The sequence below is a fragment of the Nocardia violaceofusca NBRC 14427 genome (assembly GCF_963869435.1).
Lineage (GTDB): Bacteria > Actinomycetota > Actinomycetes > Mycobacteriales > Mycobacteriaceae > Nocardia > Nocardia aobensis.
The window spans coordinates 1-109,088 of sequence record NZ_CAWMPM010000032.1 but is presented as its reverse complement, the minus strand read 5'-3'; the positions used below and the strand labels follow the sequence as shown (position 1 = coordinate 109,088).

General features: G+C 69.0%; 99 protein-coding genes. 45 read left to right on the top strand and 54 right to left on the bottom strand.

What is annotated here, in order from left to right; genetic code table 11:
- From AC5592_RS25765 to rsgA, 3 genes are all read left to right on the top strand, one after another.
- Positions 1 to 863, top strand: an 863-nt coding sequence (locus tag AC5592_RS25765) for an aldehyde dehydrogenase family protein (RefSeq protein WP_157122191.1), incomplete at its 5' end; no start/stop codon positions are given.
- Between the two features lie 171 nt (positions 864 to 1,034).
- Complete coding sequence (gene aroA, locus AC5592_RS25760) at positions 1,035 to 2,354, top strand: 3-phosphoshikimate 1-carboxyvinyltransferase (RefSeq protein WP_036504517.1); 1,320 nt, start codon at positions 1,035 to 1,037, stop codon at positions 2,352 to 2,354.
- The gene (rsgA, locus tag AC5592_RS25755) at positions 2,351 to 3,352 is read left to right on the top strand and encodes a ribosome small subunit-dependent GTPase A (protein WP_036504518.1); all 1,002 of its coding nucleotides are present in this window, start codon (positions 2,351 to 2,353) and stop codon (positions 3,350 to 3,352) included. The genes aroA and rsgA overlap by 4 nt, the downstream gene beginning before the upstream one ends.
- A 5-nt stretch (positions 3,353 to 3,357) precedes the next feature.
- Here rsgA and AC5592_RS25750 read toward each other — a convergent pair whose 3' ends face one another.
- A complete protein-coding gene (locus AC5592_RS25750; protein WP_036504519.1) occupies positions 3,358 to 4,044 on the bottom strand; it encodes a winged helix-turn-helix transcriptional regulator in 687 nt (228 codons plus the stop codon).
- Between the two features lie 81 nt (positions 4,045 to 4,125).
- Here AC5592_RS25750 and AC5592_RS25745 point away from each other — a divergent pair, with 81 nt between their 5' ends.
- A complete protein-coding gene (locus AC5592_RS25745) occupies positions 4,126 to 4,956 on the top strand; it encodes a class I SAM-dependent methyltransferase (protein ID WP_036504521.1) in 831 nt (276 codons plus the stop codon).
- 42 nt (positions 4,957 to 4,998) lie between these two features.
- Here the strand turns inward: AC5592_RS25745 and AC5592_RS25740 are convergent, their stop codons facing one another.
- Positions 4,999 to 5,478, bottom strand: coding sequence for a DUF4254 domain-containing protein (locus AC5592_RS25740; protein ID WP_063820410.1), 480 nt, complete (start codon positions 5,476 to 5,478; stop codon positions 4,999 to 5,001).
- A gap of 284 nt (positions 5,479 to 5,762) precedes the next feature.
- Complete coding sequence (locus tag AC5592_RS25735; RefSeq protein WP_232329549.1) at positions 5,763 to 6,707, bottom strand: NADP-dependent oxidoreductase; 945 nt, start codon at positions 6,705 to 6,707, stop codon at positions 5,763 to 5,765.
- Between the two features lie 77 nt (positions 6,708 to 6,784).
- Between AC5592_RS25735 and AC5592_RS25730 the strand changes: the two genes are divergently transcribed.
- Positions 6,785 to 7,189, top strand: a complete 405-nt coding sequence (locus tag AC5592_RS25730) for a winged helix-turn-helix transcriptional regulator (protein ID WP_063065669.1) — start codon at positions 6,785 to 6,787, stop codon at positions 7,187 to 7,189.
- A gap of 58 nt (positions 7,190 to 7,247) precedes the next feature.
- Here the strand turns inward: AC5592_RS25730 and secA are convergent, their stop codons facing one another.
- Both secA and AC5592_RS25720 read right to left on the bottom strand, forming a co-directional pair.
- Positions 7,248 to 10,085: a preprotein translocase subunit SecA gene (gene secA, locus AC5592_RS25725; RefSeq protein ID WP_036504526.1), complete on the bottom strand. Its 2,838-nt coding sequence runs from the start codon at positions 10,083 to 10,085 to the stop codon at positions 7,248 to 7,250.
- A gap of 253 nt (positions 10,086 to 10,338) precedes the next feature.
- Positions 10,339 to 10,890 (bottom strand): Rv3235 family protein, encoded by a 552-nt coding sequence (locus AC5592_RS25720; RefSeq protein ID WP_157122189.1) that lies wholly within the window; start codon positions 10,888 to 10,890, stop codon positions 10,339 to 10,341.
- Between the two features lie 172 nt (positions 10,891 to 11,062).
- Between AC5592_RS25720 and AC5592_RS25715 the strand changes: the two genes are divergently transcribed.
- The 6 genes from AC5592_RS25715 (at position 11,063) to bluB (ending at position 18,000) form a co-directional block, all read left to right on the top strand.
- Positions 11,063 to 12,484 (top strand): WS/DGAT/MGAT family O-acyltransferase, encoded by a 1,422-nt coding sequence (locus tag AC5592_RS25715; RefSeq protein WP_036504528.1) that lies wholly within the window; start codon positions 11,063 to 11,065, stop codon positions 12,482 to 12,484.
- Positions 12,485 to 12,524: 40 nt separating this feature from the next.
- Entirely contained in the window at positions 12,525 to 13,076 is a 552-nt protein-coding gene (locus AC5592_RS25710) for a DUF6912 family protein (RefSeq protein ID WP_063065668.1), read from the top strand.
- 84 nt (positions 13,077 to 13,160) lie between these two features.
- Entirely contained in the window at positions 13,161 to 14,330 is a 1,170-nt protein-coding gene (locus tag AC5592_RS25705; RefSeq protein WP_039780352.1) for a ferredoxin reductase, read from the top strand.
- Positions 14,331 to 14,526: 196 nt separating this feature from the next.
- Entirely contained in the window at positions 14,527 to 15,927 is a 1,401-nt protein-coding gene (locus AC5592_RS25700) for a fatty acid desaturase family protein (protein ID WP_063065667.1), read from the top strand.
- A 96-nt stretch (positions 15,928 to 16,023) separates the two neighbouring features.
- Positions 16,024 to 17,280: a fatty acid desaturase family protein gene (locus AC5592_RS25695; protein WP_036504532.1), complete on the top strand. Its 1,257-nt coding sequence runs from the start codon at positions 16,024 to 16,026 to the stop codon at positions 17,278 to 17,280.
- Positions 17,281 to 17,370: 90 nt separating this feature from the next.
- Positions 17,371 to 18,000, top strand: a complete 630-nt coding sequence (bluB, locus tag AC5592_RS25690) for a 5,6-dimethylbenzimidazole synthase (RefSeq protein ID WP_063065666.1) — start codon at positions 17,371 to 17,373, stop codon at positions 17,998 to 18,000.
- Positions 18,001 to 18,008: 8 nt separating this feature from the next.
- On the opposite strand, the gene AC5592_RS25685 is transcribed toward bluB, so the two are convergent.
- The 7 genes from AC5592_RS25685 to AC5592_RS25655 all read right to left on the bottom strand — a co-directional run bounded on the left by AC5592_RS25685 (position 18,009) and on the right by AC5592_RS25655 (position 26,237).
- A complete protein-coding gene (locus AC5592_RS25685; protein WP_063065665.1) occupies positions 18,009 to 19,301 on the bottom strand; it encodes an acetyl-CoA C-acyltransferase in 1,293 nt (430 codons plus the stop codon).
- 116 nt (positions 19,302 to 19,417) lie between these two features.
- A complete protein-coding gene (hpf, locus tag AC5592_RS25680; RefSeq protein WP_232329548.1) occupies positions 19,418 to 20,047 on the bottom strand; it encodes a ribosome hibernation-promoting factor, HPF/YfiA family in 630 nt (209 codons plus the stop codon).
- Between the two features lie 368 nt (positions 20,048 to 20,415).
- On the bottom strand, positions 20,416 to 21,060 hold the full coding sequence (locus AC5592_RS25675) for a ComF family protein (RefSeq protein WP_063065664.1): 645 nt from the start codon (positions 21,058 to 21,060) through the stop codon (positions 20,416 to 20,418).
- A gap of 45 nt (positions 21,061 to 21,105) precedes the next feature.
- Positions 21,106 to 22,911, bottom strand: coding sequence for an MtrAB system accessory lipoprotein LpqB (gene lpqB, locus AC5592_RS25670; RefSeq protein ID WP_063065663.1), 1,806 nt, complete (start codon positions 22,909 to 22,911; stop codon positions 21,106 to 21,108).
- The gene (gene mtrB / locus AC5592_RS25665) at positions 22,908 to 24,836 is read right to left on the bottom strand and encodes an MtrAB system histidine kinase MtrB (RefSeq protein WP_198163933.1); all 1,929 of its coding nucleotides are present in this window, start codon (positions 24,834 to 24,836) and stop codon (positions 22,908 to 22,910) included. The genes lpqB and mtrB overlap by 4 nt, the downstream gene beginning before the upstream one ends.
- The gene (mtrA, locus tag AC5592_RS25660; RefSeq protein ID WP_030515021.1) at positions 24,833 to 25,510 is read right to left on the bottom strand and encodes an MtrAB system response regulator MtrA; all 678 of its coding nucleotides are present in this window, start codon (positions 25,508 to 25,510) and stop codon (positions 24,833 to 24,835) included. Before mtrA ends, mtrB begins: the two co-directional genes overlap by 4 nt.
- Positions 25,511 to 25,589: 79 nt before the next feature.
- The gene (locus AC5592_RS25655) at positions 25,590 to 26,237 is read right to left on the bottom strand and encodes a dTMP kinase (protein ID WP_063065662.1); all 648 of its coding nucleotides are present in this window, start codon (positions 26,235 to 26,237) and stop codon (positions 25,590 to 25,592) included.
- A gap of 165 nt (positions 26,238 to 26,402) precedes the next feature.
- On the opposite strand from AC5592_RS25655, the gene AC5592_RS25650 reads away from it, so the two are divergent.
- Positions 26,403 to 26,777, top strand: coding sequence for a hypothetical protein (locus AC5592_RS25650; RefSeq protein ID WP_036504543.1), 375 nt, complete (start codon positions 26,403 to 26,405; stop codon positions 26,775 to 26,777).
- A gap of 69 nt (positions 26,778 to 26,846) precedes the next feature.
- Here AC5592_RS25650 and ahcY read toward each other — a convergent pair whose 3' ends face one another.
- The 3 genes from ahcY to AC5592_RS25635 form a co-directional block, all read right to left on the bottom strand.
- Positions 26,847 to 28,328 carry an adenosylhomocysteinase gene (gene ahcY, locus AC5592_RS25645; protein WP_036504546.1) on the bottom strand — a complete coding sequence of 494 codons (1,482 nt, stop codon included), beginning with the start codon at positions 28,326 to 28,328 and terminating at the stop codon, positions 26,847 to 26,849.
- A gap of 103 nt (positions 28,329 to 28,431) precedes the next feature.
- On the bottom strand, positions 28,432 to 29,136 hold the full coding sequence (locus AC5592_RS25640) for a response regulator (protein ID WP_036504548.1): 705 nt from the start codon (positions 29,134 to 29,136) through the stop codon (positions 28,432 to 28,434).
- The gene (locus AC5592_RS25635; protein WP_063065661.1) at positions 29,133 to 30,665 is read right to left on the bottom strand and encodes a sensor histidine kinase; all 1,533 of its coding nucleotides are present in this window, start codon (positions 30,663 to 30,665) and stop codon (positions 29,133 to 29,135) included. The genes AC5592_RS25640 and AC5592_RS25635 overlap by 4 nt, the downstream gene beginning before the upstream one ends.
- A gap of 158 nt (positions 30,666 to 30,823) precedes the next feature.
- Here AC5592_RS25635 and AC5592_RS25630 point away from each other — a divergent pair, with 158 nt between their 5' ends.
- A complete protein-coding gene (locus AC5592_RS25630) occupies positions 30,824 to 32,182 on the top strand; it encodes a cation:dicarboxylate symporter family transporter (protein ID WP_063065660.1) in 1,359 nt (452 codons plus the stop codon).
- 8 nt (positions 32,183 to 32,190) lie between these two features.
- On the opposite strand, the gene AC5592_RS25625 is transcribed toward AC5592_RS25630, so the two are convergent.
- From AC5592_RS25625 to cofD, 8 genes are all read right to left on the bottom strand, one after another.
- Positions 32,191 to 33,294 carry an alkane 1-monooxygenase gene (locus AC5592_RS25625; RefSeq protein WP_051024907.1) on the bottom strand — a complete coding sequence of 368 codons (1,104 nt, stop codon included), beginning with the start codon at positions 33,292 to 33,294 and terminating at the stop codon, positions 32,191 to 32,193.
- Between the two features lie 358 nt (positions 33,295 to 33,652).
- Entirely contained in the window at positions 33,653 to 34,282 is a 630-nt protein-coding gene (locus tag AC5592_RS25620) for a TetR/AcrR family transcriptional regulator (RefSeq protein WP_063065679.1), read from the bottom strand.
- Positions 34,283 to 34,324: 42 nt separating this feature from the next.
- A complete protein-coding gene (locus tag AC5592_RS25615; protein WP_036504555.1) occupies positions 34,325 to 34,510 on the bottom strand; it encodes a rubredoxin in 186 nt (61 codons plus the stop codon).
- Positions 34,511 to 34,577: 67 nt separating this feature from the next.
- The gene (locus AC5592_RS25610) at positions 34,578 to 34,742 is read right to left on the bottom strand and encodes a rubredoxin (protein ID WP_083871167.1); all 165 of its coding nucleotides are present in this window, start codon (positions 34,740 to 34,742) and stop codon (positions 34,578 to 34,580) included.
- Positions 34,743 to 34,812: 70 nt separating this feature from the next.
- Positions 34,813 to 36,039 carry an alkane 1-monooxygenase gene (locus tag AC5592_RS25605; RefSeq protein ID WP_051024909.1) on the bottom strand — a complete coding sequence of 409 codons (1,227 nt, stop codon included), beginning with the start codon at positions 36,037 to 36,039 and terminating at the stop codon, positions 34,813 to 34,815.
- A gap of 185 nt (positions 36,040 to 36,224) precedes the next feature.
- Entirely contained in the window at positions 36,225 to 36,743 is a 519-nt protein-coding gene (locus tag AC5592_RS25600) for an NUDIX hydrolase (RefSeq protein WP_036504556.1), read from the bottom strand.
- On the bottom strand, positions 36,740 to 38,098 hold the full coding sequence (locus AC5592_RS25595) for a coenzyme F420-0:L-glutamate ligase (protein WP_036504558.1): 1,359 nt from the start codon (positions 38,096 to 38,098) through the stop codon (positions 36,740 to 36,742). Before AC5592_RS25595 ends, AC5592_RS25600 begins: the two co-directional genes overlap by 4 nt.
- The gene (gene cofD / locus AC5592_RS25590) at positions 38,095 to 39,066 is read right to left on the bottom strand and encodes a 2-phospho-L-lactate transferase (protein ID WP_198163935.1); all 972 of its coding nucleotides are present in this window, start codon (positions 39,064 to 39,066) and stop codon (positions 38,095 to 38,097) included. The genes AC5592_RS25595 and cofD overlap by 4 nt, the downstream gene beginning before the upstream one ends.
- Before the next feature lie 624 nt (positions 39,067 to 39,690).
- Here cofD and AC5592_RS25585 point away from each other — a divergent pair.
- Positions 39,691 to 39,924: a WhiB family transcriptional regulator gene (locus tag AC5592_RS25585; protein ID WP_036504657.1), complete on the top strand. Its 234-nt coding sequence runs from the start codon at positions 39,691 to 39,693 to the stop codon at positions 39,922 to 39,924.
- A gap of 253 nt (positions 39,925 to 40,177) precedes the next feature.
- On the opposite strand, the gene AC5592_RS25580 is transcribed toward AC5592_RS25585, so the two are convergent.
- Positions 40,178 to 40,654 carry a metallopeptidase family protein gene (locus AC5592_RS25580; RefSeq protein WP_167331878.1) on the bottom strand — a complete coding sequence of 159 codons (477 nt, stop codon included), beginning with the start codon at positions 40,652 to 40,654 and terminating at the stop codon, positions 40,178 to 40,180.
- A gap of 149 nt (positions 40,655 to 40,803) precedes the next feature.
- Here AC5592_RS25580 and AC5592_RS25575 point away from each other — a divergent pair, with 149 nt between their 5' ends.
- The 5 genes from AC5592_RS25575 (at position 40,804) to AC5592_RS25555 (ending at position 46,191) form a co-directional block, all read left to right on the top strand.
- Positions 40,804 to 41,193, top strand: coding sequence for a DUF3499 domain-containing protein (locus tag AC5592_RS25575; protein WP_036504562.1), 390 nt, complete (start codon positions 40,804 to 40,806; stop codon positions 41,191 to 41,193).
- A gap of 75 nt (positions 41,194 to 41,268) precedes the next feature.
- Positions 41,269 to 42,651 (top strand): phosphomannomutase/phosphoglucomutase, encoded by a 1,383-nt coding sequence (locus AC5592_RS25570; RefSeq protein ID WP_036504565.1) that lies wholly within the window; start codon positions 41,269 to 41,271, stop codon positions 42,649 to 42,651.
- Positions 42,652 to 42,743: 92 nt separating this feature from the next.
- Complete coding sequence (locus tag AC5592_RS25565; protein WP_063065659.1) at positions 42,744 to 43,943, top strand: amino acid adenylation domain-containing protein; 1,200 nt, start codon at positions 42,744 to 42,746, stop codon at positions 43,941 to 43,943.
- On the top strand, positions 43,943 to 45,178 hold the full coding sequence (manA, locus tag AC5592_RS25560; RefSeq protein WP_036504569.1) for a mannose-6-phosphate isomerase, class I: 1,236 nt from the start codon (positions 43,943 to 43,945) through the stop codon (positions 45,176 to 45,178). The genes AC5592_RS25565 and manA overlap by 1 nt, the downstream gene beginning before the upstream one ends.
- A gap of 92 nt (positions 45,179 to 45,270) precedes the next feature.
- Entirely contained in the window at positions 45,271 to 46,191 is a 921-nt protein-coding gene (locus AC5592_RS25555; protein WP_036504571.1) for a cation diffusion facilitator family transporter, read from the top strand.
- A gap of 83 nt (positions 46,192 to 46,274) precedes the next feature.
- Here the strand turns inward: AC5592_RS25555 and AC5592_RS25550 are convergent, their stop codons facing one another.
- Positions 46,275 to 47,726 (bottom strand): phytoene desaturase family protein, encoded by a 1,452-nt coding sequence (locus AC5592_RS25550; protein ID WP_063065678.1) that lies wholly within the window; start codon positions 47,724 to 47,726, stop codon positions 46,275 to 46,277.
- A 41-nt stretch (positions 47,727 to 47,767) separates the two neighbouring features.
- On the bottom strand, positions 47,768 to 48,340 hold the full coding sequence (locus AC5592_RS25545; RefSeq protein ID WP_063065658.1) for a TetR/AcrR family transcriptional regulator: 573 nt from the start codon (positions 48,338 to 48,340) through the stop codon (positions 47,768 to 47,770).
- An 88-nt stretch (positions 48,341 to 48,428) separates the two neighbouring features.
- On the opposite strand from AC5592_RS25545, the gene AC5592_RS25540 reads away from it, so the two are divergent.
- Positions 48,429 to 48,869, top strand: coding sequence for a DUF4267 domain-containing protein (locus tag AC5592_RS25540; RefSeq protein ID WP_063065657.1), 441 nt, complete (start codon positions 48,429 to 48,431; stop codon positions 48,867 to 48,869).
- Positions 48,870 to 48,986: 117 nt separating this feature from the next.
- Here AC5592_RS25540 and manB read toward each other — a convergent pair whose 3' ends face one another.
- The 3 genes from manB to rfbD all read right to left on the bottom strand — a co-directional run bounded on the left by manB (position 48,987) and on the right by rfbD (position 52,028).
- Complete coding sequence (manB, locus tag AC5592_RS25535) at positions 48,987 to 50,090, bottom strand: mannose-1-phosphate guanylyltransferase (protein ID WP_036504576.1); 1,104 nt, start codon at positions 50,088 to 50,090, stop codon at positions 48,987 to 48,989.
- Positions 50,091 to 50,123: 33 nt separating this feature from the next.
- The gene (locus tag AC5592_RS25530; protein WP_051024897.1) at positions 50,124 to 51,035 is read right to left on the bottom strand and encodes a glycosyltransferase family 2 protein; all 912 of its coding nucleotides are present in this window, start codon (positions 51,033 to 51,035) and stop codon (positions 50,124 to 50,126) included.
- A 129-nt stretch (positions 51,036 to 51,164) separates the two neighbouring features.
- Entirely contained in the window at positions 51,165 to 52,028 is an 864-nt protein-coding gene (gene rfbD / locus AC5592_RS25525) for a dTDP-4-dehydrorhamnose reductase (RefSeq protein WP_063065656.1), read from the bottom strand.
- A 275-nt stretch (positions 52,029 to 52,303) separates the two neighbouring features.
- Between rfbD and AC5592_RS25520 the strand changes: the two genes are divergently transcribed.
- The 3 genes from AC5592_RS25520 (at position 52,304) to AC5592_RS25510 (ending at position 55,858) form a co-directional block, all read left to right on the top strand.
- Positions 52,304 to 53,749 carry an LCP family protein gene (locus tag AC5592_RS25520; protein WP_167331990.1) on the top strand — a complete coding sequence of 482 codons (1,446 nt, stop codon included), beginning with the start codon at positions 52,304 to 52,306 and terminating at the stop codon, positions 53,747 to 53,749.
- Entirely contained in the window at positions 53,737 to 54,453 is a 717-nt protein-coding gene (locus AC5592_RS25515) for a TIGR03089 family protein (RefSeq protein ID WP_063065655.1), read from the top strand. Before AC5592_RS25520 ends, AC5592_RS25515 begins: the two co-directional genes overlap by 13 nt.
- 106 nt (positions 54,454 to 54,559) lie before the next feature.
- Complete coding sequence (locus AC5592_RS25510; protein ID WP_036504667.1) at positions 54,560 to 55,858, top strand: cytochrome P450; 1,299 nt, start codon at positions 54,560 to 54,562, stop codon at positions 55,856 to 55,858.
- A 6-nt stretch (positions 55,859 to 55,864) separates the two neighbouring features.
- On the opposite strand, the gene AC5592_RS25505 is transcribed toward AC5592_RS25510, so the two are convergent.
- From AC5592_RS25505 to AC5592_RS25485, 5 genes are all read right to left on the bottom strand, one after another.
- A complete protein-coding gene (locus AC5592_RS25505; protein ID WP_036504584.1) occupies positions 55,865 to 57,433 on the bottom strand; it encodes a carboxylesterase/lipase family protein in 1,569 nt (522 codons plus the stop codon).
- A gap of 58 nt (positions 57,434 to 57,491) precedes the next feature.
- Entirely contained in the window at positions 57,492 to 57,764 is a 273-nt protein-coding gene (locus tag AC5592_RS25500) for an Rdx family protein (RefSeq protein ID WP_036504585.1), read from the bottom strand.
- Positions 57,765 to 57,908: 144 nt separating this feature from the next.
- Positions 57,909 to 58,322 carry a YchJ family protein gene (locus tag AC5592_RS25495; protein WP_063065654.1) on the bottom strand — a complete coding sequence of 138 codons (414 nt, stop codon included), beginning with the start codon at positions 58,320 to 58,322 and terminating at the stop codon, positions 57,909 to 57,911.
- A gap of 24 nt (positions 58,323 to 58,346) precedes the next feature.
- A complete protein-coding gene (locus tag AC5592_RS25490) occupies positions 58,347 to 58,766 on the bottom strand; it encodes a hypothetical protein (RefSeq protein WP_036504589.1) in 420 nt (139 codons plus the stop codon).
- Positions 58,751 to 61,156 (bottom strand): AAA family ATPase, encoded by a 2,406-nt coding sequence (locus tag AC5592_RS25485; RefSeq protein ID WP_063065653.1) that lies wholly within the window; start codon positions 61,154 to 61,156, stop codon positions 58,751 to 58,753. The genes AC5592_RS25490 and AC5592_RS25485 overlap by 16 nt, the downstream gene beginning before the upstream one ends.
- Before the next feature lie 370 nt (positions 61,157 to 61,526).
- Here AC5592_RS25485 and AC5592_RS25480 point away from each other — a divergent pair, with 370 nt between their 5' ends.
- The 5 genes from AC5592_RS25480 (at position 61,527) to AC5592_RS25460 (ending at position 69,796) form a co-directional block, all read left to right on the top strand.
- Positions 61,527 to 64,391 carry an SWIM zinc finger family protein gene (locus tag AC5592_RS25480; protein ID WP_063920383.1) on the top strand — a complete coding sequence of 955 codons (2,865 nt, stop codon included), beginning with the start codon at positions 61,527 to 61,529 and terminating at the stop codon, positions 64,389 to 64,391.
- Entirely contained in the window at positions 64,388 to 65,491 is a 1,104-nt protein-coding gene (locus AC5592_RS25475; protein WP_063065652.1) for an ATP-binding protein, read from the top strand. Before AC5592_RS25480 ends, AC5592_RS25475 begins: the two co-directional genes overlap by 4 nt.
- The gene (locus AC5592_RS25470; RefSeq protein WP_063065651.1) at positions 65,488 to 67,815 is read left to right on the top strand and encodes a DUF5682 family protein; all 2,328 of its coding nucleotides are present in this window, start codon (positions 65,488 to 65,490) and stop codon (positions 67,813 to 67,815) included. The genes AC5592_RS25475 and AC5592_RS25470 overlap by 4 nt, the downstream gene beginning before the upstream one ends.
- Positions 67,816 to 67,837: 22 nt before the next feature.
- On the top strand, positions 67,838 to 69,007 hold the full coding sequence (locus AC5592_RS25465) for a VWA domain-containing protein (RefSeq protein ID WP_063065650.1): 1,170 nt from the start codon (positions 67,838 to 67,840) through the stop codon (positions 69,005 to 69,007).
- Positions 69,008 to 69,253: 246 nt separating this feature from the next.
- Complete coding sequence (locus tag AC5592_RS25460; protein WP_063065676.1) at positions 69,254 to 69,796, top strand: hypothetical protein; 543 nt, start codon at positions 69,254 to 69,256, stop codon at positions 69,794 to 69,796.
- Between the two features lie 66 nt (positions 69,797 to 69,862).
- Here AC5592_RS25460 and AC5592_RS25455 read toward each other — a convergent pair whose 3' ends face one another.
- Positions 69,863 to 72,382: an ABC transporter permease gene (locus tag AC5592_RS25455; protein WP_063065649.1), complete on the bottom strand. Its 2,520-nt coding sequence runs from the start codon at positions 72,380 to 72,382 to the stop codon at positions 69,863 to 69,865.
- Positions 72,383 to 72,456: 74 nt separating this feature from the next.
- Complete coding sequence (locus AC5592_RS25450) at positions 72,457 to 73,221, bottom strand: ABC transporter ATP-binding protein (RefSeq protein WP_063065648.1); 765 nt, start codon at positions 73,219 to 73,221, stop codon at positions 72,457 to 72,459.
- Positions 73,222 to 73,344: 123 nt separating this feature from the next.
- On the opposite strand from AC5592_RS25450, the gene AC5592_RS25445 reads away from it, so the two are divergent.
- The gene (locus tag AC5592_RS25445) at positions 73,345 to 74,103 is read left to right on the top strand and encodes a phosphatase PAP2 family protein (RefSeq protein ID WP_063065647.1); all 759 of its coding nucleotides are present in this window, start codon (positions 73,345 to 73,347) and stop codon (positions 74,101 to 74,103) included.
- On the opposite strand, the gene AC5592_RS25440 is transcribed toward AC5592_RS25445, so the two are convergent.
- Positions 74,039 to 75,280, bottom strand: a complete 1,242-nt coding sequence (locus tag AC5592_RS25440; protein WP_063065646.1) for a serine/threonine-protein kinase — start codon at positions 75,278 to 75,280, stop codon at positions 74,039 to 74,041. The two genes, AC5592_RS25445 and AC5592_RS25440, sit on opposite strands and share 65 nt — an antisense overlap.
- Positions 75,281 to 75,431: 151 nt before the next feature.
- On the opposite strand from AC5592_RS25440, the gene AC5592_RS25435 reads away from it, so the two are divergent.
- The 4 genes from AC5592_RS25435 (at position 75,432) to AC5592_RS25420 (ending at position 79,506) form a co-directional block, all read left to right on the top strand.
- Entirely contained in the window at positions 75,432 to 76,202 is a 771-nt protein-coding gene (locus AC5592_RS25435; RefSeq protein ID WP_063065645.1) for a deoxyribonuclease IV, read from the top strand.
- A gap of 120 nt (positions 76,203 to 76,322) precedes the next feature.
- Complete coding sequence (locus AC5592_RS25430; RefSeq protein ID WP_063065644.1) at positions 76,323 to 77,252, top strand: TauD/TfdA dioxygenase family protein; 930 nt, start codon at positions 76,323 to 76,325, stop codon at positions 77,250 to 77,252.
- A gap of 33 nt (positions 77,253 to 77,285) precedes the next feature.
- Positions 77,286 to 78,494 (top strand): CaiB/BaiF CoA transferase family protein, encoded by a 1,209-nt coding sequence (locus AC5592_RS25425; RefSeq protein ID WP_063065643.1) that lies wholly within the window; start codon positions 77,286 to 77,288, stop codon positions 78,492 to 78,494.
- 70 nt (positions 78,495 to 78,564) lie between these two features.
- Complete coding sequence (locus tag AC5592_RS25420) at positions 78,565 to 79,506, top strand: hydroxymethylglutaryl-CoA lyase-like TIM-barrel protein (protein WP_063065675.1); 942 nt, start codon at positions 78,565 to 78,567, stop codon at positions 79,504 to 79,506.
- Positions 79,507 to 79,519: 13 nt separating this feature from the next.
- Here AC5592_RS25420 and AC5592_RS25415 read toward each other — a convergent pair whose 3' ends face one another.
- A complete protein-coding gene (locus tag AC5592_RS25415) occupies positions 79,520 to 80,269 on the bottom strand; it encodes a TetR/AcrR family transcriptional regulator (RefSeq protein WP_232329547.1) in 750 nt (249 codons plus the stop codon).
- A gap of 48 nt (positions 80,270 to 80,317) precedes the next feature.
- Here AC5592_RS25415 and AC5592_RS25410 point away from each other — a divergent pair, with 48 nt between their 5' ends.
- Both AC5592_RS25410 and AC5592_RS25405 read left to right on the top strand, forming a co-directional pair.
- A complete protein-coding gene (locus AC5592_RS25410; RefSeq protein WP_232329546.1) occupies positions 80,318 to 81,886 on the top strand; it encodes an FAD-dependent monooxygenase in 1,569 nt (522 codons plus the stop codon).
- 54 nt (positions 81,887 to 81,940) lie between these two features.
- On the top strand, positions 81,941 to 82,375 hold the full coding sequence (locus tag AC5592_RS25405) for an SgcJ/EcaC family oxidoreductase (RefSeq protein WP_036504610.1): 435 nt from the start codon (positions 81,941 to 81,943) through the stop codon (positions 82,373 to 82,375).
- Positions 82,376 to 82,380: 5 nt separating this feature from the next.
- Here the strand turns inward: AC5592_RS25405 and AC5592_RS25400 are convergent, their stop codons facing one another.
- Complete coding sequence (locus AC5592_RS25400) at positions 82,381 to 83,205, bottom strand: GNAT family N-acetyltransferase (protein ID WP_063820412.1); 825 nt, start codon at positions 83,203 to 83,205, stop codon at positions 82,381 to 82,383.
- 62 nt (positions 83,206 to 83,267) lie between these two features.
- Complete coding sequence (locus tag AC5592_RS25395) at positions 83,268 to 83,519, bottom strand: hypothetical protein (RefSeq protein ID WP_157122187.1); 252 nt, start codon at positions 83,517 to 83,519, stop codon at positions 83,268 to 83,270.
- A gap of 285 nt (positions 83,520 to 83,804) precedes the next feature.
- Here AC5592_RS25395 and AC5592_RS25390 point away from each other — a divergent pair, with 285 nt between their 5' ends.
- Positions 83,805 to 84,344: a hypothetical protein gene (locus AC5592_RS25390; RefSeq protein WP_036504613.1), complete on the top strand. Its 540-nt coding sequence runs from the start codon at positions 83,805 to 83,807 to the stop codon at positions 84,342 to 84,344.
- A gap of 75 nt (positions 84,345 to 84,419) precedes the next feature.
- On the opposite strand, the gene AC5592_RS25385 is transcribed toward AC5592_RS25390, so the two are convergent.
- Together AC5592_RS25385 and AC5592_RS25380 are read right to left on the bottom strand one after the other, a co-directional pair.
- Positions 84,420 to 85,553, bottom strand: coding sequence for an acyl-CoA dehydrogenase family protein (locus AC5592_RS25385; RefSeq protein WP_063065641.1), 1,134 nt, complete (start codon positions 85,551 to 85,553; stop codon positions 84,420 to 84,422).
- Positions 85,554 to 85,562: 9 nt separating this feature from the next.
- On the bottom strand, positions 85,563 to 86,735 hold the full coding sequence (locus AC5592_RS25380; protein ID WP_036504616.1) for an acyl-CoA dehydrogenase family protein: 1,173 nt from the start codon (positions 86,733 to 86,735) through the stop codon (positions 85,563 to 85,565).
- Positions 86,736 to 87,108: 373 nt separating this feature from the next.
- On the opposite strand from AC5592_RS25380, the gene AC5592_RS25375 reads away from it, so the two are divergent.
- Positions 87,109 to 87,756: a class I SAM-dependent methyltransferase gene (locus tag AC5592_RS25375; RefSeq protein ID WP_063065640.1), complete on the top strand. Its 648-nt coding sequence runs from the start codon at positions 87,109 to 87,111 to the stop codon at positions 87,754 to 87,756.
- Here AC5592_RS25375 and AC5592_RS25370 read toward each other — a convergent pair.
- The gene (locus AC5592_RS25370; protein WP_083871153.1) at positions 87,753 to 89,603 is read right to left on the bottom strand and encodes a DEAD/DEAH box helicase; all 1,851 of its coding nucleotides are present in this window, start codon (positions 89,601 to 89,603) and stop codon (positions 87,753 to 87,755) included. The two genes, AC5592_RS25375 and AC5592_RS25370, sit on opposite strands and share 4 nt — an antisense overlap.
- A gap of 391 nt (positions 89,604 to 89,994) precedes the next feature.
- Between AC5592_RS25370 and AC5592_RS25365 the strand changes: the two genes are divergently transcribed.
- Positions 89,995 to 90,786: a carbon-nitrogen hydrolase family protein gene (locus AC5592_RS25365; RefSeq protein ID WP_036504690.1), complete on the top strand. Its 792-nt coding sequence runs from the start codon at positions 89,995 to 89,997 to the stop codon at positions 90,784 to 90,786.
- A gap of 12 nt (positions 90,787 to 90,798) precedes the next feature.
- Entirely contained in the window at positions 90,799 to 91,443 is a 645-nt protein-coding gene (locus AC5592_RS25360; RefSeq protein WP_036504618.1) for a phosphoribosyltransferase, read from the top strand.
- Between the two features lie 19 nt (positions 91,444 to 91,462).
- Here the strand turns inward: AC5592_RS25360 and AC5592_RS25355 are convergent, their stop codons facing one another.
- Genes AC5592_RS25355 through AC5592_RS25335 form a run of 5 tightly spaced genes read right to left on the bottom strand, consistent with a single transcriptional unit; the run spans position 91,463 to position 95,264 of the window.
- The gene (locus AC5592_RS25355) at positions 91,463 to 92,002 is read right to left on the bottom strand and encodes a gamma carbonic anhydrase family protein (RefSeq protein WP_036504621.1); all 540 of its coding nucleotides are present in this window, start codon (positions 92,000 to 92,002) and stop codon (positions 91,463 to 91,465) included.
- Positions 92,003 to 92,008: 6 nt separating this feature from the next.
- Positions 92,009 to 92,764: an ESX secretion-associated protein EspG gene (locus AC5592_RS25350; RefSeq protein ID WP_036504623.1), complete on the bottom strand. Its 756-nt coding sequence runs from the start codon at positions 92,762 to 92,764 to the stop codon at positions 92,009 to 92,011.
- Between the two features lie 39 nt (positions 92,765 to 92,803).
- On the bottom strand, positions 92,804 to 94,177 hold the full coding sequence (locus tag AC5592_RS25345) for a PPE domain-containing protein (RefSeq protein ID WP_157122185.1): 1,374 nt from the start codon (positions 94,175 to 94,177) through the stop codon (positions 92,804 to 92,806).
- Positions 94,170 to 94,604 (bottom strand): hypothetical protein, encoded by a 435-nt coding sequence (locus tag AC5592_RS25340; protein WP_051024903.1) that lies wholly within the window; start codon positions 94,602 to 94,604, stop codon positions 94,170 to 94,172. Before AC5592_RS25340 ends, AC5592_RS25345 begins: the two co-directional genes overlap by 8 nt.
- A gap of 15 nt (positions 94,605 to 94,619) precedes the next feature.
- Positions 94,620 to 95,264: an alpha/beta hydrolase gene (locus tag AC5592_RS25335; protein ID WP_036504627.1), complete on the bottom strand. Its 645-nt coding sequence runs from the start codon at positions 95,262 to 95,264 to the stop codon at positions 94,620 to 94,622.
- 224 nt (positions 95,265 to 95,488) lie between these two features.
- Between AC5592_RS25335 and AC5592_RS25330 the strand changes: the two genes are divergently transcribed.
- Positions 95,489 to 98,803: a bifunctional RecB family nuclease/DEAD/DEAH box helicase gene (locus AC5592_RS25330; RefSeq protein WP_232329544.1), complete on the top strand. Its 3,315-nt coding sequence runs from the start codon at positions 95,489 to 95,491 to the stop codon at positions 98,801 to 98,803.
- Here AC5592_RS25330 and AC5592_RS25325 read toward each other — a convergent pair.
- Together AC5592_RS25325 and AC5592_RS25320 are read right to left on the bottom strand one after the other, a co-directional pair.
- A complete protein-coding gene (locus AC5592_RS25325; RefSeq protein WP_063065673.1) occupies positions 98,800 to 99,978 on the bottom strand; it encodes an amino acid deaminase/aldolase in 1,179 nt (392 codons plus the stop codon). The two genes, AC5592_RS25330 and AC5592_RS25325, sit on opposite strands and share 4 nt — an antisense overlap.
- A gap of 53 nt (positions 99,979 to 100,031) precedes the next feature.
- On the bottom strand, positions 100,032 to 100,508 hold the full coding sequence (locus AC5592_RS25320; protein ID WP_232329543.1) for a TetR family transcriptional regulator: 477 nt from the start codon (positions 100,506 to 100,508) through the stop codon (positions 100,032 to 100,034).
- 373 nt (positions 100,509 to 100,881) lie between these two features.
- On the opposite strand from AC5592_RS25320, the gene AC5592_RS25315 reads away from it, so the two are divergent.
- Positions 100,882 to 101,673: a tyrosine-protein phosphatase gene (locus tag AC5592_RS25315; RefSeq protein WP_063065637.1), complete on the top strand. Its 792-nt coding sequence runs from the start codon at positions 100,882 to 100,884 to the stop codon at positions 101,671 to 101,673.
- A 24-nt stretch (positions 101,674 to 101,697) separates the two neighbouring features.
- On the opposite strand, the gene AC5592_RS25310 is transcribed toward AC5592_RS25315, so the two are convergent.
- Positions 101,698 to 102,954, bottom strand: coding sequence for a class I adenylate-forming enzyme family protein (locus AC5592_RS25310; protein WP_036504636.1), 1,257 nt, complete (start codon positions 102,952 to 102,954; stop codon positions 101,698 to 101,700).
- A 94-nt stretch (positions 102,955 to 103,048) separates the two neighbouring features.
- Positions 103,049 to 103,843, bottom strand: coding sequence for an enoyl-CoA hydratase/isomerase family protein (locus AC5592_RS25305; RefSeq protein ID WP_036504637.1), 795 nt, complete (start codon positions 103,841 to 103,843; stop codon positions 103,049 to 103,051).
- Between the two features lie 65 nt (positions 103,844 to 103,908).
- On the opposite strand from AC5592_RS25305, the gene AC5592_RS25300 reads away from it, so the two are divergent.
- Entirely contained in the window at positions 103,909 to 104,946 is a 1,038-nt protein-coding gene (locus AC5592_RS25300; protein ID WP_036504638.1) for a glutathione S-transferase family protein, read from the top strand.
- A 54-nt stretch (positions 104,947 to 105,000) separates the two neighbouring features.
- Here AC5592_RS25300 and AC5592_RS25295 read toward each other — a convergent pair whose 3' ends face one another.
- Complete coding sequence (locus AC5592_RS25295; RefSeq protein ID WP_036504639.1) at positions 105,001 to 105,375, bottom strand: VOC family protein; 375 nt, start codon at positions 105,373 to 105,375, stop codon at positions 105,001 to 105,003.
- Positions 105,350 to 106,300, bottom strand: a complete 951-nt coding sequence (locus tag AC5592_RS25290) for a helix-turn-helix domain-containing protein (protein ID WP_084507139.1) — start codon at positions 106,298 to 106,300, stop codon at positions 105,350 to 105,352. The genes AC5592_RS25295 and AC5592_RS25290 overlap by 26 nt, the downstream gene beginning before the upstream one ends.
- A gap of 162 nt (positions 106,301 to 106,462) precedes the next feature.
- Here AC5592_RS25290 and AC5592_RS25285 point away from each other — a divergent pair, with 162 nt between their 5' ends.
- The 3 genes from AC5592_RS25285 to AC5592_RS25275 are packed head-to-tail and all read left to right on the top strand — an operon-like array spanning position 106,463 to position 108,926.
- On the top strand, positions 106,463 to 107,209 hold the full coding sequence (locus AC5592_RS25285) for a hypothetical protein (RefSeq protein WP_051024904.1): 747 nt from the start codon (positions 106,463 to 106,465) through the stop codon (positions 107,207 to 107,209).
- Positions 107,206 to 108,135 (top strand): ATP-binding cassette domain-containing protein, encoded by a 930-nt coding sequence (locus AC5592_RS25280; RefSeq protein WP_036504641.1) that lies wholly within the window; start codon positions 107,206 to 107,208, stop codon positions 108,133 to 108,135. The genes AC5592_RS25285 and AC5592_RS25280 overlap by 4 nt, the downstream gene beginning before the upstream one ends.
- Complete coding sequence (locus tag AC5592_RS25275) at positions 108,132 to 108,926, top strand: ABC transporter permease (protein WP_232329542.1); 795 nt, start codon at positions 108,132 to 108,134, stop codon at positions 108,924 to 108,926. The genes AC5592_RS25280 and AC5592_RS25275 overlap by 4 nt, the downstream gene beginning before the upstream one ends.
- The last annotated feature ends 162 nt before the right edge of the window (positions 108,927 to 109,088 follow it).

Genomic DNA, 109,088 nt, shown 5'->3' with positions numbered 1-109,088 from the left:
TCGACAAGATCGCCTTCACCGGCTCCACCGCGACCGGCAAGAAGATCATGGCCGCCGCGGCCGAAACACTGACTCCGGTGCTGCTGGAATGCGGCGGCAAGGACGCGGTGATCGTCGCCGCCGACGCCGATATCGCGGCGGCAGCCGACGCCGTGGCCTACGGCGCGACCATGAACAGCGGCCAGACCTGCGCCGGGGTCGAACGCGTCTACGTCGACAAGTCGATTCGCGAGCCGTTCCTGGCCGAGGTGAAGAAGATCCTGTCGAACGTGCACGCCGGATCCGACGACAAGGCCTCCTACGGTCCGATGACCATGCCCTCGCAGGTCGACATCGTGCGCCGGCACATCGAATCGGCGCTGGCCAACGGCGGCACCGCGGTGCTGGGCGGCCCGGAATCGGTGCACGCGCCGTATATCGAGCCGGTGGTGCTGGTCGATGTCGACGAGAGTTCCGACGCCGTCTGCGAGGAAACCTTCGGCCCGACCGTCACCATCCGCACCGTCGAGAACATCGACGAGGCGGTCGACCTGGCGAACAACTCCAAGTACGGCCTGGGTTCGGCGGTCTACTCGCGCAAGCACGGGCTCGCGATCGCCCGCCGCCTGCGCGCCGGTGCGACCTCGGTCAACTCGGTGCTCGGCTTCGCCGCCATCGCGTCGCTGCCCTTCGGCGGTGTCGGCGACTCCGGTATCGGCCGTATCCACGGTGCGCCCGGTCTGCTGGAGTTCACCAGCCCGCATTCGATCGCGGTGCAGCGCTTCGCCATTCCGGGTATGGCGCTGCTGAGCTACAAGCGCACCGACAGCACGATGAAGCTGCTGCGCAAGGTGGTTCCGCTGCTGCACGGCCGCAACAAGTAGAAGCATCTCGATCGGGCCCGCACCCAATGGTGCGGGCCCTTTCGCGTGCCGAAAACGGCCGTGGCTACCGGCGAGATCCCGCATGAGGGCGCAAATGTCCGAATCCAGCAAATAAACGAGCATACGTCGGAGATCACAAAACCGCGCTCCCTGCACACGGGGTCGGCTCTCATGCGCGAAGATGGTCCGGTGAGTTTCTGGCCCGCGCCCCACATCGACCATGCCGTGCACGCGACCGTCACCCTGCCCGGGTCCAAATCGATCACCAACCGGGCACTGATTCTGGCCGCGCTCGCCGACCGCCCCTCGACGATCACCGGCGCCCTGCGCAGCCGGGACACCGAGCTGATGATCGCGGGCTTGCGCGCGATGGGCACCGAAATCACCGGTGACGGCGACACCCTCGCTGTCACCCCGCCGACGCAATTGCACAACGCCACCGTCGATTGCGGACTGGCCGGCACCGTGATGCGGTTCCTGCCGTCGGTGGCCGCGCTCGCGCACGGCGATGTCGCGTTCTTCGGTGACGAGCAGGCGCAGCTGCGCCCGCTGCACACGATTCTCGACGCGCTGCGCAGCCTCGGCGTCGACATCGACGGCAACACCCTGCCCTTCGTCGTCCACGGCGCCGGGACGCTGCGCGGCGGGTCGGTCACCATCGACGCCTCCGGTTCCTCGCAGTTCGTCTCCGGGCTGCTGTTGTCGGCGGCGCGTTTCGAGACCGGGATCACCGTGCAGCACGAGGGCGCACCGCTGCCGTCCATGCCGCATATCGAGATGACGGTGCAGATGCTGCAGCAGGCCGGGGTGCGGGTGCAGGCGCCGGCCGATCCGCGCAAGGAACAGGTCTGGACCGTCGAGCCGGGGCCGATCCACGCCGTCGACTGGGACGTCGAACCGGATCTGTCCAACGCCACTCCCTTCCTGGCCGCGGCTGCGGTGACCGGTGGTGAGGTGACGATTCCGCACTGGCCGCAGCTGACCACCCAGGCCGGTGACGTGATCCGCGAAATCCTGGTCCGGATGGGCGCGGAGGTGCGGCGCTTCGACGGCAAATTGACCGTGCGCGGCCCGCGGTCCCTCGCCGGTATCGATATCGACCTGCACGATGTGGGCGAGCTGACGCCGACCGTGGCCGCCCTGGCCGCACTGGCCGACTCCCCGTCGCGGCTGCGTGGAATCGCCCATCTGCGGGGACACGAAACCGATCGGCTGGCCGCGCTGACCACCGAGATCAACCGCCTCGGCGGCAATGTCACCGAAACCGAGGACGGGCTGAGCATCGAGCCGGCCCCGTTGCAGGGCGGCCAGTGGCATTCCTACGCCGATCACCGGATGGCCACGGCGGGAGCGATTCTCGGCCTGCGCGTACCCGGCGTGAGCATCGAGGACATCGGCACCACTGCCAAGACACTGCCCGAATTCGTCACCCTGTGGGAATCGATGCTGGCGGGCGCCGGCGCCTTATCGGGTGAGGGAGCGGCCCACTGAGGCGCCGGGAGTACGACGAATCCGATGTCCGGGTCCGCCCGGGCAGGGGTTCGCGACCCCGCACCAAGACCCGGCCGGAACACCGAGACGCGGTGTCGGCCATGGTGGTTTCGGTGGATCGGGGGCGCTGGGGGTGTGTGCTCGGCGACGATCCGGATCGCCGCGTGGTCGCGATGCGGGCGCGGGAACTGGGCCGCACGCCGATCGTGGTGGGCGATCAGGTGGATGTGGTCGGCGACCTGACCGGCCGGCCCGACACCCTGGCGCGGATCGTGCGCGTCGCCGATCGCCGAACGGTGCTGCGCCGCACCGCCGACGACACCGATCCCTTCGAACGCATCGTGGTGTCGAACGCCGAGCAGTTGTTCATCGTCGTGGCGCTGGCCGATCCGCCGCCCCGCACCGGCTTCGTCGAACGCGCCATGGTGGCCGCGTATGCCGGTGGGCTGCAACCGATTCTGTGCCTGACCAAACACGACCTCGCCGCCGACTCCGAATTCGCCTCGGAATTCGCGGATCTGGATCTGACCATCGTCTACGGCGGCCGCGACGATCCGCTGGAACCCATTCGCGACCTCCTGCGGGATTCACTGACCTGCCTGCTCGGCCACTCCGGTGTCGGCAAGTCCACGCTGGTGAATCGCGTTGTCCCCGAAGCGGAACGAGCCGTGGGGACGGTCTCCGGGGTCGGCAAGGGCCGCCATACCTCGACCCAGTCGGTGGCTCTGCCGCTCGAGGGCGGCGGCTGGGTCATCGACACCCCCGGCATCCGCTCCTTCGGCCTCGCCCACATCTCGCCCGACGACGTGATCGCCGCCTTCCCCGACCTGTCCGAGGCCATCGAGGACTGCCCCCGCGGCTGCACCCACCTCGGCCCGCCCGCCGACCCGGAATGCGCACTGGACGAACTACCCGGCAAGGAACGACGGGTCGCGGCGATCCGGCTGCTGCTGACGGCACTGAATTCCAACGATCCGTGGGTCGTCGGCAACGGCTGAGGTGCTCACTCGGCGCGTTCCGGGCGCGGAGTCGCCGCCAGGCTCGCCTGCCCGATCCAATGCGGTACCTGCCGCCGAATCGATGCCGGGCCCACGATCTCGGTCGTTTCGTCCCGTAGCGCCGCCGCCCAGCTCCGGTCGCCCCGCCAGATCTCGGTGAGCTGCCGCAACGTGCTGCGCACGGTCGCCGCGATCTCGAAGCCGGGGTCGTAGTCGCAGATCGCCGCCGTACCGCGCTCGACCAGCAGCCACCAGTGCGCCTCCTTGCCGGGGACATCGGTGAACTCGACCGCCAGAACCGTCCGCTCGTCGGGCCACGCCCGGATCGGTATCGTGCGACGGATATCCCACAGCAACAGGTGCGGATCCAGATCCCGGTCGCCGAGATCGCCGATCCAGCGCACCCCCCACGCTCCGAGCGCCTGCACGACGGTCGACAGCTCTCGTCCGGCGTCGGTCAGGATGTAGGCGGCGCGTCCATCGACACCGATCTCGCGACGCAGTACCCCGGACCGCTCCAGCGAGCGCAGACGACGGGAGAGCAGAGCGGGTGACATCTTCGGATTGCCCCGCCGCAGCTCGTTGAAATGTGTACTGCCCAAGAGTAGTTCGCGCACGACCAGCAGCGTCCACCGCTCGTCGAGGACATCCATGGCCTTGGCGATCGGGCAGAACTCCCCGTAGCCGGACACACAACCAGTAGACCACTCGGCGCGCCCCGGGTACAGATGTTGAACTGGCCGACGCTACCGCCGCCGCCGGATGCTAGCGATATGACAGTTATCCATCCCACCCAGCAATCACCCGTCGACCTCACCGAACGCACACACGCACTCTGGGCCCTCGGCGACTATCCCCGCGTCGCGGACACCGTCATCCCCGGCCTGGGCCGGCGCCTGGTTCGAGCCTGCGATATCCGTCCCGGCCGGCGAGTGCTCGATATCGCCGCCGGAGCGGGGAATGCGGCCATTCCGGCGGCCGAAGCCGGAGCGGACGTCATCGCCAGTGACCTGACGCCGGAAATGTTCGACGCGGGCCGGGCCGCGGCGGCCGCCCGCGGTATCCACCTCACCTGGGAGACCGCCGACGCCGAGGCGCTGCCGTACGACGACGGCCGATTCGACGTCGCCATGTCCTGCGTCGGCATCATGTTCGCCCCGTCGCACCGGGCGGCCGCCGACGAGCTGCTCCGCGTGACCGCGCCGAAGGCGACGATAGGGCTGATCAACTGGACACCGGAGGGATTCATCGGCGAAATGTTCGCCATCGTGAAGCGGTTCGCGCCGCCACCGCCGCCCGGTGCGCAATCGCCGCTGCTGTGGGGCACCGCCGACCACCTCCGGGACCTGTTCGGCGACCGCGTCACCGACCTGCACATCGAGCGCGAATTCGCGACGGTGGAATGTTTCGCCGACGGGGACCGCTTCCGTGACTTCTTCAAGGCCAATTACGGTCCCACGGTCGCCGTGTACAAAGCCCTGGCCGGCGACCCGGATCGCATCGCCGAACTGGACCGCGCCCTCGCCGACCTGGCCGCTCGCCACGACCTCGGCGGCGGGCGGATGCGCTGGGAGTACCTTCTGGTCACCGCCCGGCGGGCGTGACGCGGTTCCGATCCGCCCGCCGAGTGCGGAGACCGGCCGCGTTCAGGCCGAGGTCGGCAGCCGGCGCTCGCCGTGCGTGATCGCCGCGACCAGATCGTCGTAGCCGTTGACCAGTTCTGCCACCCGGAACCACGCCGCGTGCAATGCCAGATCGTCGGTGGCGGTTTCCAGTAGATGTGCGGCACGGGCGTAGGCCGCCATGAGCCGATCGATCACGGAACCGACGGTTTCGGTGTGGATCGCGGTGCCGTGCCGATGCTGCGGCACGTGGGCTTCGATCCATCGGTCGATCACACGCACGGTCTCGCGGCGCGATGCCTCGGCCGCGCGGCGATACTCGGCATCGTGCGACTGGGCCACACCGGTGTGCAGTTCCGCGAGTTGCCGCGCGAGCGGGTCCAGGGGATGCGCGGCCGGGCGCGAATCACGCACCATCCGCAGCAGCATCTCGGCGGTGGGGAGGCCGCCGATCACCTCGGTGCCGCCTCCCTCCAGCACCAGCAGCGGCGATACCGTGGCCATCCGGGCGCCCCCGGTATCTGCGGGGTCACCGGTCACCGCGAGCACCGCCTCTCGGCGCGGTGGCGGATACCGCACCGGAGGCCGCGGTCACGGCAGTCTCGGTGACGCGGTGCGGTGAGAATTGCGGCGTCGAACACATGGGCAGCTCCTGGTCGGTCTCGGCCTTCGATGAAACCGACCGTATGCCCCGTATTAGCTGTTCGCCTGCCTCCCGGTTCCCGCTGTTGAGAAGTCACAGACGAGATCGCCGCGGCGTGCTGACGAAACACATAACCAGCGGGTGACTACGGCGTGAGCACCAGCCGTCCGCGCAATCCACCGGCGGACAACCGCTCGTGCGCCTCGGCCGCGCGCTCGAGCGGAAGGACGTCGGCTACCCGCAAGGTCAGCCCGAGCGCCGCGAGTTCGGCGAGCGCGGTTCCGTCGGCTCTGATCCATTCCTGATGAATTCTCATGCCGCGCAACGGAACAGGGGCCGGACCACCGGCCACCCCGGCGTACGCGCCGCCGTTGCGAACCGCCGCCGTGGCACGCACACCCAGGCCCGCGCCGTCCAACGCGCCATCCACACCTCCCGGAACCAGCGCACCTACCGCTTCGGCGAGGTCGGCGCACGTGCGGGGCACGGTCCATCCGGCGCCGAGTCCGCGAACGAATGCCGCATCCTCGTCGGCGACCTGCGCGACCACCCGCAACCCGCTACGCACGGCCAACTCGACCGCGAAACCGCCGACCGCTCCCGCGGCGCCGGTCACCAGCAGGGTGTCACCGGCGCTAAGGCCGAGCAGCGCGAGCGCCTGCTGCGCGGTCAGCGCATTCAGCGGCAGCGTGGCCGCCTCGGTCGCATCGACGTCCGGTGGCGCCGGCGCGACCGCATCGGTATCGAGCACCAGATACTCGGCGTAAGCACCCAGCGACCGGTCGAGCAGATCACGCAGTCCGATAACCCGTTGCCCCACAGTGAATGTCGTGACGCCGGGACCGATACTGTCGACGGTTCCCGCGACGTCCCAGCCGATTCCGATGGTCTCGCGCGGCGCCATCAGACCCGCGTCGATCAGGGCGCCGCTGCGGGTCGCGATATCGACCGGATTGACCGCCGCCGCCTCCACCCGGATCCGCACCTGCCGCGGTCCGGGCTCGGGCACCGGCACCCGCACCACCTCGAGTGCCTCCGGGCCACCCACCCGCCGAACGACCACCGCCCGCATGCTGTTTCGAGAACTCATGCTGCACAACCTATGGAGAGCTACTCTCCATAGGGAAGTACGCACTCGAAGGTGCGTATCCGACCCGGAGGAAACCCGTGGCCACCCGAACCGCCGCCCAACGCCGAGCCCAGGCGAGCGCAGACTACGACGCGTACCTGGCACAATGCCCCGCTCGGCAACTACTCGACCGCATCGCCGACAAATGGGTGAGCCTGGCCGTCAACGCCCTCGCCGACGGCCCCCAGCGCTACAGCGACCTGCAACGCCGCCTCGCCAGCATCAGCCAGAAGATGCTCACCCAAACCCTGCGCAACCTCGAACGCGACGGGCTGGTCTCCCGCACGGTTACCCCCGCGGTCCCGGTCCGCGTCGAATACGAGCTCACCCCACTCGGCCACTCCCTGCTACCGGTGATGCGCGCGGTCAAAGACTGGGCCGAGCAGAACATGGACCGGGTCCACGCGGCTCGCGAACGCTACGAGCAGCACACCGAAACCTGACATCACGACAGCGGCCGGCCCACCTGATCGGTGGGCCGGCCGCTGTCTTGTGCCGGAATTACCGGCGGCGCTTGGTCTTCGCCGGCTTGCCCTGCTTGGCGCGGTCGCGCTCGGCCTCGCGGCGTTCGCGGCGGGTCATGCCGGTGGCGGGGGTGTCGCCGTATTCCTGGGCGGCGCTGCGGACTTCGGCGTGGCCACCTTCGTCCGGGCCGGAGAAGCTGAGACCGCGCGGGCCGGATTCGTCGATTCCCTTGGCGCGCAAGGCCGCCGGGGCGTTCTCGGCGGCGCCGTTACCCTGGGGCACGGCCGGAGCGGGATGCATCGCGCCCACCGGGGACCGCAGGCCGGGGTCGACCGCGGGCTGCTGTTCGGGGGCCTGCTGGACCTCCACCTGGAGGTTGAACAGGAAGCCGACCGACTCCTCCTTCAAGCCCTCGAGCATGGCGGCGAACATGTCGAAACCCTCGCGCTGGTACTCGACGAGCGGATCGCGCTGCGCCATCGCGCGCAGGCCGATGCCCTCCTTGAGGTAGTCCATCTCGTAGAGGTGTTCGCGCCACTTGCGGTCCAGGACCGACAGCAGGACCTGGCGTTCGAGGTTGCGCATGCTGCCGGGACCGGCCAGATCGTCGATCTCCTTCTCACGCCGCGCATAAGCGTCGTGGGCGTCTTCGAGAACGGCCTCGAGCAGTTCCTCGCGGCTCAGTTCGCCGATCTCGCCGTCCTCGGTTTCACCGGTCAGATCCTGGTATTCGATGCCGACCGAGTACAGCGTCTTCAGCGCCGTCCACAGCTTGGCCAGATCCCAGTCCTCGACGTAGCCCTCGGAAGTGGCGCCGTCGACGTAGGCGGTGATCACGTCGGTGATCATCGACTGAACCTGGCCCTCCATATCCTCGCCGGCCAGGATGCGCTGGCGCTCGGCGTAGATGACGGTGCGCTGCTGGTTCATCACCTCGTCGTACTTCAGAACGTTCTTGCGGATTTCGAAGTTCTGCTGCTCGACCTGGGTCTGGGCGCTCTTGATCGCGCGGGAGACCATCTTGGCCTCGATCGGCACGTCGTCGGGCAGGTTGAGCCGGGTCATGATCGACTCCAGGGCCGCACCGTTGAAGCGCCGCATCAACTCGTCGCCGAGCGAGAGGTAGAAGCGCGATTCACCCGGGTCGCCCTGGCGGCCGGCACGACCGCGCAGCTGGTTGTCGATGCGCCGCGACTCGTGCCGCTCGGTGCCCAGCACGTAGAGGCCGCCGGCGTCGCGCACCAGATCGGCGTCGTCTTCGACCTGCCGCTTGACCTGCTCCAGCGCGGGCAGCCAGTTGGCCTCGTAGTCGTCCGGCGTCTCGACCGGATCCAGGCCCTGCCGCCGCAGCAGCGTATCGGTGATGATGTCGGGGTTACCACCGAGCACGATGTCGGTACCACGGCCGGCCATATTCGTCGCCACGGTGACCGCGCCCGGGCGGCCGGCCTCGGCGATGATCTGCGCTTCCTGCTCGTGGAACTTCGCGTTCAGCACGTTGTGCGGGATACCGCGCTTGGTGAGCAGCTTCGACAGATACTCCGAGCGCTCCACCGAGGTGGTACCGATCAGCACCGGCTGGTTCTTCTCGTGCCGCTCGGCGATGTCGTCGGCCACCGCGGCGAATTTCGATTCCTCGGTCTTGTAGATCAGGTCCGCCTGATCCATGCGGATCATCGGCTTGTTGGTCGGGATCGGCACCACGCCGAGACCGTAGGTCTGGTGGAGCTCGGCCGCCTCGGTTTCGGCGGTACCGGTCATACCGGACAATTTGTCGTACAGGCGGAAATAGTTCTGCAGTGTGATGGTGGCCAGCGTCTGGTTCTCCGGCTGGATCTCCACACCTTCTTTGGCCTCGATGGCCTGGTGCATGCCCTCGTTGTAGCGACGGCCGACCAGAATGCGGCCGGTGAATTCGTCGACGATGATGACCTCGCCGTTGCGGACGATGTAATCCTTGTCGCGAGCGTAGAGTTCCTTGGCCTTGATCGCGTTGTTCAGATAGCTGACCAGCGGCGAGTTGGCGGCCTCGTACAGATTGTCGATACCGAGCTGATCCTCGACGAATTCGACACCGGCCTCGTGCACGCCGATGGTGCGCTTCTTGATGTCGACCTCGTAGTGCACATCCTTCTTCAGAAGCGGTGCGATACGGGCGAATTCGGCATACCACTTACTCGACGCGTCGGCCGGGCCGGAAATGATCAGCGGCGTGCGGGCCTCGTCGATCAGAATCGAGTCGACCTCGTCGACCACGGCGAAGTTGTGCCCGCGCTGGACCAGATCGTCCAGCGAATGGGTCATGTTGTCGCGCAGATAATCGAAGCCGAATTCGTTGTTCGTGCCGTAGGTGATGTCGGCGCTGTAGGCCGCACGCCGCTCGGCGGGGCTCATCCCGGACAGGATCGCGCCGACCTGCAGGCCGAGGAAACGGTGCACGCGGCCCATCCACTCGGAGTCACGGCGGGCCAGGTAGTCGTTGGTGGTGACGATGTGGACACCGTCGCCGCTGATGGCGTTGAGATACGCGGGAAGCACCGAGGTGAGCGTCTTACCTTCACCGGTTTTCATCTCGGCGACATTGCCGATGTGCAGGGCCGCGCCACCCATCACCTGCACCTTGTAATGCTTCTGATTCAGCACGCGCCAGGAGGCCTCACGGGCGGCCGCGAAAGCCTCGAGCAGCAACTCGTCCAGGGATTCGCCGTCGGCGTAGCGCTGTTTGAATTCGTCGGTCTTCGCGCGCAGTTCCGCGTCGGTCAGATCGGCGTACTCGTCGTCCAGACTGAGAACTTCGTCGGCCAGATGCGCGAGCCGCTTGACGGTGCGACCCTCACCAAAACGTAGCAACCTCGTCAGTGTCAGCGCAGGCACGGGTCTCGTCAGTCCTCTGGTCGATGTTGTCGTCTTGCAGTGCTACATCTTCGGCACACCGCACTACTCGCGGCATACCGAAGCCCCCGCCTCATCGTATGGGCGAAATTCCCGGCGCGCGGATAAGCGGCATCGTCCATGGTAATGCGGCCTCCATCGTAGGCGCCGCCGCGCCAGCGCATCCACGGACAGCGATGCCCCCTCGGGGGCCGACAGTGATCGATCACACTTCGGGACGACACGCGCCCGGCGATCATCGCATGCGCAGGGCACTCATCCGCCAGTGTCCACGCCGCAGCACCAACCGCGCGGCGACGGCGAACCGGCGCTCCCCCCGCTCGTATCCGCCGCACACTTCCGCGGTGTGCCCGGTGACCTCCGCCAGTCTCACCGTGACGAGCACCGCCGTCCCGAGGCGGCGTTCCGCGGCGGCGGTGCGGGCGAGCGTTTCGACGGCGGCCAGCACGGTCGGCTCGACCACCGAACGCAGCTGCCCGAGCGGACGCCGGCCGTCGATGACCTCCAGCACCAGCCGCAGCGACTTCTCCGCGAAAGAAGCTGCAGCAGAACTATTTTCATCGCTTTCGGAAATCCGGCGCGGTGGCGGCGCACCGGCTCCGGAGCCCGGCGAGCGCCCGTCGTGGGCGGACCGGCGCGGTGCCCGCAGTCGCGGCACACCATGGTCGGCGGTCCCCCGATCGAGCGGCGTTCGATCACCGGAGCCTTTCGGATCCAACGGTGGTTCGAATAGCGGCGCGCGGCGGGCGCGGCGGGTGTATACCGGGCTTGCAGAAGACTCGAGCATTCGACACTCCCCCTGGTCGGCATGCTTGGGCACGGATCGAACCAGCATGCCATGTCCGGCATCCTCGATGACGGAATTCCGGCACCGACGCGACAAGTCCCACACAGTCCCGCGCGGAAGGTTTGTGTCACCCCACAATGGAGAGCGGCAACGGAGAGGAGCATCGGACAGCGTGATCACGAGACTGACGCCGCAGGACGCGTCGTTCTTCCGGCTCGAGTCGAGCAGCAATCCCATGCACATCGGCTCTCTCGCGATCGTGCGCGTCGCCCCCGAGGACCCCGGCGACGGCTCCTCGTGCGTGGACTATCAGACACTGCTGGACCTGGTCGACAGCCGGTTGTCGATGGTGCCGCGCTACCGCCGCAAGGTGCGCGAGGTGCCGTTCAAACTGGGTCGTCCGGTCTGGGTCGAGGACAGTCGCTTCGACCTCACCTATCACGTGCGACGTTCGGCGCTGCCGGCTCCGGGCTCCGACGAACAGCTCTACGAACTGGTCGGGCGGCTGTCCTCGCGAGCACTCGACCCGAGCCGGCCGCTGTGGGAGATGTACCTGATCGAAGGACTGTCCGGCGACCGCTGCGCGATCTTCACCAAAACCCATTCGGCGCTGGTCGACGGCGATACCGCACTCGAGATCGGGCACGTCATCCTCGACTCGGGGCCCGCGCCGCGGGTGGTCGCCACCGATACCTGGGTGGCTCACCGCGAACCCGGCGAGGTGGAACTGCTGGGCATGTCGCTGGCCGAAATGGCGACCCAGCCCGCGGCGGCGTGGGAAGTCGTGCGCGACGCCGGCGCCAACGCGTCCGCGGTGGTGGCCGCCGCGGGTAAGGCCGTCGACGCCGCCGTCAGCCGGGTGCGCGCGGCCGGGCGCACGGCACCGGACAGTCCCTTCAACACCTCGATCTCGCGATGCCGCCGATTCGATATCGCACGGACCGACCTCGAGGACTATCGCCGGATCCGAAGACACTTCGACTGCTCGATCAACGACGCCATTCTCGCCGTGGTGACCGGCGCCTTACGGATCTTCCTGCAGTCGCGGGGTGAGGTCCTGGTCGAATCGGCGGTGCTGCGAGCGGTGGTGCCGATGTCGGTCTACGTCGACGGGCCGCCCGACGACACGCTGCGCCCGGCGAGCGAGGTCTCCTCGTTCCTGATCGATCTGCCGGTGGGAGAGCAGAATCCGGTCATGCGGTTGTCGCACATCTCGCACGCCACGGCCGAGAATTCCCGGCACGGACGCGCGGTACGGGCGCGCACCCTGGTTCACATGGCCGGCTTCGCCCCGGCCAGCCTGCACGCGATGAGTGTGCGGGCGGCGAGTACGTTCGCAGAACACACATTCAATCTGGTGATCACCAACGCGCCGGGTCCGCAGCGGCCGATGTACATCGGCGGCGCACGGATGCTGGAGATGTATCCGGTATCGCCGTTGCTGCGCAATCAGGCGTCGAGCATCGGAATCACGTCCTACGACGGACGTGTGTTCTACGGTCTCAATGCCGACCGCGAGGCGATGGCCGATATCGCCGTACTGGCGGCGGCGGTGCGCGAATCCATGGAGGAGATGCTCGGTGCCTGCGTCTGATCAGGGCAAGCTACGCGTCTATGTCCCGGCCACCATCGCCATGCTCCGGGAATTGGTGGCGCAGCGCGAAATTCGCGCCGTCAACGACACCGCCTTCGCGGTCACCCCCGCGCTGCGCGAGGCATACGCCTCCGGCGACGACGAGGAACTGGCCGAGGCGGCGATGGGCGAGGCGGCGCGCGCATCGCTGCGACTGCTCGCCGAGGAACGCGAATCCGCGCTGCTGCAGGCCGACGACGACGCCGAGCCCGCCGGCACCGATCCCGACGCTCCCGCCGAGGACGGCGGATCGTCGTATTCGGCCCCGGTCTATCGCCGTGCCGTGATCGCCGCCGATGTGACGGGCACGACCCTGCGCCCGGATCTCGACGATGCGGTGGTCCGGCTGTCCGGGCCGATCACCTACCAGCGCATCGCCTCGGTGCACGTCGACCTGGCCGAGGCCGAACCGCAGGTCGCCAAGGCCGTCGACGTCATCGATGCGGCCGATCTGGGCGATCCGGACGCGGAATTCGTGCTGGGCGACGCGGAGGATCACCAGCTGGCTTGGTATGCGGCACAGGAGTTGCCGTTCCTGCTCGACCTCCTCTGATCCGCCCGCTAACCTACGATGCCGTAACCTTGGCTCGAAGGGTGCGCCGCAGGCGCGTGATCACAGGAAATGAGCATTCGCACGATGGTGTCGAAATCGGTACAAGGCCTGCGGGCATGGCTCGAGGCCCCCGTCGCCGACGCGAAGATGGCCGGACGCACGCGCCTGGACGCGCTGCGCGGAGCGGCCGCCCGCATCACCACCCCGCTGCTGCCCGACGATTATCTGCATCTGGTGAATCCGCTGTGGTCGGCGCGGGAGCTGCGCGGACGGATCGTCGAAGTCCGCAAGGAGACCGCGGATTCGGTGACCCTGGTGATCAAGCCGGGCTGGGGTTTCGACTTCACCTTCACCCCCGGCCAGTACATCGGCATCGGTGTCCTGGTCGACGGACGCTGGCACTGGCGGTCGTATTCGCTGACCTGCCCGCCGGACTGGACCGCCCCGGACAACCGCGCCGAACGGGTGATCTCGATCGCGGTGAAGGCGATGCCGGAGGGCTTCCTGTCCAGCCACCTGGTCAACGGCGTGCCGCAGGGCACGGTCGTCCGTCTGGCCGCGCCGCAGGGCGGGTTCGTGCTGCCGGAGCCGCCGCCGGCGAAGGTGTTGTTCATCACCGCGGGCAGCGGCATCACCCCGGTGATGGCCATGCTGCGGACCATGGACCGCCGCGCCGCCGACCGCACCGACGGCGACGCGATGGACGACATCGTGCACATCCATTCCGCCCGGACCGCCGAGGACGTCATGTTCGGCGCGGAACTGCGGGCGCTGCACGACAAGCATCCGGGTTTCACCGCCCATATCCACCTCACCGGTGAGCAGGGCAAATTCGATCTGGCCGATCTCGATGCGCGGTTCCCGGACTGGCGCGAGCGCGAGACCTGGGCCTGCGGTCCGGCCGGGCTGCTCAACGATGTCGAAAAGCATTGGGCCGCCGCGGGTATCAGCGACAAACTGCATGTCGAGCGGTTCGAGGTGGAACGGTCGGCGGTCGGCGAGGGCGGCACCGTCACCTTCGCCCGCACCGATCGCAGCACGGAGGTCGACGGCGCCACCAGCCTGCTCGAGGCCGGTGAGGCGGCGGGCGTGCAGATGCCGTTCGGCTGCCGGATGGGTATCTGCCAGACCTGCGTGGTCACCCTGACCGACGGGCATGTGCGCGATCTGCGCAACGGCGCCGAACATCAGGCCGGGGAGAAGGTGCAGACCTGCATCTCGGCCGCGGCCGGAGACTGCACCCTGGACGTGTGAGTCGCGTTCCGGTGGTGTTCACCCGCTCGCCCCGCGGCGGCGCGAGCGATCACCACCGGTAACCGATACCCTGAAGAGGACCAGACCGAGACCTCCCACCGAAGCGCAGCGGAGGCAATCCGATACCGGCCCGCCGACGCGAGGCAGAGGCATTCATTTCGAAACCGCCGGAGCGAAGCGGAGGCATTGCAGGACCGTGGCCATCACCGACATCAAGGCGTATTCGCATCTGACGGCTGCCGATATCGAGACACTGGGGCAGGAACTCGACACCATCCGCCGCACGGTCGAGCAATCGCTGGGTGAGCGCGACGCCGCCTACATCCGGCGCACCATTCGCGCCCAGCGCACGCTCGAGGCCGCGGGCAGGGCGGTCCTGTTCGCCGGCCGCAACAAATGGGCCTGGGTCGCCGGCACCGCGATGTTGTCGGTCGCCAAGATCATCGAGAACATGGAGCTCGGGCACAACATCAGCCACGGGCAATGGGATTGGATGAACGACCCGGAGATCCACTCCACCAGCTGGGAGTGGGATATGACCGGAACCTCCGGGCAATGGAAACGGGCGCACAACTTCTCGCATCACACCTATACCAACATCGTCGGCATGGACGACGACGTGGGCTTCGGCATCCTGCGCATGACCCGCGACGAAGAGTGGAAGCCGATCAATCTCGCGCAGCCGGTGGCGAATCTGATCCTGGCCGCGCTCTTCGAGTGGGGTATCGCCCTGCACGATCTCAAGATCGAGAAACTGCAGGCCGGAGTTCCGCGCAGCGATCTGCTGTCCGAACCCAACCGGCAGTTCCTGCGCAAGGCCGGCCGCCAGGTCGCCAAGGACTTCGTGGTCTTCCCGCTGCTGAGCGGCCCGGGCTGGAAGGCGACACTGAAGGCCAACGCGACCGCCAATCTGATCCGCAATCTGTGGGCGTACGCGGTGATCTTCTGCGGGCATTTCCCGGACGGCGCCGAGAAATTCACCCAGGAACAGTTCGCGGACGAGACCCGGGCGGAATGGTATCTGCGGCAGATGCTGGGCAGTGCCAACTTCCAGGCCGGCCCGGCGATGGCATTCATGAGTGGCAACCTCTGCTACCAGATCGAGCACCATCTCTTTCCGGACATTCCGAGCAATCGATATCCGGAGATCGCCGAGCAGGTCCGTCAACTCTGCGACAAATACGACTTGCCGTACACCACGGGGTCGCTGGGCAAACAATATGCGCTGGCGTTCCGCACGATTCACAAACTGGCGCTGCCCGATCGATTCCTCCGCCGTACCGCCGACGACGCCCCGGAGACGTCGTCGGAACGCAAATTCTCGCTGCTGCCCCGTCCGTTGCCGGCTGGTGCCGAGGAGCCGCTGTTCGGTGTCGACCCCCTCACCGGGCGGCGACAGGGATTGCGGTCGGCACTGGTCGATGCCAAGGCCGCATTGCGCGAGAAGGCCCGGCAGGAAAAGGCGGCGCTGCGCGAGGCGAAGCTCGCCCTGCAGGAAAAAGCTCGGGCCGAGAAGCAGATACTCCGACGCCGCGGACTGCGCGGACGAGCGACTGTCCGGGTCCGGTTGCGGCAACAACGAAAGCGACTAACCTAAGCCATATCGGGCACGATCACAATGCGGTATACGCCACAGTTGTAATCCGATCCGGAGATAACCTACGGGACCGTAACCTACGGTAGTGTAACCAGCATGGCGATCTCGGATGTCAAGGAATACGCCCACCTCACCCCCGAGGATGTGGAAGCGATCGGCGCGGAGCTGGATGCGATCCGCCGTGAAATCGAGGCCTCCCGAGGCGAGACCGACGCCCGCTACATCCGCAACGTGATCCGTTTGCAGCGCGCCCTGGAAATCGGGGGTCGCGCCACGCTGTTCGCCAGTTTCCTACCGCCGGCCTGGCTGGCCGGCACGGCGATGTTGTCGGCCGCCAAGATCATCGAGAACATGGAGATCGGCCACAACGTCATGCACGGCCAGTGGGACTGGATGAACGATCCGGAGATCCACTCCTCCAACTGGGAGTGGGACAACGCCGGCCCGTCCGAACACTGGAAGATCACGCACAACTACCTGCACCACAAGTACACCAACGTGCTGGGTATGGACGACGACATCGGCTACGGCCTGCTGCGCGTGACGCGCGATCAGCGGTGGTCGCCGTTCTACCTCGGGCAGCCGGTCTACAACCTGCTGCTGCAGATGTTCTTCGAATACGGCGTGGCGATCCAGCATTTGGAGCTGGGCAAGGTCGCGAAGAAGAAGTGGGCGCCCGATTCGCCGGAACGCCGGCAATTCGAGCAGGACCGCAAGCTCGTGCTGAAGAAGGTCGGCAAGCAGGCGGCCAAGGATTACCTGATCTTCCCGTTGCTGACCGGACCGGCCTTCCTGTCCACGCTGACGGCCAATATCACCGCCAATATCGTCCGCAATGTGTGGACCAACGCGGTGATCTTCTGCGGCCACTTCCCGGACGGCGCGGAGAAGTTCACCAAGGGCGATGTGCTCAACGAAACGCAGGGCGAGTGGTACCTGCGTCAGATGCTGGGCAGCGCCAATATCACCGGCGGCGCGGTCATGCATTTCATGACCGGCAACCTCTCCCATCAGATCGAGCACCACCTGTTCCCGGACCTGCCGAGCAACCGGCTGCGGGCCATCGCCGTGCGGGTGCGGGAATTGTGCGACAAATACGATCTGCCCTACACCAGCGGCTCGCTGCCGGTGCAGTACGCGAAGTCGTGGCGCACCATCATCAAGCTGTCGGTGCCCAACAAATATCTGCGGCGCGGCACCGACGACGCCCCCGAAACCAAATCCGAGCGCGCGTTCGGCGGCATCGGCACGGTCGACCCGGTGACCGGGCGCCGGCGCGGGTTGCGCACCGCGCTGAAGGAAGGCAAGCGCCGGGTGGCGGAACGTCGGCAGACGGTCGGCTCGGCCGCCTGAGGCGATCACCGAACTCGAAGGGGCTCCGCGGAGACGATCTCCGCGGAGCCCCTTTCGTCTGCCGGTGTCCGGGCCTGATTGACTGAACCGGTGTCACCGCAAGAAGCCAGCATCTACGACGTGATCCGGCGGCGCCGCGATGTGCGTGCCGAATTCACCGGAGCTCTCGTCGACGATGCGACTCTGCTCCGAATCCTCGACGCGGCCCACCGCGCACCCAGCGTCGGCAATTCGCAGCCGTGGGACTTCGTCGTCGTGCGGGACCCGGCGACGTTGGCGCGGTTCGCCACACACGTCGCCGAGAAGCGCATCGAATTCCGGGATTCGCTGCCACCGGAGCGAGCCCGTACCTTCGAACCGATCAAGATCGAGGGCATTACCGAGAGCCGGACCGGGATCGTTGTCACCCACGACGACAGTCGCGGCGGACCGCAGATCCTCGGTCGCGCGACGGTGCCCGAAACCGGTTTGTACTCCACCGTTCTCGCGATCCAGAACCTGTGGCTGGCCGCCACCGCCGAAGGGGTGGGCGTCGGCTGGGTGAGCTTCTACGACGCCCCCTTCCTCACCGACTTGATCGAGCTGCCCGCCGGCATTCGTCCCGTCGCGTGGCTGTGTGTCGGCCCCGTGCACGAATTCCAGCACACGCCGGATCTGGAACGGTTCGGCTGGCGCGACCGGCGTCCGCTCGACGACGCGATCCACTGGGAGCGGTACTAGCCCCCGCCCTACACCCGTTCGAGGACGGCGGACGCGCCGTGCCCGCCCGCGGCACAGATGCCCAGCAGCGCGGTGCTCTTCCCGGTGAGTGCCAGCTCGTTGGCCATGGTCGTCACCATGCGGGCGCCGGTGGCGCCGAACGGGTGGCCGAGCGAGACCGAACCGCCGTGCACGTTGAGAATCTCCGGGTCGATCTCGCCGACGGCACTGTCGCGGTCCAGCCGCGATTTCGCCCATGTGTCGCTGCCGAGCGCGGACACCACCGACAGGGTCTGAGCGGCGAAGGCCTCGTGGATATCGACGAAATCCGTGTCCGACAGGGCGAGGCCGGCCTTGTCGAGCGCCCGCGGCATGGAGATGGCGGGACCGATCAGCACCTGATCGGACGGATCGACGCTGACGAAACTCCAGGATCGGAAGGCCGCCAGCGGTTCGAAACCGAGGGCGCGCGCCTTCTCTTCGCTCATCAGCAGCACCGCGGCGGCACCGTCGGTGAGCGGGCTGGCGTTGCCCGCCGTCACCGTGCCGTCGCGCCGGAAAACCGGGGCGAGGGTCGCCAGCTTCTCCACACTGGTGTTCGCGCGCACGAGCCCGTCTCGGGTGACCGTCTTCCCGTCCGCTGTGTCGACCGGAAGGACCTCCCGGTCGAACCGGCCGGATTCGATCGCCGCCGCCGCGCGATGGTGCGAGCGGGCGGCGAAGACGTCCTGTTCTTCCCGGGTGATGCCGTGGATGCGGGCCATCTTCTCCGCCGACTCCCCCATCACCTCGCCGGTGGTGCGCTCGGCGATCTTCGGGCGTCGCGGCAGCAGATCCGTGAACGGCGCCAGCTGCGCCACCGCGGACAGGTAATCCTTCGGCTTCGGCTTGCCCAGGGCCAGCGGCGCGGCCGCGTGCACCATCTTCTGCGGCAGCTTCACCTCGGCATTACTGGTCGAATCGCTGCCGCCGGCGACCATGATGTCGTATTCGCCGCGCTCGATGGCGGCCGCCGCCGCGGTCACGGCCTGCAGGCCGGAGGCGCAGGCGCGAGTCACGGTGTAGCCCTCGCAACCGTGATCTAGGCCCAGATCCAAGGCGATCTCGCGCGCGACGTTGGGCGCCGCGCTCGGCAGGATCACCCCGCCCCACACCATCGCCTGCACCTGATCCTTGGGCAGCCCGGTCCGCTCGAGCAGACCGCCGACCGCCAGGACACCCAGGTCGATGGTGTCCATTCGGGTGTAGTCGGTGAAGGCGCGCAGGAACGGGGTGCGAGTACCGGCGACGATGACGGCGCGACGAGAACGCTTGGTGGCCATGCCCTTACAGTAGGGCGAGCAAGATTCCGATACAAGGTGTCACGGTAATCTCGCCGGTCCGGTGAACGGCGAACGGCCGGGGCGTTGCGGCCCCGGCCGTCCGGCTCCGACACTCGCTACGCCAGCCTGATCAACCCGTAGTCGAAGGCATGGCGGCGGTACACCACCGACGGACGATCGGTCTCGCGGTCGTGGAAGAGGAAGAAGTCGTGGCCGACGAGCTCCATCTGATACAGGGCGTCGTCCACCGACATCGGAGTCGCGGAATGGACCTTGGTGCGCACGATATGCCCCGGTCCGGCGTACTCGCCCGATTCGGTATCGGTGCGGTCGGCCGACTCGGATCCGTCGGCGCCGGCGGGCAGGGTGTCTTCCACCAGGGCGGCCGTCGCCTCGGCGACCGATACCGGCGTCTTCTCTCCGTAATGCACCCGGCGGCGGTCCTTGCTGCGCCGCAATCGGGCCTCGAGTTTGACCACCGCGGACTCCAGTGCGCCGTAGAAGCTGTCGGCACAGGCTTCGGCCCGGACCACCGGGCCCTTGCCGCGCACGGTGATCTCGACACGCTGACAGTTCTTGCGCTGGCGGCGGTTTCGTTCGTGGAACAGCTCGACATCGAAAAGGTAGATCGACGGGTCGAAACGTTCCAAGCGGGAGAGTCGGTCCGCGACGTGAATGCGGAAATGATCGGGTACCTCGACGTTACGTCCCTTGACCACGACGTCCGCATCGGGCGTCCGAGGCACATCCGAAATAGTCTGTTCGGCTCCGTTCAGTTCATCGGAACCCAGCTGGGTGCCCGTACCGGTCGAGGGATCTGCTTCTTTCACTGAAGGTCGTGAAGTCGTCACGCGTACCTCCCGGATCTGGCCGCACAACCGAATCATGTGCGGCGGGTTAGCAACCGCACCGAGCCGGACGAAGAGAGGGTTGCGCGGGATTCGGAAAGGGCTTGCAGACTGCCACCCGTGGCCCGCCACTCATGCCGGAAAGCTCGGTACGAAGTCGTCCGAGTCGCCACCTCCAAACTCTGGGTTCGGGTGTCAGATCGCTCTGTCAGCAACGCTATTACGCCGACGATCGGTCCGCCACTGTTCACGCAAATTTCTCCGACTCACGCGGCGCATGTCACCATCACGGCACGCACGTTCACCCCCGCGCCGGCCAGTACCCGCACCGATTCCGCCGCGGTCGCCCCCGTGGTGAGGACATCGTCCACCAGCACGATGTCGGCGGCCGCCAGGGTGACCAGCACCGAGGTCGATTCGATGCGGCCGGCGATCCGGCCCGCCAGGTTGTCGCGGCGTGCCCGCGCGCTCAATCCGACCGAGTCGCGCACCCCACCGCGCGCCCACAGCACGGGTGCGAGATGGCAATCGGACAGCCAACCGGTCGCGACGCGCGCCGTCCGCAGCACCGGATCACCCCCGCGGCGTCGTGCCGAGACCCGGCGACTCGGCGCCGGGACCAGAATCAGCGGACGGCCGGGAGCGCGCAGCACGCCCAGGCCGCGGGCCAGTGCGCGGCCCAGCGGTGCGGCCAGATCCCGGCGGCCCGATTCCTTGGCCGCCACCACCGCGCGCCGCGCCGGCCCCGCGTATCCGCTCAACGCCCAGCACGGCACCCCCGGATCGGTGCGCGGCCACACCCGCATCGGCCCCGCGCTCAGGGCCGCGGCACATTCCTCGCACCATCCGGTTCCGGCCGATCCACATCCCCCGCAGTACTGCGGCAGGACCAAATCCAGCAGCGTCCGCATCGGCCCAGTGTGGCCGAGGGCACCGACACCCAGCGCGTGTGGCGACTAGCCCGGCAACACCGGAATCGCGTTGGCGCCCAGGCCCTGGACCTCTCGCCAGAAGCGTTCCGTATTGGGCTCCACCGATTGCAGCTGCATGACCGCGCGGGAATCGGCGACGTACTGGTCGTCCGGGGAGGCGCTGACCACGCGCACCGGGGTGGTCAGGTTCCGGCTGGTGAACGGATTCGGCTGCGATCCGTCGATGACGACCGACTGCACCGGATCGACGCTGCCCTCGCGGGCCACGATCAGGGTGTCGGCGCCGAGCCAGTCGGCCGAGACCGCGGGCGTGCTGAGGCTCACCGCCACCGGCTGCGGCGACGTGAGCGCGTACTTCCCGTCGCCCCTGGGCACCACCACCGCGACGTAGACCTTGCCGCCGATGATCATCGCCGCCCGCGCGCCGGTGCGTGAGATCCGCAGTTCGGTGATGGGCAGCCGCGGCGGAACCGATCCGGAGGAACTGGCCGGCGCCACCGCGAACAAGTCCGAGGAGTCGACGTCCTGGACCGACACATTGCCGTTGGCCTGGTCGTGCACGGCCCGGATGACGCGGCTGCCGTCCACGACCACCCACGCCGATCCACCGTCGAAGGCCCACGACGGCCGCGTGAAGCTGTTGCCCTGGGCCACCGGGAACGCCGTGCCGTCATAGCTGCCGATGATCAACGTCTGCGCCGGAGCCGGCGCGGGCTGGCCGCTGTCGGCCACCGCCGCGACGAGTTTGCCGTCCTCGGACAGACCGACCGACTGCAGATTGCGCGCGGCCCCGAAATATCCGGGTACGGGCACGACGGAGGTGTCGGTCACCTTCATCAGCGCGCCGTCGCGCACCACGTGCAGCCCGATCTTGTTGTGCGCGCGGTTGATCACGTTGTAGTTGCCGACGTCGGCGACCGACCAGCCGGATTCCGCATGCCGTTCGTCGAGCGGCTTTCCGTCGCCGAACAAGAAGTACGGGCCCAGGATGTCGGCGCTCGACAGGGTCAGCACCACCTGGGCGGCCAGCAGTTCCCTGCTGTGTGGATCAAGTCCCCCGGTGCCGGTGAGGTCGACCCGGACGCCGCCGAGGCCCACGCCCACACCCTCCACGTCGCCGTTGGCCTTGCTGATGCCACGCACGGTCACCGGATCGGCCAGTACGTTGCGCACGGCGGGCGCGAGGGCCTGCTGCGGCCCCTGCGAGAGCAGCGACAGCAGGACCTTGGTGAGCTGCTCCTTCCGAGCCGAGACCCACCGTAGGTCCGGCACCATCGCGGTCCCCTCCGGGTTGGCGAAGTTCACCGTGAAGCGCCGATAGGACTTGTAGAAGGCATTGCTGTCTATCGCGACGCCCGCGGGCAGGTCGTCGATGCGCCACTCGCCGCCGACCTTGGTCATCTCGATCTTGCTCTCGAGCAGGTTGTCCACCGGGCTGTAGGCGCCGTCGGCTTCCAGCTGCCCGACCTTGCGGGCGCGGATCTGATAGGTCGCCGTATTGTCCGACCGCGATTCGCGCAGCGTATCCGGCTTGTCGACGATGACCGTACTGGCCGTGTCGTCCCAGCTCTGTGCGGCCGCCGGGGTGAGGTACTGCCGAGCCGTCCGATGATGGTCGGTCGGGTCGGCGGTCGCCTCCAGGAAGTCGTGCAGCAGCAGATCCGGGTCGCGCCCGACGATCGGCGGATGCGGGCCGGTCGAGGTGGGTTCGTGGTTGAGCGTGCCCAGCGCCTGCGGAGCCGAGGAATCGGGCAGATTGGCGCAGCCTGTGAGAACCAGCACGCAGCTGAACAGCGCGGCGAGCAGCGTTGCCAGACGGGTGCGGTTCATGGATTGATGTCCTCTTTGTCGGCGAGTGCGGTGTCGTCCGAACCGCCCGCGCTCTCCCCCGCCGGTTTCGGCGATCTCCGCTCGGCCGCCGGTTCACCCTCCGGCGATTCCGGTGAGTCCTCGTCCGCCGGCGTCGTACGGGCCGACGGTTCGTCATCGGCATTCGCTTCGACGGTACCGGGAACGCCCGCCGCGCCGTCGGGCCCATCGTCCGGCGGACGGCTCGCCGCCGAGTCGGGCGAATCACCCGCCGGATCGGTTTCCGGGGCCGGATCCACCGGTTCGCCCGCCGCGTCCACCGAACCTGCGGGCAGTTCGGCCAGCCGCCGCTTGGGCGGTTCCAGCGACAGGGGGCTCGCACCGAGTTTGCGTCCGCGCACCAGCGGCAGGGTCAGGCGGAAGCTCGCGCCCGCGCCGGGTTCACCCCAGGCCTCGAGCCGTCCGTCGTGCAGATTCGCATCCTCGACACTGATCGACAGACCGAGGCCGGTACCGCCGGAACGCCGCATCCGCGAGGGATCGGACCGCCAGAAGCGATTGAAGACCAGCTTCTCCTCGCCGGGCCGTAGCCCGACGCCCTGATCGCGCACCACCATCGCGACGGCGTTGGCGTCGACGTCGCCGCGCATCCGGATGAGGACAGGTTTGCCCTCGCTGTGGTCGATGGCGTTGGCGAGCAGATTGCGCAGTACGCGTTCCACGCGGCGCGGATCGACCTCCGCGACCAGCGGTTCCTCGGGCAGATCCACCACCAGTTCGCAGCCGGATTCCTTGGCCAGATGCCGGACCGTGGAGACCGCCGCCCGCGCGCACATCCGCACGTCCAGCGATTCGATCTGCAATTCGGCCACACCGGCGTCGTGGCGGCTGATCTCGAGCAGGTCGTTGAGCAGACCTTCGAACCGGTCCAGCTCGGTCACCAGCAGTTCGGCACTGCGTGCCAGCGCCGGATCGAGTTCGTCGCTGGAGCCGTGGATGAGGTCGGCGGCCATCCGCACCGTGGTGAGCGGGGTCCGCAGTTCGTGGCTGACATCGGAGGTGAAGCGGCGTTGCAGGTTGCCGAATTCCTCGAGCTGGGTGATCTGATTGGACAGACTTTCGGCCATCTCGTTGAACGACATGGCGAGTCTGGCCATATCGTCCTCACCCCGGACCAGCATCCGCTCCTTGAGGCGGCCGTCGGCGAAGCGTCCGGCGATGCGGGCGGCCGAGCGGATCGGCAACACCACCTGCCGGGCCACCAGCGCGGTGATCGCGGCCAGCAACAGCAGCAGCACGATGCCGCCGATCAGCATGGTGCCGCGCATCAGGCTCAGGCTGCGCTGCTCGTTGTTGAGCGGGAAGATCAGATAGACCTCGAGGGTCGGCACTTCCGAGCTCGGGCTGCCGATGATCAGCGCCGGCCCGCGATATCCGTCCGGATCCGAGATCGTCGCGAACTGGTAACTCACCTGGTTCTGCTGGACGAACCGGCGCAACTCGGCGGGAACCTCCAGCATCGGCCCGGCGGTCACCTCCTGCTGGCCGTCGCCGACCATCGCCAGGGCGACGTTGTAGGTTCCGGCCCCGCCGGTGGAGGAACTGCCGCTGCCGGTGGAGAGTGCGCGCACGGCGTCCTGCAACCGGACCGCCTGGGTGCTCGAATCGGAGACGCCCGTCAGCTGCGCCTCGACGGTATTGCGGGCGCGGCCCATCTCCTCAACGGCCGCATTGACTTTCGCGTCCAGGAGGCGGTCGGTGATCTGACTGGTCAGCACCACACCGAGGATCGTGATGACGATCAGCGACAGGGTGAGCGTGGAAACCACCACGCGCAACTGCAGCGATCGCCGCCACGTGTGGCCCAGCGATTCTCCGACGGATTTGAACCAGGCCACCACAGCTGCCAGCAGCCGCTCGACGCGGCTTCTGGAGCCTGCGATCACGGCGGTCCGGCCTTGTAGCCCACGCCACGAACGGTCAGCACGATCTCAGGGTTCTCGGGATCCTTCTCGACCTTGGCCCGCAGTCGCTGCACGTGCACGTTCACCAGGCGGGTGTCGGCCGCGTGCCGGTAACCCCACACCTGCTCGAGCAGCACCTCGCGGGTGAAGACCTGCCGCGGTTTGCGCGCCAGGGCCACCAGCAGATCGAACTCGAGCGGGGTCAGCGAGATCTGCTGACCGCTGCGGGTCACCTTGTGGGCCGGTACGTCGATGACGATGTCGGCGATCGACAGGAGTTCGGCCGGCTCGTCGTCGGTACGGCGCAACCGCGCCCGCACCCGCGCGACCAACTCCTTCGGCTTGAAGGGTTTGACGATGTAGTCGTCGGCACCCGATTCCAAGCCCAGGACGACGTCGACCGTATCGGTCTTGGCCGTCAACATCACGATCGGCACACCGGAATCGGCGCGCAGCACCCGGCACACGTCGATACCGTTCATGCCCGGAAGCATGAGGTCGAGCAGCACCAGATCCGGGCGTAATTCCCGGACCGCGGTGAGCGCCTGCGTGCCGTCGCCGACCACATGGGGGTCGAAACCCTCGCCGCGCAAGACGATCGTGAGCATCTCGGCGAGCGCCATATCGTCGTCGACGACCAGAATCTTCGGCTTCATAATTACTATGTTGTCATCTCTCCGGCTCGGAACGGGCAACCACGCCAACACTGGTTACATTACCGACGCACATGCCACCCTATCGGCCAATCATTTCCGCCAGTCGTTCGGTGAGTCGGACCGGATCGTCCTGCGGCGCATGGACCCACCACGGCCCGTGCCACCGCGATTCGGCCAACACACGATAGACCGCCGCCGTACGCTCCTGCAGCGATATATCTCGTTCGTAGGCGTCGAGCGCGCGGGCGGTGTCGAGTTCACCTCGGCGCCGGGCGCGTTCGATCGCCAGCTCAATCGGCACGTCGAGCAGCACCTGGATATCGGGCACCGGCAGTTCGAACCGGCCGAACTCCAATTCCGCTACCCACGAACTCGTTTCGCCGTCCGCCTGTTCGCCCGCCCGCGCGGCGCTGTAGGCGGCATTGGAGGCGACATACCGATCGAGCAGCACAATATCGTTGTCCGCCAACAGTTTCGACAACTCGTCGCGGGCCTCGGCGCGATCCAGGGCGAACAGCAGCGCCATCGCGCTCACGGATGCGGCCACATCGCCGTGCCGGCCACGCAGCGCCTCGGCCGCCAGATCCGCGTGGATCGACCGGCCGTAGCGCGGGAAGGCCAGCGTGTCCACGCGCAGCCCGCGGTCGCGCAGGCCCGCGACGACGGCGTCGATCAACGTCCGCTTACCCGCGCCGTCGAGGCCCTCTACCGCGATGAGTGCACCCATAACGTGCAGGTTACAACTTTTGCGTCCGCCCTGTTCCACGCACCCGCGCGCGTTATCAGAAACGCCAACGTTTCATAAGGCACTACTTTTGGGGGCATCACACCGGATAACGGCCGCGACGCCGCGCGGGATGAAGGAAGCGTCCCGAAAACAGGAAGGCGCCCCATGCTCATCTCTCGTGTATTACGTACCGCCGCAGCGACTCTCGCGATCACCGCGGGTCTCGCCGCCGGTGTCGCGGCGGCCGCACCGCTCCCGCTCGAGCCGGCCGCCCCGGTCGCGGGCACCTCCGGAAGCGCGGATTCGGCCACCGACGGGGGCGCCGGCAGCAGCCTCATCGACCTGGTGAAACTGCTCGGCCAGATCAGCCACGGATGCACCCCGGGCACCGTCTGTGCCGCCGCGACGACAGTCCGGACGCCGGAGGCGAACACCGCGATCGCCGACACGCCGCTCGGATCCGGCTCGGCGAGCGGTTCGAACGAGCCGGGCTCGGTGCTGTGCTGGTTGCTCCACCCCAGCCCCACCTGCCAGATCTGAGCGTTCGCGACGCACGAGACGGACGTCCCGCCGGGCTCGAAAGCACCGGCGGGACAACCGTTTCCGAACTCAGTACCGGTAGTGCTCCGGCTTGAACGGGCCCTCGACGTCCACGCCGATGTACTCGGCCTGGTCCTTGGTCAGCTTGGTCAGGGTGCCGCCCAGCGCCTCGACGTGGATGCGCGCGACCTTCTCGTCCAGCACCTTCGGCAGGCGGTAGACCTCGTTGTCGTACTGCTCCGGCTTGGTCCACAGCTCGATCTGCGCGATGACCTGGTTGGAGAAGCTGTTGCTCATCACGAACGAGGGGTGGCCGGTGGCGTTGCCCAGGTTCAGCAGCCGGCCCTCGGACAGCACGATGATCGACTTGCCGGAATCGAAGGTCCACAGGTCGACCTGCGGCTTGATGTTCAGCTTGGTGGCCCCGGAGTTCTCCAGCGCCGCCATATCGATCTCGTTGTCGAAGTGGCCGATGTTGCCCAGGATCGCCTGATCCTTCATCGCCTTCATGTGGTCCAGGCCGATGATGTCCTTGTTGCCGGTCGAGGTGATCACGATGTCGGCATCGGCGATCGCCTGCTCGACGGTGACGACGTCGAAGCCGTCCATCAGCGCCTGCAGCGCGTTGATCGGGTCGATCTCGGTGACCTGAACACGCGCGCCCTGGCCGGCCATCGACTCCGCGCAGCCCTTGCCCACATCGCCGTAACCGCAGATCAGCACCTTCTTACCGCCGATCAGCACATCGGTGCCGCGGTTGATGCCGTCGATCAGCGAATGCCGGGTGCCGTACTTGTTGTCGAACTTCGACTTGGTGACCGAGTCGTTGACGTTGATCGCCGGGAAGGTCAGCTCGCCGGCCGCGGCGAACTGGTACAGCCGCAGCACGCCGGTGGTGGTCTCCTCGGTGACACCCTGCACCGATTCGGCGATCGCGCTCCACTTGCCCGCATCGGCGGCCAGGCTCGCGCGCAGCAGGTTGAGGAACACCTTGTATTCGGTGGAATGCGACTCGTCCTCGGGCGGAACGACCCCGGCCTTCTCGAATTGGGCGCCACGCAGCACCAGCATGGTCGCGTCGCCACCGTCGTCGAGGATCATGTTGGCGGGCTCATTCGGCCAGGTGAGCATCTGCTCGGCCGCCCACCAGTACTCCTCCAGGGTCTCGCCCTTCCAGGCGAAGACCGGCGTGCCCTTGGGCTCGTCGATCGTGCCGTGCGGGCCCACCACGACCGCCGCGGCCGCGTGATCCTGGGTGGAGAAGATGTTGCACGACGCCCAGCGCACCTGCGCACCCAGTTCGACCAGGGTCTCGATCAGCACCGCGGTCTGGACCGTCATGTGCAGCGAACCGGAGATGCGCGCACCCTTCAGCGGCTGCACCTCCGCGTACTCGCGCCGCAGCGCCATCAGACCGGGCATCTCGTGTTCGGCCAGTCGAATCTCCTTGCGGCCGAACTCGGCCAGCGACAGATCCGCCACCTTGTAGTCGATGCCGTTGCGGACATCGGGAGTCAGGTTCGTCTGAGCGGAAAGTTCTGAGGTCGTCATGCGCCTGGATCAGCCTCTCGGTGGATGTCGGTTCGACAACTCAGGCTAGTCGCTCACACGCGTTCGGTGTACGCCGACGGGGTGCGGCCGGGTCGGCCGCGCATCACCGGCGCCAGACGTAGCGGACCTGGGGACGCCCCGCGCGGCCGTAGTCCGATCGGCGTTCCACCACGCCGTCGGTCGCCAACTGTTCCAGATAGCGCCATGCCGTGACACGTGAAACGCCCACGGCACGGCCGGTTTCGGTCGCCGACAGCCCGTCCGGCGCCGCGCGAAGCGCCCGGGAGATCTCCTGGAGCGTCTGCGGCGCAATACCTTTCGGGGCTGCCGCTTTCGGATCGGCGGTGCGCAGCGCGCTCAACGCCCGATCGATGTCGTGCTGGGTCAGCGTCGCATCACCGGCCGGCAACGCGGCCCGGAACTCCAGATAGCGCTCGAGCTTGTCGCGGAAAGCCGCGAAGGTGAAGGGTTTCAGCAGATACAGCGCGATCCCGTGCGCGACCGCGGCACGCACCATCTCGAGGTCGCGCGCCGAGGTTATGGCGATCACATCGGGTCGCGGCCGCAGTCGGGCCAGGGCCGCGGTGACCTCGAGCCCACCGATATCCGGCAGCCCCAGATCCATCAGCACCAGCTCGATCGGGTTTCCCGCGGCGGCGGCGTGGGTTGCCGTCCGAATAGCATCGCGGCCGGTGGCGGCCACACCCACCGGCTCGAATCCGGCCACCCGCGCGACATACGAGTGATGCGCCGCGGCGATGCGCGGTTCGTCCTCCACGATCAGCACCCGGATCGGCTGCCCCGTCATCGCACCGGAATCCTCACCACGACAGCCGATTCCGGGCTGCGCTCGGCCCGCAGCGTACCGCCGTATCGGGTCACCAGCCGCCAGACCAGCGCCAGTCCGAGTCCGTGGTGTTCGGCCTTGGTCGTATATCCCCGTTCCATCGCCTGCGCGAAAGCCTCCTCCGACATTCCCGGCCCACTGTCGGCGACCCTGACCATCAGCGCCGACGCCTCCGAGCGGACGGAGACCTCCACCCACGCGTCGGGATCCTGCGCGACCGCGTCCACCGCGTTGTCGACCAGATTTCCCACTAGGGTGACCACTTCCTGCGCGGTCAGCGGGGCGACCGACTCCAGCGCGGTGTCCTCGGCGACGGTCAGCTCCACACCGCGTTCGATGGCCCGGTCGACCTTGCCGAGCAGCAGCGCGACCAGGACCGGCTCGTGGACCGCATCGGTCAGGCGGTCGATGAGTGCTTGGGACAGCCGCAGTTCAGCCGTCGCGAAGTCGACAGCTCGATCGACATGACCCAGCTCGACCATCGTGATCACCGCGTGCAACCGATTGGCCGCCTCGTGCGCCTGCGCCCGCAGCGATTCGGCCAGACCGCGCGCGGAATCCAGCTCGCCCATGATGTCGCGGAGTTCGGTGTGGTCGCGGATGGTGAGGACCGTGCCGAGGCGTCGCCCCGCCCAGGAGACGACGTCCTGGTTGACCACCAGCACGCGGGCGGCTGTCACATGCATCTCGTCGCGGACCACCGTGGCGTCGAGCCGCCGCAGCGACACCGGCAGGTCGGCGCGGCGCACCGGGCCGTCGGGCAGTTCCAGCAGGCGCCTGGCCTCGTCGTTGACCACCGCCGCCTCCTGGTCGTCGCGGTCGAACACGATCAGCCCCTCGTGCACGGAGTGCAGCACGGCATCGTGATGTTCGTAGAGTGTCCGGAGTTCGGCCGGGCCCAGTCCCTGGGTCTGGCGCAGCAGCCTGCGGCGCAGCAGGAATGCGCCCAGCACGGCCAGCACCAGACCGGCGCCGGCCGCACCGAGGATCAGCGGCAGTTGCGCACTCACCTGATCGCCGATGCGGGCCCGGGTCACGCCCGCCGAGACCAGCGCGACGACCCGGCCGGTGTCGTCGACGACGGGGGTGACCGCCCGGATCGACGGGCCCAGCGTCCCGGTGTAGGTCTCGGTGAACGTCTCACCGGCCAGCGCCCGATCGATGTTTCCGCTGAACGGCTGTCCGATCCGGCTGACATCGGTGTGGGTGTAGCGGGTGCGGTCGGGTGCCATCACCACGATGAAATCGACTCCGGTCCGCTGCCGGATCCGTTCGGTCACCGGCTGCAGCACGGGCGTGGGATCCGGCGTACGCACCGCGGCGGCCGTGGACGGCGCCTGAGCGAGGGCGACCGCGATGCCGGTCACCCGGCGAGCCGTCGCATCGTCCTGTTCGCGGCGCACCTCCCACACCGCCAGCGCCGACCCGACCGCGATCACCACCACCAGGACCGCCAGCTGCACCACGAAGACCTGGCCGGCCAGCGTCATGCCCCGGGCGCGCCGCACAGGCGAACTCGCGGTCCGGCCTTTCGCCCGCAACGGTCCTCCCGTGAACGAAACGTACGTAATGGTGACCGAGGTCACGGTCACCCCCATCATCACAGTACGAACCCGAGGCACAGATCGGGCAGCACCGGAGGCACATCATGAGCGACTCGACACGGACGCACCGTCGCGACCGTACCCATTGGCTCTATCTCGCCGTCATCGTGGCGGTCGTGGCCGGCGTACTCGTTGGCTGGCTGGCGCCCGGCTTCGGGAAGTCGGTGGGCGAGCTGGGCACCATGTTCGTCAACCTGATCAAGATGATGATCTCGCCGGTCATCTTCTGCACGATCGTGCTCGGTATCGGTTCGGTGCGGGCGGCAGCGCGGGTCGGCAAGATCGGCGGCCTGGCGCTCGGCTACTTCCTGATCATGTCGACGGTGGCTCTGACGATCGGTCTCGTGGTCGGCAATCTGCTGCAGCCGGGCAGTGGGCTGAACGTCCACGAACACGTCGGCGCGGCCGCCGGATACGTGAAGCAGGCCGAAAGCACCGGCGGCACCTGGCACTTCCTGGAAAGCATCATTCCCACATCGCTGCTGTCGTCACTGACCGCGGGCAGCGTGCTGCAGACGTTGTTCGTGGCCCTGCTCGTCGGCTTCGCCGTCCAGGCCATGGGTACGCAGGGCGAACCGATCCTGCGCGCCGTGGGGCTGGCGCAGAAGCTGGTGTTCAAGATCTTGACCATGATCCTGTGGCTGGCGCCGATCGGTGCCTTCGGCGCGATCGCGAACGTGGTGGCGGCCACCGGGCTGGATGCGGTGAAACAGCTCGCGGCGTTGATGCTCGCCTTCTATCTGACCTGCCTGGTCTTCGTCTTCGGCGTACTGGGTGCGCTGCTGCGGGTGAGCTCGGGCGTATCGATCGTCAAGCTGGTTCGCTACCTGGCGCGCGAATATCTGCTGATCTTCTCCACCTCGTCCTCCGAATCGGCGCTGCCGCGGCTGATCGCGAAGATGGAACACCTCGGTGTCGAACGCTCGACCGTGGGCATCGTCGTCCCGACCGGATATTCGTTCAACCTCGACGGCACCGCGATCTACCTGACGATGTCCTCACTGTTCATCGCCGACGCGATGGGTAAACCGCTCTCGCTCGGGCAGCAGATCGGCCTGCTGGTGTTCATGATCGTCGCCTCCAAGGGCGCGGCCGGGGTGACCGGAGCGGGACTGGCCACCCTGGCCGGTGGTCTACAGAGCCATCGCCCGGATCTGCTGGACGGTGTGGGCCTGATCGTCGGCATCGACCGGTTCATGTCGGAAGCCCGCGCCATCACGAACTTCTCGGGTAATGCCGTCGCCACCGTCCTGGTCGGGACCTGGACGAAGACCATCGACGACGTCCGGATGCGCGCCGTGCTCGACCGGGAACTGCCCTTCGACGAGACGACGATGGTCGACAGCGAACCCGCCGAAGCATCCGGAACTCCCGCCGAACGGACCGAGCTGGTCCCCGTCTGACGCCGCGACTAGCCCGCGAGCCGGTAGACGGGCAGGGTGCGCTCCCGCTTGCGCGGCGCGATGTTGGCTCGGCCGAGATCGCCCGCGTAGTGCGCGGCGACCTTCGGATCCATCACCCGTCGCCACAGCGGCGGGACGGTGGCCAACAGGATCATCGTCGCGTAGCCCGCGGGAAGTTGCGGGGCCTCCTGGGTACTGCGCAGCGTTTGGTACCGGCGTCCCGGATTGGCGTGGTGGTCGCTGTGGCGCTGCAGGTGGAACAGGAAGATGTTGGTGACCAGCCGATCGGAATTCCAGCTGTCGGCCGGCGAGCAGCGCGCCCAGCGGCCACCGGGCAGACGACGGCGCAGCAACCCGTAGTGCTCGACGTAGTTCACAGTTTCCAGCAGCCCGAAGCCGATCACGGCCTGCAGCAGCAGATACGGCAGCATGCCGGGGCCGAACACCGCCAGCAGCGCGCCGTAGAGCACCACCGTCATCGACCACGCCTGCAGGATGTTGTTGCGCACGTTCCACCAGCCGAGGCCCTTGCGGTGCAGCCGGTCGCGTTCCAGCCGGATCGCCGAGCGCAATCCGCCGAAGATGCTGCGCGGCAGGAACATCCACAGCGATTCGCCCAAGCGGGCGCTGGCCGGATCGTCCGGGGTGGCCACCCGCGCGTGGTGGCCCTTGTTGTGTTCGACGAAGAAATGCCCGTATCCCGACTGCGCGAGCGCGAGCTTGGCCAGCCACCGCTCCAGCCGTTCCACCCGATGCCCCAGCTCGTGCGCGGCGTTGATGCCGATACCGCTGACGAAGCCGAGCGTCGCCGCCAGGCCCAGTTTGTCCACCACGCCGAGTTCGTCACCGGACCACATGTAGGCCGCGATCACCAGTCCGGTCAGCTGGATGGGCAGGAACAGATACGTGCACCACCGGTAGTAGCGATCGTGGGAGAGACGTTCGTAATCCTCGTCGCGCGGGTTGGTGCCGTCCTCGCCGACGAACCAGTCCAGCAGCGGTATCACGATCAGCACGATGATCGGCCCGATCCACCAGAACGCCTCGATGCCGGTGCGGGCGACCAGCTGGGAAGGGAGCAATGCGCAGCCCGGGGCGATCAATCCCAACATCCACAGATGCTTCTTGGGATCAGCCGAACCCGAGCGTTTGCCGACCGTTTGCACTGATTGCCCCACTTGAATTCACCTGGACTCTTGCCAGGTAAATATGTAGCGGCTCCGAGGCCGTTACGCCCGGTTCAAACCCGCAAAGTGGTAACCGTTACACACGCGGACCCGAAGTCACAGACAGCGTGGGCCCGGATCCGCTGCGCCGCACCGGGTCAGCAACCACCGTTTCCACCGAGACCACGCAGGTCAGCGACTGTTCGTCGCCGTCGTTCCGGCCGTGGTGGGTCGGTCCGGTTGTCGGCCGGCACCCCAACCGGCGCCGGAACAAATCGTTATCTGTCACAGGACCGATTTCGGGCTACCGGCCGCCGGGCCGGTCCCGGGCGGCGAGAATCGCCTCCACATACGGTGCGAGCAGTCTGCTCAACTCCTCCGGGGCGTCGCGATGCAGCGCGGCCGGGGTCGGAATGTAGCTGATGGCGATGCGCACCAGGGCGTGGGCGAGCACATCCGCCTCCGCCGCCGATGCCCCCACCCAGCTGTTTTCGAAGGCCGCGGCCAAGCGCCGGGCGGCATGTTCGATGAGCGGCCCGGCGTCGAGCGTGATCAACCGCAGCAGATCCAGCTTGGCCTCACCGACCACCAGGGACTGCACCAGCGGGTCGGCCGCACTGTCGAGGATGAAATTTGCCAGGCCTTCGCGGAACGCCGCCCGCGCATCGCCGACGTTGTCGGCGACGGCCGTTCCGACATGGTCCACCAGCTGATCCGCCAGCCGCAGCGCATAGGCCTGCGCCAGCCCCGTCCGGGAGCCGAATTCGTTGTACAGCGTCTGCCGGCTCACCCCGGCCCGCGTCGCGACGTCGCCGAGCGTGATCTTGGCCCAGTCCCGCTCGATCAGCAGTTCCCGCATCGCATCGAGGACCGACGTGCGCAACAGGGTGCGCGCCGCTTCCTGATACGGGACCCGGGATCCGTTACGCGGCATACCCGCGACGGTGTCACGGGCGGCTTCCGCAGTCAAAACGACTCACGAACGTTCGATCTCGACCATGAAGAAGTCGGCCTTGGCCGCCCCACAGTCCGGACACGTCCAGTCGTCGGGAATCTCCTCCCAGCGCGTCCCTGGCGCAATACCCTCGTCCGGCCAGCCCTGCTCCTCGTCGTATTCGAAGCCGCACTGGACGCACTGAAAAATCCGATAGGGCCGACTCATCCCGCCTCCTGTGTCATGCGGGACACCCGCACCCGGTCGGCACGGCGAGCCGCTGCGCGATTGTCGCTCACCGTGCCTCCTCGAAATCGATCTTCTCGCGTACCCCGCAGTCCGGGCAGCACCAGTCGTCCGGCACCGACTCCCACGGGGTGCCCGCCGGAAATCCTTCCCGCGGAGCACCTTTCGCCTCGTCGTAGACGTAATCGCAGACAGGGCAACGAAAGGCGCCCATCACCGTGCCTCCTGTGTCATGCGGGACACCCGCACCCGGTCGGCACCGTGAGCCGCTGCGCGATCGTCGCTCACCGTGCCTCCTGGCAACGCGCGAGGACCTTGTCCCGCTTGCTCGGCTGCACGTTCGCCTGAGTGAGGTCGCCGTCGTAATGGGCCACGACGCGCTTGTCCATCACGCGCCGCCACAGCGGCGGGAAGTAGGCGAGCAGGATCATGCTGGCGTAGCCACTCGGCAGATTCGGCGCCCCGTCCCAGCTGCGCAGGGTCTGATAGCGCCGGGTCGGATAGGCATGGTGATCGCTGTGCCGCTGCAGGTGGTACAGGAAGATATTGGTGACGAGGTGGTCGCTGTTCCAGCTGTGCCGCGGTGTCGGCCGTTCGTACCGGCCGCGAGCCGTGCGCTGCCGCAGCAGACCGTAGTGCTCCAGGTAGTTGACCGCCTCCAGCAGGCTGAAGCCGACCACCGCTTGCAGCACCAGATACGGCAGTACCTCGAGGCCGAAGCCGGCCACCAGCGCCGCGTAGAGCACCAGCGACATCGCCCACGCGCTGAGCACATCGTTGTGCAGGCTCCACGGCCGCTTCCCGAGCCGTTCCAGCCGGGTCCGCTCGAGCCCCCACGCGGAGCGCAGACTGCCCCATACCGTGCGCGGCCAGAACGCCCAGAACGACTCGCCCACACGGGAACTCGCGGGATCCTCCGGCGTGGCCACCCGCACATGATGGCCGCGGTTGTGCTCGATGTAGAAGTGGCCGTAGAACGTCTGCGCCAGCGCGATCCGCGACAGCCAGCGCTCCAGATGCACCTTCTTGTGCCCGAGTTCGTGCGCGGTGTTGATGCCGATGCCGCCGACCATGCCGACCGTCAGGGCCAGGCCGATCTTGTCCACGACGGTCAGGCCGCCGTCGATACCGAGCCAGCTCAGGTTGTCCGCGGTGATCAGATAGCACGCCATGATCAGCGACGCGTACTGGAACGGCAGGTAGATGTAGGTGAGGTAGCGGTAGTACCGGTCGTTCTCCAGATACTCCATGACCTCGTCCGGCGGATTCTCGCCGTCGGCGCCGAAGAACAGGTCGGCGGCGGGGATGACCAGATAGATGAGGATCGGGCCGAGCCAGAACGGCACCTTCGCGAGGGTGTGCCAGCCCAGTTCGTTGAGACCCCAGATGAGTGGGAGTCCGATGATGAACAGCCCCGTCGGCGCGAACAGGCCCCACAACCACAGATAGCGCTTGCGGTCACGCCAGCCCGAGTCGAGCAGGCCGTCGGCGGTTCCGGCTTCGGTCGACATCGTCGTCTCCATTCGATACAGCTGCCACATTCACTGTGATGTGGGTAACCATTACCATGGACAATATGCCTACACCTGTCGGACGTCTATACATTTTTGCCGATTTGTAAACGCGTTGTGACAGTCCGCAACGGCCAGGCGGGACGGGCTGCGGCGCGCACCCCGTCCCGCCGTCGACGATCGATTCAGCGCAGTAGCACGTCCGAATCGGCGGGCAGCGCGTCGACCGGCCACCACCGCAGATCCGTCGACTCCGCACTGCGCACCGGAATCGCGCCGCGCGGTGCGCGAATCTTGAACAGCAGATCCAGGTGTCGGGTCGGCACCCCGAGCGAGCAGGTGATCGGGTGGGCCTGCGCGCCGTACAGCCCGGGCTCGACCTCCAGTCCGGCGATCCCGGACTCCTCGGTCGCCTCCCGCAGCGCGGCGTCGACCACGGTCTCGTCACCCGGCTCGCAGTGACCGCCCAACTGGATCCATCGGCCGACCCGCGGATGCAGCGTCAGCAGCACCTCACGCTCGTCGTGTGAGAACACCACCGCCGAGGCGGTGATGTGACCGGGTGCGTGTTCGCGCAGACAGCCGCGCGGCGCCGAACCGAGAAATGCCAGCATCGCCTCCCGCACGGACTGTTCCGGATGCGTCGCGGGCTTCCAGTTCTCGAGCAGCTCGGTGGCCGAGGCATGCAACGACTCGGTACTCACAGCTCGACCAGACCCGTTCCCGCCTCGCGCGGCGGGCGCGGCGAAAGCTCCTCCTCCGGATAGCCGACGGCTATGGCGCCCAATGGTTTCCAGTCCGGCGCCAGACCCAGGACCTCGCGAGTCACCTCGGGCGCGAAGATGGTCGAGCCGATCCAGCAGCTGCCGACACCGCGCGTGGCCAGACCGACCAGCAGCCCCTGCACAGCCGCACCGACCGCGACGGTGAACATGGTCGACTCGGCGGCGCGGCGGCGCTCGTCCGGGTAGTCGTGCGCGCCGTCGGGGACACAGAACGGAATGATCACCTCGGGTGCGTCGAACAGGATCCGGCCGCGTGCGACCCGGCGCTCCACCCGATCGGGATCCAGACCGTCGGCACCGAGGTCGTTACGCCATTGCGCCGCCATCGAATCCAGCAGGCGCGCGCGCAGCGCCGGCTGCCGCAGCCACACGAACCGCACCGGCCGGGTGTGATGCGGAGCGGGCGCGGTGAGCGCGTCGCCGACCGCGGCGCGGATCAACTCGGGATCGACCGGGGTGTCGGCGAAGGTCCGCACCGAGCGGCGCAGCAGCAGCGCTTCCCGGCGGCCCTGCTCGATCGCCTCGGCGGTGCCGAGCCAGAACAGATCCTCCTCGCCACCGCGCAGCAGATCCTTGGCGGTGGATCCGTCGTCGTGCGGAGTCAGCCCGCGCACGACCGCGACCGGCACGCCGCCCAGCTTGCCCTTCGCGAGATCCGCCGCGGCGGCGAGTTCGTCGGCCACCGCCACCTGGGTGACCTGCAGCTCGTTCCCCTGCCCGTCGACCGCGCCGGCATAGTCGTGCACGACGCGCAGACCGGCGGCACCGATCGCGGCATCGGTCTGGCCGATGCGCCAGGCCCGGCCCATCGTGTCGGTGATCACCACCGCGACGTCGACGCCCAGCCGCTGCGCCAGTGCCGCCCGCAGCGCCGCGGCGCTGGCATCGGGATCGGTTGGCAGCAGGACCAATTCGCCCTGCTCCACATTCGAACCGTCGACCCCGGAGGCAGCCTGCACGATGCCGATGTGATTCTCGGTGATGAGGGTGCGCCCCTTGCGCGCCAGCACCCGCACCGCCTCGGCGTCGACGAGTTTGCGACGCACGGCATCGCGTTCGTCCGGGTCCCGGGGCGCCTCGACGATGCGCCCCTCGGCCTTGGCGACGATCTTGCTCGTCACGACCAGCACGTCGCCGTCGACGAGCCAGGGGGCCTGGGCCGCAATGTGTTCCGCGACATCGTCACCCGGCCGGAATTCCGGTAGCCCCGGCACGGGGATGATCCTGATCTCCCCGCCGGGCGCATGGTCGGTGTTTCGCTCCTGAGTGCTCATGCCGGCACCCCCGCGATGTCGAGCGCCTCCCGCACCATCGCGGCGGTGGCGGCGGGATCGCTCATCAGCAGCGGCACGCTGCGCACCTGGACACCCGGCACATCGGCCTCGTCGGTCGAGTGGATGAGCCAGCCGTCGAGGATGCCCGTGTCCGAGCGGGCGCCGAAGTGCCGTCCGATGGCCTCGGCCGAGGTTTCCACACCGATCACCTCGAGGCATTCATCGGCCATGCCGCGCAAGGGTTTTCCCCCGATCACGGGCGATAAACCGACGACTTTGGCGGAGGTGGTCCGCAGCGCGCCCCGGATACCCGGCACCGCGAGGATCGCACCGATGCTCACCACGGGGTTCGAGGGGGCCAGCAGCACCACGTCAGCACCCTCTATGATTTCCGTCACACCAGGGGCGGGTTTGGCTTGATCCGCCCCGATTGTGACGAATCCATGGGTCTCGACGTTTGCTCGGTACCGTACCCACCACTCCTGGAAATGAATCGCGCGGCGTTCGCCAGGGTTGTCGGGGTCACTGATCACAACGTGCGTTTCGCACCGATCGTCGGTTGCCGGGAGAAGTTTCACACCGGGCTGCCAGCGATTGCACAGCGCTTCGGTAACCGCCGAGAGCGGGTATCCCGCGCGCAGCATTTCACTGCGCACCAGATGCGTCGCGATATCGCGATCTCCGAGTCCGAACCAATCCGGTTGTGCGTGGTATTTCGCCAGTTCCTCCTTGGCGTGCCAGGTTTCTCCCACCCGGCCCCAGCCGCGCTCGGTATCGATACCCCCACCCAGCGTGTACATGCAGGTGTCCAGGTCGGGACAGATGCGTAAACCGTGCATCCAGACGTCGTCGCCGACGTTCACCAGCGCCGTTACATCCGCTTCCGGCAGCAGTTCCCGTACACCTTGTAAGAAGCGCGCGCCGCCGACTCCACCGACCAACACCGCAATGCGCGGTTTACGATCAATCCGCTCGATCTCGGCCGCGATGTCCGCTTGTTCTCCAGTCACATCCGCACAGCCTATGCGGTGCCCGGAAGCGGGGGTTCGAGTGCGTATTTGCTGGTCATTTGCTACTTCGAGGTTACCGAACCGCGTCGAAGGCGGCCTCGGATAGTAACGGAATTGTGTCGGCAGCTTGACCATCGACGCGTCCGGCGTGTCTAATCACAGACATGTCATTCCGGGTCCGCGCGAGAGCCTTTGGCGCAGACCGCGTTTCGAACGCATGTTCGCATCGGAACGACAAGCTCGGGGATGTCCGCGGGACTACGTCGCGGTGTGGGACCGTCGGTGGGCACGTCCGGTCCGACGGAAAAATCATTCTGCGCTAACACACAGTGAGGAGGCGGAGCGATGGCCGAGGAGCTGGCCCCGTCGGGCATTCCGGGCGGTGTATCGCAAACCGATTCCACAGCATGCGCAGCACCAAGCGACTGCGCTGACAGCCGGAACGACGAACGAGAGGGGGGCAGCACGGTGAACAACGAATCGGGATCGCTCGACAGAACTCCGCAAGGAGGGCAGTGGGCGCGCACTCAGCGCAAACCCGAACCACCGCAGCTGAGTCTCATCGTCACCGACTTCGATGCGATGTTCGACACCATCGAAGAACAGTGGCAGGAACGGGCGCTGTGCGCCCAAACCGATCCGGAAGCCTTCTTCCCCGAAAAAGGCGGCTCCACAAGGGAAGCCAAACGGATCTGCCTGGGCTGCGAGGTCCGCGACGAGTGCCTGGAATACGCACTCGCCCACGACGAGCGGTTCGGTATCTGGGGCGGCCTGTCCGAACGCGAACGCCGCCGCCTCAAGCGCGGCATCTCGTAGCCGCCTCTCCGGGCCTCTGCGGACGAGTAAGAGCCGCTCGGGTCGCGTTGCGGGCCGGCGGTTGTGGGCCTGGCCGGGTTGTGGGCGTACCCGGTGAGTTACCCATGTGCTCGCGAAATATGTTGTCCGGGTGTCCCGTTCGCCTCGCTTCGCTTCGCTTCGGCGGAGCGGGGCGGGAACGGGGGCGACAGTGATCGAGTCGTCCGGTTCTCGTTTTCCGTGACGAGCGGGGCGACCGGCTGCTCTCGTGGGCCTACTCCCCTGTCGGGTCGATGATCTCCGGGTCTACGCCCAGGTAGGTGGCTATCTGCTGGACCAGGACTTCACGCAGAAGGTCCAGGAGGTCTTCCGGGTCGTGGGCGCGGAGTTCGAGGGGTTTGCGGAACAGGACCACTCGGGCTCGGGTGGCTACGTTGTGGCGGTCGACTCCGGCCGGGATCAGGCGGGAGAGCGGGACCGGGCCGTCGGCGACCACCTCGTCGGGCCAGGTGACCGAATCCGGATGCAGCGGACGGATCTTGGGGACGTCGTCGACCGCGATGTCGAGTTTGGTCAGGCGATCGTGCCAGCGGGCGTCCAGCGGGGCGAACGCCTCCAGCACCAGGCGGTCGAACTGCTGGCCGCGGGTGCGGCGCGCGGGCGCCGACGGCGGCAGCATCGGTCCGCGCACGCCGCGGCCGCGGCGAACCACCGAACGGGTCGTCACCGGCCGCCTCTTCGATCGGGTCATACCTTGCGACAGTAGTCACCGCGCCGGCGGCGGGGCCACGTGATCTCCCCGGAGCCGGAGCCCCGCGCGACCCGAAGTGGCCGGGGACCGGCCCGCGTGTCTGTCTGCGACACACGGCGTGGGGGGTTAGTCTGCTGGATGTGATTCCCATGCGTCGTTGCTGCCGCCCAGGCTGCAAGAATCCGGCCGTCGCGACGCTCACCTATGTCTACTCGGACTCCACCGCAGTCGTCGGCCCCCTCGCCACCGTCGCCGAACCGCACTCCTGGGATCTGTGCGAAACCCACGGCTCCCGCATCACCGCCCCCAAGGGCTGGGAACTGGTCCGGCACGAAGGTGGATTCTCCTCCAGCACACCGGACGACGACGACCTGACCGCACTGGCCGAGGCCGTCCGCGAAGCCGGGATGCGACGCCGCGCACCGGAACCCGAACAGCGCGGCTACAGCGAGTACGCCCCGCCCCCGGCGCGACCCCAGCGGCCCGGCCGCACCGGCCGTCGCGGCCATCTACGGGTGCTCCCCGATCCCCCGAACTGAGCCCGCACCACGCGCCGCACACGCGCGACCGGCCTGAAGCCCGGACCGGCCCGCGGCCCTACTAGGGTGTTGGTCATGACAGTCGCCCGGTCTGCCGAGTCCGTTCACGCAGTTGTCAAGGCATACGACGTTCGCGGGGTTGTCGGGGAGCAGATCGACGCGGAATTCGTCCGCGACGTCGGCGCGGCCTTCGCCCGGCTGATGCGCACCGACGCCACCCCCGCCACGCGCATCGTCATCGGTCACGATATGCGCGACTCCTCCCCGGAACTGGCCGCCGCCTTCGCCGACGGCGTCCTCGATCAGGGACTCGACGTGGTTCACATCGGGCTCGCCTCCACCGACGAGCTCTACTTCGCCTCCGGCCATCTGCGGTGCCCCGGGGCCATGTTCACCGCCAGCCACAACCCCGCGCGCTACAACGGCATCAAGCTGTGCCGGGCCAACGCGCTGCCGGTCGGCCAGGAGACCGGACTCGCGACCATCGCCGAGGAACTCGTCGAGGGCGTGCCGGCCGGACCGGGCACCCGCGGCACCGCGACCGAACAGAACTTGCTCGAGGCCTATGCCGAATACCTGCGCGGGCTGGTCGATCTCGGCGCGATCCGGCCGCTGAAGATCGCCGTGGACGCCGGTAACGGGATGGGCGGCTATACGGTCCCCGCCGTGCTCGGTGCGGTGCCGCAGCTGACCATCGCCCCGCTCTACTTCGAACTCGACGGATCGTTCCCCAATCACGAGGCGAACCCGCTGGACCCGAAGAATCTGGTCGACCTGCAGAAGTACGTCCGCGAGACCGGCGCCGACATCGGCCTGGCGTTCGACGGTGACGCCGACCGCTGCTTCGTCGTCGACGAGCGCGGCGAACCGGTCTCCCCCTCCGCGATCACCGCGCTGGTCGCGGAGCGCGAACTGGCGAAAGAGCCGGGCGCCACGATCATTCACAACCTGATCACCTCGCAGGCCGTGCCCGAACTGGTCACCGAACTCGGCGGCACGCCCGTGCGCACCCGCGTCGGCCATTCCTTCATCAAGCAGCAGATGGCCTCGACCGGCGCGATCTTCGGCGGCGAGCATTCCGCCCACTACTACTTCCGCGACTTCTGGGGTGCCGACTCCGGTATGCTGGCCGCTCTGCACGTGCTGGCTGCCCTGGGCGAGAAGGACCGGCCGATGTCGGAGCTCGCGTCCTCGTACGCGACCTACGCGGCCTCCGGGGAGATCAACTCCACAGTGGCGGATGCGCAGGAGCGAACCCTGGCGGTGGTCACCGCATTCGAAGGGCGCGCGCAATCGGTGGACCGGCTCGACGGCGTGACCGTGCGACTGCCCGGCCAGGCGTGGTTCAATCTGCGCGCATCCAACACCGAGCCGTTGTTGCGACTCAACGTCGAGGCCCGTTCGCAGGAGGAAGTAGACGCACTCGTGACCGAGATTCTGAGCATCGTGCGCGGCTGACTGGAATAGTGGAATCACAGGGCTTGGATTCGCCCGGGGACAACGACATCCCCCGGCGTGGTGACCCGATTGAGGGGAGGTGGCAACGCCCGATGATCGCAGGGACACCCGTACTCGACCTCGATGACGTCGCCTCGTTGGAGGCCGCGGATTCCGGGGGAATTTTGCGTTCGGCCGCCTCCGGGGGCGCCCAGGTGCGTGCCACCGCGGCCGCCGTCGCCGAAAACGCGCTCAGCCGGCTCGACGGTCTGCGGCCGCGAAGTCTGGTGCTGGTCTCCGGCACCGGACGCGCGGCCCGCGCGGCCACTCTGCTGCAGGCCGCGTTCGGCGACCGCGCGGGGCTGCCCATCATCAGCGCCACCACGATTCCGCAGTGGGTCGGTTCGCTGGACGTGGTGGTCGTCGCCGGTGACGACTCGGCTGATCCGCGACTGACCGGCGCCGTCGACCGGGCACTGCGCCGCGGCGCCGAAGTCGTGGTCGCCGCACCCGACGAGGGTCCGATGCGAGCCGCGGCCGCCGGGCGGGCGGCCATGCTGCCGCCGCGGATCCGGGTGCTCGACCACAACCGGATGCTGCGATTCGTCGCGGTCGGCATCGCGGTGCTGCAGGCGGTCGACCCGATGCATATCGGACCGCTGGTCCCGAACCTCGACGAACTCGCCGATGTGCTCGATGCCGAGGCACTGCGCGACGGCCCGCACCACGAGGTCTTCCACAACCCCGCCAAAACCCTCGCCGCGCGGATGCGGGAACGGCGGCTGGTGCTTACGGGCGATTCCCCCGCTGCCGCGGTGGTGGCCGAGCACGGCGCCGAGGTGCTGTTGCAGACCGCGGGGCAGATCGCGGCCGCCGTCGACCTCACCGAGGCCGTGGCCGCGAACGCACGGCTGATCGAATCCGCGGAGGTGACCGCGCCCGGTTACGATCCGCTGTTCCACGACGAGCAGCTGGACGGACCGGCCCCGGTCGATCGGGCCCGCGTGTTCGTGGTGAGCGCCGACGGCGATCAGGTCGCGGCCCGGCGCCGGCTGGCCGTTTTCGGCGCGGGCGCGGGCATCGTCGACGCCGATCTGGTCAACGTCGACATCGAGCTGATGCGCACCGAGGCGAGTGTGCCGCGCGATACCGGTGCGGGCGAACCCCAGGCGCCGGCGGCCGGCCGCGGCAGCGAGCTCGAACAACTGGCGGTGCTGGTGCTGCGGCTGGAAATGGCCGCCGCCTATCTGCGTCTGCTCGGCGGCCCCCCAGCCGCGAGCCGTCCCGCCCACTACGACGGGGGCCACTACTAGTGCACGAACTCGTTGGTGCGTTGCGTTCCTATGCCTGGGGATCTCGCACCGCACTCGCTCAGCTGTGCGGCCGGGAGGTTCCCTCCCCCCATCCCGAGGCCGAATTGTGGTTCGGCGCCCACCCCGCCGACCCGGCGAAGGTCCTCACCGACGGCACCGGCCGTTCGCTGCTGGAACTGCTGGAGGCCGAGCCGAACCGGGAGTTGGGCGCGGTCGCCTCGGCGTTCGGCGGCCGCCTGCCGTTCCTGCTGAAGATCCTGGCGGCCGAGGAACCGCTGTCGCTGCAGGCGCATCCCAGCGCCGATCAGGCCCGCTACGGATTCGAACGGGAGAACCACACGCGGGTGCCGCTGGATTCGCCCATGCGCAACTACCGCGACGACTCCCACAAGCCCGAGCTGGTGGTGGCACTCGATCGCTTCGAGGCGCTGGCCGGTTTCCGCGATCCGCTGCGCACCGTCGACCTGCTGAACTCGCTGGCCGTGCCGGAGCTGGTGCAGTACACCGAACTGCTTGCCGCCCAGCCGGATTCGGGTGGCCTGCGCACCCTGTTCACCACCTGGATCACCCTGCCGCAGGCCATGCTGGCCACCCTGCTGCCGAAGGTCCTCGACGGATGTGTGCGCTACCTCAAACAGGTCGACCCGCTCGAATACCCCAGGCAGGCCAAGGAATTCGCGGCCGAAGCGCGCACCACCCTGGAGCTGGCCGAGGCGTATCCCGGTGATGCCGGGGTGCTGGCGGCTCTGCTGCTGAACCGGTTGACGCTGGAACCCGGACAGGGCCTGTTCCTGGCCGCCGGCAGCCTGCACGCCTATCTGCGCGGCATGGGCGTCGAGATCATGGCCAATTCGGACAATGTGCTGCGCGGCGGGCTCACTCCCAAGCACGTCGACGTGCCCGAGCTGCTGCGGGTGCTGGATTTCGAACCGCTGCGCACGCCGATCATCGAACCCGAACCGGTCGATGAGAACTCGTTCCGGTACCCCACGCCCGCCCCGGAATTCGCGCTGCGACGCTTCGAATTGACCGAGGACGCCGCCGCGGTCGACATTCCGCGGGTCGGCCCCGGCATCATGCTGGTGACGGCCGGCACCGTGGCGCTGTCGCAGGCCGGGAACGAATTGCCGATCGCCGCCGGCAGCGCGGCGTGGATCTCGGCCACCGATACCGATATCCGGGCGCGAGCTCTCGGCGGCCCCGCGCAGCTGTTCTGCGCGTGTGTGGGCGAGTGAGCGCGCGGCCGGTTCGGCCGCTTTAGTAGATTGATCGAACAAATCGGACATCTACCGGCGTGCGCCGGGGACGAAAGGACCGGGGCTGCACCATGTCTGCTGGTGGCGGGAAGAAGGCGATCTTCGCGGCGTTGAGCGCGAATGCCGGTATCGCGGTGGCGAAATTCGTCGGCGCCGCGATCACCGGCTCCGGATCGATGCTGGCCGAGGCCGTGCACTCGGTGGCCGACACCGGTAATCAGGGATTGCTGTTGCTCGGGCAGAAACGTGCCGAGCAGGAAGCCGACGATCTGCATCCGTTCGGCTACGGACGCAACCGCTACTTCTACTCGTTCGTCGTGGCGCTGGTGCTGTTCTCCCTCGGCTCGATGTACGCGATCTACGAAGGTGTGCACAAGATCCAGCATCCGGAGGAATTGACCTCCCCCCTGGTGGCGATCGTGATCCTGGCCATCGCGGCGGCGCTCGAGGGCTACAGCTTCATGACCGCGATGCGGGAATCCGCACCGCTGCGCGAGGGTGCGAGCTGGTGGCGGTTCATCCGCAACTCGCGCAGCCCGGAACTGCCCGTGGTGCTGCTCGAGGACACCGGCGCGCTCATCGGTCTGCTGATCGCGCTGGCCGCGGTGGTGCTGACGGTGGTGACCGACAACGCCATCTGGGACGGCATCGGCACCCTCGGCATCGGCCTGCTGCTCGGTGTCATCGCGGTCGTGCTGATCGTGGAGATGAAGAGCTTGCTGATCGGTGAGGGCGCGACCCCCGCACAGGACGCGGCGATCCGCGCGAAGCTGGTCGACGGGGAGCGCATCGACCGGGTCATCCACCTGCGCACCGAATACCTCGGCCCGGAGGAGATGCTCGTGGCGGCGAAGGTGTCGATCGTGCCCGGACTGGAGATCGCCGATATCGCCGCCGCGATCGACGACGCCGAAGCCCGGGTGCGGGCGGCCGTCCCCGCCGCCCGGGTCATGTACATCGAGCCTGATCTGTACCGCACCCAGCCGGTGTAGACCCGCGGCGGCGGTTCGGGCGGCGGATGCCCGAGCACCGAGGATCACTGCTCCGGTCCGATGGCGGCGCGCGGGGTTCCGGTTCATGACGACGCGCCGAGCAGGACGGCCGGGTCGATGCGGATGCCGAACTGCTCTCGCAGCGCACGAGTCGCGGCGTGCATGCCGCACATGCCGTGCACGCCGGGACCCGGCGGGGTCGCGGCGGAGCACAGGTACACACCGGGAAGCGGGGTGGCATAAGGGTTCCAGCGCGGCGTCGGGCGGAAGATCGTCTGCGCCAGGGTCATCGCGCCGGCCGCGATATCGCCGCCGACGTAGTTGGCGTTGTGCGCGGGCATGTGTGCTGCCGGACGCACATGGGTGGCCTGGATCAGATCACGGAAGCCGGGGGCGAAGCGTTCGAGTTGCGCGACGACGTCGGGACTCACGTCGCGGCCGGATCCGTTGGGTACGTGGGCATAGGCGTAGAGCGTGTGGTTGCCGCCGGGAGCCCGGGACGAATCGACCACGCCCGGCTGGATCACCAGAACGTACGGCCGCTCGGCGTGCCGGCCCGACGCGACGAGACGTTCGACGGCCATTGCCTCGGCTCGCGTGCCGACGACATGTACGGTTCCCGCGGCCGCCAGCTCCGTCGCCTGCCACGGCACCGGGCCCGACAGAGCGAAATCCACCTTGCATGCGGCGCCGCCGAACCGGTAGCGCTGCAACCGGTTTCGATACGCCGTGGGCACTCGCGCGATCCGCAGCAGTTCCGTGGGCGCGGTGTCGAGCAGAACCGTTCGCACACCGGCGAATTCGTCCAGTGAATCGACGCGGTGCCCGGTGTGGACTTGCCCGCCGTGGCGTTCCAGATCGGCGATCAGCGCATCCACGATCGCCTGTGAGCCGCCGCGCGGAATCGGCCAGCCACCCACATGGCCGAGGGTGCCCAGCAGCAACGCCACACCGGCCGCCGAGAACTGCCGCGGCGGCATGATGGCGTGCGCGCTCACCCCGGTGAACAGCGCCGCCGCACGTTCCTCGCGAAAACGCAGGTCCCACAGCGGAGATGCCTGCTCGAGCAGTCGGCGCCCGAAGCGCAGCGCGGACAGCGGATCACGAGGAATACGGCGCAGGTCCGACATCCCCAGCTCCACCACCGCCTCCCACTCCCGCACCAGCGGGGCGAACAGGCGCCGCCACGTCGCACCGTCGCGGCCAAGCCCCTCGGCCGTCCGGTCCAGATCCCGCCAGGCCGACGCGGCCACCCCGCCGTCGAGCGGATGTCCGTAGGAGATCGCGGGAGTCGCCAATCCGACGCCGTGCGCACCGAGATCGAAGGCGCGGAAGAACGGGGATGCCAGCGCCATCGGATGCGCGCCCGCGCACACGTCGTGGTGATATCCGGGCAGGGTGAGCTCCGCGGTACGGCAGCCGCCACCGGCACGATCCGCGGCTTCGAACACCTCCACCTCGAGCCCCGCGCGGGCCAGTAGCACCGCCGCGGCCAGACCGTTGGGCCCGGCGCCGACCACCACCGCATCCGCCATGATCACCACTGTAGGGACCGAAAACCAAGGGACTCAGGACATCAACTCCGGGTGGCCCAGCCGATGAGCACGTCCATGCGCTGTTCCCACAGGTCCGGGCGGAGGCGATGACTGCGGTCCAGCGCAGCCATCCCGTGCAACGTGCTCCAGAACACCTCGGTGTAGGCCCCGGTGTCGGCTTCGGGGACCAGCGGCCGGAACAACCGCTCGAGCTCCTCGAAGCAGTCGCGCAGGGTCTGGGGTGCGTCGAGACCGAAGGGCAATTCGGTGTCGAGGACGAACATGGCGTCGTACAGGGCGGCGTTGTCGGCCGCGAAATTCAGATAGGCCCGGGCGACCGCCTCCATCGCGGCGCCGGGGCCGTCGGCCTGCTCGTGGGCGGCGCGGAGCACATCCCGCAACTGGCCGATCCCCTCCTCGGCCACGGCCGAGACGATGGCCCGCTTTCCCGAGAAGTGACTGTAGAGCACGGGCTGGCTGTGTTCGATGCGCTCGGCGAGCCGGCGCACCGTCACCGCATCCCAGCCGTCGGATTCGGCCAGTTCACGCGCACTGTCGATGATCGCCTGCCGACGCTGGGCGCGTTCGCGTTCCTTGCGTTCCTGAACCGTCATACCGAAATTCTAGCAACGCTAGACAAGTTAGCGATTGCCGCTTACGCTTATCCCATCGGTTAGCAACGCTAGATTTTGGAGCAATTCAATGACGCGCACTCGCCTCGCCACCGCCCTCGTCCTGATCGGCGTCGCCTTCATCCTGTACATCGGCCTCGGCTACGTCCTCACACCGAATTCCATGGCACCCGGCTTCGGGCTTCCGGCCTGGCCGCAGGGAGAGTCGGCGGCCTTCATGACACTGAAGGGGGTCCGCGATATCAGCTCCGGCGCGGTGCTCCTGGCGCTGCTGCTGACGCGGCAGCGTTTCGCGCTCGGCATCGCGATGCTCGCCACCGCGGTGACCCCGATCGGCGACATGCTCACGGTGCTGAACAATCACGGCTCGGTGACCACCGCACTGAGTGTGCACGGTCTGACCGCCGCCCTGGTCGCCGCGACCGGCGTGCTGCTCATCCGCGAGCGTTCGGCGGCGGGGTCGTCCCGTAACGCCGTCGCGGTGGTGCCGGCCACAGCCGTCCCGCAGTAGTCAGCGGTACGAGTGTTCGACATCCTTCCGGCAGCTACGACGAGGCCGCCCGTGCGAGTGCACGGGCGGCCTTGTCGATTCACAGCACAGGTCGCCTCACAGCACAGGTCGCCGGACCTAGACGTCGGTGGAGAAGCGGATCCCGCCGTCGGGCAGATCCACGCCCGGCCAGATGCGGGCGCCGCGCAGCAGCTCACAGCGGGCGCCGACGCTGGCGCCGTCACCGATCACCGCATCGCGGACCAGCGCCCGCGGCCCGATGCGCGCACCGAATCCGATGATCGAGCGCTCCACGGTGGCCCCGGCCTCGACCCGGGCGCCGTCGAACAGCACCGCACCGTCGAGTCGCGCACCAGCGCCGACCTCGGCGCCGCGCCCCACGACCGTGCCGCCGATCAGCAGCGCACCCGGCGCGACACCGGCACCGGGGTGGACCAGCGATTCCCCGCGCTGACCCGGCAGCGCCGGCGAGGGCGCGATCCCGCGCACCAGATCGGCGGACCCGCGCACGAAGTCCTCCGGCGTCCCCATATCCCGCCAGTACGAGGCGTCGACATGGCCCTGGATGTGGGCGCCCTCGGCCAGCAGCGACGGGAACACCTCGCGTTCGACCGATACCGGGCGGCCGCTCGGGATCTTCTCGATGTACTCGCGACGGAAGACGTAGCAGCCGGCGTTGATCTGGTCGGTCGGCGGATCCTGGGTCTTCTCCAGGAAGGCGGTGACCCGGCCGGTCTCGTCGGTGGGCACGCATCCGAAGGCGCGCGGATCACCGACGCGGACCAGATGCAGGGTCACATCGGCGCGGGTCGAGGCGTGCGTGTCGAGCACGGCTCCCAGATCGGCGCCGCCGAGGACGTCACCGTTGAAGACCATCACGTTGTCGGCGCGCAGCTTCGGCAGCACGTTGCGGATACCGCCGCCGGTCCCCAGCGGTTCGGTCTCGGTGACGTATTCGAGGTCGAGGCCTAGTTCGGCGCCGTCGCCGAAATGTTCCTCGAAGACCTCCGCCTTGAACGACGTGCCCAGCACCACATGGGTGATCCCGGCATCGGCGATCCGGGCCAGCAGGTGGTGCAGGAACGGCAGACCGGCGACCGGCAGCATCGGTTTCGGCGCCGAGAGCGTCAGCGGGCGCAGCCGCGTGCCCTGGCCACCGACCAGGATCACGGCGTCGGTTGCGGTGTCCACGCCCGCGCTCCCTCCCGAATTGTCCGGCATCAGTCTTCCCCTTTTTCAGGTTCGGTCCACGCGTTATCGCTGCGCTTCGCGGTCGCGCTCGCGCAGCGCAGATCGAACCGCAAGTTTGCAGCGAATCGCAAGTCCGGCCCGCAACGCCCATCGCAGCGGGGCCTGCCACCAGTGCGGATGGCGGTCGGCCTGGAAACGATAGGCGGAGGCGTGATGGGCGGGCAACATGGTCTCCGGATGCCGCCCGGCCGCGTGGCCTTTGGCATGGGTGACCTCGGCGGTCGGCACGAAGACGTTGTGCCAGCCGGCCTTGCCCATCCGGTCGCCGAAGTCGACATCCTCCATGTACATGAAGTACCGCGAGTCGAAGCCGTCGATGCTGTCGAACGCGTCGCGCCGGACCAGCAGGCACGACCCCGACAGCCAGCCGACGGTGCGCTCGGCGATCTCCTCGTTCTCCTGCCGGTACCGCCGGGTCCAGGGGTTACCCGGCCAGATCGTGCCGAGAATCGCGTGGCCGGCGCCGTCGAGCAGGCCGGGCACCCGGCGCGCGGAGGGATAGATACTGCCGTCCGGCTCGTGGATCAGCGGCCCCAGCGCACCCGCGCGCGGCCAGCGCCGGGCGGCGGCCAGCAGGTGATCGATGGAATCGGTGCCCCAGCGCACGTCCGGATTGGCGATGATCACGTATTCGATATCGGGATCGAGTTCGGCGACCGCCCGGTTCACCGCGCCGCCGTAGCCGATGTTGCCACCGGTGCGCAGCAGCGTGACGTGTTCGTCGGACTCCGCGGCCAGCTCGGGAGCGCCGTCGGTCGAGCCGTTGTCGGCGAGGATCACCTGCGGTTTCTCCGCGGTGGCGGTCGCGAGTGTGCTGATGAAGTGGTCGAGATGCTCGCCCGGCGAATAGGTTACGGTGACCACCGCCAGCTGAGGGGTACGGTCCGCGGAAGGGGCTGAATCCGAAGCGCTCACGGAAGGCCAGCCTAATGGGTGAGAGGCCGGAGTAGGCACCCGAGCACAACCACCCACAGGGCCTTATCAGTCTGACCGCCGGCGTCGCGGCTCACGGGCGCGGGTTCAGGCGGCGGCGAGCAGCGCCGATCACGGTTGCGTCCGATCCGACAGGCGAGCCAGCGCATCGGCCAGCGCCGCCCGCCACTCCCGAAGCGGCGTGAGACCGGCCTGCGCCCAGGCTCGATTCGACAGCACCGAATATGCCGGGCGCCGCGCGGGACTCGGGAAGTCGGCGGTACCGCAGGGCCGCACCCGCTCGGGATCGGCCCCGAGTTCGGCGAACACCGCCCGCGCCAGCCCGAAGCGACTGACCGCGCCCGCATTACTCGCGTGCAGTACACCCGGAATCGGCTGCCGCGCAACGAGTTCCAGCAGAGCCTGCGCCAGATCGGGTGCGTAGGTGGGCGAACCGATCTGGTCGTCGACGACCGATATCGTCTCGCGTTCAGCCTCGAGTCGTCGCATCGTCGCGACGAAGTCGCCGCGGTCGCCGGTGTACACCCACGCCGTGCGCACGATCGTGGCCTGCGGATATTCGCCGAGCACGGCCTGCTCACCGGCCAGTTTGGTACGGCCGTACACACTTGCCGGGCCGGTCGGATCGTCCGGCTCGTACGGATCCGACGCGGTGCCGTCGAAGACGTAGTCGGTGGAGATGTGGATCAGGCGCGCGCCGGCCACGCGGCAGGCGGCCGCGAGTACCGCGGGCCCGGTGACATTGCCCGCGTACGCCGCGTCGTGCTCGGACTCGGCGGCGTCGACGGCGGTGTAGGCGGCACAGTTGAGCACCACATCGCCCGGGCGAACGACGGCGCGCACGGCTTCGGCGTCGGTGATGTCGAGATCGGCACGGCCCAGGGCGAGGGCCGCGGGCGCCGCCGTGCGCAGCGCCCGGCCGAGCTGTCCGCCGGCGCCGGTGATCACGAGCCGGGACTGGGAATCGGGACTCATCCGGCAAGTCTGGCACGCCACGCCAACAGCGGTTCAGCGGTGCGGGCGCACTGGTTGGATAGCCTCGAATCCGGGAACTCCCCGGTACGCCACCGGTATCGGAGGCGGTGGGCTACGCGGGCAGATTCTCGAACGGGGGTCGATCGAGCGTGGAAAAGGAATACGGAGTGCCGCAGAACAGAAGTGCCTCGTCGCCGCCCCGCGGCGCCGGAGCACCACTGCCCGGCGGCCGCATCCCGCGAGCTCGCGGCGTTCGCCCGAGTTCGAGTCCCGGGGTGAATCGTCCCGGGCGGCTGCTCGCCGTGGCCGCCGCGGCGGTGGTGTTCATCGTCACCGGCTTCGGCTGGCACAGCGTGGATTCCCTGATCTCCGGCATCGAGCGGATCGGCAACCTGGGACTCGGCGGCGGCCACGACGGTGCGGTCGACATCCTCATGGTCGGTATCGACAGCCGCACCGACGCGCACGGCAATCCGCTCAGCGATCAGGAACGGGCGATGTTGCACGCCGGCGACGAGGTCGGCACCAACACCGACACCATCGTGCTGGTCCGGGTGCCCAACGACGGCCGGTCGGCGACCGCGATCTCGATTCCCCGCGACTCCTATGTCGACATCCCCGGTATCGGCAAGGGCAAGATCAACTCCGCCTACGGCGCGACCAAGGAGAACGCGCGGCAGAAATTCGCCGCGCAGGGCCTCTCGAATTCCCAGATCGAGCAGAAGTCCACCCAGGCCGGCCGGCAGGCACTCATCAAGTCGGTCGCCAATCTCACCGGCGTCACCGTCGACCATTACGCCGAGGTGGGTCTGCTCGGATTCGTGCTGCTCACCAATGCCGTCGGCGGGGTGGACATCTGCCTGAACAACGCGGTCGACGAACCGCTCTCGGGTGCGGATTTCCCCGCCGGACAGCAACGGCTCGACGGGGCGCAGGCATTGAGTTTCGTGCGTCAGCGCCACGATCTGCCACGCGGCGACCTGGATCGCATCGTGCGCCAGCAGGTGTTCATGGCCTCACTGGTGAACAAGGCCCTCAACGCCCGAATCCTCGCCAATCCCGGGAAGTTGCGCGAACTCGCCGATGCCGTCGGGCGCACGATCGTGCTCGACGAGGACTGGGATGTGGTGGCGTTCATGCATCAGCTGCAGGATCTGTCCGGCGGAAAGGTGAATTTCGAGACAATTCCGGTGCAGGATCTCGACGGAACCACCGCCGACGGCGAATCGGTGGTGAAGGTCGACCCGAAATCGGTGAAGTCCTACGTCGCCGCGGCGGTCGGCGCCACCACCGACGATCACGACGACGACCGCGCGGCGGCGCCGAGTTCGGTCACCGCCGACGTCTACAACGCCGGCAGCACCGGCGGTCTGGCCGGCCAGGTCGCACAGGCGCTGACCGGCAAGGGTTTTCACACCGGAGCCGTCGGGAATTGGCCGGGTGCGCCGGTGCGCAGCAGCCGGGTGCTCGCCGCCGCAAGTTCCGACCCCAAGGCCAAGGCGGTCGCCGAGGCGCTCGGCGGCCTGACCGTGGTCGCCGAACAGGATGTGCCGGAGGGTGCGGTGCGCGTGGTGCTCGCCGATGACTACTCTGGTCCGGGCTCGGCGGCCGGCAGTCTGTTCGACATGTCCGGAACCTCGCCGGCCTCGGGCACCGCGACACCGGTGCCGCCCGCGCCTCCCATCGACGCCGGCCAGAACGGACCGAAATGCGTGAACTGAACGACACTCTCACCGATGCCCTGCTCGGCCCGATCCTCGCCCGCGACGCCGCGGCGCCGCGGATCACCCACTACGACGACAGCACCGGCGCCCGCATCGAACTGTCCGGGCTGACGCTGGCGAACTGGGCCGCCAAGACCGCCAATATGATTCGCGACGAATTCGGCCTCACCCCGGGCGCGCGGGTATCGGTGTTGCTGCCCGCGCACTGGCAGACGGCCGCGGTCCTGCTGGGCTGCTGGTGGGCCGGCACCGAGGTGGTGCTGCGACCGGACCCCGACGCCGAACTCGCACTGGTCTCGGCCGCGCGCATCGATGAGGCCGGAGATATCGCCGAGGTGGCCGCGCTGTCGCTGGATCCGATGGGTATGCCGGTCGCCGATCTGCCGGTCGGCATCACCGACTACGCCACGTCGGTGCGCGGGCACGGTGACCAGTTCCACCCGGCGGGCGCGGGCGACGCCCTCGACGGCGCCACGGTCGCCGAGACCGTGACAGCGGCCCGGGCCTCGGCCGAACGGCAGGGGTTCGGCGCGAGCGACCGGGTGCTGTCGACCACCGACTGGGACACCACCGCCCACCTGATCGACGGACTGCTCGCGGTATACGCGGCCGGAGCCTCGCTGGTGCAGGTGACCGCCCCCGATCCGGCTCGGCTCGAGCACCGGATCGGCACCGAACGCGTCACCGCGCGCCGGTCCTGATCTCCTACCCGGGTAGGGCACGGCGATCCACCCGCAGTCCGTTTTCGGGACGCCCGCCACTCCGTAGTGTGGGTGTCAGCGAACCGGACGACGAACGGGGATGGCGATGAAGCCGCAGTACTGGTTTCGGTGGTTGGTGGTACAGGGCACGCCGCGGCTGGCCTTGAAGACCTATGCCCGCCGCGGCGAGACCCTGGCGAAACTGATGTCGAGCCCCGAGGCGGTCCAGGATCCGATACCGCTGCTGGAGTCCCTGCGCGCCCAGGGACGGCTGGTGCACTCCCCCTTGGGCTGGGTGACCGCCGACTACGAGCTGGTCCGTACCGTACTGCGCGACACCACCTTCAAGGTCGCGGCGGCCGAGGGTTTCGTGCCCGGACCGCTGCGGCCGCTGATGGATCTGGCGACGCTGCCGCCCAATCCGGTGCAGCCGCCGTCGATGCTGGTGATCGACCCGCCCGACCACACCCGGATGCGTAAACCGGTGGCCTCGGCATTCACGCCGCGCGCGATCGCCCGGCTGCGCGACCGCGTCGAATCGGTGACCACGGAACTGCTCGACGCCCTGCCCTCCGGCGGTTCGGCGGATCTGGTGGCCGACTTCGCCTCCCAGGTGCCGATCGCGATCATCTCCGAGATGCTGGGCTTCCCCGATGCCGACCGCGACCGCTTCCTGGCCTGGGGTGACGCCGTCTCGCCGATGCTCGATATCGGCATCAGCTGGCGCACCACCCGCGACGCGTCGGCGGCCATCGTGGAGATGGACCACTACCTCGACGAGCACATCGCGCGGCTACGCCGCGAACCGGGCGAGGACATCCTGTCCGGTCTGGTGAGCTCCGGCACGCTGGACGACACCGAACTGAAGGCCTCGGCGACACTGCTGATGGGCGCCGGATTCGAGACCACGGTCAATCTGATCAGCAACGGCGTCGTCCAACTGGTGACCCATCGCGATCAGCTGGACCGGCTGCGCGAGGATCCGCAGCTGTGGCCCAACGCGATCGAGGAGATTCTGCGCTTCGACGCACCGGTGCAGAACACCGGCCGCATCGCCGGGCGCGAGGTGGAGCTGGCCGGTATCACGGTGCACCAGGGCAGCACGGTGGTGTTGTCGCTGTCGGGCGCCAATCGCGACCCGAAGGTGTTCGCCGAACCGCACCGCTTCGACGTCACGCGCGCCAACGCCAAGGATCACCTGACGTTCTCCAGCGGTATCCACGCCTGCCTGGGCGCCAGCCTGGCCCGGATGGAGGGCACCTACGCGCTGCGGTCGCTGTTCGAACGTTTCCCGAATCTCGTGCTGGCCGGTCGCCCGGAGCGTCGGCCGCTGTTCACCCTGCACGGCTACAGCCGGTTGCCGGTGCTGCTCGGTCAGCGCGCCGAACAGCCCAGCGGCGTCTGAGCCGGCTCAGCTGAAGCCGACCGCCTGGTCACCCCAGGCGGTGTGCAGATCGTGATCGGGATCGTCGAGCACCCGGTCCGCGGCGTCGACGACCAGTGTCGTGCGGGTGGATTCGCGGTAGGGCGGCCAATGTTTCGAGCCGTCCAGCGCCGCGGGCACCCCGTGTTCGGCGAAGGCCAGCCAGCGCCGCATCATCCGGCCCGACACCTCGCTCGCGACCTTGCGACCGCCCAGCCAGAAGGTCGGATCGTGATCGAAGGAGCCGAAATTGCCGAAGATGTACGGCAATTCGGTGGCGTGGCCCGCGCCGACGCGTGCCGCCTTCAGCATCGGCGTGGCCTGATCGAAGCGATACATCCAGGTGCGGCTGTGCCGGGAATGCGCGTCGGCGACCCAGTGCGCCGGCATCCGGAAGGCCGCATCGGTCGACATCGCCAGCGCACCGCGCGTCTTGGCCAGATCCGGGTAGGCGGAGGTGATCTCGGCGATGCGCTCGTGCGAGAGCCCGGGATGTTCTCCGGCGACCGCATTGAGCATCGCGTTCACCGCATCGGGTGTCACCGGCATGATCGGCGAGCGGAACAGGCGGAACAGCGACGCCTCGTCCTTGTTGGTGCCGATGATCAGCGGTACGCGATGCGAGCGGCCCTGCTGGAAGCGGTCGGTCGGATAGGTGGGCAGCAGATCGCCGTCCACCACCGGCGCCGCCGCCAGTCGTCCCGGCGACTGCAAAGGCACCTCGTCGAGCAGGACACCGGCCGCGTCCACGATCCGCTCGATGGGGCATTCCAGCAGTTCCCGGGCCCGTTCGGGCGGCAGGTCCATCAATTCCAGGAAACGGCTCGCCACCCCGGCGGCCCGGTCCGGACCGAAGACGGTGGTGGCCGGCGGGCTCTGCGCGATGGCGCGATGGAACAGGCCTGCGGCCCGCGGCGAAGTCAGCAGCGCCGTCACGCATCCCGCGCCGGAGGATTCGCCGAAGACGGTGACGTTACCCGGATCACCACCGAAGGCGGCGGCATTGTCGCGCACCCATTCCAGTGCCGCGATCTGGTCGTGCAGGCCGAGATTGGCGACGAACCCGTCGCCCAGTGAGGACAGATCGAGGAAGCCGAGCGCGCCGAGCCGATAGTTGACCGCGACGATCACCACGTCGCCCGTCTCGACCATCCGGCGGCCGTCGTAGATCGCCTGCGCGGCCGTGCCCAGACAGTAGGCGCCGCCGTGCAACCAGACCATCACCGGACGCGGCTGCACCGGTTCGGCGGCCGGTGCCCAGACATTGACCCACAGGCAGTCCTCACCCATGCGCAGCCCCGAGTCCACGGGCACCATATCGCCCATGGTCTGCGGTGCGATCTCGCCGAATTCGGTGCAGTCACGCACTCCCGACCAGGCTTCGGGCGGTTCCGGCCGCGCGAACCGCTTCGGGCCCGCCGGCGCCGCGGCATACGGGATGCTGCGCCACACGTGCACGGATCCCGCACGGAATCCGCGGACCGCACCACTGGTCGTGTGGGCGACGGGTCCGGCAGTGTCCTCGACCGGAGTCGCCTCGAAGAATTGAGTGCTCATCTCGCACCTCCTCGTACTCCCTGTAACCGAGAGTACGTCCGAGATCATTCGTACCGCGTCAGCCTCGATCGATGTGGCCGAGGTCGCGGTCGGGATCGATGCGGTCGCGCACGCGCTGTTTCAGTCCGGCGATATCCGGAAAGCCACCGTCGGCTCTGCGCTCCCAGATCTGCTCACCATCGACGGTGATCCGGAACACTCCGCCGGTTCCGGGGATCAGCGCCACCTCGTCGAGGTCTGTGCCGAAGGTGTTCAGCAGCTCCTGAGCCATCCATCCGGCCCGCAGTAACCACCGGCATTGCGTGCAGTATTCGATCGCGATTCGTGCCATGCGGTGACCCTAGTGAGGGACCGGATTCCCGGTAGTCGCCGCGTGGCTGTCCACGTTTGAGGCAACTCCTTCGCTATCTGTTCTAATCGGAAATGTATTTCAGTAATGGTAGTGGGAGAGCACTTGCGACTCTTTACGAGCCGATTACGATTCGATATCTCCGTCGACGTAGACCCACTGACCGTCGACGCGAGCAAATCTGCTGCACTCGGAAAGTACGCCGCGCCTGCCGTCGTATCGGTAGGTGGCGCGGAACTCGACCACGCCGGCGTCGTCGAACAGGCCACCCGCCTCGGTGCCGAAGACCTGCAGCGATATCCAGCGCTGCGCCGGATCCAGGGCGAGGCGCCGCGGCCGGGTCCGTGGATGCCACGTCCGCAGCAGATAGTCGCGATCACCGACGGCGAAGGCGGTATAGCGCGACCGCATCAGCGCTTCGGCGGTCGGCGCCGGGCGGGTGCCGTTCAGGCGCGGGCCGCAGCACTGCCCGAACTGCTCGCCGCTGCCGCACGGACAGCGGTCGGTGTCGTCCGGGCGCTCGGGAAAGGTGTCGGCCATCGCACGATTATCGCCGCCCGGAATTCACCGGTTCCGGCCGCGGCCGAACACGGCGGGTACATCCGCGCGGCCGATGCGGTCGAGTTCCTCGGCCAGCCGGGCGGTTTCGTCGTACCAGTCGCGCAGTTCGGGCAGGGTCGGCGCGGGTTCGGAGTCGAGGTGATGGCCGGCCCGCGACAGCGTCGCCCACAGTCCGCCGACGCGGCCCGCGAGTTCGGGACCGGCGCAGCTGTCCAGCGCCAGCAGTTGAGCGCGCATGCTGCACCGGGCCAGCGGCGGGGACACCCGCGCCCACAGCCGGTCCACCGACTGTTCCAGCGCGATCCGCAGGATCCACACCGTCGCCCGCGACCACAGGCCACCCGCATCGGTGACCGTGCCGTCGAGTAGTTCCGCGGCCGCCGCCAAGCGCTGCGCCACGGTCGGCCTCACGGATTCAGCCATGTCACGAATCTCTTCGTCCCCGAGATCAGATCGCCCGAGCGGCGCTGGATGCGGATGTGCGCACCGGCCGTGGCATCACGCACCACCGCGCGGGCCCACGGCGCCTCCTGATCGAGATAGTCGTTCAGATCGTCGACCCGGTCCGGTACACCGAAGACCGCCAGGGCGACCGTCTCCCACGTGGTGCGCGCCCGATCGACGCGGCGCTGCACCTCGCGATGGGCGATGCCGGCGGCCAGCAGTTCACGCCGGGCGCGGGCCAATGCGGCCGCCTCGATCGCCGATCGGCAGCAGGTGATGACCAGTTCGGTCGCGATCGCCTTGGGCAGCTGCCTGGTGCGCAGCAGGGCCCGCGCGTCGCCGAGGTAGCGCTGCACCGGATCCTCGACCGCGCGCACCTCCACCCGCGAATGCTCGCGCCGCTGCACATCGAGAACCGTTGCGTCCAAACGCAATCGGCGCACGGCCTCGGCCAGCCGCTCGTCGTGGGTGAACACGATCACCTGGCGTCCGCTGCGCGCCACCGCCGCCAGCACCCGGGCGAGTCCGTCGACCTTCGCCGGATCCATCGCCTGCACCGGATCGTCGATCATGACGAATCCGAACGGGCTTTCGGCCACCGTGGCGCGCGGCAGGAACAGGGCCAGGCCCAGCGCATGCAATTCGCCCTGACTCATCACTCCGAGAGCGGCGGCGCCCGAGTCGTCCACGGTGACGTCGAGCAGCACCTTGCGACTGGCTCCGGCGTTGCCCTGCAAGCGAATCGCGCCGAGATCCACATTGCTGCGCTGACGCAACCCGCCCCAGATGCGCCGGGCGTGCTCGGCCAACGGGGCCAGGCGTTCGTCGCGCAGGCCGGCGGCGGCCGACTTCAGCCAGTCCTCGGCGCGGCGGACGGTACGCAGCTCGGCATCGGCCGCCGCGACCAGCCGGGCCTCGTGCAGCCAGGTCGCGATGCGCGGGACCAGCGGCGTCCAGACCGCATCGATGCGATCGAGTTCCTTGTGCACGGCCCGCTGCAACACCTCCAGCCGCACCGCGAGTTCGGCGTGCGCGCCGCGCATCCGGGCCGCCAGGGTGGCGCCCGCTTCGACCTCGAGCAGGGCGGACCAGCTCGACCAGGCTCGACGAGTGTCCGCGGGATCGATATTGGGCGCGGCGATGGTCGATTCCAGTTCCGGCGGAACGGGTTCGATCAGCGACCGGGCCGCGGCGATCGCCTCACCCAGCGCGGCCCGGGCGGTGGTGAGCACTGCGGCGCGCCGCTCGACGGCCTCGATCCGGGCTGTCGCCTCGCGCTGCCATCGCGCGTCGAGACGACCGTGGCCGCAGACCGGGCACGGACATTCACCGTCCCCCGCGTGTTCACGAGCGCCACGCAGCAGATCGACCACGCGGAGTTCCGCGTCCAGATCTCCGGTCGCCAGCTCCAGCAGTTCGGCGGTGCCGCGCTCGACCGCCTCGGCGGCCGACTCGACCTGCGCGGAAGCCGGGATGCGCAGGCGTGCGACAGCCTGCAGCGCCGCGACACCGCCGGGGTCGTGGCGGGCGCCGGCGAGTTCGTGGGCGACCGCGGACAGATCCGGCGCGGGCGCGCGCAACATCTCGGCGACGCGCTCGGCACGCTCGTCGGCGACGGTGAGCAGTTCGTCCAGCAGGGCCTGCCGGCCGTCCCGGGACTGTTTCGCAGCGCGTTCCAACTCGATTCGGCGCGTGCGGGTCCGATCCAGCGCGGCGCTGATGTCGTCGAGCCCGAGCAGCCGGTGCAGGGCGTCGAACAGATCGCTGGGACGGCCGTCGACCACCGCGCCGAGTTCGCTGTAGGACAGGAACGGCCGATACAGCTCCAGAGCCCGGGCCCAGTCCTCCGGGTGGAATTCGGCACTGCCGCTGTCGTTTTCGCGCTCCGTCCAGCTACCGGCCGAGAGTTCGTCGCCCTCCGCCCACGTACGCGTGATCGTGAACGGGCCTCGTTCCTGTGCGACGAGGTCGACGGCGATCCGAGGGGTCTCGTCGCAGTGCAGATTTCGCCAGCCGTCGCGCCAGACCGCGGATCTCCCCTCCCAGCGCCGATTGACGCCGGTGAGTACCAGTTCCGCGGCCTCGGCGAAACTCGACTTGCCCGACCCGTTGCGACCGACCACGAGCGTCAGACCGGGACCGGGCGCGATCCGCAGGACCGCCTCGCCGCCGATCCCGCGGAAGCCGCGAACACGGATGGCGCTCAAAAACACTCCGGACCGCGGCCCGGTGTCGCTCTCCTCGGCGGACTCCCCCAAAGCCGCCAGCACCGTCTGCGCTACCTCCGGGCTCACCGCCGGATCCGCCTGCAGCCGTGCCGAAACCAGTTCACGCAGGCGTGGCGCGACCTCCCCCTGCTCTTGCCCCACTGCCCCTCCCGGCCCTCGCGCACGACTCGTCGTGGCGAACGCTACCGGAGAACCGGCCCGGGCGGGACGCATGGCCATCGAACGGTCGAACCGCCCGATGTCCACCCCTCGGCCGTCCCGGCCGGGCAGTTCCACGGGTTACACCCCTCACGGGTGGCTCGGTTCAACCGAACAGATCAGAATGCCAGAGATCACGATCAACCACAACAGTGCTTGATTCTGCAATGACATTCCGCGCCAGGGGAATTCGTTCGCAACCGACGAGCGAACCCGGCCGCCGTCGTTCGGCCGACGGCCCGGAAGACCGCCCGCGCGATCTTGTCGGTGGCCTCGGGTACAAATCCGGGGTACCGAACGAACGGGGGAACACGTGACGACCTCTCCGGCCGCGACCTACGCCGTCACCGCCGACAATGTGCTGGCCCTGGCGCCCGACACCGCATCGGTGAGCGCCGCCCGCAAGCTCACCGCCGCGTGGCTGGGCACCGGCACCCACGGTGGTGCGCTGTGGGGGCGATGCAAGGGCAGCGGCGCCACGCCGTACCAGACGATCGTCGACCTGTCGGGGCCCGCCTACCGCTGTTCGTGCCCCAGCCGGAAATTTCCCTGCAAACATGCCCTGTCGCTGTTGCTGCTCTGGTCGCAGGGCACGGTCCCGGCGGCCGACGCGCCCGCCGACTTCGCGGCCGAATGGCTCGCGAGCCGGGCCGCGCGGGCCGCGAAACCGGCCGAACCGGCGGCCCGCGGAACGAAACAGGCGACGCTCGACCAGCGGCGGGCGCGGGTCACCACCGGACTCGACGATCTCGACATCTGGCTCGGCGACCAGATTCGCACCGGCCTGGCCCAGGCCGACCATTCCGCGGTGGCGCTGGAGGCGGTGGCCGCCCGGATGGTCGACTCCCAAGCGCCGGGGGTGGCGGCAGCCCTGCGGCAACTGCCGCGCCGCATGCTCGGCGTCGAACAGTGGCCGGCGATTCTGCTCAGCGAATACGCCCGGTTGCACCTGCTGATCGGCGCGCACCGGCGGCTCGACGAACTGCCGCCCGCGCTGGCCTCCGGGGTGCGCGCCCATATCGGCTATCCGGCCAAGGCCGAGGAGGTCCGCGGCGGCGAGCCCGGGATCCGCGACCGGTGGATGGTGCTCGGGGTGCGCGTCACGGAGGAGGAACGGGTCTTCACCCGCCGCACTCTGCTGCTCGGGCGGGCCACCCACCGCTGGGCCCATGTGCTCGACCACAGCTTCGGCAGTGCAAGTTTCCCCGGCGAGCTGCCGATTCCCGGCACCGTGGTCGAGGCGGACCTGCACTTCTATCCGGGGGCTATGCCGCTGCGCGCGGTCTGGGGCGTCCGCCACGGCGAACCCGAACCCTTCACCACCATCGTGTCGGAATCGGCGTCCATCGCCGGCCAACTCGAGGCCCACGCGCGAGCGCTGGGCGCCGACCCGTGGCTGCGGGGATGGCCGATGCTGCTGGCGGATGTGGTCCCCAGCCCGGGTTCGGCCGGCTGGTTTCTCGCCGAACCGGACGGCACGGCGGTGCCACTCGCCGCGACCGCCGAGGTGCCGTGGCAGTTGATCGGCTTGTCGGGCGGTCATCCCGTGACGGTGGTCGGTGAGTGGACCGCGGCCGGATTGATCCCCGTCTCCGCGCTGGTGGCCGGCGAACTCATCGGAGTCGAGACGGAATCGCTCACCGATGTGCCGACCCCCGGCACCGCGGTCCCGGCATCGTCGGAGACGGTGGTGCCGGTCGCGCTGCTGGGCACCGCCCGACGCACCCTCGATCCCGCGGGACTGGCCGATGCGGTGACCGCCGCCGCTCGCGCCGACACTCCGGAACACGCCGTGCTGGGTGCGGTGGCGCTCCAGGAGCTGTACCACCGCGGCGGGGTGCGGCCGGCCCGGACCGAGCCGCTCGCCCCGGCCGCCGACGACGATCGCGACCGGTTGCCGCGGGCGGCGGCGCAGCGGCTGCGACATCTGCTGGCGGACGGTTCGCCGATGCTCGCGGAATGGTTCGAGGCGGCACTGCCCGGCGATCCGCGCGCGCCCGACGCACTCTGCGCCACACTGCTCGAGACCGCGAGAAGCCAAGCCGCGCTGCGAGGTCCGTTGCTGCGCCTGGCGGGCGCCCGGGGTCGCTGGCTGGCGGCGCTGCATCCACGCTGGCGGCCGCTGCTGCGGACCGGCGACGACGATCCCGAGGTGTGGACGCACGGCCGGCCCGCCGAACGCCGGAGCTGGCTGGCCGCCCTGCGCGCCCGCGACGCCGCGGCGGCCCGGCGTGCTTTGGCCGACACCTGGAGCCGGGAACCGGCACGCGGCCGAGCCGAACTGCTGGCGGTCCTGGCGGCCGGGGTCGGGCCCGACGACGAGCCACTGCTCGAATCCGCCCTCGACGACGCGCGGCCCGAGGTTCGCCGTACGGCCGCCGATCTCCTTGCGCACCTGCCGGATTCGGCCTTCGCGGAACGGATGCGCGAACGCGCGAGCCGGTGGCTGATCATCCGCTCCGGCGCGCTCGAGGCGCACCTGCCGCACGATCTCGACGACGCGGCCCGCCGCGACGGACTCGGCGACCGGCTCGATCCGGTGGCCTACCGCCGCGACGGCGGGGTCGACGTGGATGCCGAACGGCTGCGCCGCCTGATGGCCGCCACACCGCTGCGCCATTGGGAACACCTGTGCGGCTCTGCGGAGGCGGCCACCGCGCTGCGGCTGCCCGACGACATCCTCGGACCGGTCGCCGCGGGCTGGTCGGAAGCGGCTCTCGCACAAGGTGATTCCCGCTGGGCGCCGCCACTGTTCGAGGTGCTGACCACCACGCCGACCCTGGGCGCGGATCCGCGGTTGCGGCAGCAGTTGTTCGCGCTGCTGCCGGTCGACCGGCGCGTACGGTACCTGTGCGGTCTGGACAGCAGCTGGCTGGCCGAACTGGAACTGCTGGTCTCGGCGTCACCGCGGCCGTGGCCCCAGCCGCTGGCCGAACATCTGGTCCGGCTGCTGCTCGACCGGGCTCATCTGGCCGCCGCCCGTCCCGGAGCGGCCGGGCTGTCGCCCGCCTCCTATCGCACGCTGCTGCGCAGTGCCGCGATCAATTTCCCGGTCCGCGCGGTCGCGGCGGTGTCCGTCGCCGCCCGCCGCTGCGCGGACCCCTCCTGGCAGAGCGCCTTCGACCGCCTCGCCGACGATCTGACCCAACGCACCCTGATGCTCGAGGAGCTGGCATGACCACGACCCAGAACCCGCCCGCCGACCTGCTGCGCCCCCATGCCGAACAGGCCTACGCCGACGAACTGCGAGCCCTCGCCGTGGTCGACGACCGTCCGCGTCCACCGTCGTGGCGCCTGTCGCCCTGGGCGGTGGTCACCTACCTGCTCGGCGGCACCCTGCCCGACGGCACGGTGATCACCCCGAAGTACGTCGGGCCGCGGCGCCTGATGGAGGTGGCGGTGGCGACGCTGGCGACCGATCGCGCGCTGCTGCTGCTCGGCGTACCGGGCACCGCGAAAACCTGGGTGTCGGAACATCTTTCGGCGGCGGTCAGCGGCGCGTCGACGTTGTTGGTGCAGGGCACGTCCGGAACCGCCGAAGAGGCGATCCGATACGGCTGGAACTACGCGCGCCTGCTCGCGGAAGGACCCAGCGACGGCGCCCTGGTGCCCTCGCCGGTCATGACCGCGATGCGCACCGGCACGATCGCCCGGGTCGAGGAGCTCACCCGCATTCCCTCCGATGTGCAGGACGCACTGATCACCGTGCTGTCGGAGAAGACGCTGCCGGTACCGGAACTCGGTATCGAGGTGCAGGCGGCCAAGGGCTTCAACGTCATCGCCACCGCGAACGACCGCGACCGCGGCGTCAACGAACTCTCCTCCGCGCTGCGCCGCCGGTTCAACACCGTGGTGCTGCCGCTGCCCGCCGGCGAGGACGACGAGGTCGCGATCGTCACCCGGCGGGTCGAACAACTCGGCGCCGCACTGCAATTGCCGCCGATTCCGGCCGCCGCCGCGGAAGTGCGGCGCGTGGTGCGGGTCTTCCGCGAACTGCGTTCCGGCATCACCGAGGACGGCCGGACCAAATTGAAGTCGCCGTCGGGCACATTGTCGACGGCGGAGGCGATTTCGGTGCTCACCAACGGCATCGCGCTCGCCGCTCATTTCGGGGACGGGGTGCTGCGCGCGAGCGATATCGCCGGTGCGGTACTCGGCGCGGTGATCAAGGATCCGGTCGCCGACGCCGTCGTGTGGACCGAGTACCTCGAGGCCGTGGTCCGCGAACGCCCGGAGTGGTCCGATTTCTACCGCGCCTGCCGTGAGGTGCACGGATGAGCGGCGAAGCCGTCGCGCTCGACGAGCCGCGAACGCAGATCTTCGGGATCCGCCACCACGGCCCCGGGTCGGCGCGCTCGCTGTCGTGGGCGCTGGAGCGTTTCCGTCCGGATGCGATCCTGATCGAAGGCCCGGCCGACGCCGATCCGCTGGTCGCGTACGTCGCCGCCGAGGGAATGGCACCACCGGTGGCACTGCTGGCCTATGCCCCGAACGAGCCCTCGCGGGCGGCGTTCTGGCCGTTCGCCGTGTTCTCCCCGGAATGGCAGGCGCTGCGGTATGCGTCCGAACACGCCGTGCCCGTGAGCTTTTGCGATCTCCCCGCCGCCAACACCCTCGCCCTCGACACCGAACCGGGTGACAGCGGTGATCCGCTGGCCGCGCTGGCCGCCGCGGGCGGATACGACGATCCGGAGCGGTGGTGGGACGCCGTCATCGAATCGTCGTCGACTCCCACCGGGAACGGCACCGAGATCTTCGACGCCATCACCGAGGCCATGGGCGCACTCCGGGCAGCCGAGGCGCCCGCGCCGTCCACCCCGGATCGGGACGACGCAGGCACGATCGACGACACGGGAGATGCTGCGCCACAACATAATTCATCCACACCGGCCGAGCTCCTGCCCGGCGGGATCGACCTGCGTACCCTGCAGCGCGAGGCGTACATGCGGCAGGTCATCCGCCGGACGCTCAAGGGCGGTGCGCGCCGGATCGCCGTGGTCTGCGGGGCATGGCATGCCCCGGCGTTGGCGGGCAAACTCGGTCCGGCGGCGGCCGATTCCCGTCTGCTCAAGGGGCTGCCGAAGGTGAAGGCCACACTGACCTGGGTGCCGTGGACCCACTCCCGGCTGGCCGGCTCGTCCGGATACGGCGCGGGTATCACCTCACCGGGCTGGTATCACCATCTGTTCACCCGGACCGACGAGCCGATCGCACGCTGGTTCACCCGGGTGGCCGGTGCGCTGCGTGCTCGCGACCTGCCGGTGTCCAGTGCGCACATCATCGAATCGGTACGACTGGCCGAGACGCTGGCCGCACTGCGCGGGCGCCCCGCACCGGGATTGTCCGAGGTCACCGATGCCACGCGGTCGGTGCTCTGCGAAGGCGACGAGTCGATGCTGCGGTTCGTCAGCAGCGAACTGGTCGTCGGCGAGGCGCTCGGTTCGGTGCCCGAGAGCACGCCGACCGTCCCGCTTGATGCCGACCTGCGCGCGCAGTCGCGCACCCTGCGGCTCAAACAGCAGGCCCTGGCCCAGCAGGTGGACCTGGATCTGCGCAAGGACCGCGATGTGGACCGGTCGCATCTGCTGCATCGGCTGCGACTGCTCGGAATCGACTGGGGCACACCGATGACCGGCGAGGTGCGCAATACCGGCACCTTCCGCGAATCCTGGGCGCTGCGGTGGGAACCCGGCCTCTCGGTCGCGGTCATCGAGGCATCGCGCTGGGGTACCACCATCCGCACCGCGGCCGAGGCGAAGATTCTCGACCGAGCCGGCGCCGCCGACGCCACGGTCGCCGATATCAGCGCGGCCCTGGAAACCGCGCTGCTGGCCGACCTCGGCGGCGCGGTGGACGGTCTGGTCGCTCGCCTGGAAGCGGTGGCCGCGCTGGATCACGACGTCACCCACCTGCTCGCCGCGCTGCCCGGGTTGATCCGCACACTGCGCTACGGCGATGTCCGCAGCACCGATGTGGGCGCGCTGGCGCGGGTCGCCGACGGCCTGCTCCTGCGCATCTGTGCCGGATTGCCCGGCGCCGTCACCGGTCTCGACACCGATGCCGCCACGCAGCTACGCGGCCTGATCGATGCCACCCACGTCGCCATCGCGACGCGCGACGAGGCGCATGCCACTCGGTCCTGGCTCGCGGCACTGGGTCTGGTGGCCGACCGCGACGATGTGCACGGGGCGCTGGTGGGTCGCGCGGTCCGATTGCTCTGCGACGCGGGAATCATCGCCGACGCCGAGGCCGCGCGCCGGCTGTCGGCGGCGCTGTCGATCGGCCACAGCCCGGCGGAGAAGGCCGCGTGGATCGACGGTTTCCTGGGCGGACGCGGCCTGCTGCTCGTCCACGACCGAGACCTGCTGCGGCGCATCGACTCCTGGCTGCGCGAACTGGACGAGGAGCAGTTCGTCGCGACACTGCCGCTGTTGCGGCGGACCTTCGGCGCCTTCGAGGCGGGAGAACGCCAGGCCATCGCCCGCGCCGTCCGGGACGGGACGCCCGTGGCCGCACCGCAGCGCGACCGCTCCGGGCCGGACGCGGCTCGCGGCATCCTGGCACTGCACGCGGCGACCGAAATCCTGGTAGGCGCACGATGATTCGAGCGAAGAGGAGCCGACGATGACACGGATCGAATCGGACGAGGCGCAGGCCCGGCGCTGGCGGCTGGTCCTCGGCGCTCCCGCCGAGGAAGGACTCGGCGGGCTCGCCGCGGCCGAGGACGCGGCGATGGACCGGGCGCTGTCGGCGCTCTACAACGGCGACGAACACACCCCGTCGGACAAGCGCGCCGCCGGCCTGGGCGGTTCGGCGCCGAAGGTCGCCCGGTGGCTGGGCGATATCCGCACCTACTTCCCGTCGACGGTGGTCGAGGTCATGCAGCGCGATGCCATCGACCGTCTGCAGCTCACACAACTGCTGCTCGAGCCCGAACTGCTCGAGGCGGTCGAACCCGACGTCCAGCTCGTCGGCACCCTGCTCAGCCTGAACCGCATGATGCCCGAAACCACCCGTGCCACAGCGCGAGTCGTGGTGGAGAAGGTGGTGCGCGATATCGAACGCCGGCTCGCCGCGCGCACCGTCGCGGCGGTGTCCGGTGCGCTGAACCGCGCGGCCCGGGTGTCTCGTCCGCGGCTGCGCGATATCGACTGGGACCGGACCATCCGCCGCAACCTCGCCCACTACCTGCCCGAACACCGCACGGTGGTGCCACAGCAGCTGGTCGGCTACGGGCGCAAGGCGCAGGCGGTGCGGCGGGAGGTGGTGCTCGCGATCGACCAATCGGGGTCCATGGCGGCCAGCGTCGTCTACGCCTCCGTCTTCGGTGCGGTGCTCGCGTCGATGCGCTCGCTGAAGACCTCACTGGTGGTCTTCGACACGGCGGTGGTGGATCTCACCGAGCAACTGTCGGATCCGGTGGATGTGCTGTTCGGCACACAACTCGGTGGCGGGACCGATATCAATCGGGCCATCGCCTACTGCGGGCAACTGATCACCCGGCCCGCCGACACCCTGTTCGTCCTGATCTCCGACCTGTACGAGGGCGGCATCCGCGACGAGATGTTGCGACGGGTCTCGACCATGAAGGAGGCCGGCGTCCAGGTTCTGGTGCTGCTGGCGCTCTCCGACGAGGGCGCCCCCGCCTACGACCACGACAACGCCGCCGCCCTCGCCGCACTGGGAGTCCCCGCCTTCGCGTGCACCCCCGACCGCTTTCCCGATCTGCTGTCGGTGGCCCTCGACCGCGGCGATGTGGCGACGTGGGCCCGCTCGCACGCCGGCGGCCGATGACCACCCGAGGCACGCCCGCATGCGCGGGCATCGAAAGGGGTTGCCGGGGCGTGGTTCTCACGGCCCGCAGGACCGCGGCGCGACTACCTGCTGTTCTCGGCGCGGGGCGGGCTTTCGCGCCCGCGCGGGCCGCGTGGATCGGCGGGCCGCGCGCCGGCGCGGAAATCGACGCGATAACTTGGACCGGTGTTGAAGAATTCCGTGGCCACGACGGCAGGAGCATGGCGGGTAGGTGACGGCACTGCGGTGTCATTTCGCGAGGCGGCGGTGGCCTGGGCATTGGCCGCACATGCCGAACTGGCCGAAACCGCGACCGGATACGGGCATTTCATCACTGTGAACGAGTTGGCCGAACGGATTCAGGACGTGTCCGGTGTGCACACCGAGGCGCCGACGCGCACCTGGATGGCCGCGATTCTGCGGAAGGTCGCGCGGCGCTGCCACGGCGCCGGCGAGCCGCCGCTGACCGCGCTGTGCGTACGCCAGAACCACACCGTCGGCGACGACTACAAATACGTGCTCGAACTCGCCGGCCTGCCGATTCCCGACGACCTCGAACTCCACGCGGCCTACGCCCGCTGGCAGTGCTATCAGCACTACGGCGCGGAGATGCCCGCGGAGGTCGGTGTTCCACCGCTGACGCCGAAGGTGGACGCGCGCCGCCGCGGTCGCGGTGTGACGAAAACCGCGGTGGCACAGGAGGACAAATTCTCCGAGCCGCGACCGGCGGTCTGCTCGCAGTGCTTCATCCAGCTGCCCGCCGGCGGCGTCTGCCAGTACTGCGTCTGATCCCGATCCGGGCCGGCCGCTGAACGCATCTGCGCCCAGCGGCCGTGCCCGCACGGATGGTGTCTCTCACAGATCGGCGATAGCCGCCAGCGGCGGTGTGCGGGCGGCGCGCACACCCGGCCACAGCGCAGCGAGCACCCCGACCACGGCCGAGCCGATCAGCATGCCCACGATCTGGCCCCACGGCACGGTGATCGTGCTCAAACCCAGATCCGACAGCGTGCGCAGGAATCCGACGCCGAGTCCCAGCCCCAGGACCACCCCGACCACGGCGCCGAAGATCGCGATCAGCATGGATTCGAGATAGATCGTGCGCCGGACCTGTGGTCGCTGCATGCCCACGGCGCGGAGCATGCCGATTTCGCGCCGCCGCTCGACGACCGAGAGGGCGAGCGTGTTCACGATGCCCAGGATCGCGATCACCACCGCCAATGCCAGCAGCCCGTACAGGATGGCGAGCATGGTGTTGATCTGTTTGCCCTGCGCGCCTTTGAATTCCTCACGGTCCTGCACCTGCACCACCACGTAGGACGCGGTCGCCTTCTCCAGATTGCCCCGCATCGCGGCGACGTCGGCGCCCGGCGCGGCCTTGACCAGCACGATCAGGTCGGTGCGGAACGCCACCGGCATCACCTGGTTGTAGAGGTCCGGCGCCACCACCAGGGGGCCGAGCAACTGGCTGTCGGCATAGATGCCGGCGACGGTCACCGAGAACTTCTTGTTGTCCACACTGGTGACCTCGACACGGTCGCCCGCATGCCAATGACGGTCGCCCGCTTCGGTTTCCGAAACCAGCAGAGACTCGCCGGTGAGGTTGTCGGTGCCCTGGCGGATGTCGTAGTGCAGGACCTGCCCCATCGGCCCGTCCGGCGAGGTGCCGGTGACCTGGTCGTCGCCCACGCGCAGCGCGACGCCGCGGAAGGCCACCACATCGGACACGTCCGGCACCGAGCGCGCCGCCTCCGCGGCACCCAGCGGCACCCCGATCATCTGCGGCCCGGCCAGCACGTAGTCGGCGTTGACACCCTTGTCGACGAGTTCGCCGACACTGGCCTTCGCCGAGGCGCCGAGCATGCCGATCGCCGAGACCAGCATCAATCCCAAAGTGAGCGCGAACGCGGTGGCGGCGGTGCGGCGTGGATTGCGCACGGCGTTGTTGCGCGCCATCGCGCCGATCGCGCCGAACGGACGCACCAGCAGACCCAGTGCCCCGACCACCGGCCGCGACAATGCGGGTGAGGCGAAGAGCACCGCGAAAATCAGTGCCGCGGCGCCGACTCCGACCGTGGCCGCGGCGTTGCCGCCGGTGTTGCGCGCCCCGAGCACCACCAGGATCGCCCCGATCACGGCCAGCACCGCACCGATCACCGTGCGCACGCGCAGCGATTCACCGACCGAGGCGAACTCCTCTCGCATCGCCTCCACCGGCGGAATCTTGGCCGCCCGCCGCGCGGGTGCGTAGGCGCTGGCCACGGTCACCACCAGGCCGATGCCGATCGCCGCCAGCACGGTCCGCGGCAATACCTGCATGGTTCCGGTGGGCAGTCCGAGGTCGAAGGCGTTGAGCAGCGCGGAAAGTCCGAAGGCCAGCCCGATGCCGCCGGCCAGTCCGAGCAGGCTGCCGATCAGGCCGATCACGAAGGCCTCCGCCACCACCGACAATCCGACCTGGCGCCGCCCGGCCCCGACCGCCCGCAACAGCGCCAGCTCCCGCAACCGCTGCGCCACGATCATCGAGAAGGTGTTGTAGATGATGAACGTGCCGACCAGCAGCGCGATCGCACCGAAGGCGAGCAGGAAGTAGTTGACGAATTTCAGGGCGTTGCCGACCTGCGCCTTCAGGTCGGCGCGTACCTGATCGCCGTCCATGACCTTGTATTCCGGCGCCACCTTCGCGATCCGGTCGCGCAACGTATCCGGCGAAACTCCGGGTACGGCGGCCACATCCACGTAGGCGACATGCGCGCCGTCGGTGAACAGTTCCCGGGCCTGCGCGTCGTCCAGGAGCAGCCCGATGAATCCGCCGGTGTCCGAGGACACCGTGTAGATGCCGCTGACGGTCATATCGATCGTGCCGCGGGAGGGAATCAGCACCTTGGCCTTGTCCCCCACGTGCAATCCGGCTCGGTCGGCCCCGCCGGAATTGATCGCGATCTGCCCCGGTGTCACCGGCGCGACGCCGTCGACGAAATGCTCCGGGTCGGCGATCGCCTTGTCGGGCGGCAGATACGACCGCCCCCAACTCGGCGCGCCGCCCGTCTGGACCGCATGCCCGTCCTTCAGCAGGACGACGGGCCCCTGTACCGCCGGCGCGACCGCGCGCACGCCGTCGGACGTCGCGACCTTCGCGACCAGTTCGTTCGGAACACCCAGCGACTGCGTGTGTTTCGGCTCCACCCGTACGTCGACTCCCTTCGCCTGGTCGGCGAAGATGCCGTCGAAGGTGCGCTGCAGGGTGTCGGTGAAGACGAAAGAGCCTGCGACGAAAGCGGTTCCGAGCACGACCGACAGCAATGTCAGCGCCAGCCGCACCTTGTGCGCGGCCAGATTGCGCAAGGCCACCTTGCGCATCGGTGATCCAGCCATGACCTATGCCTCCAGCGTCTTGCGGGACACCCGCACCCGGTCGGCGAGATGAGCCGCTGCGCGATTGTCGCTCATCACGCCTCCAGGGACTTCATGCGGTCCAGCACCGAATCCGCTGTCGGATCGCGCAATTCGTCGACGATGCGCCCGTCGGCGAGGAAGATCACGCGGTCGGCGTAGGAGGCGGCATGCGGTTCGTGCGTCACGATCACGACCGTCTGACCGAATTCGTCGACCGCCGCCCGCAGAATCGACAGCACCTCACCGGAGGAGCGGGAGTCGAGATTGCCGGTCGGCTCGTCGCCGAAGATGATGTCGGGCCGGCCGACCAGCGCCCGCGCACATGCGACACGCTGCTGCTGCCCGCCCGACAGCTCACTCGGCCGATGGTCGAGGCGATCGCCCAGACCGAGACGGCCGATCACGGTGTCCAGCCACTCCTGATCGGGTTTGCGGCCCGCGATATCCAGCGGCAGGGTGATGTTCTCGAGCGCGGTCAGCGTCGGCACCAGGTTGAATGCCTGGAAGACGAAGCCGATGCGGTCGCGACGCAGGCGCGTCATCTGTTTGTCCGACAGCCCGGTCAGCGCGGTGTCGCCGATGTGCACCGTGCCCGACGTGGTGCTGTCGAGCCCGGCCAGGCAGTGCATCAATGTCGATTTTCCGGAGCCGGACGGGCCCATGATCGCGGTGAACTCCCGCTGGGCGAAGTCGGCCGAAACCCCGTCGAGGGCGCGGACCTGGGTGTCTCCGGATCCGTACAGTTTCATCAGGTCGGTGGCGCGGGCCGCGAGCGTGGTCGCCGCGGCGGGTTCGGTGCCCAGGGCATCGGCAGTCATGGTCTCCAGTCTGGCCAAACCGGCGTGCGGGCGCCATCAGGATTTCCCCCCAATACCTGGGGCGCACACCCCCGGCGCACCGGGATGCGGCAGTGCGGGTGGCGACGCACATATCCTCGTGCCATGGCTGCGCTCGCCCCGGTCCTGCTGATGCTCGTCGCTGGGATCGCGCTGGTGCAGCAGGGCATTCTGCGAGGGAAGCCGGTGTCGGTGTTGCTCGTGCCGGCCGCGGCGCTCGGCGGCGCCGCGCAACTGAGCCACGACGTGGTCGACGGCGGCGGCGTCACCCGCATCGACCAGCCGATCACCGACTGGGTGGTCGACCATCGCATCGGCTGGTTGAATCCGGCGATCAGCATCGTCACCGATGCCGGCGGCGTCGCGGCGATGACGACACTCACCATCGTGGCCTGCGCCTGGTTCGGCGTGCGGCGGCAGTGGGCGCGACTGCTGACCACGGCCGCGGTGGGTATCGGGGTGGCCGTGATCGGTTCCGTGCTGAAGTCGGCGATCGGACGGCATCGGCCGCCGGCGGTCGATCAACTGGTCACCGAGACCAGTCCCTCGTTCCCGTCCGGTCACACGCTGGGCAGTACCGCCGTGGTCGGGGCGCTCGCCGCCATGGTCGTGCTGTCGTCGCGCGGGCGCGCGGTGCGCGTCGCGGCCGTCGCGGTCGCGGCGTTGTTCGCCGTGGTGATCGGCCTGACCCGGATCTATCTCGGCGTGCACTGGGCCACCGATGTGCTGGCGGGGTGGGCGATCGGCCTGGTCTGGCTCGCGCTGTGCCTCGGTCCCTACCTGTGGTGGCGGGCCCGGGTCAGCTCGACAACGCGGCCAGCAGCACCAGAACCACCAGCAGCAGCACCACCGCGCCGACGATGATGCCGATGATCACCCCGGTATTCGATTTCGGCGCCTGGTTCTGCCGGATCTGATTCATCGGCGGTAGCGGCGGCCGGTGTCCGTAGGGCTGGTTGTACTGGTTGAACTGGCCGGACGCACCGTAGGGCTGCGGCTGATTCACCGGTCGCGCGGCGGTGGCGGGATACGGCTGGGGGACGGCGCCGTGCGGCGGCATCGGTTGCGGCCGGGCCGCATGCGGCACCGACGGACCGGTCGCGGGCCGGTGCACGACCGGCTGTCCCGGCCCGGTCCCCGGCCGGCCGGTCGTCGGCATCGGTGGACCGGTGTAGGGGCGGCCGACCGTAGGCATGCGCGGCGCACTGGCCGGGGAGACCGCCTGGCGGGCGGCGGCGGCGAAGTCCGCACAGCTGCCGAATCGGTCGCTCGCGCGCTTCGCCATCGCCTTCAGCAGGACCGCGTCCAGGCTCGCGGGCAGGCCGGGGCGCACACTGCTCAGCGCCGGCGGCGGGCCCTGCAGATGGCCACGGATCACCGCCGCCGGATTCGGCGCGTTGAACGGTCCCCGGCCGGTGAACAGCCAGAACAGGCTGCACGCCAGCGAATACTGGTCCGAACTGCCGTCCAGCGGCGCGCCGGTGAGCTGTTCGGGTGAGGCATAGGCCAGGGTCGCGGTGAAGGTTCCGGTCTGGGTGAGATGACCGCCGTCGTCGCGCAGGCGGGCGATGCCGAAGTCGGTGAGATACACCCGCTCGCCCTTGCCGCCGGTGGAGCGCGCGAGCAACATGTTGCCCGGCTTCACATCCCGATGCATGACCCCGGCGCCGTGCGCGTAGTCCAGCGCCTCGGCCACCTCGGCGATGATCTGCACGGCCCGCTCCGGCGGCAGCTTCTTCGGATCCACGCTGGCGGCGTCGATACCGTCGATGTACTGCATCGAGATCCAGAGCTGGCCGTCCTCGAGGCCGCGATCGTAGACCGTGACGACCTTGGGATGATCGAGTTGTGCGACCAGGTCGGCCTCGCGCTCGAAGCGGGCCCGGATCTCCGGATCGGCGACCATCTCGCGGTTGAGCAGCTTCAGCGCGGTCATCCGCGGCAATCGCGGATGTTTGGCCAGATAGACCTGCCCCATACCGCCGCGGCCCAACAGTCGTTCGATGACGTAGCCCGCGAACACATCACCGTTGGCCAGCATGCCCCGCTCCCACTTCCCGTGCCGGAATCACCGAAACCATAGCAGTCCACCGGAACCGGCATTCTCGATCGATCGGGCCGCCGGCCCGCGTGAACGCTCGGTCCCCGCCTGTCGCTGCGGGCTGTCGGTGCCTACCGATACGCTCTCTGCCATGCGTATTGGAGCACACGTCCGCCAAGACAGTGATCCGATCGGCTTCGGCGAGCGATTGGGTGCCGACGTCATCCAGATGTTCGTGGTGGATCCGCAGGGCTGGGACAAACCACAGCCGCATCCGCGCGCGGAGGAGATCAAATCCAGCCCGATCGACGTGGTGGTGCATTCCTCCTATCAGATCAACGTGGCCAGCACGAACAACCGATTGCGCATGCCCTCGCGCAACGCGGTCGCGCAGCAGGCGCAGGCCGCGGCCGATCTGGGGGCGTTCGGCCTGGTCGTGCACGGCGGGCACGTGCGCTCGGATGCCGAGATCGAGGCCGGAATCGTCAACTGGCGCAAGCTGTTCGAGCGTCAGCAGGACAAGGGCGGCTTCGCGGTGCCGATTCTCATCGAGAACACCGCCGGCGGTAATCACGCCATGGCGCGCCATTTCGATTCGATCGCCCGGCTGTGGGATGCGGTCGGCGACTTCGGCGCCGGCTTCTGCCTCGACACCTGCCACGCCTGGGCGGGCGGCGAGGAGTTGATCGGCGTCGTCGACCGGATCCGCGCGATCACCGGCCGCATCGATCTGGTGCATCTGAACTCCTCGCGCGACGACTTCAACTCCGGGGCCGACCGGCACGCCAACTTCGCCGACGGCACCATCGACCCGCAGTTGCTCGCCGAGGTGTGCCGCACCGCAGATGCACCCGTGGTGCTGGAAACCCCGGCCGAAGGTGTCGCCGAGGACCTCGCCTACCTGCGCGAACACGTCGACTGAGCCACGTCGGCCGGCGCAGCGCCGGCGCCCTCTTTGTGATCGCGCTGACCGTAAACCTGGTCGCGCGCGGGCCTCGATGGTGTGCTCGGAACGTAGCAAGTTCCGAGCGAAAGGCCCTCCATGTCAAGCGATCACGCAGCAGAGTCCGTGTCCGTGGTGAAACTCGGAACCCACATCGGCGCACGCATCGACGGCGTCCGGCTCGGCGGGGATCTGGCTCCGGAGACCGTGGCGGCCATCCGCGCGGCCCTCAACGAGCACAAGGTGATCTTCTTCCGTGATCAGCACCATCTCACCGAGGACGGTCAGCACGAATTCGCGCAGCTGCTCGGCAGCCCGACCACCCCGCATCCGACGGTCACGTCCAAGGGTGTGAAGAGCCTGGCGATCGATTCCCACCACGGCCGCGCCAACAGCTGGCACAGCGATGTCACCTTCGTCGACCGCATTCCGAAGGCCTCGATCCTGCGGGCGGTGACCCTGCCCAGCTACGGCGGCTCGACCACCTGGGCCTCGACCGTGGCCGCCTACGCCTCGCTGCCGGAACCGCTGAAGCGGCTGGCCGAGGAGTTGCGCGCGGTGCACACCAACAAGTACGACTATGCCGCGAGCCACGAGGAGCAGCCGGACCCCAACGCGCAGGCCTACCGCGAGGAATTCCAGTCGACCTACTACGAGACCGAGCATCCGGTGGTGCGGGTTCACCCCGAGACGGGTGAGCGCGCTCTGCTGCTCGGACATTTCGTCAAGCAGTTCGTGGGTCTGTCCACCAACGAGTCACATGCGCTGTTCCGCCTGCTCCAGGATCGGGTGACCCGGCTCGAGCACACCACGCGGTGGAACTGGTCGCTCGGCGACGTGGCGATCTGGGACAACCGTGCCACTCAGCACTACGCGATCGACGACTACGACGGCGCCGAGCACCGTCAGCTCACCCGCATCACACTGGCGGGAGACATCCCGGTGGGCGTGGACGGCCGGACCAGCCTCAGCATCGCCGGTAACGCCGACCACTACTCGATCATCGAGGATCTGGCCGAGGTGGCCTGATCCGCCGGCGCCGGCCGGTGGTTGAATCGGTACATGGAGATTCGACCGCTGGCCGGCGTTCGGGTACTGGAACTGGGCAACTACATCGCGGCGCCGACCGCGGGGCGCATCCTCGGTGACTTCGGCGCCGAGGTGATCAAGGTCGAGCGCCCGAAAACCGGTGACGAGCTGCGCAATTGGCGGCTCTACGGCGGCGACACCTCGATGCTGTATCGCACGGTGAACCGCAACAAGAAGTCGATCACCCTCGACCTGCGCACCGACGCGGGCCGGGCGATCGTGCTGGATCTGATCCGGCAGTGCGATGTGCTGCTGGAGAATTTCCGGCCCGGGATGCTGGAGAAGTGGGGGCTGGGTCCGGAGGTGCTCGACGAGGCCAATCCGGACCTGGTCATCACCCGTATCTCCGCCTACGGGCAGACCGGACCGCTCTCGCAGCGGCCGGGTTTCGCCGCGGTCGCGGAGGCGATCGGCGGGCTGCGCGAGCTGGTCGGCGATCCGGATCGGCCGCCGGTGCGGGTGGGCGTGTCGATCGGGGATTCCATCGCGGGGATCTACGCCGCCTTCGGCACGGTGCTGGCACTGTTCCAGCGCAGGGGGGCCGAGGAGCGAATCCCGTTGCCGCAGCGCATTATCGATGTGGCGCTGAACGAATCGATTCTCTCCGTGATGGAATCGCTGGTCCCCGACTACGAAGCGTACGGCATCAACCGCCAGCGCGTCGGCGGGCGGATGGAAGGGATCGCACCGAGTAACGCCTACCCGTGTGCCGACGGCACCAGCATCATCATCGGCGGCAACGGCGACGCGATCTTCCGCCGCTATATGCAGGTGATCGAGCGCCCCGATCTCGCCGAGGATCCGGAATTGCAGGACAACGCGGGCCGCTGGCGCCACCGCGACCGCCTCGACGCCGCGATCGGCGAATGGAGTGTGCGCCACACCCGCGACGAGGCGCTGGCGATCCTCGAACAGGCGGCCATTCCGTGCGGCCCGATCTACACCGCCGCCGATATCGTCGCCGACGAACAGTATCGGGCGCGCAACATGATTCAGCACTTCCCGGTCGACGTCGGCGCCGCCGAACCGAAACAGGTCGCCTTCACCGGCATCGTCCCGGTGATCGGCGAGCGTTCGCTCCCCATCCGCACGGTAGGCCCCGACTTGGGCGAACACACCCGCGAGGTCCTTTCGGAACTGCTGGGAATGTCGGACGCCGACATCGATGGCCTGGAGGCGTGATGAGCGACAATCGCGCAGCGGCTCGTCTCGCCGACCGGGTGCGGGTGTCCCGCAAGACACTGGAGGCGTGATGAGCGACGTTGTGACCCCAACCACGGGCACGCTGCGGGACGTGACTCTGCGGGACGGACTTCAGTTGACCGGCAAGGTGTTGCCGACCGAGCACAAGGTGGAGATCGCTCGCACCCTGCTCGCCCTGGGCGTGCCGGAACTCGAGATCGGCTCGATGGCACGCCCGGATCTGGTGCCGCCGATGGCCAACTCCCTGGAGGTCGTGGCCGCGCTGACGCCCGAAGAGCTGCAACGCTGTTGGGTGTGGGTGGCGACGCCGCGACAGGTCGCGCGCGCCGCTGAGGCGGGGGTGCGGAAGTTCCAGTACTGCCTGTCGGTGTCGGATGCCCACAACAAGGCCAATATCGGCCGCACGGCAGAGGACAGCGTGGCCGCGATGCCCGAGGCGATCCGGCTGACCGAGGAGGTCGGCGGGTCGATTCAGCTCTGTCTGGCAACGTCTTTCACCTGCCCGTTCGACGGGCCGGTGAATCCGGAGCGGGTGCTGGCCATCGCCGCCGATCCGCGCACCGACGGCGCTGCCGACATCGTGGTCGCCGATACGCTGGGCCAGGCGTATCCGGCGCAGGTGCACGCTCTGATCGCGGCCGTGCGATCGGGAACTCCGCCGCGCCGCATCCTCTTTCACGGCCACGACACCTGGGGTATGGGTGTCGCCAACTCCCTCGCGGCACTGGCCGCGGGCGCGGATGCCGTGGACGGTTCCCTGGGCGGTCTGGGTGGCTGCCCCTTCGCACCGGGGGCGAGTGGCAACACCGCCAGCGAGGACATCCTGTTCGCCACCCGCCCCGGCTGGTTCACACCCGCGGCCCTGGCGACCATGGTCGACCTCACCGAACGGCTGCTGACCGACCTGGGCGAACCCAATCGCTCCCGCACCGCCGAAGGCGCTCGCTCCGAGGCTCGCGCCTTCGAATGGGTTGTACCCAGGCCGGATTAGGCGCTCGCCGGCCCTATCGGGCTCCCGGTTCGTCGAGCCCCATGCGGGCGACGATGCCGTCGAGCAGGCACCGCAGTGTCCACACCACGGGGTCGGCGGGGCCGGAGCCGGTGCGGCCGTGGAACCACCGGGTGAAGGCGGGATAGCGGCCCTCTTCCAGGAGCGGCTCCACCAGTGGTTTCGCGGCCCGGGCGAGCTGGTCGTCGGTGGCCAGCCCCACGCGGGTTCGCATGCGTTGCTCCTCCGCCGCTTGCAGGGCGGCGCCGAACAGATGGCCGTCCACCGCACCGGTCAGCAGTGACAGGTCGTCGGCCGACAGGCCCAGCGGTTCGAGCACGGCGAAGCGGAAATCGAAGTAGCGCAGTGCGTTCGGGCCCAGCGGCGGGCGGCTGTGGACGAGTTCGCCGAACCACAGGTGCCGTCGGATCACGCCCCAGGTGTCCAGCGCCAGACGTTCCAGCGCGTCGCGCCACTGCGCGGTGCTCGCCGAGTCCGAGCCCGCCGACAGCGGTACTTCACCGTAGACGGCGTCGATCATCAGATCGACCAGCCCGTCCTTGCTGCCCACGTAGCGATACAGCGACATCGGCGTGGACGCGCCGACGGCCTGTGCCACCCGGCGCATCGTCAGCGCCCGCGCGCCCTCGGCATCGGCGATCGCCATCCCCGCGCGCAGAATCTCGGCCCGGCTCAGATTCGTCGTCGGCCGGCCGGGCGGTTCCGGCAGAGACCAGATGAGCGGTCCGGGCACTTCCTCGGTCACCGTGCACACCTCCTTGCCGGAATTCAACCATCGGTGTACAACGTACACATGATGTACGATGTACACGCAGACCCGGTGCTGATCGTCGGCGGCGGATTGACCGGCCTGACCGCCGCACTGTTCCTGAAGCATCAGGGCGTTCCGGTGATAGTGGTCGAACGCCGGACCACCACCTCGGCCCAGCCGAAGGCACGCCGGATCAATATCCGCACGATGGAACTGTTCCGCCGGATCGGCATCGCCGAGGCGGTCGAGGACGCGGCCCGCGGACTCTCGGCGCATCAGGCGATGGCGGCGGGCCCCACACTGGCCCGGGCGCAGCGGCTGCCGTTCACATTCCCGGGCGGGCTGCCGGACTGGGATGCGATCACGCCCGCGTCGGCCTGCTTGTGCGCGCAGGATCGGCTGGAGCCCGTCCTGCGCGACCTGGCGCGGGCACGCGGCTGCGATATCCGCTTCGGGGTCGAATGCGTCGACATCGCCGAGGACGCGGCGGGTCTCACCGCGACACTGCGCACAGGTCCGGAACGTGTCGACGCCGTGCGAGCGTCATACCTGGTCGCGGCGGACGGCGCGCACAGCCCGATCCGCGAGCAACTGAATATCGGCCGCCACGGCCGCGGCACACTAGGCCGCGCGGTGAACGTGTACTTCCGCGCGGATCTGGCGGAATTGGTGCGCGGGCGCGAATTCAACCTCTGCCAGATCGAGAACCACCGCATCCCCGGCGCTTTCGCCTCGGTGGACGGCGCACAGCGATGGATCTTCACCAGTTCGGCAGAGGTCGACCGCCCCGCCGACCGCTGGCCCGAACTGCTGCGAGAGGCCATCGGCGTCCCCGACATCGATGTGGAGGTGCTGAGCGTCCTGCCCTGGGAGCCGGGGATGTTCATCGCCGACACCTTCCGATCGGGCCGGGTGTTCCTGGCAGGCGACGCGGCGCACGTGATGCCGCCGTACGCGGCCGCAGGCGCCAATACCGGTATCCAGGACGGCCACAATCTGGCCTGGAAACTGGCGCTGGTGCTGCGTGGCGCGGCATCACCACAACTGCTCGACAGCTACGACAGCGAGCGCCGCCCCCTCGGCCGATACATCGCCGATCAATCCAGTATCCGAACCGCGAACCTGCGCACCATGACTCGCGAATCCACCGACGGCACACCGCTCGCCGACCCGATCGCCCTCGTGCTGGGCACTCGCTATCCCGCGGGCGCGTTCATCGACGACCACAGTCCGCACACCATGGACCACCTGGATCTGACCGGGCAGCCGGGCACCCGGCTGCCCCACCGTTACCTCGCCGACGGCCGCTCCACTCTCGATCTGATCGGAACGAGATTCACACTGCTGATCGGACCGGATTCGCCGGACTGGCAACTCGGCGATCAGCCCGTCGACATCGTTCGCATGGACCGAACATGGTGCGACACCGTCGGTGCGACACCGACGGGCGCGCTTCTGGTCCGCCCGGACCAGGTGATCGCGTGGCGGGTCCCGGCCGCACCGGACGATCCCGCCGCCGCCTTGCGCCGTGCTCTGTCCCGAATCCTGAACGGCGCCGGCCACGCCATCGATCCGCCAGCGGTCCGCGCGGCCGACTTGACCTCGAGTTGAGTTGAGCTTCTAGGTTGGCTGTAGCCCGAGCGCCCGACGACACAGGAGCCAGCCATGACACAGCGTCCCACCCTCGACGACCCCGCGGCCCGCACCACCGCACAGCGGGTGGCCGCCGATTTCGCCGCGGAGCTGCAACGCGCGGGCGAGACCGGCGATGCCGATCTCTACGACCACTCCTTCGCCGCGGATGTGCTGTGGGGCAGCCCGTTCGGCGCCACCGTCGTCGGCTACGACCAGCTCAATCCGATTCACCACCGCCTGATGGCCGGACAGGTGGCACCGCCCTCGACCTTCGAGGTGGTCGCCGCGACCACACCGGCGCCGGGCGTGGTGGTGGCCCAGATCCGCAGGCAGGCAGCCGATCCCGCCGGCTTCTCCGAGACGGCCATGTACGTGCTGGTGGAACGCGACGGCCGGTGGTGGCTCGCGGCCGCTCAGAACACCCCGTTCGAGCCGGAGAAGTCGGCACTGCGGCGCACCGCCTAGCCGCCTCATTGCGACGCGTCGAATACGAACCGCGGGAAATCACCGACCGGCTCGAAACCGATGTCCCGATAGATCTTGTTCGAGGTCGGGTTGGCGAGATCGGCGAACAGGCATACCTGGGAGCCGCTGTCGCGCAGCGCTTTCGACACCCGCGCGGTGGCGGCCGCGGCGTACCCGCGGCGGCGGAATTCGGGCGGAGTGTAGACCGGCCCGATGCGGGTCCAGCCGTATGCGCGCCGCTGATGCGCGACCACGCATACCGGCGCACCCGCGTCCTCCCACAGCCACCACTGCCCCGCGGCGATCCGATCGGGGACCGCACGCGGGTCGGGACCGATGTCCTCCTCGCGCCGCATGCGCTCGGCCCAGCGAACGCACTGATCGATGTCGGAGTCGCCGGCGCGGCGGGCGATGCCGGGCACGGCGGGGACGCGCAGTTCCCCGAGGCGATAGAGCCGCGTCGTCCACTGCAGCCGAAAGGCATTGCCGGACAGACGTTGCCAATGAAGGGCGAATTCCGACGCGGAGTGCGGATCTCCTTCGACCGCGACGACGGCGGGATCGCGGTCGAACAGGGCCGCGGCCACCCCCGGCAGCGCCGGGGCGGGTATGTCACCCAGATACGCACCGTGCCCAGGCGTATCGATGGCGACGCCCACCACCGCATCGCCGTCACAGACCATGGCGAACACCGGTTCGATCGTCATCGCCCCGGCCACGCCGTTGCGGACCATCGTGGCTATGACGGTGTGCCGCAGGGGCTCTCGCGCCAGGCAGTGCCCGGCGCGGGCCTGGAGCTCGAACGGGTCCGTGGTCAGCTCGATCCGCATGCCGACCAACGGTAGGCCCGTCGGAGGACGTCTCCCACCGATTTTTCACGACGGGGCGATTCTCAGGCCGATTGTTGTCCGTCGGCGCGAAGTTTCAGCAGGACCAGACCGGCGGTGCAGGCCAGAATCAGTCCGGCGACAGTGATTTCGACACGAAGGCCCGCGATGCCGAGCACCGCACCGACCAATCCGCCGAGGAAGATCAACCAGGCCGCGATGCGGGAGGTGATCGTCCAGGCGCTGCGTCTGGATTCGGCGGCAGCCGAATCACCCTGTGACACCGCGCGCGTGGGGGATGTCGAATAAGCTCCCATCACTACTCCTCGATGACGCCCACCGAGACTGTCGAAACGTCCGTTTCGCCCGGCAAATAACATGCGTCTCACATGTAACTTCGCTCACACGTTACGTGGCCGCCACCGAAACTCCACGCGACACGTCCCCGCGACACGCCGAACGTATCTACTTCGTTATGTGAAGCGTTGGCTTTTCACGTTACCGTCCGGTATTTTGCGGACCAACCGGCATGCCTGGCCCTGGGTTGCGGCTCTCGGTTACTGTGAGGCCACTCGGAAACAGTTTGAGGGAGCACCACATCCATGGACGACAGGGCGAGCACGGGGGATCGCGCCGATGAGGAGACCCCGGGCCGCCTGAACATGAAGGTCGCGGGTCCCGCGATGGCCGCCGGTGCGGTATCGCTGGGTTTGGTGTTGATCGGGGCGTGCGGGATCGGTCACAAGGACGTCTATGTAGCACCGCCGCCGCTCGCCGCGGATCTGCAGGTGGCCACCACCCCGATCACACGCAGCGGCACCACCACAGCTCCCGCGGTGATCATTCCCCCCTCCCCCTCCTGGCGGGTCGCGGCGAATACGCCGGCGCGGCGCACCACCTCCGCGACGGCGACCGGCACCACGACCGAGGCCGAGCCGAGCTACACGGCGTTCGCACCGCCAGCGCCGACCAGCACCACGCAGACCCCCACCCCGACCACGGAACCGTCCGTCAGCGATCCCTACACCGATCCCGACAGCCCGACGACCACCCGGCCGCATCACGCGCCGCGCACCGTCGAGGAATCCGAACCGACGACCGGCCTCCAGCCCGCGCCGACGAGCGAGGACAGCGGCAACTGACCCGCACACGGAAAAGGGTGGCGGCCGCGCGGATTCGCGACGACCACCACCCTCACCGGTGCACCGGCGTGCGGATCAGAGTTCGACCAGGCCGTAGTCCCCAACCCGGCTGCTCAGCACGCCCAGATGTTCGCGCCGGCCACCGAAGGTCTGGTCCACGGCGGTGAGCCGGGCGACGTAGTGGCTGACCGGATATTCGGTGGTGATACCGATTCCACCGTGCATCTGCACCGCTTCCTGCGCGACGTGGCGGGCGCCGCGGCCGACCTGGAGGCGGGCCCGCGACAGCGCGATCGGATCGACCGTGCCCTCGGCCAGCGAGGCGGTCGCGTAGAAGCTCATGCTGCGAGCCAGTTCCATCGCGACGTACATATCCGCGGCGCGCTGGGTCAGGGTCTGGAACTTCGAGAGCGTGACCCCGAACTGTTTGCGCGTCTTGAGATATTCGGTGGTCAGCCGCAGCGCCTCACCCATCGCGCCGATCGATTCCGCGCACAGGCTCGCCTGGGCGGTCGCGATGGCGGTGGCGACGGCCTCGGTGACATCGCCGGCCTCGGCGGCGCCGAGCAGTTCGGCCGGAGCCGAGGCGAATTCGATCTGCGCGCCCCGGCGTTCGTCGAACGTGCGGTAGGCGGTGCGGGACACGCCCTCGGCATCGGCGGCCACCAGGAACAGCCGCAGCACACCGTCCGGCCCGAGAGCGGTGACGACCAGCTCGTCGGCGCAATCACCGTGCGGCACCCGGCTTTTCACACCCGAGAGCCGGTAGCCGTCGCCGTCGGCGGCAGCAGTGGTCGCGACCGTGATCTCCGGCCAGCGCGAACCGGCCTCCTCGTGCGCGAAGGCCAGCAGCCGGGATCCACCGGCCACCTCCGGCAGAATCCGCTGCCGCTGGTCGGCGGTCCCGAGGGAGGCGATCAGACCCCCGGGCAACAGGACCGCGTCCAGCAGCGGTTCCGGGGCGAGGCGGCGGCCGACCTCCTCCATGACGACCATCGTCTCCACGGGTCCGGCGCCGACGCCACCGTCCTCCTCGCTGAAAGACAGTCCGAGGACGCCCAATTCGGCCAGCTGCGACCAGACGTCGCGACTCCAGCCGAGTTCGGTGTCGAGTACCTTCAGCCGGCTCTCCGGGTCGTAGGCACGGGCCAGCAGATCACGCACCGTCTCGCCCAGCATGACCTGTTCATCGGTCAGTTCGAAATCCATGGCAGCGCCTCACAATCCGAGGATGGTGGAGGCGATGATGGTGCGCTGCACCTCGTTCGAGCCTCCGTAGATGCTGGTCTTGCGGTAGTTCAGATAGGTGGGTCCGGTGCGCTGCGCCCAGTCCGGGGCGGCGATGTCGTCGGCGCCGACCGGCACCGCGTCCGGGCCCGCCACATCGAGCATCAGCTCGGTGGCCGCCTGCTGCAATTCGGTACCGCGCAACTTCAGCACCGACGACACCGGATTCGGTTTGCCCTCGGCGGAATTGGCCACCACCCGCAACAGCGTCAGTTCGAGCGCCAGCAGTTCGTTCTCCAACTCGGCGACGCGGGTAGCGAAAACCGGATCCTCCAGCAGTGTGCCGGAGCCCGTCGGAATCTGTGCCGCATGCTTTTTCGCGGTGGCGATCACGACCTTGGTGCGACCCACGCCGGCAATACCCGTGCGCTCGTTGCCGAGCAGGAATTTCGCGTAGGTCCAGCCCGCATTCTCCGCACCGACCAGTTGATCGGCGGGGACCCGCACGTTTTCGAAGAAGACCTCGTTGACCTCGTGCCGGCCGTCGATCAATTTGATCGGCCGCACGGTGACGCCCGGCGAATTCATATCGAAGAGCAGCATCGAAATACCGGCCTGCTTCTTCGGCGCATTCGGATCGGTGCGCACCAGGCAGAAGATCCAGTCGGCGTACTGGGCCAGCGTCGTCCAGATCTTCTGGCCGTTGACGATGTAGGAATCACCGTCGCGCACCGCGGTGGTGCGCAGCGAGGCGAGATCGGATCCGGCGTCGGGCTCGGAAAAGCCCTGGCACCACCAGATGTCGAGGGCGGCGGTCGGCGGCAGGAAGCGCTGCTTGAGTTCCTCCGAGCCGAATTGCGCGATGACCGGGCCGATCATGTTCGCGTTGAAGGTCAGCGGCTCGGGTACGCAGGCCAGCTGCATCTCGTCTTCCCAGATGTGGCGCTGCATCGAGGTCCAGTCCTGGCCGCCCCACTCCACCGGCCACTTCGGCACCGCGATGCCCTTGGCGTGCAGGAGTTTGTGGGCGGTGACGATGTCCTCGCGGGAGAGTTCCCGGCCGTTTTCGACCTTGTCCCGGATCTCGGCCGGTATCTCGGTCCGAAAGAACGTGCGTAGTTCGTCCCGGAAGGCCACCTCGTCGGGTGACAGGGCAAGTTTCATGGGCATCTCCCACCGTATTTCGTAGGTCCGAATCGAATCTACGCCTCGAATCGAACCGCTCGTCGACCGGATCATAAACGACGAATCGCGCCCGGTGCCGCGATCCCGAGCGGCCCGCTGCCGCGGCCGGCGCGAAGGAACCTTTAGGTTGTGGCGAAATGGCCGTACCCTGCGCAATTCGCGATGTGCAGATTAAGTTAATCGCAATTCGCATGCGTTCCGGCGATTTCCCCGCCACGGTAAACGCGCGGGGCGATCGACGCCGGGATGCGGGCCGGTTTGCCGTTTCGGCAAGAATCCTTGCCGGCGTTCCGGCGCTCCGGTGATTCTGGGTGCAGGCGCCGACGGGGCGCCCCGAGCGACGAGGAGTCTCATGTCCGCCACATCACCCACCGAGCCCGCGGTGTTCTGGGAGCAGCGGTATCGCGACAGCGACCGGGTCTGGAGCGGGAATCCGAATCCGTTGCTGGTGCGCGAGACCGCGGATCTGCGGCCGGGCCGCGCCCTGGATCTGGGCTGCGGCGAAGGCGCCGACGCGGTCTGGCTGGCGGGGCAGGGCTGGCGGGTGACCGGCGTGGACATCTCGCAGACCGCGCTGGAACGCGCCGCGGCCCATGCCGAGCAGGCCGGCCTGGGCGAGCACATCGCGTGGCAGCGCCACGAACTCGGGCGCACCTTCCCGGACGGCAGCTACGACCTGATCAACGCCCAGTTCCTGCAGTCACCGGTGGCACTGGACCAGGACGGTGTGCTCCAGCGCGCGGCCGAGGCGGTGGCGCCCGGCGGCACCCTGCTCATCGTCATGCACGCCGGCTGGCCGACCTGGATGACGCCCGAGGAACATCCGTTCGACGCCATCTTCCCCACCCTCGACGGCGTCCTGCACGCCCTGCGCCTCGGCGAGGAATGGACCGTTCGCACCTGCGAGCCGGTCGAACGCGCGCTGACCTCCCCCGACGGCCGCTCCGGCACCCGGGTCGACAACGTCTGGCGTCTCTCCCGCGCCGCCGCCGGTGACTAGCTGCGCGGCTTGCGGCGGTCGTATTTGCGCGGGCCCTCGCGGCGCGGGCCGCGGCTCAGGGAACGATGCGACGGCGGGCCCTGGTCCAGCTGCAACTGGATCAGGACGCCACTGATCCTGGTGCGCCGCAACGCATCCAGGGTCTCCGACGGCAGATCGGCGGGAAGCTCGACCAGGCTGTGGTCGGGGCGGATGCTGATATGGCCGAAGTCGCTGCGACGCAGACCGCCCTCGTTGGCGATGGCGCCGACGATCGCGCCGGGAACCACACGGTGCCGTTTGCCGACCGCGATGCGGTAGGTGGCCATCTCCGCGTCGGTGGCGCGATGACGCTGCGGACCGCCCTCGGGACGACGCTCGCGGTCCTCGCGCGGGGCCCGTTCGCGGCGCGCCGGGCGGATCGGCTCGGGCTCGGCCTCCATGAAGAAGTTGTCGCCGTCGTGGCCCCCCACCGCCAGAGCGGCGGCGATATCGGCGAGCGGGATGTTGTGCTCGGCCTCGTAATCCTCGATCAGCTTGCGGAACAGCGCGAGATTCGACGCCGACAGATTCTCCGTGATCGCGTCGTGGAATTTGACCACGCGCTGGGCGTTCACGTCGTCGACGCTGGGCAGCTGCATTTCGGTCAGCGGCTGGCGGGTGGCACGCTCGATCGCATCCAGCAGCCGGCGTTCGCGCGGCGCGACGAACAGCAGCGCCTCACCGGTGCGCCCTGCCCGGCCGGTGCGGCCGATGCGGTGCACATAGGACTCGGTGTCGTGCGGGATGTCGTAGTTGACCACATGCGAGATGCGGTCGACGTCGAGTCCGCGCGCGGCCACATCGGTGGCGACCAGGATGTCGAGGGTGCCGGACTTCAGCTGGCCGATCGTGCGTTCGCGCTGGTTCTGCGCGATATCGCCGTTGATCGCGGCGGCCGAATAACCGCGCGCGCGCAGTTTCTCGGCCAGTTCCTCGGTGGCCTGCTTGGTGCGCACGAAGAGGATCATCGCCTCGAACGGCTCGACCTCGAGAATCCGGGTCAGGGCGTCGAGTTTGCGCTGATGCGAGACGTGCACCCAGCGCTGGGTGATGTTGGTGTTGGTCGAGGTCTTGGATTTGACCGTGATCTCGACCGGATCCTTGAGGTACTGCTTGGAGATCTTGCGGATCACCGACGGCATGGTGGCCGAGAACAGCGCGACCTGCTTCTCCGCGGGAGTGTCGCGCAGAATGCGTTCGACGTCCTCCTGGAATCCCATCTTCAGCATCTCGTCGGCCTCGTCGAGCACGAGATACCGCAGCTGGGTGAGATCGAGGGTGCCGCGTTCGAGGTGGTCGATGACCCGGCCCGGCGTGCCGACGACGACCTGCGCGCCGCGCCGCAGACCCTGCAGCTGGACCGCGTAGTTCTGACCGCCGTAGATCGGCAGCACGTGGATACCCGGCAGATGTGACGAGTAGCGGCCGAACGCTTCGGCCACCTGGATCGCCAGCTCGCGGGTCGGCGCGAGCACCAGCGCCTGCGGCGGCTTCGGCCGCTTGTCCAGGCCCATCAGAATCGGGATCGCGAAGGCCGCCGTCTTACCGGTACCGGTCTGGGCCAGGCCGACGACGTCGGCGCCCGCGAGCAGCGGAGGAATGGTGGCCGCCTGGATCGGCGAGGGAGACTCGTAGCCGACATCGGCGATCGCCGCGAGCAGCCGATCGTCGATGCCGAGGTCGGCGAACGACGGCTCGGTCACGTCGCCGCTGTCGCCGGGGTACCCGGTGGCGGCGTCCGCGGGCCCTTCGTGGTTGCGCTCGTCTGCGCCTTCGGGCCTGTCGCCCTCGCCGCCGGGCACGCTGTCGACCGATGAGTTGTTCATATTGACCAGCAGTTTAATGCCTTGCGGTGGCCGCCCGGACCATCGGGCCAATACGGTGAGACCTATGCAACCGCAGCAGCCGCCCTTGCGCGACGTTCCGGAATCCGCCGAACCCCTGCGGCCCACCGCATCTGCGCCCGCCGAGCCGAATTCTCGCGAGGACGCCGGCGCGCTCGTGAGTGACGAATCCGACACTGCGGACGCACCCGGAACCGCCCGGCCCGACACCGGAATCTCCACCGCCGACGCGATCGGCAGTCCCGTCCCGATCGTGATCACCTACTCGACCACCGCGGAGGCCGGGCGGCCCGCTCCCGCGGTGAGCGGTGGACTCGAACCCCGGCCCGCCGCCCGACCGGCACCCGCCCCGGCTCCGGCGCGGGCGGTCGATATCGCGGTCGTGCAATTCGGGCCGTACACCGACAAGTCCGCCAATCTCGCCGCGCTGCGCGACCATGTTCGCGCCGCCGCCGAGCACGGTGCGAAAGTGGTTGTCGCCCCGGAATATTCGATGTTCGCGGTGAAGCGGCTGGACGAACGGGTGGTGGCGGCGGCCGAGCCGATCACCGGCCCGTGGGCGAGCGAATTGCGCGGGCTCGCCGCCGAATTCGGGGTGCACGTGGTCGCCGGCGTCGTCGAGGCGCCGGGCGGGCAGATCACCGACCGCATCTACAACACACTGATCGCGGCGGGCCCCGATGCCGAGTTCGCGGCGGTCTACCGCAAGGTGCACCTCTACGACGCCTTCGGATTCCGCGAATCGGAGGTGGTCGCTCCCGGCCCGATCGAGGATCCCGCCACCTTCACCGTCGACGGCGTCACCTTCGGCCTGCAGACCTGCTTCGACCTGCGCTTCCCGGAGGGCTGCCGCCGGGTGGCCGCCGCGGGGGCGCAGGTGTTGTTACTTCCCGCGCAATGGATTCCGGGACCGGGCAAGCTGGATCAGTGGACCACGCTGCTGCGCGCCCGGGCCATCGAGAACACGGTCTACGTGGCCGCCGCGGACCACTGCGCCCCGCGCGGCGCGGGCGCGTCGATGATCGTCGACCCCTCCGGCAATCTGCTCGCCGAACTCGGCGATGCCCCCGGTATCGCCACCAGTCGCATCGACCTCGATCACCTGCGGCAGATCCGCACCACCAACCCGAGCCTGAGCCTGCGCCGATTCACCGTCGAGCCATAGACTGGTGGCACCATGATCTATCCGGATCGTCGGTCGGCCGGTCGCACGCTGGGTGAATCGCTGTCGCACCTGCGGGCGTGGCATCCCCTGGTGCTGGGACTGCCGCGCGGTGGGGTGCCGGTCGCGGCCGCGGTGCGCGAGATCATCGGCGGGGATCTGGATGTGCTGCTCGTCCGGAAGCTCGGCGTGCCCTGGCAACCCGAGCTGGCGATGGGCGCCATCGGTGAGGACGGGGTCCGGGTTCTCAACGACGACGTGCTGCGGCAGACCGGTGTGCGAACCGAACAGATCGCCGCCGTGGAGCAGGCCGAGCGCGCGGAACTGTCGCGCCGGCAGCGCATGGTGCGCGCGCAGGTGCCGCGGGTGCCGATCGGCGATCGCACGGTGGTGATCGTCGACGACGGGATGGCCACGGGCGCGACGGTCGCCGCGGCGTGCCGCGTGGCGCGGTCGCACCGGCCGCGATGGATCACGGTGGCGGTGCCGGTGTCCTCGATCGAGGCGATGGAGCGGCTGCGCGGCCTGGCCCGGGAGACGGTGTGCCCGCTGATTCCACGCTCCCTCGGCGGAGTCGGCGGGGCGTATCGCGATTTCCATCAACTCGACGACGAGGAGATGCTGGACCTGCTGCCGACCGCGCACCACCCCGGCGGCTGAGGAACCGCGCCGGCACGAATCACTCGCTCTCCGAGTCGATCTCGCGCACCCCTTTCCGATGCCGCTGCGCGAGGTCGGCGTAGTAGCCGGGGTTGATCTTGACCCAGCCTTCGGCCTGGGTGCCGGCGATGGGGCGTTTGACCTGGGCCGGCGCTCCCGCGGCCAAGACGCCCTCGGGGATCTCGGTGCCGGGCTGGACCAGCGAGTGCGCGGCGATCATCGAACCGGCGCCGATCGTGGCCATATCGAGGACCGTGCTGCCGTTGCCGACGATCGCCTCCGCGCCGACGCTCGCGCCGTGCAGCACCACGCTGTGCGCGATCGTAGCGCCGGGCCCCACCTCGACGGGCACGTCGGGCGGGGTGTGAATCACGGTGTTGTCCTGCACATTCGCCCGTTCGCGGACGATGATCGGCGCGAGGTCGGCGCGCAGCACGGCCCCGTACCAGACCGACGCGTTCGCCTCCACGCGCACATCGCCGATCAGGGTGGCGGTCGGCGCGATGAACGCGGTCGGATCCACCTGGGGCCGTTTACCTTCGAATTCGTAGCAGGGCATGCGTTCTCACCATTCGTTGTCGTCGGCGACCACTCGTTCCGCGGCCGCGACCATCGGGCGCAGGTGCGCGGCAAAGGTTTCCGCGGTGACACCGACGATATCCACCTCCGCACGGGTGCGGACCGCGTAGCGGCCGTCGCCGGCGACGTCGATCCAGCACAGCACGCCGAGCGGGCGCATGCTGTCGTCGGCGCGGCGCGCGGAGACCACGATCTGACCGATGCCGTCGCGAGGCTGTTTGAGCAACCGCCGCATCCGCGCGGTAGTGGAGGGACCGGCGACCGGCACCGTCACCAGATCACGACTGTCCTCACGCACCCGGTCCAGTGGTGCCGTGCGACGCGGTTCGCTTCCGGCCGGATACTCCGGCAGCAGCGAGACCACCCGCGCCGCGAGGGAGGCGGAATTTCCGACGAACAGCCGCACGTCGCCGCCGCGATCGGCCGCGTCGCCGTGGCGCTGGGCCGCGACCACCGTGATGTGGCCGGCGGCCGCGCCGAGCACCCGTACGGGCCGGGCCTCCGGCGCGCCGCATTCGCCGAAGACCTCGACGCATACGGTGGGCCGGGCGAGCAGCCGCAGCGCCGCCTCCAGATCGGGGTCCACGGTGCGGTCGCACCACTCGGTCAGCTCCGGCAATTGCGCGGCCCGTTCGGCGCTGTCGCGGGCGGACGACCGCACCGCGAGCGGATACGGGATCCGGTCACCGTCGATCCGTTGCCATGCCATCGCGAATTGATCGGGTGTCAGCGTCCATTTCACCGCCGCCGGCCCGCCTCGTCCGCCGCCGTCACCGCGCGGTCAGTCATCCTCGGACCATTCGCCCAGCACGGGCGGGGTGGTCGGGTCGAGGATTCCGACCAGTTCGCCACCCGGCTCGGCCGGTTCGAGGAAGGTCGGCTCGTCGTCGAATTCGGAGTAGTAGTCCTCGTCCTCGTCCTCGTCGCGGCGGATCGGCTTCGCCGCCACCGGAGTCGACGGACCCTGCCGCACCGCATCGCCCGCGGCGAACGCGCCCCCCGCCAGGCCGCCCACGATGCCCGCCCCCATTCCGGACATCGAGTCGGCGCCGGGGTTGTGGTCCTGGTCGTGGTCGTCGCGCTTGGCCGAATCGGAGTTCTGCGCGGTCGACGCCGGGGTGGTGGCCGCTCCGGCGGGACCCACGGCGGCGGAGACCACGTCTGGCTTGCCTCCCGGTGCCGCTGCCGCCGGGGCGAATTGCGCGGTGTTCGACGGTTTCGGTTGTGTGACAACCGGTTTCGCGGTCGCGGCCACCGGCGCATCGGGTACCGTGGCGGCCGCAATCGTGCTGTGCACCGGAGTGGGAACCGGGGCGGAGGGCTCCACGAGCGTCGGTGCGGCAGCGGCGGGTGCGACGGCCGCGGGACGATCGGTTGCCTGCTGATCACCGCCGGGCCGATCACCGTCGGCCGGGTCGCCGGCGGGTGCGACGGGCCGATCCGCCGAAGCCGCTTCCGGGGCCTGCGGTCTGTCCACCGTCGGCGTCACCTGGGCGCCCGTCGCCCGCCCGATCAGATCCGCACTGCCGCCACCCGGCGCGGTCGCCTCGTTACCCGGTTGTACGACAGCGGGATTCGGATACATGCCGCCGTCGGGAAACGCCGGCACACTGTCGCCGGTGCGCAGAAAGACGCCGGCATAGACCGAATCCATCACCCGCACGGCGTCCTGGCGCAGGTTCTCGGCACTCTTCTGCACGGCGACGTTTGCGGTGGCCTGTTTCGGATCCAGCAGTGCCGCTTCCAGATCCGGATGGGCCGTCACCTGTTGCGAGACCGAGGCGCGCAATGTCTCGGCTGCGTCGTTGGCCTGCGCGAGTCGTTGTCCGACAACCGCCATCACATCGGACAGCTCTTGGCCCAGTCGTTCGAAGGCGGTCACCGCGTCGGCGGCCAGCTGCGCGGCGCCACCGCGCCAGCCGTCGGCGATGGCGCCGCGAATTTCGGTGTGCGCGGACTGGACCGCGTCGGCCATGGCGGCCGCCGAACTCTGCCAGGCCTGGCGGCCCGCGGTGATGATCTCGGGATTCAATTCCTGCACCCCACGCTGAATATCGCGATGGGTGAGGTGGTCGAACATCTCGACCGTCGGGGCGTAATCCGGATCGGTATGCCCCTGCGCCGGCGGTGTCCCGTTGCCGCTGACCCTATGCATGTCCCACCCCCACCGGCTGCGACGGCGTTACGACCACCGGGGGTGGTGCGGCCTTGCCGATCGCCGCGGCGGCATCGGCATCGTGCTGGGCGTAGGCGGCCGCGGCCGCGCGCAGGGCCTGCGCCAATTGCCGTGCGGCATCGGCGTATTCGCGTAACCGATCGACCGCGTCGGCGGCCTTGCCCTCGAAGCCGCGGCGCAGCGAGTGTCCCGACTCGAAACCGCCGAAGCCCGGCAGGGACGCGGCCGCGCCGAGTGTCCGGATCTGCTGCTCGACCTGGTCGGCCAGCGACTCGTAGCGGCGCGCGCAGCGCTCGTGGGTGCCGTCGCCGACGAGTACGCCGTCGATCCACAGCTCTCCGTCGTCGACCGCCTGGGCCAGCGCACCGACATCGTTGCGCAGATCCCCGGCCTCTTGTGACTGCATCGCGGTCCCCCTTTCTCAACCCACTTCCGCGGCGCCGTGACGACGGTCCGCGACCTCGCGGATCCACTCCGCGATATCGGCGGTGACCGCCGCGTGCACCGGCTCGTGCAGCAAATCGTGCCCGGCATCGGTGTACTCGTGCAACCCCACCGACGGGTGCCGGGCCGCCCACGCACGCGCGGAGTCGATCGGTGCGCGGCGGTCGTCGACGCCGTGCAGCGCCAGCATCGGCAGTCCGGGCGGGAGGGCGGCGGGCGATTCGACGGCCCGCTTCGGCGTCCCGGTCAGCACCATGCCCGCGCACCCGGACATCTCCGGCAGCGACAACGATGCGAGACAGGTCGCCGCGCCGAGCGAGTGGCCCGCCAGGAACAGCGGCGGATCGGGCCGCTCGGCGCGCAGCACCCGGACCAGCGCCGCGGCGTCGCCCGCGAGTTCGGGCAGCGTTCCCGGCGCCCCCGGATCGCCTTCGCTCAACCCCTGGCCGGCGGTGTCCAGGCACCAGACCTCGATACCGCGCGCGCCCAGGCCCCGCCCGAGCCGATGGTAATGCCCACTGTGCTGGCCGGTTCCGGGCAGGAACGCCACCAGTGCCGGCGGCCGCTCCACCGGCCACCGCCGGTAGTGCAGTCGACCGCGGGCACCCTGGAAGTACGGCATCAGCCCATTGTCACGGGCAGGCCGTCCGCGAGCCGTCCCGGCCCGGCGAAGTGAGGCCGATATCCGACACGCCCCCCTCACGCCACGCCGTACGACCTCGAATGATTACGCTGTTGCGCGACTCGGCACGCGAGCGGGCGTCGGCCGCGTGCGGGTGTCCGGACTCAGGAGGGCCGCGATTGATTCTGTTCGGTGATCGTGTCGTGTGCAGCACCGATGACCTGATGAGGGCAGCGCGCTGCGAATTCGCGCTGCTGCGCGCGCTCGATACCGAACTGGGCCTTGTCCTTTCGCCTGATGCGACCGATGCGGTGCACTTCCCGCTCGGCTCGGACGCACTGTCGGACGAGGTGTTCGACGATGTGTACGCCGCCCTCGATGCGAGCGTGATCACCATCGATCCGCCGGCCGCCGCCACCGCCTCGGAGTTGCGCGGCGCACACGACCGCACCGTCGCCGCACTCGGCACCGACGCGCCCGCGATCTTCGGGGCGACATTCTTCGACGGGACCTTCGCGGCCGGATGCGCCGTTCTCGTCCGCCGCGACGACCCCGCACCGGTGCGCACGCGGCGGACCGCGGCGCCGCCGGACATCGTCGCGTCCGACGAGGCCGGGGCGGCGGCTGTCGCCGACGCGGTCCACGAAGCGCCGCCGATCCCGGATTCCACCTTCGTCCTGTACGTCCGCTCGTCGTCGTCCGATGTCGCGGCGCTCATGGAGGCTGCCGCGTGTGCGCGCCTGGTGCGAGACAACGGGTTCGACGTCGATCCGTGGGTCCGGATCCGGGATGCCGCGGGTGCGGAGCGGATTCACGAACTCGGTCCGGCCGAGACCGTCTACGCGGCGCGGCGGATTCGGCTCGCCGCGATCCTGACCGCCAAACAGGACGAACTGCTGCCCGTGCAGTGGGGAGACCGCCGCTATCTCGCCTGCGGGCGATGCGCGAGCTGCACCGCCGAACTGGTGGCCGGGCGCGATCTGCTGCTGGTGGCCGGTATGCGGCCGTCGGTGCGGGCGCAGCTGCGTGATGCCGGCATCACCACGGTCGATCGCCTCGCCGCCGCGGATTCGTCGGTGACCGGCGTTGCGGTACAGACCTTTTCGACGCTGCGACGGCAGGCCGAACTGCAGTTGCGCCGCGAGCGCACCGGACGCCCGGCCTACGCGGTCACGGATGCGGCCGCCTTCGGTGAGCTGGCCCCGCCCGATGCCGGCGATGTCTTCGTGGCGGTCGCCGGGTCGGCCGTCGGCGTCGGCGTCGCGGCGCGGAGTGCGGACGGCGGCGACGGGGTGTTCCTGTTCCACGCCTTCACCGCGCACGATCCGGTGGCGCTGCTCGAATTTCTCGCCGATCGCCAGCAACACCACCCCGACCTGCGGATCTACCACTTCTGCTCGCCGATCCGGACGCTGCTGGCCGACCTGTGCGCGCGCTGCGGCGCCGACGAGGAGACCGCCGACGACCTGCTCGGCGCCCTGCTGGACCTGTATCCGATCGTGCGGTCCGCGCTGCTGATCGGTGCCCGGACCTACGATCTGCCGGAAGTACTCGGCCTGCTCGATCCCGACGCGGAAGCGATCCGCGCCGACCTCGAATCGGCTTGTGCGGCAACACTGCGCCTGCGCGAGCGACTCTGCGAACTCGCCGCCGAGCACGACATCCAGCCCTGCCCGGTCCCGCGTCGCACCCTCGCCGAACAACCGGCCGCGGTGGAGGCGGCGCTGCGCGAATTCGCCTTCGACTACGACGAAACCCGCAGCGCCGGACAGCAAGCCGCCGCCATGATGGCCGCGGTACTGGGTTATCACCGGCGTGAGCGGCAGCCGCTGCACTGGGCGCACGAGGACCGCCTGCACCGGCCGATCGGCGAATGGGCCGATACCCCGGGCGTTCTCGTCGCGGACTGGGCCAGCGTCGACACCAAATGGCAGCACACCGACGACCGGCCGATGCGGCGCTACCTGAAGCTCACCGGCCGGCTGGGCACCGGTCGCCCGCCGCCGCCGGGCACCGCGGTACGCACGCTCTACGATTCGCCGGTGCCCGACCTGCCGGCCACCCCCGGCCGGCGCGCCACCGCGGCGGCGACGGTGCTCGGCTTCGCCCTCGACGACAACTTCGACGATGTGGTGCGGGTGGAGGAACTGCTGCCGCCGGGGTGTGCCCCCTACGACGAACTGCCCGTCGCCATCGTGCCCGATCCGCCGGGCCGCGACGACAATCTGGAACAGGCGCTGAACGCCGTGGCGCACGATCTGCTGGTCAGCCTGCCGGACGTCCCCTTGACGGCTGCCTTCGACCTGCTGTGCCGGCGACGGCCGCGGCTGCACGGATCGACCGCGCTCCCACAGGTTTTCGGCGACTACGCGGCCGCGATCACCGCCGCGGTGCTCGATCTGGACTGCTCGTATCTCGCGGTGCAGGGACCCTCCGGCACCGGCAAACTCGACACGACCGCGCGGGTGATCGAGCGGCTGGTCACTCGCTACAAATGGCGCGTCGGTGTGGTGGCGCAAACGCATTCGGCCGCCGAGGTGTTGCTCGACGCCGTGGTCCGCGTGGGTGTCCTGCCGGAACTGGTCGCCAAATCGGATGTGCACAGCGTGGCGCCGGAATGGCTGGGGATCGCCGCCGACCGCTATCCGCGCTTCCTCGACAACGCGGTGAACGGTTGTGTGATCGGCGGTCTCACAGGCGATTTCACCGATCCCGAGCAGGTGACGCCGCAGAGTCTGGATCTGCTGGTGATCGCCGACGCCGGGTATTTCCCGCTGGCACAGGCGATCGCGGTGGGTGCGTCGGCGCGGAATCTGTTGCTGGTCGGCGATCCGGCGCCGCTACCGGGCACCGGCGTGCACCCGGAGCGCGTGCACGAATCGGCACTGGGCCGCATCGTCGGCGACAACCCCACGGTGCCCACGGCTTTCGGCTATTTCCTGGAACGCACCTGGCGAATGCATCCGCAGGTGTGCGGGCCGGTGTCGTCGCTGCGCTACGGCCGCCGGCTGCGCTCCAACGAGACGGTCACTCTCGCCCGCGAACTCGAGGGCGTCGCGCCGGGCGTGCGCGCGGTACCGGTCGATCATCACGGCAACAGCACCGAATCCGCGGAGGAGGCCCGCGAGATCGTCCGCCAGGTCCGGTCCCTGCTGGGCCGCACCTGGCGCCAGGGCGTACTCACCCGGCGGCTGCATCCGCACGACATCCTGGTGGTCACGCCCTATCACGCGCAGGTGGCGCGCATTCGAATGCTGTTGTCGCGAGCCCGGATCGAGGATGTGGTGGTCGGCACCGCCGATCGCTTCCGCGGGCGGGAGGCGGCGGTCGTGCTGATCTCGATGACGACCTCGGCCCCCGCCGACGCACCGCACGGAATGGACGACCTGCTCTCCCGGCACTGGCTGACCACCGCCGTCTCCCGGGCGATGTGGTCGGCGATCATCGTGGCCTCGCCGCTGCTCACGGACTATCTGCCCGAGACACCCGAGCAGCTGCCCGATCTGGCCGCCTACCTCGAACTGACCGGGCGCGGCTAGCCGAAGTTGCGGCCCTCGCCCCGATACGTCGGCACCGTGGTGCGCCGGTCGTCGGCATCGACGACATGGATGGCGTCGAAGCGTTCGCACAGCTCTCCGGCCTTGGCGTGGCGCATCCACACCCGGTCCCCGACGGCCAGGTCCGCGGCGCCCGTGAACGGCGTCTGCACCTCCCCCGCGCCCTCGGTGCCGATCAATCGCAAACCCTTGGGCCACACCGGTTTCGGTACGCGCGACGCACCGGCCGGACCGGAGGCGATATAGCCGCCGGCGAAGACGGTGGCGATGTCGGCGGCCGGGCGGCGCAGCACCGGCAGCGCGAAATACAGCGCCGGATGGGGTGTGAACGCGCGATATCCGTCGAACAGGGTCGGCACGTAGAGGCCGGATCCCGCGGTCACCTCGGTGACCTCGGGCGCTGCCACACTCACCTCGATCGACCCGCTGCCGCCGCTGTTGACGATCTCGAGTTCACCGGCCACCGCACGCACCGCCTCCAGCACCCGCGTACGACGCGTGCCGATTTCGGCCGCGGAGAGCCGCTTGACCAGCCGCACCGCGGGATTGGTGTCGGGCAGGCCGGCGATCTGGGCCTCGTAGGTCATCACACCCACCACCCGGAACCCGCGCTCGCGCGCGACCCGGGCCAGCCGCTCGGCCTGCTCGGGCGTCCGGATCGGCGATCGGCGCACCCCCAGGTGCAGCGGGCCGACTCGCAACGAGGCATCGACGTCCAGGCATATGCGCGGGCTGATTCCGGCGCCACCGACCGCGGCGCGAATCAGATCCAGCTGCGCGACGTCGTCGACCATCAGCGTGATCGAGTCGAGCAGGGTGCTATCGGCGCCCAAGTCGGCCAGTGCGGCGCGATCGACGCTCGGGTAACCGAGCAGAATGTCGCGCGCCCCGTGGCCGGCCAGCCACAGCGCCTCACGCAACGAATAGGACATGATGCCGGCGAATCCGCCGCGGCCGGTGAGCTGCGGTCCGAGTACTTCCTCGAGGACCGCGCGGCAGCGCACCGATTTACTGGCCACCCGGATCGGCACGCCGCGGGCCCGGCGCACCAGGTCCGCCGCGTTGGCGCGCAGCGCGCTCAGGTCCAGCGCGGCCAGGGGCGGATCGAGGTCCGCGGTGGCGGCGTGCAGGTCGGCGATGGGCGACGCGTCTGTCACCACATCAGCCAATCACGAAACTGGTCATACGTCCAGGAGTGCTGGGCGCGTCGTTACCGATCGACCGCCTTGGTGATCAGCGTCGCGACCAGATCGTCCAGCACCACGAGTGTGGTCTCGTCGTCACCGTCGGCGAGCCAGCGCAGAACCGCGCCCTGGATCACGGCCAGCACATACGCCGAGATGGCCGTGACCGGCTCGATCCACTGGGTGTTCGAGCGCTCCGCGCAGGCGTCCAGCGCCGCACCGACCTCGGCGTCCAGATCGCGCAGCCACTCCGTCGCCGAGAGCCCGGAACAGTCGGCCTCCCCCTCCCAGCGGCGACGTAAGGCGCTGATCGTGAGATCCAGCGTGTGCACCTGCCGTTGCGGCGTGGCCCGGATGGCCGACCACATCGCACTCACACCGGCATGCAGCACCACCCGCAACGCGCGCGTGCCCGTGCAATCGCAGGCGGCCGACGCGGCGTCGATGGCCTCCTGCACGATCGGCCGCGGCCGAACCTGAATCATCTCTCCACTAGCGCTCAACGACGACTCCCTCGGCGAAAGAACTCGCGCACCTCGCCTGCGCGGCTCGTTCAACGGGCATCCGATCCACGGTGACCTGTTCCGAGTTCTACCCCGGGCGACCCGTTCAACATCCGTCAATGTTAGAGGGTTTTCGGGGATCGTGACCAGGTTCGATAGGCCGTTCCGTACTGAAAGATTGTTTTGTTACCTCCCCGACACACCCCGCGCGGTGGTTCGGCGGCGGATCCGCCACGGTCAGCGTGGGCGGCGCCCGGGCGCAAACGCCCAAAACTCTACGGCCTCCCGGCCGGAATCGTTATATCGATGTGGGCGAGCACACAGGTGACCCAACGCCACCCCACCGCCGCGAACCCGCCGATAACCTGGAGTCGTGACAACGGTGCGCCCCGATCATCTCCACATTCCCGGCACCTTCAACTACCGCGACGTCGGCGGCCTGCGCACGGCGAGCGGGACCAGGATTCGCAGCGGAGTTCTGCTCCGGTCGGCCCAGCTGTGCCGGCTGGACGAACGCGGACACGACATCCTGCGCCGGCTCGGCGTCGCCACCGTGCACGATCTGCGCGGGCCCGGTGAAGCCGACCGGATGGGCGTCGACATCCTTCCCGACGACGTGCGCCTGGAGGTGACACCGTTCCACTCCGGCGTCGGCGCCGCCCGGGCCCCGCACGAGGCCCCGCAGGAACCGGCGCTGCCACCACACGAGGCGGCGGCGCGCGACGATGCCTCGACGACCAGCCGCCATCTCGATCTGCTCGAGGTCTACGCCGAATTCCCCTCGATGCCGGAGGCGGGCGTCGCGATCACCGCCATGGCACGGTCGCTGGCCCGCGGCGACGGCGCGGTGCTGGTGCACTGCGCGGCCGGTAAGGACCGCACCGGCTGGGCGATCGCCACCCTGCTGCGCGCCGTCGGCGTCACCGAGGACGACGTGCTGGCGGACTACCTGCTCAGCAACGAGGCGGTCGAATCGCTGGCCGCCGACATCGCGCGCAATTCCGGCGAGCCGCTGCCGCCCGCGCTGCTGGGGGTGAGCATCGAATACCTCGCCGCCGGCACCGAGGCCATGCACCGCCACTACGGCACCATCGACGGCTATCTCGAGTCCATCGGCATCACGCCGCAGCTGCGGGCCGCCCTGCACACCCGCCTGCTGGAGTGAACCGGTACCGGCGCACCGCAACGGCTATCCGGTGCGGTGGACCAGACCGTCGGTATCGATGCTGACCTGATTTCCGGTGTGGAACCAGCTGCCCGTGAACCGCGATTCGGTGGTCTGCGGGTCGTTCCAGTAGCGCGGGGTGATATTCGGTCCGCGACAGAGCAATTCGCCGCTACCGACCCCGGCCCGCGGCCCCCACAGCGCCAATTCCGTACCGCCGAACGGGAATCCGAGAACGTCGCGGCCGGGCGTCGCGCCGCTGTCCACCCGTGCCAGTCCGATACCGCTGGTTTCGGTCGCACCCCAGACCGACCACTGCCGGGCCAGCGGGAACACCTCGCGCAGCGCCTCGGCGACGATTTCCGCGGTGCCGGCGTCGGTCGCGGCCAGTTCGGCGCGATGTCCCGCACTGCACACCTGGCGCACGCCCTCCGCCCGCAATCCGGCGAGTTCGGGCAGCAGGCCCGCGAAGATGCGGGGCGTCGCGGCCACCATATCGATGCGTTCGGCGACGATCGTCTCGGCGATCATGGCGGGGTCCGGGGCGAGCACGACCGTGCCGCCCACGGCGAAGGTGGGCAGCAGTTGATCGACGCAGCCGCTCGCGTGGGCCAGCGGCATCAGGACCAGATTGCGCAATCCCTCGGTCGGCAGATCGAAGGCCCCCACCACCGAACGCACCGCCGACAGCAGATTCTCGTTGGTCAGCTCGACACCGCGCGGACCGCCCGGCGCCTCCGAAAGACCCTGGCCCGCGGCGCCGCTGGTGTAGCACAACAAAGCGAGCTCGGTCAGCGAGGCGCCGTCGTCGATGAAGGCCGCACCGTCGGGGAAATCGGCGTAACCGGCTTCGGCGCCGCCGCCGTCGAGGACGAAATCCGCGCAGCTGTCCGCGATCACCTGGGCGGCGACGGTATCGGGCAGTCCGTCGTGCACCAGCACCGGCACCGCACCGGACAGCAGGGCGCCGAGGAAGGCCTGAACCCAGCGCGCACCCACCGGCATCCGCACGGCAACCCGGTCGCCGTAGCCGATTCCGTGTTCCTGCAGCCCGCCGGCGATCCGGGAAGCGGCATGCCACAGCTGCCGGTAGGTCAGCCGCGGCCCGCCGATTTCGACGACCGCCTCCCGGGCCGAGAACGCGTGTACCTGCACATCGAGTAGTTCGGTGAGGGCCGGATTCAGATTCCCGTACCGCAGCACGCCGTCGGCTCCGCGAGCAAGAGGGTTGCCGCACCACGGATTTCGCGTCTGCGGATATTCGATCAGAAGCTGCGTCATCAAGTCCCTCCGGATGCCTCGATCAACAGGCACCTGTGACTATATGACGCAGATCACAATCGTGGGGCGTTAGGCGACAAAGATGTCCGAGCGATCACCGCCCGGTGTAGCTCGCCTTCCCCGGGCCCACCTCGAGGAAGCTGCGCACCGCGCCCCGCAAATCCTCGGTGTCGAACAGTTCGCCGGAGACCTTGGGCGTCACCGAATCGGCATGTTCCACGCCGCCGGACCGCCAAGCCTCGATGATCTGCTTGGTGGCCGCGTGCGCCCGAGTCGGGCCGTCGGCGAGGCGGGCGGCCAGCGCCCGGGCCGCGGCGTCGACATCCTCGTGCACCGCGTTGACCACACCCCAGTCGGCCAGGGTGGCGGCGTCGTACAGGTCACCGGTCATGACCAGTTCCCGGGCCCGGCCGGAACCGGCGCGCTCGGCCAGTCGCTGCGGGCCGCCCATCGACGGCGTCAGGCCCACGACCGTCTCCACCAGCCCGAACTTGGCCTTCGGCGCGGCCAGCAGAATGTCGCAGGCCAGCGAGATCTCGAAGGCGGCGGTCAGGGTGAGTCCATGGGCGGCGAAGACCACCGGGCACGGCAGCGCCTCGACCGGGTGGATGATGCCCTGGAACAGGCGCTGCCACAGCTCGGCGCCCTGATCCGCGCTCAATCCGTCGAATTCGTGGACGTCGACACCGCCGGAGACCACCTTGCCCTCGGCGCGGATCAGCAGCGCCCGCGGCGGGTTCGCGGTCAGCTCGGCGAGATCGGTGGCGAGCGATCCCAGCAGCGCCGAATCGAACAGGTTCAACGGCGGATGGTCGATGGTGATGATCGCGAGCTGGGCGCCGGCCTCGGTCTCGGTCCGCTCCAACCGGGTGGGTTTCGAATCGCTCATCGGCCGAATCTATCCAGAAGGGGACGTCACCGGTACCCCGGCCACCGGTCTGCCAGACTGGTGCGGTGGATACCTCGCCGACCGAGAACGCCGGTTCGAACACCGCGACCTATGTCGAGCCCGGCGAATTCAAGCGCGACACCAACTACATCACCACCCGGATCACCGCCGACGGCCGCGACGGCTATCCCGTCGAACCGCAGCGCTATCGGCTGATCGCGGCGCGGGCCTGCCCGTGGGCCAACCGCACCCTGATCGTGCGGCGGCTGCTCGGCCTGGAACAGGTGATCTCGCTGGGGCTGTGCGGGCCGACCCATGACAAACGCAGCTGGACCTTCGACCTCGATCCGGGCGAGGTGGACCCGGTGCTCGGCATCCACTTCCTGCGCGATGCCTACCTCGCGCGCGATCCGGAGTATCCGCGCGGCATCACGGTTCCGGCGGTGGTGGACGTGCCGACCGGACAGGTGGCCACCAACGACTACCCGCAGATCACGCTCGACTTCTCCACCGAATGGACGCAGTTCCACCGGCCGGGCGCGCCGCAGCTGTATCCCGAACCGCTGCGCGCCGAGATCGATCAGGTGAATCGGCGCGTCTACACCGAGGTCAACAACGGCGTCTATCGCTGCGGCTTCGCCGGCAGCCAGGACGCCTACGACGCCGCCTACGACCGGCTGTTCACCGCGCTGGACTGGCTGTCGGAACGGTTGAGCGACCAGCGCTATCTGGTCGGCGACACCATCACCGAGGCCGATGTGCGGCTGTTCACCACGCTGGTGCGGTTCGACCCGGTGTATCACGGCCATTTCAAGTGCAATCGGAACAAGCTGACCGAACAGCCGGTGCTGTGGGCGTACGCCCGCGACCTGTTCCAGACTCCCGGCTTCGGCGATACCGTCGATTTCACCCAGATCAAGCGGCACTACTACGTCGTGCACAGCGATATCAATCCGACCGGAATCGTGCCGAAGGGGCCGGAACTGTCGGGCTGGCTCACGCCGCACGGGCGAGAAGCGTTGGGCGGCAAGCCCTTCGGCGACGGCACCCCACCTCCGCCGCCCCTGCCCGCAGAACGCGTTCCGGCCGCCGACTGGGTCTGACGGTCACCGATGCGCGGAGGCGGCAGTCCGCCTCCGCACCGGATCGTCGTTTCGTTATGCGGTGGTTCCCGCGTAGGTGCCGAAGCTCCAGAACACGCCCTCCGGATCGCGGCAGGTGAACCCGCGCGAGCCGTAGTCCTCGTCGCGAAGTCCGCGCACGATGGTCGCCCCGGCGTCGCGGGCGCGTTCGAAGAGGCCGTCCGGATCGTCGACGACGATGTACACCGAACCGGTCCCGGGCGGCTGCTCGCAGAGCGCGGAATCGTCGCGCTGCGAACCGAGCATGATCCCGCCGCCGCCGGGCCAGCCGAGTTCGGCGTGCTGGACCACGTCGCCGGTGCCGTAGCGGGCGACTTCGACGAAGCCGAAGGCCCGTTGCAGGAAATCGATCGCCGCCGGGGCGTCACGGTAGATGAACGTCGGCCACACCGGGGCCGTCGTCGTTGCGGTTTCGGTGGTTGCGGTTTCGGTCGTTGCGGTATGGGTTGTTTCGGTCATGCTCCCAGCCTTTCTCGCTCGGTATCCCGTCGTCTTGGACGAATGGGAACACCTCGCGGGCACGCCACACCGAGGGCGGGCAACCGGCCGATTCGCGCCATTCGCGGGCCATATGGGCCTGGTCGTAGTAGCCGGTCGCGGCGGCCACCTCGGCGATGCTCACCTCGGGGCGGCGCAACAGACGATGGGAGACCTCGAACCGGGTCAACCGCGCCGCCTCCTTCGGCGTGATGCCGAACTCACCGGTGAATCGCGCGGCCAGATATCTTCTGCTCCAGCCGATGTCGTGCGCCACCCGGGCGACCGCGGGTGCGCCCGCGGGGTCGGTCAGCAGCCGCCAGGCTCGGCGGAGATTGGCGTCCATCTCGAGCCGGCGCGGATCGAGCGCGGCGACCCGCGCGCAGAAGACCTCGTCCAGCACCGCGAACCGCGCCCGCCAGTCGGAGGTCGCGGCGATCCGCTCACGCACTCGCTCGGCGTCGGGCCCCAGCAGGTCCGACAGGTCGACGATCCACTCCCCCAGCTCACCGGCCGGAATCCCGAACAGCGCCCGCGCACCCAGCGGTGTGACCGCCAATTGGATGCCGTGCTGGTAGCCGTTGTGCGCGATCAGTGTCGGTCGCAGGGTCAGTCCGCCGGCCAGCGCGTCCCAGCGGCCGCCGGCCTGATCGGGATGGGAGGACACCGGCACATCGATCGGTTCGCCGATGGTGAGGATCACGGTGATCGTGGTACTCGGCATACCGACGTGCACGCCCGGGTCGAAGCCGTGCAGGAAATATCCGTCGTAGCGGCCGAGGTAGGGCCGCAACGACGGGGCCGGCAACCGGCGCGCTCCCGCGGAGACACCACTCACCTCCTCCACGGTAGGCGTCGCGCGGGCCCGGCGGAACCGGACCCGGGCGCGATTCGTTGCACGGTCGACGGCCGTATCGGCCACCGTCGCCGACTTCGTCCGCGGCCGTCGGACCGGCACCACTAGAGTTTGTGCCGACCGGACGAGAGGGGTGCGTTACCGATGTTCGACAGCGGCGTGGAAAAGGCCGTGCGGTCACTGCTGGACAACGGGGCACAAGTGCAGGCTCCCGCGGTCGCGAAGTACGTCGACCGGTTCCGCCGATCCCATCCGGACGAGAGTCCGGCCCAGATCCTCGACCGGCTCGAGAAGATCTACCTCACGACCGTGACCGGCAGCGGCACCGCGGTCGGCGCCACCGCCGCCGTCCCGGGTGTCGGAACCCTGACCTCGCTCGCGGCGATGAGCGCGGAAACCACCTTCTTCATCGAGGCCTCGGCCGTCTTCACCCTCGCCGTCGCCGCCGTGCACGGCATCGCCCCCGAGGACAAGGAACGCCGGCGCGCGCTGGTACTGGCGGTGGTGCTGGGCGAGAGCGGTATGGAGATCGTGCAGCAGAGCGTGGGCCATTCGGCCAAGAACTGGGGCACGCTGCTGGCGGAGCGGATACCGGGTATCAAGGGGATGAACGAATCACTGATGAGGCGGTTCGTCGTCCAGTTCATCACCAAACGCAGCATGCTCATGTTCGGCAAGGTGCTGCCGGCCGGAATCGGCGCGGCCATCGGCGGATTCGGTAACCGGGCGCTGGGGAAGAATGTGATCGCCAACTCGCACAAGGCATTCGGGCCCGCGCCGATGCGGTGGTCCGGCGGTACCGCGCGCGGCACCGTGATCGACGCGGATCCACTTCCGGCACTGGGTGATCCGGACGGCACCGCCTCCGGTTCGACGGCCGAGCAGCGATGAGCGCGGCTCGCTCGCTCGCCGTCTCGATCAGCGGACTGCACAAGCAGTTCGAGGGTCTCGTGGCCCTGCGCGACGTCTCGTTCACCGTTCCGGCCGGCACCACCGCGGCCCTGGTCGGCCCGCCCGGCTCCGGAAAATCCACGCTCATCGACATCCTGCTCGGATTGCTGCGCGCGGATTCCGGTAGCGCCGAGGCCCCGGGCGGCGGCGGGATCGGCGCGGTACTGCAGCCGCGCGGTCTGCATCCGGCCCGGACCGTGCGAGCCCAGTTGCGGGTATACGCGGCGGCGGCGGGCGTGGACGACGATCGGGTGGACGCGATGCTCGCGACGCTGCGCCTCGGCGAGGCCGCCACGACGCGGGTGCGCGATGTCCCCGAGGGCCTGCGCACGCGGCTGGCCTTGGCGCAGGCACTGCTCGCGCAGCCCCGTCTGCTGGTGCTCGACGACCCGTTCGACGGTCTCGAATCGGCCGAGCGGGCATGGCTTTTCGATTATCTGCGGGCTCATGCCCGGCGTGGTGGGACCACCCTGTTCACCTCGCAGAGCCTCGCCGCGGCCGTGCCGGTGTGCGATCAGGTGATCGTGCTCTCGGCCGGTTCGGTGGCCTATCAGGGCAGTCCGCGCCGGCTGCGGCGCAACCACCCGGATCGGCTGGTGGTCGCGGCGTCGAGTCCGATCGCGCTGGCCACGACGCTGGCCGCGCAGGGTTTCACCGACGCGGTCATGCGCAGCGACGGCAGGCTCGCCGTCGCCGACGCGTCGCGCAGCGAGATCGAGGCCGCCGCGGCGCTGGCGCGGGTCCACCTGGGCGAGGTGGTGGCCGAACCCGTCCATCCGGATCGGGTCCTGGCCATCCTCACCAAATCGTCCGCGCCCCCGGCCTATCCCGCCCCCGCCCCTGCGACCATGTACGGAACGCGATGATGCTGCCGACCCTGCCCACCGTTCCCGCCGAGGTGAGCCGGGCGGCGACCGCCGAACTCCGCAAGATCACCGCGGTGCGCTCGGGATGGCTGCTGCCCCCGGTGCTCGCGGCCGTCGCCTTCGTCGTCGCCTCGGCGTCCGCGGTGCGCGGCTCGGGTCCGCAACCGCACGAAGCGCTGGCGACCGGGACGGCGACCGTCGGGTTGTATCTGGCGATCGCGGTGGCGGTGAGCGCGGCGGCGATCGGCGGCGCGGTCACCGCGGGCGACGAGTACCGCTACCGCAGCATGGGGCTCACCGCGCTGTTCACGCCCGACCGAGATGTGCTCTTCGGCGCGAAAGCCGGTGTGGCCGCGATCTATTCGCTGGTGCTCGCGGCGTGTGCGGAGGTCGGCGCGGCGGTGGGCCTGCTGGCGTTCGGGCGGCACACCGTCGAATTCGGCTGGCGACTGGTCGGGGTGTTCGGCGGTGGCCTGCTCGCGGCGGTGTGCTGGGGCGTGATCGGCGTGAGCCTGGGGTTGCTGGTGCGATCGCCGAACCTGGCTGTCATCGCGATCGCGGGATGGCTGTTCATTCTGGAACCGCTGATCTGGCTGGTCGCCAAGGGGGCGGGAATCGCGGGCGTCGTGGTGCTGCTGCCGGGTTCGGCCACCATCGGCACGGTCGCGGTCGGCTCCTTTCCCGAGAGTCCGTTCCTGCCGCCCAATGCGGCCTCGGCCGTGGTGCTGGTGATCTGGGCCGTCGCCGCCGGGGCGGCCGGTTGGTGGTACCTGCGCACGCGCGACATCTGATCCGCGCGGATTCACCCGCACGGGGTGCGGGAGACACCGGGTGTCGGGGCCCGTCGGTACCGTCGAATCGACATGAACGACACCGAAACCCTCGACTCCGGATCCGGCCGCGACGCCGGCTCGGCCGCAGCGGCACCGTCCCGTGAGCGGTCCGCCCGCGCG

Excerpts from the sequence above, each read along its gene's own strand:
- AC5592_RS25695 (WP_036504532.1), top strand. The coding sequence starts at position 16,024 with ATGGCGATCTCGGATGTCAAGGAATACGCCCACCTCACCCCCGAGGAT.
- AC5592_RS25555 (WP_036504571.1), top strand. The coding sequence starts at position 45,271 with ATGTCTGCTGGTGGCGGGAAGAAGGCGATCTTCGCGGCGTTGAGCGCG.
- AC5592_RS25610 (WP_083871167.1), bottom strand. The coding sequence starts at position 34,742 with ATGGGCGCCTTTCGTTGCCCTGTCTGCGATTACGTCTACGACGAGGCG.
- AC5592_RS25400 (WP_063820412.1), bottom strand. The coding sequence starts at position 83,205 with ATGCGGATCGAGCTGACCACGGACCCGTTCGAGCTCCAGGCCCGCGCC.
- AC5592_RS25575 (WP_036504562.1), top strand. The coding sequence starts at position 40,804 with ATGCGTCGTTGCTGCCGCCCAGGCTGCAAGAATCCGGCCGTCGCGACG.
- AC5592_RS25445 (WP_063065647.1), top strand. The coding sequence starts at position 73,345 with ATGGCTGCGCTCGCCCCGGTCCTGCTGATGCTCGTCGCTGGGATCGCG.
- AC5592_RS25540 (WP_063065657.1), top strand. The coding sequence starts at position 48,429 with ATGACGCGCACTCGCCTCGCCACCGCCCTCGTCCTGATCGGCGTCGCC.
- AC5592_RS25465 (WP_063065650.1), top strand. The coding sequence starts at position 67,838 with ATGACACGGATCGAATCGGACGAGGCGCAGGCCCGGCGCTGGCGGCTG.
- AC5592_RS25495 (WP_063065654.1), bottom strand. The coding sequence starts at position 58,322 with ATGGCCGACACCTTTCCCGAGCGCCCGGACGACACCGACCGCTGTCCG.
- AC5592_RS25410 (WP_232329546.1), top strand. The coding sequence starts at position 80,318 with ATGATGTACGATGTACACGCAGACCCGGTGCTGATCGTCGGCGGCGGA.
- AC5592_RS25615 (WP_036504555.1), bottom strand. The coding sequence starts at position 34,510 with ATGAGTCGGCCCTATCGGATTTTTCAGTGCGTCCAGTGCGGCTTCGAA.
- AC5592_RS25405 (WP_036504610.1), top strand. The coding sequence starts at position 81,941 with ATGACACAGCGTCCCACCCTCGACGACCCCGCGGCCCGCACCACCGCA.
- AC5592_RS25605 (WP_051024909.1), bottom strand. The coding sequence starts at position 36,039 with ATGTCGACCGAAGCCGGAACCGCCGACGGCCTGCTCGACTCGGGCTGG.
- AC5592_RS25435 (WP_063065645.1), top strand. The coding sequence starts at position 75,432 with ATGCGTATTGGAGCACACGTCCGCCAAGACAGTGATCCGATCGGCTTC.
- aroA (WP_036504517.1), top strand. The coding sequence starts at position 1,035 with ATGCGCGAAGATGGTCCGGTGAGTTTCTGGCCCGCGCCCCACATCGAC.
- AC5592_RS25500 (WP_036504585.1), bottom strand. The coding sequence starts at position 57,764 with ATGGCACGAATCGCGATCGAATACTGCACGCAATGCCGGTGGTTACTG.
- AC5592_RS25285 (WP_051024904.1), top strand. The coding sequence starts at position 106,463 with ATGTTCGACAGCGGCGTGGAAAAGGCCGTGCGGTCACTGCTGGACAAC.
- AC5592_RS25650 (WP_036504543.1), top strand. The coding sequence starts at position 26,403 with ATGCTCATCTCTCGTGTATTACGTACCGCCGCAGCGACTCTCGCGATC.
- AC5592_RS25430 (WP_063065644.1), top strand. The coding sequence starts at position 76,323 with ATGTCAAGCGATCACGCAGCAGAGTCCGTGTCCGTGGTGAAACTCGGA.
- AC5592_RS25490 (WP_036504589.1), bottom strand. The coding sequence starts at position 58,766 with ATGGCTGAATCCGTGAGGCCGACCGTGGCGCAGCGCTTGGCGGCGGCC.
- ahcY (WP_036504546.1), bottom strand. The coding sequence starts at position 28,328 with ATGACGACCTCAGAACTTTCCGCTCAGACGAACCTGACTCCCGATGTC.
- AC5592_RS25390 (WP_036504613.1), top strand. The coding sequence starts at position 83,805 with ATGGACGACAGGGCGAGCACGGGGGATCGCGCCGATGAGGAGACCCCG.
- AC5592_RS25550 (WP_063065678.1), bottom strand. The coding sequence starts at position 47,726 with ATGGCGGATGCGGTGGTGGTCGGCGCCGGGCCCAACGGTCTGGCCGCG.
- AC5592_RS25310 (WP_036504636.1), bottom strand. The coding sequence starts at position 102,954 with ATGACGCAGCTTCTGATCGAATATCCGCAGACGCGAAATCCGTGGTGC.
- AC5592_RS25640 (WP_036504548.1), bottom strand. The coding sequence starts at position 29,136 with ATGACGGGGCAGCCGATCCGGGTGCTGATCGTGGAGGACGAACCGCGC.
- AC5592_RS25455 (WP_063065649.1), bottom strand. The coding sequence starts at position 72,382 with ATGGCTGGATCACCGATGCGCAAGGTGGCCTTGCGCAATCTGGCCGCG.
- lpqB (WP_063065663.1), bottom strand. The coding sequence starts at position 22,911 with ATGAACCGCACCCGTCTGGCAACGCTGCTCGCCGCGCTGTTCAGCTGC.
- AC5592_RS25340 (WP_051024903.1), bottom strand. The coding sequence starts at position 94,604 with ATGCAGTCACAAGAGGCCGGGGATCTGCGCAACGATGTCGGTGCGCTG.
- AC5592_RS25705 (WP_039780352.1), top strand. The coding sequence starts at position 13,161 with ATGGTGTCGAAATCGGTACAAGGCCTGCGGGCATGGCTCGAGGCCCCC.
- AC5592_RS25685 (WP_063065665.1), bottom strand. The coding sequence starts at position 19,301 with ATGGCCACCAAGCGTTCTCGTCGCGCCGTCATCGTCGCCGGTACTCGC.
- AC5592_RS25420 (WP_063065675.1), top strand. The coding sequence starts at position 78,565 with ATGAGCGACGTTGTGACCCCAACCACGGGCACGCTGCGGGACGTGACT.
- AC5592_RS25570 (WP_036504565.1), top strand. The coding sequence starts at position 41,269 with ATGACAGTCGCCCGGTCTGCCGAGTCCGTTCACGCAGTTGTCAAGGCA.
- AC5592_RS25505 (WP_036504584.1), bottom strand. The coding sequence starts at position 57,433 with ATGAGCACTCAATTCTTCGAGGCGACTCCGGTCGAGGACACTGCCGGA.
- AC5592_RS25735 (WP_232329549.1), bottom strand. The coding sequence starts at position 6,707 with ATGAGTTCTCGAAACAGCATGCGGGCGGTGGTCGTTCGGCGGGTGGGT.
- AC5592_RS25585 (WP_036504657.1), top strand. The coding sequence starts at position 39,691 with ATGTTCGACACCATCGAAGAACAGTGGCAGGAACGGGCGCTGTGCGCC.
- AC5592_RS25625 (WP_051024907.1), bottom strand. The coding sequence starts at position 33,294 with ATGTTGGGATTGATCGCCCCGGGCTGCGCATTGCTCCCTTCCCAGCTG.
- AC5592_RS25440 (WP_063065646.1), bottom strand. The coding sequence starts at position 75,280 with ATGCTGGCCAACGGTGATGTGTTCGCGGGCTACGTCATCGAACGACTG.
- AC5592_RS25470 (WP_063065651.1), top strand. The coding sequence starts at position 65,488 with ATGAGCGGCGAAGCCGTCGCGCTCGACGAGCCGCGAACGCAGATCTTC.
- AC5592_RS25635 (WP_063065661.1), bottom strand. The coding sequence starts at position 30,665 with ATGACGCTGGCCGGCCAGGTCTTCGTGGTGCAGCTGGCGGTCCTGGTG.
- AC5592_RS25655 (WP_063065662.1), bottom strand. The coding sequence starts at position 26,237 with ATGGGTGCACTCATCGCGGTAGAGGGCCTCGACGGCGCGGGTAAGCGG.
- AC5592_RS25375 (WP_063065640.1), top strand. The coding sequence starts at position 87,109 with ATGTCCGCCACATCACCCACCGAGCCCGCGGTGTTCTGGGAGCAGCGG.
- AC5592_RS25370 (WP_083871153.1), bottom strand. The coding sequence starts at position 89,603 with ATGAACAACTCATCGGTCGACAGCGTGCCCGGCGGCGAGGGCGACAGG.
- AC5592_RS25710 (WP_063065668.1), top strand. The coding sequence starts at position 12,525 with ATGCTCCGGGAATTGGTGGCGCAGCGCGAAATTCGCGCCGTCAACGAC.
- AC5592_RS25425 (WP_063065643.1), top strand. The coding sequence starts at position 77,286 with ATGGAGATTCGACCGCTGGCCGGCGTTCGGGTACTGGAACTGGGCAAC.
- AC5592_RS25675 (WP_063065664.1), bottom strand. The coding sequence starts at position 21,060 with ATGCGGACGCTGCTGGATTTGGTCCTGCCGCAGTACTGCGGGGGATGT.
- rfbD (WP_063065656.1), bottom strand. The coding sequence starts at position 52,028 with ATGAGTCCCGATTCCCAGTCCCGGCTCGTGATCACCGGCGCCGGCGGA.
- AC5592_RS25565 (WP_063065659.1), top strand. The coding sequence starts at position 42,744 with ATGATCGCAGGGACACCCGTACTCGACCTCGATGACGTCGCCTCGTTG.
- AC5592_RS25450 (WP_063065648.1), bottom strand. The coding sequence starts at position 73,221 with ATGACTGCCGATGCCCTGGGCACCGAACCCGCCGCGGCGACCACGCTC.
- AC5592_RS25475 (WP_063065652.1), top strand. The coding sequence starts at position 64,388 with ATGACCACGACCCAGAACCCGCCCGCCGACCTGCTGCGCCCCCATGCC.
- AC5592_RS25745 (WP_036504521.1), top strand. The coding sequence starts at position 4,126 with ATGACAGTTATCCATCCCACCCAGCAATCACCCGTCGACCTCACCGAA.
- AC5592_RS25620 (WP_063065679.1), bottom strand. The coding sequence starts at position 34,282 with ATGCCGCGTAACGGATCCCGGGTCCCGTATCAGGAAGCGGCGCGCACC.
- manB (WP_036504576.1), bottom strand. The coding sequence starts at position 50,090 with ATGCCGGACAATTCGGGAGGGAGCGCGGGCGTGGACACCGCAACCGAC.
- AC5592_RS25595 (WP_036504558.1), bottom strand. The coding sequence starts at position 38,098 with ATGAGCACTCAGGAGCGAAACACCGACCATGCGCCCGGCGGGGAGATC.
- AC5592_RS25330 (WP_232329544.1), top strand. The coding sequence starts at position 95,489 with ATGAGGGCAGCGCGCTGCGAATTCGCGCTGCTGCGCGCGCTCGATACC.
- AC5592_RS25580 (WP_167331878.1), bottom strand. The coding sequence starts at position 40,654 with ATGACCCGATCGAAGAGGCGGCCGGTGACGACCCGTTCGGTGGTTCGC.
- AC5592_RS25280 (WP_036504641.1), top strand. The coding sequence starts at position 107,206 with ATGAGCGCGGCTCGCTCGCTCGCCGTCTCGATCAGCGGACTGCACAAG.
- AC5592_RS25385 (WP_063065641.1), bottom strand. The coding sequence starts at position 85,553 with ATGGATTTCGAACTGACCGATGAACAGGTCATGCTGGGCGAGACGGTG.
- AC5592_RS25720 (WP_157122189.1), bottom strand. The coding sequence starts at position 10,890 with ATGCTCGAGTCTTCTGCAAGCCCGGTATACACCCGCCGCGCCCGCCGC.
- AC5592_RS25380 (WP_036504616.1), bottom strand. The coding sequence starts at position 86,735 with ATGAAACTTGCCCTGTCACCCGACGAGGTGGCCTTCCGGGACGAACTA.
- AC5592_RS25305 (WP_036504637.1), bottom strand. The coding sequence starts at position 103,843 with ATGAGCGATTCGAAACCCACCCGGTTGGAGCGGACCGAGACCGAGGCC.
- AC5592_RS25515 (WP_063065655.1), top strand. The coding sequence starts at position 53,737 with ATGCGTGAACTGAACGACACTCTCACCGATGCCCTGCTCGGCCCGATC.
- AC5592_RS25740 (WP_063820410.1), bottom strand. The coding sequence starts at position 5,478 with ATGGCCACGGTATCGCCGCTGCTGGTGCTGGAGGGAGGCGGCACCGAG.
- AC5592_RS25360 (WP_036504618.1), top strand. The coding sequence starts at position 90,799 with ATGATCTATCCGGATCGTCGGTCGGCCGGTCGCACGCTGGGTGAATCG.
- AC5592_RS25395 (WP_157122187.1), bottom strand. The coding sequence starts at position 83,519 with ATGGGAGCTTATTCGACATCCCCCACGCGCGCGGTGTCACAGGGTGAT.
- AC5592_RS25355 (WP_036504621.1), bottom strand. The coding sequence starts at position 92,002 with ATGCCCTGCTACGAATTCGAAGGTAAACGGCCCCAGGTGGATCCGACC.
- mtrA (WP_030515021.1), bottom strand. The coding sequence starts at position 25,510 with ATGAAGCCGAAGATTCTGGTCGTCGACGACGATATGGCGCTCGCCGAG.
- AC5592_RS25545 (WP_063065658.1), bottom strand. The coding sequence starts at position 48,340 with ATGACGGTTCAGGAACGCAAGGAACGCGAACGCGCCCAGCGTCGGCAG.
- AC5592_RS25275 (WP_232329542.1), top strand. The coding sequence starts at position 108,132 with ATGATGCTGCCGACCCTGCCCACCGTTCCCGCCGAGGTGAGCCGGGCG.
- AC5592_RS25630 (WP_063065660.1), top strand. The coding sequence starts at position 30,824 with ATGAGCGACTCGACACGGACGCACCGTCGCGACCGTACCCATTGGCTC.
- AC5592_RS25345 (WP_157122185.1), bottom strand. The coding sequence starts at position 94,177 with ATGCATAGGGTCAGCGGCAACGGGACACCGCCGGCGCAGGGGCATACC.
- AC5592_RS25510 (WP_036504667.1), top strand. The coding sequence starts at position 54,560 with ATGAAGCCGCAGTACTGGTTTCGGTGGTTGGTGGTACAGGGCACGCCG.
- AC5592_RS25335 (WP_036504627.1), bottom strand. The coding sequence starts at position 95,264 with ATGCCGTACTTCCAGGGTGCCCGCGGTCGACTGCACTACCGGCGGTGG.